Genomic DNA, 115,343 nt, shown 5'->3' on the forward strand with positions numbered 1-115,343 from the left:
CATCCGAATAAACCGTTTTACAGATAAAGGATTCTCTACTGAAACCTTAACACCTTGCTCTTGTAAATAATAGCTAATTGGTAGTGATAATAGCCCGTAGCTTCCATCACACAATGACTATTAATATCTAACAGTTTTACAAACTTTTTAAAGCCCGAAATGCTATTTTTAAATTGGTAATAATTACCTAAAGAATCGGTAACATCAAAAACTAAATGACTGATGTCAAGTCCAAAATATTTTATATCTTTATTCATAAGAAAATGTTTTTTGAAAGGACATACTACGCGAGTTTCAACGACTTAAAATCGAGGTCTAAAAGCCTCATAGAACTGTACGAAATCTGTGTAGAAAAGAGAGGGGATTTTCAATGTTGACGAGATCTAAAGCCTCTCCGTATATAATAACCTTACTCCTCTCTTTTGTGCTTTCTGATTTATATGCTTAAATTTAGTCTTTTATTATAAAATGCTAACTTAAGCCGTATATAATTTATTGCTGGCTTCTTGCCTACTTGCGAAAGTCCTCGCGGACTTTCTTGGTCGGTAATTATTTACTAAATTAGGTGCTTGAAACACGCAACAAACCATATACAAACATTTTGTGTGCAATTACCGAAAACCTAAAAACTCAATGCTTGTATATAAATATCGAAGTGGAACAGAGAATGATATAAAAGCTCTTGAGAACAATCAATATTGGTCGTCTTCTATTGAACAATTAAACGACCCTTGTGAAGCAATTACTGACACAAAAAAGGTTAAAAAATTTCTGAACTATATTGGACAGAAAGTTGGAGCTAAAACTAAAGAGGACTACGATTTAATTAATGATAATACCGATGAAGTTTTATCGATGGATAATAAAATGGGGATTTATTCACTCTCTAAAACGCCATTAGATGAATTACTTTGGGCTCATTACGCAAATTCTCATAAAGGATACTGTATAGAATATGATTTAGACATTTTGCTAAAAACCGACGGAGGTAAACACGTTCATTCTTTTCCTGTTTTGTATTCAAATAAACCACCAAAAATTGGTTTTTGGGATATTATAAAAAACGAAAAAAATAGTATGATAAAAAAGTTCGCTTTTCATAAATCGAAAAGATGGGAATACGAACAAGAACATAGAATAGTAACAAGTAAAATAGGATTAAATTCCTATAATCCAAAAGCACTAAAATCAATTTATTTCGGTCTAAAGATTAGCCAATCTGATAAAAATCAAATCATAAATTTATTACAATCAAGAGGAATTAGTTTTTATCAAATTGAATTAGAAAAAAACAGTTATTCATTTAAAACTGTAGAACTTGAGACAGATAAAGAACTAAAATCTAATTATTTAAAACAATTACCAACGTCAATTACAAATGGGAAAATTATAGAGTTTGAAATCTTAAAAGAGAAAATTTTCAACTTTTCAGGAATTGGAGAATTTAAAGTAATGTTGAAACAAGAGTTAAATAATTCAGAAATAGAAATTTTAATCAACTATCTGAAAAAGAACTTATTTTGTGACGGAAAAACATTATTTTTTGAGTTCTTTACTGACCTTAAACAAATTGAGAATTTACCTTGGGTTTCAGCAACATTGAAAGAAGAAAAAATAGAAATACAGTTTAACTATTAAAAATAACTGCACACAACAATGGCTATAAGTAATTGCTTGTTCTCGCCTACTTTGGAAATTCCTGCGGAATTTCCAACTTGGTGTGTACTTGTAAAGTTAAGTGTTAAACCACGCAACTACTCATAGCCGAGACCGTTGTAAGCTATTTGAAAATGTACTTTCCTGAAATAGGTTGACTAAAAATTAAGCAATTAATTACAGTCACTTATGAAAACTCAAAACAACCCTGGCGAAAAAAAACGTACGAAAAAGCAACTTTAGAGCTCAAATTATTCGTCGTTGACTAAATTCAGAATGGACACAACTACTTAGCAATCGTTACTGATGCATATTCTAAGCAAATTATGAGATATAAACTCGACAATCAAATGAGGAACGGTATAAATTAACCCAAAAAAAGGTCAACCTATATCAGTATAATACAAAAGGATTGCAAATGTAATACAAAAGAATTGCTACTACCCTACACTGCAATGTTTATAATAAAGTAAAAACAATTGCTACAAATTCACAAAGACGATACAAATTCTCATCAAAATAAATAATTGCATTACAAAAACAAAAAGGATTGCAAATGTAATACAAAAGGATTGCCATTACTTTACACTGCAATTTTATCACAAAGTAAAAACAATTGCTACAAATTCACTAAGACGACACAAATTCTCATCAAAATAAATAATTGCATTACAAAAACGAAAAGGATTGCCATTACTTTACACTGCAATTTTATCACAAAGTAAAAACAATTGCTATAAATTCACAAAAACAACACATAGCCATATCAAAATAAATAATTGTATTACAAAAACAAAAAAGATTGCAACCGTAATACAAAAGAATTGCTATTACCTTACACTGCGATTTTTATCATAAAGTAAAAACAATTGGTATAATTTTACAAAAACAACACATAGCCAATCAAAATAAATAATTGCACCACAAAAACAAAATCATTACATAATAACACTTTAACATTTGTACATAACAACATTACAAGACAAAAAATATTGCAATCTTAAATTTTAAAAAGAACAATTAAGAGAAAGTTTATTATTTAAATTTCAATACTAAAAAGACGATAATGTTCTATTAAAATTATATTTTTAATGTTCTAAAAAATTACGAGCTATCAATGCCACTATTCCAAACATCTGTCCTAGAGGGTTACCTAAACTTACAAGACAAAGAACAAATAAATAAAGCCATAAAAGCAAATAACAAACTACTTGTAAAAGATGGTTTAACAGAAACACCAACCTTACCCCAAAAAAATGAGTTTGAATAACTAGACCTCTCTGAAGAAAACAAACAAAAAGTACAAGCCCTACAAACCCAAATTAACCAAACTGATAAACAAATTGATGTTATAGTTTAACGTAGGATGAAATTGCAATAGTAGAAAATAGTTAGAGATATGAGTGAAAAAGTATACATATATGGTGATGAATTTGGTACTTCTACTTTAAAAAGCAATGATGTTAAAAATATTACACATTTTGTTTATGCAGCTATAGTTGTAAAGGAATCTCAACTTCCAAACGCTAAAAAAGTTAGAGATGAAATCAGTAAAAAATTTTTTAAAGGAAACGTATTAAAATCTAATTCTAAAATATTAAGGAATGAACAAACTAGGTTAGATGTATTAGATTATTTAATTAAAAATTTAAATTTTATAGTCTACTTATTAATCATTGATAAGGAAAAGTTGGATAAAGAAAAAGGTGGACTTAGATTTAAAGAAGTGTTTTATAAATACTTTCAAAAAATATTTGTTTCTCAAATAAATAATAATTTCTCTGATTTTGAAATTCATATGGATAACTTAATTAATGAGAAGTATGAAATAGAATTAAAAAATTATTTAACTCAAAATTATCAAGAAAGTTTTTTTGAAAAATACAATATTTCAGATGATAAGGAAGAACCACTAATTCAAATTGCAGACATATTAGCAGGTTCATATGGTAGGGTTTTTAACGCAGCTTTTATTACTGATAAAAGTGAAGAAATACATAATAAATTAAAGTCTTTACCAAGCAATGTTTCATTTTTCCCTAATAGGGATGGTGGTAAATTGTTTGTTACAAGTGAAGAGAAGAAAATTGATGAAGAGTTATTTAGTATTGTAAGAAAAGATGCAATTGAAATATTAGAGAAAGAAAGTGATATTATAATAAAAGGAGTTATTGAGCATTTACTTTGGTATCAAAAGATAATGCCGTTTAGATATACTCAAACTTATGAAATTACTAATGCTATAAAACATAATACAGGTAAAGACTTGTCGGTTGATAATTTAAGAATAATTATTAAAGAGTTAAGATTTAAAGGTGTTATCGTTGTTTCTTCTTCAGCTAAAAGTGGCTATAAGTTAGCTGTAAATAAACCAGATGTTCATATTTATTTTAGTCATTATTTAAACTACATTTTACCGATGTTAAAAAAAATAGAAATAGCTAATAGTATTTTTCTTAATAAAACAGTTGGTGATTTTGTGCCTTTAGAAGAAATGAATGAGTTAAAAAAATTAGTAGAAACTTTAAGTAAATAAACTAAAACTTAAAAGTAGACTTCTAACTACTTAACACAAAGTACATATTTTTGTTGTCTTGTTGACAAAGATACCTAACACCCACCTAAACAGATAAATATAAAATAACAATTAATCAACAAAGCATCAACAGAACTAATTTTAGTTGCACTGTTGACACTTTGTTGAAGCATTGTTAATGTAAGAATCTATTACTGTTACTGCTTTTATCGTAAAGACATCAACAATCAACAGTATCTGTAATAAAATCTTCCTTCTTAAACTCAAAATACCTTCCTTTTTTAGTTTCATAACTAACAATTGATTTTCCCTCCAAACTTTGAGATAAAAAATATTTTTTATAACCGCCATTCTTAGGCTCAATACCATAATCTAATTTAAGAGTACTTGAAACTTTATTACGAATAGTTCTTATATTACTTTCTATTAATTTACGTAATAAATCTGAGGCAGTATATCTTAAAATATCTACTTCAAAAGCCACAAAATCATCAATTAATATTTCTTTTATCTCTTGGCTTAAATACGTCTTATTGCCTTTTACAACTTTATCTAATGCAGGTGTATAAATCTGTTCTTTTGTAAACCACATTCTTGTTAGCCTCTCTGTTTTAATTTTTCTCGTATTAAGAAAATGCAAAAACTGCGGTATTTCATTATGTAACTTTTTAAGCATATCAACATCTTCTTTCCCAAACGAATTCACCTTAATTACCCAGTACCTTATTTCTTTTTCATCAATCTGAATAAAGTTTTCTTCATTATTAGAACATAAAATAAATTTCCCAAAGAAGTTAGTTTCAACCTTATCCTTACCTTTAGACTCTACCTTATAGGTACTGGCAGTAGATAGGTTTTTAATACGTTCACTATCCTCTCTCCTATCTAACAATACTTCATCTACAGAAATAATAAGCTTAGATGCCCAGTCACTATTAAACCTACTCCTAAAATCTTCATTTTTATTAATAGTCATATTAGATTGAAAAATTAATTTTAACCAATTTAAAAAAGAAGTTTTACCCGTATTTCGCTTATCACTTACTAAACATAAAATAGGTAAAATCTGAATTGGTTTTTGCCATAAAATCGTTAAATAATCAATACCTAACTCATACTGTTCTCCAAAAATATGTTCTAAAAACTCTACTGTTTTAGGAAACTCTCCCTTTATAAGTTTATGCTCTATCTTCTCATATTCGTTGTAAAAAGAATTAATTTCTTGTTTATAATTTCTATGATCTGGTATTGTAATAAAACCATCATATTTTTTTATTGTTTGAAGATAATCCCTACCATAATCAGTAATTATTTCTCCTTTATTCCATTTTCTCAATACCTTAATAGTATCTCCGCTCAACAATGGATAATTGCAGGTTTTATAGTACTCCGTACCTATTCTTTTAAAAGTATCCATAATTAATTTGCTTTAACAATTTTACCGTGAATACTTACTCGATTTTCCTTACCTTTTTCACAATCCTCCCAGTCTAAATTGAGTGATACGCCAGTTGCATTTTTATCTATTGAATAACATTCGTCAAATAAATTCTGAAGTACAATATGATCGTAACGCGGATTCTCATGAATAAGTAACATTACATCTTTTAATTGTGAGCCCAAATAATCTAATGTCCTGCAAAGTGTAGTATCTAAAATTCTTTCCACTTTTAATCTTTGAAATTCTGATAACATTCTTTCTAAAAGAACAATAGATTTTTTTGTAAGAGCACTATCTTTTGCTTGATAATCTTCCATTACTTTCTTGCTTTAGTTCTATTAGACAAAAAAGCATCTGTATCTGCTTCAATTTCGGTAAGTGTTTTTTGCTTTCCTTGTTTTATCCAATCTGTAATTTCAGATTTAAAGAAAAATAGCCCCTCCTTCTTTTTGTGATAAGGAATTTCGTTGTGTCTGCAATACTTATATATAGTTTGCACCTTATAACCAACCAATTTAGCGACTTCAGCAACCCTAATAGGCTTTTCTTCACCAGCTGTAGTTTCTGCTTTATTTAGCAATAAAGCTTTTAATTCTTTGAGGTCTTTTTTTACCTCTGCAACATCTTGTTGTGTTTGTTCAAATGATATCATAATCATACTTTTAAGTTATTAATAGTACAATTGTAGGGAGGTCATTTGTGGGCAATATAGAAGGCGTACGCCCTATTTTAAGGTTTGATAGTGTTTTTTTACATCTTCAATATGCTTATAGGCAGTATATCGCCTTCTATCAGTACTAAATTCATTTCTTATTCCATTAATATTCCCCCTAACAGACCTTCGAGGAATATCTGTTATTTTTTCTAAAAGCTCATGTATTTCTTTTTGAGATTTACAATATTCTTCATCAAGATTATTTACGAACCCCAAAAACCATAAATAAGCAATTTGATATGGTGCCTTTGTATTTATAAAAATATGCTCTATTAAAGGGGTGATTTCTCTATCCTTTAAAATTTCGAGCTTTGAAAAGCCATACTGATTTAGTTTTTCTAAAATAATTTGACTTTTTGTTTTTCGTGGATTATTATTAGAATCATTTTCAAAATTAGCAATATCAGACCCCAAATTATTTGTGCTTTGATTATCTTTTTTTAGTAAGTCTTTTTTAATATTTATAAACAAAGCTCTGTCAAAGTATTTTTCTTTATTTTCAATAAATTTTATTTGGGGTGCAAAAGTTTTAAATTCTTTATTTAAGATTGTACTCATTCTAATCTCCACTGTATTTAAAACATTCTTATACTCATTTAGATATTCCATATTTTGTATTATGTCATTTTTTGATAATTCCTTTTCTTCTTGAGAAATATCATAATCAGCAAAATATTTCCACATTTTTTCAAAATCAAAAAAGTAAGTTTCGTTTTCTACTGAAAAAAGAGTAAAAAAATGATTTATCAATTTTTGCATTTCAAATTGATTGTTCGAATTAAGTTTGTTTTGAATATTTATTGAAACGAAATAAGACACACAGTTAAAAAAAGGGCTAACATTTTTCGAGCAAAATGAAGTGCATTTATCGCAAGGACTATCAAGAACTTTACCTACGAATAGATTTTCGGATATTTTATGAGAATTTATAATTTCATCAAACACGGAGTCATTATCATATATTTCTTTTAATTGGCATATATGATGCTTTTGACGGTCTTTTATATAAAAATAATCATCTAGAATTTCTGGATTTAAACAGATTTTCAAGTTCAATTCATCGTCATTTTCGTTAAGGATTTTTAAAAAATCAAATATCTTTTCCATAATGTTAAAAATCCATTATAGTGTTAGCAAATTCTTTTTTGGCTTCATCCTCAAACCCTGCAAAGTAATTTTTAGTAACACTAAGGTCACTATGATTTAAAGCTTCGCTTATAAACTCCATACTTGCACCTTTTCTTAAAGAATTTGTAGCAAAAGAATGTCTGGCGTAATAAAAACTAATATCTTTAGGTAAATCGTTTGCTATTGCAATCCTTTTAATATGGTCGTTAATGTAACGGTTGAAATTTTTAATCTTCTTGTATTGTGTTTCAATATTATCAGCTGCATCTAAAATATTAAAAACAAAACTATCTTTCTTTTTATTGCAATACTTTTTTATAACACCTTTTGTAAAGTCAGTTAAGTAAATTGTTATCACACTTTTTTCAGCAGATTTGTCAAATGTTTTAGCTCTGTAATATGAAAATTTATCTCCTTTTATATCTGAATATTTTAAAAGGGCAATATCTTTTAAATTCATACCATTGCAAGCAAAACTAAAAAACCAAAAATCTTTACATTTTGCTTCATTCTCGTTTAACGTTTCAGCATTAAATAATAATTTTAATTGAGCCGAATTTAAAGCCTTTTTTACTTTTTTAGTTCTTGGTATTTTGTATTTATTTTTACCAAATGGATAAATATCATTGATAATATCATTATTCTCAATTGCAATATTAAATACCGCTCTTAATGTTCTTGTGTAAATTGCTATAGTTGTATAACTTTTACCTTTTTTAAGCATAAATTTTTCATACTCTTTTAGCCAACTAACATTAATAATACTAAAAGTAAGTTTATCTAAATTCAACTTCTTCTCAATTTCGCTAAATTCTTTTAAGGAGTTTAAAGTGTATTTATAACTTTCTGCAGTACCTATTTTATTATCATCAGTTTTATTTTTAATGATGGTATCGAAATAATACTTTAAATTATTTTTATCTGATGATTTTCTAAAGAATTTAGTTTCAAATTGTTCAAAGTCAAAAACAGTTAATTGTTTTGCCACTTCATTTGCTCTCGCTTCTATCCCTTTTAATCTTAGTTCTAGTTCTTTTTTAGCACCTCTAAACTTTAAATTATCTGGATTTTTCCAAACCTCAACAAATTCTTTTTCTTGTAAATCAACATCTAAAGGATAACGTTTATCTTTTTTAAGCTGACGATTAAATACTCTTAATTTTAATGGATAAGTACCATCACTCTTTAATCGTCTTTTATCAAGCACTATCGATATGGCATAAATCATAGATATTTATTTCTGACAAATATAACCATTTGCCCACAATTTGCCCACAAAAAACAATAATAGATACATATAAGACAATACTAAACAATACTTTAAAAAACCTAAAACACTGATAAACAAGAACCTTAATATAACAAACAGTAACAAACAAATAGTATTATTTTTGATTACGGCTCAAGAGGTTGCAGGTTTGAATCCTGCCATGGTCACCAATAAAACCAGTACTTTCCAACGATTTGGAAATTACTGGTTTTTTCATTTTCACACTATTTTCACACAAAACAAGAATTAAGGTATCCTACAAAAAGTAAAACGTACTTTTAAACCCTTTTATAAAGTAGTTTTTATTTTAAATTGCAGTTGGTGTTATAGAATTAAAAAGCAGAAATACTAAAGATTTAGAAAGCATATGAAAACAAGCCTTTGATTTTAAAGCAAATCAAAAAGGATGCGTGTATATAATTATTTCTAATTTCGAAAAGTTACGTTTTTATATAAATGATGCCACAGAATTTGAAGAATTCAACTTACTTGAATTAACAAAAGAACTTACGTCTGCAAAAAGATAGTATTATAAACAATATTCCTTTAAAACTTAAAGAAACACTTTTAGTAAAAGAATTTTACAAAGACTATTCACTTTTTTATAAAAGAAGTAAACAAAACCATAAAAGCAAATAACTTGTAAAAAATGGTTTAGAAGAAGTACTAACCTTAAGCAAAAAAAATAAGTTTGAATGGTTCGATTTATTTACAAAAAATAAGCAAAAAACACAAGCCCTACAAACCCAAATACACCAAACAGACAAAAAAATAGACACTATGATGCATGAGCTGTATGGTTTAACAGATGATGAAATTAAAATTGTAGAACATACTTAAGAGTACTATGTAAACAATAAAAATGGATAAGAATGTGATATTTATTAAGTATGTAAGTAATTTATGGTAAAAAATTTTGTTAATTTATTGAAGAATAATTAAAAATATGTATACTTTTATTGCAAATTAAAAATGTAGGATGCATAGAATTTTATTCATTATTGGTATTGTATTTACACTATTTTCTCAGCAAATTTATGCTCAAAATTTTGAAAGAATTTCTAATAAAGAGGGCTTTAATCAAAATACCGTAAATGCAATTGAACAAGATAAGTATGGTTTTTTATGGTTTGCAACCCCTAATGGATTGATACGTTATGATGGCTATGAATTTAAAACATTTACCACGCAATCTAAAACTCATGGCGCAATTTCTAGTAATAATATTACCTACTTATTTAATGATAAAAACGGAATACTTTGGATAGGCACAAATGTAGGTATTAACATTTATGTACCTTGGTTAGAAAAATTTTTTACTGTTCCGCTTAAATATAATATTAATGTAAATAAAATTGATTCTGAAAATGATGATTTTGTTTGGGTCTCATCTCCTAAAAAACTATTAAGATGCGAATTAATAAGTATGGAAGAAGGTATCTTTTCTATTTCAGGTAATATTCTTGATAAGGAAACAGAAAATATAAAAATTAACACCTTTTCTTTTGGTCTGAATTCTTCAATCATTTTAGGAACAAGTAAAGGATTAAAAAAAATTAGTTATCAATCAGAATTCACATCTGTAAATAAAGACTCTTTTAATTTAGACGAATTTAGTTTTTTTAATGATAAAGAAATTACTAAAATTATTAAAGAAGATAATATATTTTGGATTGGCACAAAAGAGGGGTTATACAGTTCTAATTTAGACTCAAATTCAAAATATCTTGTTAAAAAAATCAAAATTAAAAATCAGGATACTAATTTCTTTGTGAACAGTCTTTTTAAAGATAATGAAAATACAATATGGGTTGGTACAGTAGCAAACGGACTATTTAAATACAATCCTATTCTAAATTCTTTTAGCCATTATAATTATGATTCAACAAATAAAAATGGCATTAGTAGCAGTCAAATTAACGCTGTTTACCAAGATAACTTTAATGTTATTTGGGTTGGTACTGCTCAAGGTGGTATAAATAAATTAGACCTTTTTCAAAAGCCATTTTACTCTTACACAAATAACCCAACTACTAAACTATCTATTGGAGACAACCTAATCACCTCCATACTAGAAGATAATAAAGGTAGAGTTTGGGTCTCGGGGTATCATAAAAAGTTATTTAGGAGTCTTGAGGTAGTCAATGAAAATACAGTTAACAACATTAAATTTGAAGATTTACAAGCAAAATTACCTATAGAAAAAAATGATGTTATTAGGTCTATTTATCAAGATTCAAGAAATTACATTTGGTTTGGTACAGACAAAAAAGTGTTTGTTTACAATCCTGTAAAAAAAGAATATAAAAAAGTGCAATTTTTATCCGAAAACGATAAATCACCATTGCTTTTGGTTCGAGAAATTGCTCAAATAAATGAAACAGATTTTGTATTATCTGGTAATAAAATTATAGTAATAGAGAATCCTTGGAAAGAAATAGCCAAAAAAAAGAATCCTAAAATTCATACAAAATCTAGTTTAAGAATAGCTGCAAGTAGAGTGCAATGTTTCTTACAAGATAGTAATAATCAACTCTGGTTTGGTACAGATTATGGTTTATTACAGTGTACGTATAAAGAAGGAAAAATTAAAGTAATAAGACAATATCAAGAAAATAAAACAGGAAGTAGTAAAGTTAGTTACAATAGTATCTTTACGTTGCATGAAGATCATAAAAAGAATATTTGGATTGGTACTTTTGGTGGTGGTTTAAACAAATTAACTTTAGATAGTGATCAAAATCCAATTAAAATGGATTATTTTAGAAAAGATGATGTCTTGCTAGATGATGCTATTTATGGAATTTTAGCTCAGAAAAATAGTGATAATTTATGGATTAGTACAGACATGGGATTGATGCTATTCAATAAACAAACCAATAAAATAAATGTTTTTGATGTAAACGATGGTCTAATTCAAAATAACTTTAGACAATCTGCATATGCCCAAGGTAAATCTGGTTTTATGTATTTTGGAGGTTTAAATGGTTTAACTATTTTTAATCCGAATAAAATATTTTTAAATACACAGCCTCCTAAAGTTCTAATAACATCCTTATTAATTAATAACAAACCTATAGAAATAGGTGATAAACTGAATGACATTGTTATACTTAAAAAGTCAATTTCAGAAACAGACACTATTACAGTTTGTAAAAGTCAAAGAATAATATCTTTCAACTTAGTAGCAGAACATACGTCTGCACCTTCTAAAAATAAAATAGCCTATAAATTAGATGGATTTAATAAAGATTGGGTAGAAATAAAGAAAGGTAAATCGCCAATATCGTATACTAATCTAGATGCCGGCACCTATAAATTAAGAATAAAATCTGCTAATGGAGATGGTATTTGGAGCACATCAACAAAAACATTAACCCTAATTGTATTACCTTTCTGGTATCAAACTTGGTGGAGTTATACTTTAATGGTCATTTTGTTTTTAGCTATTGGTGTTTGGATTGTTTTTTACTTTGTAAGTAATGAAAAACTAAAACAAAAACTGATATATGAACAAATTGATAAGGATAGAATTGAAGTTATTAACCAAGGTAAATTTAAATATTTCACAAACTTATCTCACGAATTTAGAACACCCCTTACACTTATTTCTGGGCCTTTAGATAGAGTTATAGAAAATAATAACAACGCAGAAAGTGAGCGTTTTTTAGCAATTATTAAAAGAAATACCCACAGACTTTTAAGTTTAATAGACCAATTAATAACATTTAGACAGGCAGAACAAGGTTTTCTAAATTTAAACTATACAAAGTCTACTTTAGGTGAATTTTTATATCCAACAACAGAAGCTTTTGAAAACTATGCATTAGAAAAGAATATTAATTTTTATTATAAAATTAGTTCGCCAAATGAAGAAATTGTAATAGATGTAGAAAAAGTAGAAAGAATACTTTTTAACCTACTCTCAAATTCATTTAAAAACACACCGGTACAGGGAACTATAAGTATTGATGCTTCCATTATATTTAAAGAAAATATTAAAAGTATTAAAATTGATGTTATTGATACTGGTAAAGGAATTCCAAAAGAAAACTTAAAGAATATTTTTGAAAGGTTTTATCAACTAGGAAATCAGGATGGAAACGTAAGTGGAGGTGGTATTGGTTTGTCTTTTTGTAAATCTTTGGTAGATTTATTTAGTGGTAGTATTTCAGTAAAAAGTAAACCAAATAAAGAAACTCGTTTTAGGGTTGTTATTCCATCTTCAAAAATAGAAGAGGTTGAGATAGATGAGGACAGTGTAAAAAAGTCATTTATAAAAAATTGGGTGCCTGTACAAATTAAAAACTTAGAAGAGAATAATGGTAAAGTAAAAAGTAAAAAGAAACATAGTATTTTAGTTGTAGAAAATGAGATAGATATACAAAATTTCTTAAAAAGTGCACTTTCAAATTCATATAATGTAACAATAGCTAACAATGGTTTAGAAGCCTTAGAAGAAATTAAAAAAACAGAATTTAGTACTGTTATAAGTGATGTTATGATGCCAGAGATGGATGGATTTGAATTATGTAAAATAATAAAAGCCAATCCCGAAACGTGTCAATTACCTGTTTTATTATTAACTGCGTTAGGAGATAATGCCGATTTAATTAAAGGATTAGAGTTTGGAGCAGAAGAATATATTAGCAAACCATTCTCTTTAAAACACTTAGAACTTCGTTTAAAAAAATTAATTGAAAATAACCTTAAGATAAAAGATTATTTTTCAAAAAACAGTTTACCTCCTAAGAATAAAAAAGAATTAGGCTTATCAAAAAGAGATTTAGAATTTTTAGATAAAATTACAGAAGTAATAGAGAAAAATTTATCTAATTCAACTTTTGGCGTAGAAGAACTCTCTATAGAAGCAGGTTTAAGTTCTGCTCATTTCTATAGAAAACTAAAACAACTTACTGGGCAAGTACCAAATGTATATTTGCGTAACTTTAGATTGCAAAGAGCTGCAGAATTATTAGCTAGTAATAGTGGTTTTAATGTTGCAGAAGTAATGTATCAAATTGGTATAGAGTCTAATTCTTATTTTTCTACGTCTTTTAAGAAATTACATGGAGTGTCTCCCTCTGAATACTCAAAAAGAGCAAAATCATAGTCATTAAAAAAATTAATAGACCAATAAAAGATAGATTTTATTTCGTTTTTTCTAACAATCTGCGCAGCATTTCATAAAAAAACATAAAGTTTAGTGCAAGTACCAACCTAATATTTAAGTGTTTTTTAGTGCTGCATAACTACTACATAATGGTTGTTTAAAACTGTTTTTAACACTTCATAGCCTTTAGGGTAAATACCTGTTTATTAGAAATTATTATTTTCCTCACCTTACTTCAAAACCACAAAACCATTGAATTATAACTACTTAAGAGGTGAAAATGATGACTTAGAGCAAAAGAATGATGAATACTAGAAAAGCAGTTACCTAATTCTCTCCTAGCTTTGTAACTAATGAAAACAATTAATTATAACTAAAAAATTAATCATGAAAAAACAGTTACAAAAAATTTTTAACAAGAAAAAAACAACACTTGTGCTACTGGCCTTTATAGGCATATGTAGTTTTCAAGTAAATGCGCAAAAAACTACTAATTATTTAAATACAACTACAGATGGGTTATGGGTTACTCCAGGTAACTGGAGTAATGGCTTACCAACTGCTGGTGATGGTGATATAGCAAATCTTACAGAAAGTGTAGATTTAGGAGGCGTTAACCGTGAAATAGGGCAACTTCTTGGTGCAAACAATACTAATACAAAGACATATTCTAATGGTACATTAACTCTTAATGGTACTACAGTGTCAAATACTGATCAGATTATAAGAATTCGATCTAATAAAGCGATTACTGTTACTTGTGACGTAGTTGTGAATGTTGATGGCCTAGATATTAATATTAGAAATAATGCGTCTTCAGAGCTTGTTTTTAATGGTGGATTTGCAATAGGTACTAATACAGTACATGTAGATAATAATAGTACTGCTAGTCCTGCTCTTCCAGTACAGTTTAACGGAACTGTAACTGGTTCTGGAACTATTAATATAGAGGATCAAAATATATCTACAGGTGCCTCAGCTGATTTTACAGGTTTTACTGGTAGTATAACTTTTGGAGGTACTAATGGTTTGTTAACCGTAAATGGTGCAAATACTATTGAAGGTTCAATTGGAGTATTAGCTGCATCAGATGGAAATTCTAAGATAGAATTTAATACTAATCAAAGTGGTTTAGCTAACCTTACAGTAGATACCCAAAATTTAGCAATAGATTTTGCTGCTGCTGCAACAGATGTAAGGTTTACAGGATATACTACTTCTGGTACAGAAGGAATTGTTGACTTAAAAAATTATGTATCTGGTTCTTTAAAAATAGGAACTACTGCTACTAGTGTTCCAGCAGCAGTATTAAGTACATGGACTCTTGATGGTGCAGCTGCAACTTTAACTCAAGATGCAACAGGTGCTATCGTTTTTGCTGGTTGTTCAACTCCAGATGTTATTACAACTTTAGCAGCAACTGCTGGTGCAGAGTATGTAACTTTAAGTTGGGATGCCCCTACTTGTTTTGATGAAGTTTTAGTAGTAGCTAAAGAAGGTTCTGCTGTTACAGTTACACCAACAGGAGATGGTTCAGCATATACAGCAGATGCAGATTTTGGTTCTGGAACAGATTTAGGAACTAGTGAATATGCAGTTTTTAAAGGAGCATCTAATGCAGCAGATATTACTGGATTAACTAAAGGAGGTACAACTTATCATTTTGAAGTATTTACACGTAAAGGGACTACTTGGAGTGCAGGAGTAACCATAAGTGCAACTACAAATAATATGTATACTTCAACTTCTGGTGGCAATAGTACTGGTCTTAATTGGGAAGATGCCTCTTCTTGGATAGCTGGAGTTATACCTAGTTCAACTTCAGACGATGTAACTATTAATACAGGAATAATTATTAATTCAGATGTAGATATAAATAATATTATTATTAATAATAGAGTTACTATTAATGCTGGATTTTCTTTAAATGTTAATGACTTACAGCAAAACAGTCAATTTATTTTACAGTCTACATCTGAAGCTTTTGCTAGTGTAATAGCAACTACATTAAGTGGAACAGGAACCCTTATTTATAATAGATGGCTAAATGATTCACCTAATAACGATTTAATTTCTTCTCCTGTAAGTGGAGTACCATTTAGTTCTGTAGCTGCAGCTTCTGATAATGAAAATAGATTTTTTATTAATCCTTCAGTAGCTGGTAACTACTTTTTTGGACCTTTCAATAATGGTACTGGCTCGTTTGAAACTTACACTACTCCTGATGATGATGCAGTTGTAATTGGTACAGGTCAAGGGTATAGAGCAGCAACTATAGCAGGTGAAGCAAGTACTGTAAGATTTGTAGGAGATATTGAAGTTGGTTCTGTTCCTGTTAGTATTACAGATGGTGGTGACGCAACGTATGGTCAATGGAATTTAATAGGAAACCCTTATCCTTCTTATTTAGATTTTGATACTTTCTTTACCGATAACACTGGTCAATTTGAAGTTGGTTTAAATAATGCAATTTATGGTTGGAATGGTACTTCTTATACAGCATGGAACGCTTTATCTGGTGCAAAAATAGCCCCAGGTCAAGGATTCTTTGTAAAGACTAAAGACGGAATAACTGGTACCGTAACCTTTACACCAGCGATGAAAGTTACTGGTAATAGTGATGATTTTGTTGCAGGTAAATCTGCTAACAATACAAATAAAGCATTAGCAAAAATAAATTTAAGTAGTGCTACAAAAACATTTGCTACAGATATCTATTTCGTAGAAAACCAAACGAGAGGTTTAGATAATGGTTACGATGCTGGTGCTTTTGCAGGAAGTACAGATGGTATTTATACAAATTTGGTAGAAGCTAACATAGGCGAAGATCTTTTAATTCAAGCTTTACCTTATAATGATTATAATAGTGTAGTTGTTCCAGTTGCTATTAACGCTGAAGCAAACACAGAACTAACAATTAGTTTAGATGAAACATCTTTAACTTTACCTGCTAATACGTATGTATATCTTAAAGACAATGTATTAAATACTACAACATTGTTAAATGATACAGATTATGTATTTACACCAGACTCTAAATTAAGCGGATCAGGACGTTTCTTTATAGAATTCTCTGCTAAAGCAGTATTAGCTACAGATGAGTTTGCTGTAAATGAAATGTTAATCTATACAAACCAAGAATCAAAATCAATTATTATTAAAGGAATATTAAAAACAGCTGCTACTGTAAAAGTTTACGATGTACAAGGTAGAATGGTATTAGAACAAAAATTAGACAGTTCTAACATAACAAATATTGTTAATGCAAACACATTAAATACAGGAATTTACATGATACAGTTACAGGGAAGAACTCAAAAAGTTATCCTTAATTAAAAGATAACTGAACACTTTAAATTCTTTAAACCTTTAATAATAATAATATTTAAAACATATAAAATGAATAAAAATCAAGAAAATATCACAAGAAAAGAAGCTGTTAAAAAAATGGGAAAATATGCTGCACTTACAGCATTAGGTACCTTTATGATATTAAGTCCACAAAAGTCCCAAGCACAATCTGTACCACCTGATGCAGCAGGTACCGGATTTTAAATAAAATTAATTAGTATAACATATTACAAGCATTTAAAGAAAAAAATGTTTTAAATGCTTGTTTTTTAATAATAAATAGAAATTATGAAAAAAGTAATATTATTTTTAGTATTTAGTGTAGCAATGAGTAGTTCAATCTTTGCTCAAGAAAAGATGGATAAAAAAATACAGAAAAAAGTAGATTCTTACGTAGAAACTGTTGCAAGTAAAATAACATTGTCTAAAGAAGAAAAAGAAAAATTAATTGTTATTAAAACTGAACAAACAATATCTTCTTCTGAAATTACGGCTAAATATAAAGGTACGCCAGAATTAAAAGAACAAAGAAAAGCTAGCAATAAAAAGTTTTCTAAAGACCTTATAAAAGCTTTTGGAAAAGAGCGAGCTCTAGAAATTAAAAAAGCATCTAGAAAAAATAAAAAGAAGAAAAAATAAAACTAGCTTTTAGTATTTCTTATACATATAGAACATCCTTTTGTGTTTCTGATATTTTTAAAATATTCCCCCAAATATTTTTTAGAAATCAACCAAAAGGATGTTTTGTTTTAGGATATAGGTAAAGCCTATTTAATCTTGTATTAGTAGTAATATGTTCATTTAATATTCATCTCATAGTTATATTTAAGAGCTTATTAAAATAACAATTATAAGTCGGGGATTTATAAATTGGAACAATAATAACATCTTAATATGCTCCGGTCAAAATAAAAAAATAAAGTGTTATCAAAATATTGACTATCATCAAATTTTAGACAGATTTTAGTAAGAAATTGTTTAATTATAGAAAGTACAACATTCCTATTTCAGTAATATTTGCAAAAAAAAACATCAAAAAAAATGATTAAAAAGGTTTATTTAATAGTTATATTTTCTTGTATCTATACATACTCTATACAAGCTCAATTTCTCTGGTATGAAAATGAAACAGACACAGAGAATATTATATTTTCAAACACTGGAAACGGTACTTTTTCTATTAACGAAACCAATCCAGATACCAATGGTATAAACACAAACGAAGTAACTTCTAAGTTTGTTAGAGAAGCAGATGTTACCAAAGGTTTTTCTTATTTTGAATTATCAAAAAACCTTTTAGAAGATGTAACATATACAATAAGCCTTAAAGCATATGTAGATATACCAACTGAAGATTTGACAAGTATAAATCGTATACGTTTCTATATAAAAAATACAACTACAGGAGATCTTAAGGCAGTTCAATTAAAATTTTCAAAAGGCCAAGAATGGGAAGAGTTTTCGTTTGTTTTTAACGAAGGTGATTTACCTTCTGAAGGATTTTTAGAGGATGGTTACAATCAAGTATATATAGGTTATGGAAATGGGCAAGGATCAACATCAGAAGTTACTTATTATATAGATCAAATATATGGTTCAGTTTTACAGGAAATAGTTGTGCCAGATCCACTTGAAGAAGATCCACTTGTAGATGTACTAAAAGGATCATGGGGTGGACGTTTTTATGTAAGAGGAGGTGAAGACTTAGATGAATATGTTGACAACAGAGGCTATGATTATATAGCAGGTGCTCAAGAAATTGCTGATAGTTACCCTACAATGGGGCATGTAATTACCAATGGTACCAATAATGCAAATTCACATTTGTGGACTTTAAGAACAAATCCTAATGTAGATGCTGTAATGGGAGCTACAGGTTCTGTTGTAGATGAAGAATTTGTACCGAGTTTAGCTAATGAACAAATTATTATTGATGTTATTGATATCTTTAAAAAATCAGGTAAAAAAGTAATCTTATATATAAACTCTTTAAGCCCAGGAGATAGAGCATCAGATGAAGGGGCAGCATCCTGGAATAACTATGTAGATACATATTTTGATGGTAATAATCATGAAGCATGGATGAATTATTGTGAAGGTTATATTAAACGTTTTACAGAATTAGGAGTTGATGGTTACTGGTTTGATACATTTGGACAATATGCTAGAAATAATAGTCTTGGAAGTGCTGGTGTTGATACGACTGATGAAGAAAAAAATGAGTTTGTAGAAATGATTCGTAATACAGCTCCTAATGCTATTATAGCAAATAATAAAGATAAACATCAGTTTCTAGATGAAGACGGCGAGCTAATTCTTGTTGATACTGATGGGGTTAATGAAACGGTAGGTATTAATTATAATGATCTAGCTGAAGGTGAAGATGATGATGATATACCTTTTGAGGAAGATGAAAGAGATTATGCTATAATAAAAATGCAAGCAACAAACCCTTGGTCAGACTTTACAGCAGGACATATTACACCTTTAGGACAAGGAGCTCCTCCTAATTCTTGGGCGTATGAAGAATTCACAGTACCAGATATTGAAGAAAATCATATAACGATATATGAAGAAAACTCTAAACAAACATTAAAACATTTATTTTTACCGATAAGATCTACTTGGTCTAGCGAAAGGTCTGACTTAATGTTTGATAAAGAACAAGCGTATCGTTTTGCTAAAAGAATTACAGATGCAGGAGGGTCAGTTACTTTTTCTAATACAACATCTACAGATGGTACTACCTCAGATGATGAGGTAGAAATATTAACATATATGGATCAACAATTTGCCATCAATGCAGATGCAACCGTTTATCAACGTCCTGCAGGTGCCTTTCTTGTTGGAGAAGATCATACATTAAATACTTGGAGTGGGTTTTCAGATTCAACTTGGCTTACTGCTTCAAATTGGAGTAAAGCTACAGTACCAGTGCTTACAGACAATATCATAATACCAACTGGGGTAACAAATTACCCTACAATAACTACTGCTGTTTCTGTAAACAGCGTTTCTATTGAAAATAGTGCTTCTTTATTGTACAATGGTGGTTCTTTAACAGCAACAGAAGGTGTAAATTACAGTATTGCTGTAACAGATACAAACTGGCATTTAGTAACTTCACCTGTTTCAGGAGAAAATTATAATGATGATTGGGTTACTGATAATACAATTGCTTCAGGTACAACTAATACTGAAAATAGAGGAATTGCAACCTACCAAAACGGAACAGCAGATAATACAACAGGAAACTGGGTTTATATGCAAGGTGGTACTAGCGCAACTTTTGATGATGGTGTTGGTTATTCATTATTAAGTAGTACTGAAACTGGAAACTTTACTTTTACGGGTACAGCAAATTCTTCAAGTATGGCCCCAGCTATTAGTCAAAATGGTACTAATTTCTGGAACTTAATAGGAAACTCATATACTTCTTATTTAGATGTTGCTGCTTTTATTGACGAAAATGACACTAATTTTGGAGGTGCTTTTCAAGCAATTTATGTTTGGGATGATAGTTCTTATCTAGCAAAAACTACTGGTTATGTATATCCAGGTCAAGCTTTTTTTGTAAGTGCTAGTACTACAGGTACAACAGCTTCTTTTACTACAGCAATGCAAAGTCATCAAAATGATATTACTTTTCTTAAAAGTTCTAATACAGAAACTTCTATTGAGATAAATATAACTGATGGTACAAATAATAAAACTACAACAATTAATTATTTAGATGAAAAAACACTAGGGTTAGATCCAGGTTTTGATATTGGAATGTTTAACGGAGTTTCTTCAGAATTAAGTTTGTATACTCAATTAGTAGAAAACAATGAAGGAACTGCATTTGCAAAACAAGCAGTACCTAATTCAGATTTAGAAACTACTATAATTCCTTTAGGAATAAAAGCAGCAGTAAGTAAAGAAATTACGTTTACTGCAGAGGCTTTAAACTTACCTTCTGGTTTGAATGTTTATTTAGAAGACAGACAAGAAAAAACATATTCACGTTTAGATGAGGCAAATGCTAGATATAAAGTAACCTTATCTGAAAGTTTAAATGGTTCTGGTAGATTCTATATTCATACCTCTACAAATAGTGTATTAAGTATTGATAGTGCTATTTTAGAAAGTATAGGTATTTATAAAACGAATAATTCTAAGTTGAAAATAACAGGTTTATCTCAAGGAAAATCTATAGTTAAATTATTTAATATTCTTGGTAAACAAATGATGGAAACTTCATTTGCGTCAAGTGGAAGTGATGCTATTTCTTTACCAAATTTAGCTCCAGGAATCTATATTATTCAATTAAAAACGGCCTCAGGAGTACTGAACAAGAAAATAATTTTAGAATAATTTGATATAGTCCGTAAAATCTAAAAATGAGAGCTTATAAGCACTTTTCTATTATTTCCTATTTACAATCTTCAAATTTATGGATGGTTCTTATTTAGAACGATGGGATATAGCAAGTAGCGAACAAGCTAACGCAGATGCAATCTGCGTTAGCTATTCAATTAATGAAAGAAGCTTGGCCAAAAGGTAAAATGATTAATTTACAAACAAACCCAAGTTACAATACAGCTAAATAAGAGCCTACAGATGATGATGAGTTAATCGCGTATGCAAAAGAAAACATATACTTTCCTTTGGCTGTTTTTTTTTAATAATTACAGAAGAGAACGTCTATTTTAGTTATACAACAAGTGTATATGCTTTAAGCTCTAGTTCAGATGTATGGGACACTAGTTTTATAGCTGAATTTCATTATTTTTTAGGAGAACCTTTAGGTGAACCTATAAAAAATGGGTATATTTATGAGCGTTCATTTAAAAATTTAGATCTTTGGGTAAATATTGAAACCAAAGAGACTGTTTTTAATTGGAAAGATAAAACAGTTTTATCTACAGATATTCTAAGCTTTAAGGATACAATTGATTTATATCCCAACCCTGTAAATAGTACCTTTCGTTTATCAAAAAAATTACATCTGCATTTGTTTATAATATGTTAGGACAAGAAATGATGAAATTTTCTAACAACAGAAATCAATATGATATTTCCAGTCTTAAAAGCGGTTTTTTTATTATGAAAGTCATTTTAGAAAATAGTGAATCAAAGATTATTCGTTTTGTTAAAAAGTAAATAAAATTATTAACGACACCTAATCAAAAAAAAACACAAACATTTACTAATCAACAAATTATAATTACTTTAAAATATAAAGAGAGCAAGGCAATGATTGATTTAAGCAAAACTAAACACTTAATTTCAACTATTTTTACAATAAATTATTAATCGAATAAATTTAAAATTATGAAAAAACAATTACTTACTAGCCTTTTATTTTTATTAGCATCAATAACTACGGTTGCACAAACTTGGTATGACGTTGATAATGGAGTTACGGATTTAACATTTACATCTACTTGTGATGGATGTTCTGTTTCAACAGTTGCCAATCCTGATGCCACCGATACAGAAGCTACAAATGTACTATTATGGAAAATTGCAGCAGACACAACATTAGATACAGCAGGATTAACTGATGATGAAATAGCAGCATTAAAAATAGGAAACAAGGATCTTAGTTTTAGTTTTCCTAACGGTTATGTACTTACGCCAGCTGATTTCGCTAGTTTGAGTGTAAACGTACGTTTATATATGCCAGATATAACTAATTACTCTAACTTTGATTCATTAACTCGTATTAGGTTTTATTTAGGGACTCAACAAGTACAAGTAAAACTTTCAGATTTAGAAGGTACAGATGTAAATGGTTGGTACACTTTAACCTTTGATTTTAGTGGAAAAACGTATACAGAAAACGTAACTTCGGGTTATATTAGAATCCTTGGTCAATCTAACAGATTTACAAATTTAAATAACGATATTGACTTTCACTTTGATACGTTTACAAGTTCAGTAGCATTATCTTTAGACCAAGGAGCAGTTTTAGATGCAGAAGCAGTTTTAGATGCTGGAAATGCGTGGTACCATAACTATAGCCCAGATACATTTGGCGTAACTGTTAATGAAGTACAAGGTGGTGTGTTTTTAGAACAAGGAGATGCAGTAACTACACCAACGACTACTGGAAACAGCAGTCCATTAGTTGCTAAGTTTACAAAAGGAGAAGATCCACACTCACAAATAAAGTTTCAATTACCAGGTGTTATTACAACCGACTATCAATCATCTGCTATTTTTAAAATAAGAGCCTATGTACCGTCAACAAATGTAAATGGAACTTCTGGTAGAAGATTAAGATTGTATTTGCGAGATGGAATTGAAACAGCAGGGCAAAAAAACGTAACAATTGATGTTACTATTTTTGATGCATGGCAAGAATACATCTTTGATTTTACAGAAAAAAACCTTACAGAAGGAGTATCTTATAGTACTGCAAATTTATTAATTGATCAACCAGATGCTGATCTTCTTGCTACAGGAAATGTATATTATTTTGATGCTTTTCAAGGACCAGCTGCAGCTATATTATCTGTAGATAATTTTGAATTAAATAACGCTTCTATTGTTGCGTATCCTAATCCTGTAACAAACAGTTTTCAAATAGATTCTAGTTTAGATATTGAAAATGTAAAATTATATAATATTAATGGACGTTTAGTAAAAACGTTTAAAGCGAACACTAATTATGATGTTAGTAACTTAGCAAAAGGAATTTACATTGTAGATATTAAGACTCTTAAAGGTTTAAAAACTTTAAAAATTGTAAAAGAGTAAATATTTATTTTAAAATAACTCAATAGTATTAAAACCCTCTTGAGATAAGATTTATTTTTTTAATCAAAATTCTATAAAATTTATAAAAAAAAGGTAGTAATTTATATTACTGCCTTTTTCTGTTAAGACAAATAACTTTTTTACTTTATTTATAAGTATTATCATCAATAAATAAAATTATTTATATAATGAAAACACAGTACAAAAATTTCCTCCCTTTAGTTTTAACAAGTGTATTACTATATAGTTGTAATACACAAAAAGCACCCAACAACAAAACACAGAGTAATGATAGGCCAGAGCCTAATGTGGTGCTCTTACTTACTGATGATTTAGGTTGGCAAGATTTAAAAGTGTATGACATAGATAATCCATCTCCATACGAAACACCAAATATTGATGCTTTCGCAAAAGAAGGGGTTCAGTTTTGGCAAGCCTATTCTCCCGCTCCTACTTGTGCACCTAGTAGATGTGCAATAATGAGTGGAACTCATCCTGCTAGAGCACAAAAAACACATGTTGTAGGTGGTGCGCCCCCTACAGTTTACGCTAGTAAAGAAACACAACGTATTATGGATCCTTGGTATAGTGGACGTATGCCAGAAAACGAAACGACATTAGCTAGAGTCTTACAACAAAAGGGATACACAACAGGGCATGCAGGTAAATGGCACATGGCTATAAACCACTTTGCTTATCCGCAACCAGAGGACCAAGGTTTTGATGTTACTACCCATGATCGTGGAGCTACAGTTCCTCAAAAACCACATAGACTTACAGATTTTGCAACTAATAAAGCATCAGATCCTTATCGATTAGATAAAGAAGGATTCCCTTTTCATCAAAATAACGAAAATGCATTAAAGTTCTTAAAAGAGAACAAACAAGATCCATTTTTCTTGTATTACGCCACTTTTTTAGTGCATGCACCAATACATACCAGAAGTAAAGCGCTATTAGAAAAATACTGTAAAAAATTAGGTCTAGATTATCCAACTGATCCACATGGTTGGGACGTAAAAGGGCAAAACAATCCGTATTATGCTGCAATGGTTGAAATGTTAGATTATTATGTAGGCCAAGTTTTTGATTATTTACAAACTACAGATGATCCTCGTTGGCCTGGTCATAAATTAAGTGAAAATACGTATATTATTTTTACTTCTGATAATGGAGGAATGGAAGGGCATCCTGGTGAAGTTTTTACGGATAACTTTCCTTTAGATAAAGGAAAAATAAACGCTAAAGAAGGTGGTACAAGAGTTCCTTTAATTATTGCAGGACCTGGAATAAAAAAAGGAATACAATCTGATGTTGTTGTAAACGGACTTGATTTTTACCCTACAATTCTATCATTATTAAATGTTGAAAAACCAAAAAATAAACATTTAGACGGTGATGATTTATCTACTTTATTATTAAAAGATCCTACAGATTCTAAATTAGTTTTAGACAAAGAAGGAAATGAGAGAAATACGATGATGTGGCACTTTCCACATTCCTCATATCAAAGTACCTTACGTGTAGGTGATTATAAAATTATTAGGAATTATGATTACAAAAACAATCCTAAAACTCCAGAATTTGAACTTTACAGATTGTATGACACCTCTAACGGAACTGCTGAACGTGTTGATATAGAAGAAGCAAATAACTTAGCAAAAGTAGAAGTTAAAAGAACAAAAGAGATGAATGATAAGCTTACATCAATCTTAACAGAAATGAATGCGAGTTACCCATCTTACAATCCTTTTTACTTAAAAGATATGGAGCATAAAGAAACTGTTCCAACGGTGATTTTAGAGACAAAAAAGAAGAATGAGGTTACTTTTAAGTACAAAAAAAATGGAGCAAAAGTTGTAAAAGCCAATCTTATTTATACTACAAATGGTGGACATGAATATGAAGAGTGGTTTAAAGCAGAAGCAAATATAGAAGAAGATTCTACTATAACAGCCGTTTTACCAAAAGGAACAACGCATTATTTAATTAATTTAATTGATGAGTACAATTTTTTAGTAAGCTACCCAGAAATGCCTACTATAAAATCTCTTAAGACAGAGAAAAAACAATATTCTAACTATGCTTTATCTAGTAAATAAGTAGTACTTAATTTAATTTGGGTTTAAAATAAAAAGACGGGTAATCCTGTCTTTTTATTTTAAAGATGAATTGTACTCATTTGAAGGTCTTTACCATTCGTTTAATTTTCCCTCCTACTTATTCTGGAATTGGTTAACTGCTAATTTTTTAAAAGTAAATTGTATTTACTATAGTTTTCATAAGGTTTGAGGAGGGGTTTGATAGATAGGAGTATGATTTAGATTGGACAACGTAAATAAGCCCAAGCCTCTTAGTCTAAACATGAATAAATTATTAAGTAAAAATATATTCATATCATAAAAACAATTACTTACAATTGTTTTAGCTTTAACAGCATCCGTAACCGTTGTTGCACAAACTTGGTATCACATTTACAATTCAGTAATAGATTTAACATTTACAGCTACGTGTGATGGACGTTCTGTTTCAATATACCATTAGATCATAAAAAGGTTTCTTAGTATATATTTCTAAGGTACTTAGAGATAAATTCTACTTAGACAACTTACCTTTCGTCTAAATATCATTGGGTTATAGTAGTTATTATTTTCCAATATAAAAAGAACCCCCACTAATTTATAGAGGGGGTTCTTTAATTGGGTTATAATAAACTTATTCTTTTAATAATTTTATATGTTTTCTGTTACCATCTTTACATATAACTTTTAGCAGATATACACCTGATTTTAAATTAGATATATCAATACCTTTATTTGCATTTTCGAATTTGTACGCTATTGCCCCATACACATTGTACAAAATACCTGATGCTACTTCCTTTGTAAGGCTAAAAGTATTCTTTACTGGATTAGGATATAGATTTAATACGTTATTAGTTTCCTTACCAATATCATCAACCCCTAAAACAAAATCTGAGACATGAAATATAATATCTTGAAGTCTTAATCGCCCAACAACTTCCGCTCCTGAATTAGAAAGACCTGTTGTTACAAATTTTATTTCTGTAGTCTCATCGTCAGCTAACGTAAGTGGAGTATTAAATACAAACTCGAAATTATTACCTTCATTATTCCCACCACTAGTATAAGTAGCTTGCTGTTGCGTCTCGCCATTAATGGTAATTGCAACGTCTACAATATCATTTTTTTGTGATTTCGCGGCAAACGTTACTTTATTTAATATACTTTGATAACCTTCTGTAGATTTCACAAGAAATTTAGCTCCATCTCCTTCAAGATTATCTGCTGGGTCAATTTCTGTTCTCATTTGTAAATAAATTCCACTTCCAGCAGCTGTACCACCAATCAATTCTGAATAATTATCTACAGCCGTAAACGTTTGTTCCAAATCTGAACTATTCAGAGTTATTTCATGAAGTGGTTCTGTAGCTCCTAAAACATTAAAGAAGAGATCTACAAATCTCACTCTTGGTGCTAATCCTTCTGAATTAGAAAGTGAGGTTGTTATCACCTGAATTTCTTTAGCTGACTGTGTAAAAGTAACAGGAGTATCAAATTCGAATAATTCTGGAGTATTATTGTTTGTACTTGTATAGGTAAAACTTTGTGTTTCTCCATCAATAATGAGATCAACATTTACAGTATCTCCTGCTTGAGATATGATTCCTAATGTAATTTTATCACAAGTTATAGATGCAACATCAGCAGGAGCTTTTACATAAAATTTAGCTCCATCTCCTCCTTCTACAGTCCTTGCTTGTAAATAAGCTGTACCGCCTATAGTTGTATTCCCAATTAACTCTGCATATTCATCTACTACTTTAAAAGGTTGTTCTCCAATAGAATTAGCAAGTGTTATCTTATGAGGATTAAATATTGATAGTTCTTCCGACAAAACCATAAAATTATTTTCATCAGTTAGGGTAAATATAACTCCTGTAGCTACTTCTGGTACTTCAGCAGTAATCACATTGCCATTTATAGTTGCTGAAATTTCAAACCACTCTATTTCTTTTGAATCTGCTTCTTCTATTCTATAAAGTAAATAAGCGGTTTCAATAATAGCATCTCCTGCATTAGCAGTTAGTGTTGCTGTGGCTACACCTGTATCCTGATCAAAAACTGTTGAAACAACAGATGGAACAATATCTTGATTATCTAATGGATCTCCATTATAGTCTGGATTAAACTGAGGAATTCTTACGTCATTTTCAGATAAAAGAGTCTCTAGCTTTAAAATAATTTCATTTTTAAGAGATGCATCCATCGTATCTATCACATCATATATCTCCTCTATATCATTATCAGACCCATCGTCATTATATAATTTGAAGGCTTTATAATAACCTCCTTTATCATAGATTTTATACAATTTATAATTTCCACTTCTAATAGCTGAAGATGCTCTTTCATCTTGTCCATGTGGGTAATGCCAAAAAAGATCTGTTCTTTCAGTATCGTCGCTATTTTTTATTTCTGTTTCAGTTCCACTTAAAAAAGGAAATAAACTTACACCATCTAAATTGTTCAGAACATTTGCATCAAGAACGGCATCTGCTCCAGTAACCTCCATAATTGTAGGATAAAAATCTAAATGAGAAACTATGTTATCATATACTTTATTTTCTACAATACCAGGTCCTGTTATAACAAATGGAGTACGCAAACCGCCTTCTTTGGTGTGTGTTTTCCCTAAATCTAAAGGAAAGTTATCTGTAATAATTTCTGACCCATGATTTTCTGCCCCTCCATTATCTGACGCAAATATAATATAGGTAGTTTCAAATAATTTTTTCCCAGGATTTCTTGGATCATCTGTTTCTTTTAAATAATCTACTACTCTCCCTAAACTCCAATCTAAACTAGCAATCATCGCTCCATAATATGGATTTGTTTGGCCTGGAGTCGTAATATTTGCATCTGTTGTTGGAACAGGAATTCCTAATTTATCACAATAATATTCTAGTAATGCTAAATCTCTTGTTTGTATAGGAGAATGAACCAACCAGTGCGCCATGTATAGAAAAAAGGGTTCTTCTTTGTTATCATCCATAAAACCCAATGCTAATTCTGTTACCGCATCATAAGGTCTGCCATCTTCATCTAATCGATAAGGATCATCTTCTGCATCAGTAGCAAAGTCTACAGATCTGTCTCCCATACTTCTAGTAATTCCTCTATCAGTATCTTGATAATTAAACCCTTGATCTACAGCTTCCGGATAAATATTATGGTTAGCTGCCATATGCCATTTGCCAATATGACCAGATACATACCCTAAAGGACTTAATGCTTCAGCCATGGTAACTTCATCTAGCTGTAATCTACCAGGATAATACGATTCTATCGTTTTATTTGAAGATTTAACATTAGGTATTTGCCCTCCAGCTACATGGGTCATTTTAGTTTTAAGAGGCATTCTACCACTCATTGTACCCCCTCTTGATGGTGCACAAGTTGGTGCTGAAGCATAAGCTTGTGAAAAATTAGCACCACTTTCTGCCAATGACAACATATTAGGGGTTTCCCAAGGTACAACAGCACCAACATCATTTAACTGAGTATCTTGCCAACCAAGGTCATCTGCGTAAATAAAAACAATATTAGGCTTCACTAATTCTTGCCCTTTAAGAGAAAAAAATGAGATCAACAAAAAGAAATATAAAATTGAGTTTTTCATTATTTAGTTTTTTTATAGTTGATACAAAAATAAAGGGCTCTACGATATTCAATTTGCTCTAAACAATCAATTATTTACGCTATGATTACCTTTTAATGTGTAAAATAATTATTCGATACTGTTTGAGCAGCTTATTTTGTTATTATTATTTTTCGTGTTAAACTTTGATTATTACTGTTAGTAAGTTTAACAAAATACATTCCTGATTTTAATGTAGACAAATCTAATTGTGTTGATAAAGCTCCATCATCCCATAACTTTTCTAATACTTTTGTTCCTGTAACAGACACAACAATTATGCTTGAGATACCAGTTGCAGTCTTTGTAATGGTTAACGCATCAACCACAGGATTGGGATACAAGTTAATTTGAAATGGATTGGATGTTGGATTTATAAAATCATCAGTTGATGAAAGAGTATTGTCGATTTCTCCAACAAGATAAGCCCCTTCAGGTCTTACATAAGGTTCATAATCCGGCACAGGATTAGATAAAAGTCTGTCATTAATTGTTTTCATAATTACCATTTCGTCGTCCTTAATATGTCCAGCATCAACACCATTATTATTAGATATCGTATTAGCAAAAGTAACACCAGCTTTAGCATCGATAAGAATTTTAGAAAACCTGTACGCATCTTCTGTCCCGAATATTAAATTTGCACTAGAAACATGCCATTTGTCTCTAATAGGAAACCATACATGTTTTAGTGCTTGTTTTTTTTCATAGACTGACCAAGGATTACCAACCATAGCGGGTAAAGTATACTCTTCATATCCCCATGAATTTGGAGGAGCACCACCACCTAGTGCAGATACATGTCCTCTTGTAAAATCTGAATAAGAGTTATTTCCTCTAAAGTTTGATACATTATAGTCTCTATCGTCTTCATCATCAATTCCATCAGAATCAACCATAACTGGTTCTCCTTCTATATAATGTAAATGCCCAAACTCAGAAACAGACATAGCCGCTCCAGGATCAGCATCTTTAAACATTTGAACAAAATCTTCTAAATGTCCATCGTCTCGAAGCGAAGTTGTAGTATCGAACCAATATCCATCGGCATATTCTGCTACTGCTGGAATAAACCCTTGGACTAAATTTTTGTAAGCTAAATATTCATTCCCATCAAACTTTGTTGTGTAATAATTTACCCAAGCAGCTTGTGTTTCATCACTTGCTCTGTCTAAATAATTTGTAGAAATGTACAAAATAATCTTCTTCCCAGAATTTTTTAGTGTTTGTAAAACTTCAAGCATTATTTCTTGATTCTCAGCACTAGGAACTAAACTTTCGTGTATTTCAGAAGCAACATCTACATTGGTATTATCTCTTACGTTAAAATAATGTGAATGTGCAAAATAAGAAAGATTTGTAATCACATGTCCTAGAGCAGGAAGTTCTGTTACTAGCTCATTTACACCTCCTATTGGGTCATGTCCTGTTGCTATTTCTGTATCTAATCTTTCTCCACCAAAAACAGGAAATGTACCTCCCCATGAACCTGCTAACCACGCCGCTGGATGATCTACTGTTGTTGCAGTTTGATCTGTTGAGCCATATATTTCATCAAAATAATAACTCATAGCGGGTTCTTCTATACTACCATTGGCTAAACCAATTATCATAAGGTCATACCCTCCAACATCTAGTACATTCTGTGGAATAGCAACATCCTGAAAATGAAAGGTAAAAGTTTCCCATTCTTGCCCAACTGTGAATTTCAATTGCTCATAAACACGTCCTCCTGCATCAGAACTTTGAAAAAACACTCTAAGTTTTGAGTTGTTTGTAGTTAGCTCATCAGTAGGTATATCAATATATGCTTTTAGTGTAACTGTATAATCGGTTAAATCTGTTACATAATTGAACAAGTTAAAAGATAAAAAATCATTGGTCCCTTCCGGTCTATTGTACTTAGAGACAATAGTATGTGTGTTAATACCTAAAGTATGAGGGTTTGGAAAGTTTCCTGTTAAATTTGTGGGTACATCTTCTTCGGCTGTAAACTCAATTTTACGGGTATTTGTTTCATCTTCCAACCACAAAAATTGTGCGTTAGAAACTTGTACAGTGAAAAGAAATACTATTAAAAACGTAATTTTTTTGATCATAAGGTTAGTGATAAGGTTGGTTAATTAAATTAAAAACATCGTTTTCAATGTTTAGTACACTGTAAAAATATCTATTATTACTCAAATACATTTTCTCTAACTCACCAAATTATTGTTGTAAACGATCATAAATTTTACTTAATAAAGGATACAAAAGACTTAGGTTGTATCATTTTATTTTTGTGAGGTTGGTAATGTCATCAAAACAGTTTATCAAAGCTATTTTATTACTGAAGTGGAACATCGTTGAACATTTTTAATTTAAAAGTTCCATTATCTTGTTGTTCTACCATCCAAACACCTGTATTTGTAATTGGAGGAAAACCATTTAAAGGATCATTGGTAAGCATTCTTAAAATCGCTTTTCCACTGCTTCCATGTCCTGATAAAAGTATTGTTTTAAAAGATTCACTACGATTATCAATTAATTTTAAAACCCTATCAAAAATCACCTTAGACGCTGCGTTTTCTTTTGCGCTCTCTGAATGATCTCTAGGAAAACGAGCTTTTTTAAATTCATTCAAACCATCTTTACGTAAGGTAAAATAAGGTTCTTCTTCTGCTAATAAAGTTATAGCATCTCCAGCACCAAGAATTTTCTCTTTTGATACATATTTTGGTAAATCCGGAGAAATAATAAGTTTTGTAGCATAAATTTCTGCAAGTTCAGGCCAAATCTCTCCTTTCACTTTAGACTCTTCTAGATACGGTAACAACGTATTTTTACATCGCCATGCAGGACTTACGGCAACAAAATCAAAATGAAATCGGTTTAATTTATTAGGTACTCTTGATTGTTGCATAATTCCTTTTGGGGTAAAGGCTAAGTGATTTCCTACATAAGAAGGCCATTCGCTTTCAGGATATATGCTCCATTCCTTTTTAACATTGTGTCCACCTTCTGCATGTCTTATGTAATAAATTCTAAACTTTGAATCCGTAGTTTTATTATTTTTAACTATTTCTTTATTGATAGAATTGTCAGTTGTGTGATTTTTAGAAATCATACTTACCAAAAGGAGCGTTCCAATTCCGACTAATAATATAAATAACAGTTTTTTCATGAGGTATATAATTGTAGGTGAAAATTTAATTCTGATACTAATGTTTTACACTTTTGTCTGTATTCGTTTAAAACTTTGATATAGTTTTTATCTCCTGCTAAATTATTTTGTCCTTTTAGGTCTTTATTAATATTGAATAATTCCTCTTAAATAGGTTGTTCATTATTGTTTGAAGATTGATTAGGAACATATTTATTTCTGTCGTTTTCTTTACTAAATGAACAAATATATTTAACAAGACTATCCAACACAGAGTCCTTTCAGGTAATATAATGATGAGTTAAATATATTATTTAACTTGTATTGCTTTCGTTGCAAATATTTTTGTGGTTTTTTGGTAACCGGCATCTGGATAACTAATTAAAAAATTGTTTTCGTCAACCAAATTAAAGACATAGTGTGTGGTACCTTTAGGTAATTTTACGCAAACTTTATTATCAGTAAGCTTCATGGTAATAGGAAACCAGATTTCACCTTTTACACCTCCATTTTTAGTATATATTAACTCTGCTTTTACAACTTTAGCACCATTGTTTTTGTATTCTAACCAAACTTCTTTTCCATCCACACCATTTTTAACAACAGTAGGTATTTTAGCTTTATTAGGTAATGATTTCTTACTAGTAGGATTTAAAAATGGGTATCTAGCATTTAATTTCTCCAATCTTTTATCTAAAAGGCGATCCATTTCTTTTGCTTTTTCTGGCATTTGAGTTGCTAGATTTTTAGATTCCTCAATATCGACACGTTTTAAACCGTTTTCATAAAGCTGATACAATTCTAAAGTAGCTTTTTTTTCGGTATCGGTATATTGACGGACTAATTTATAGTCATCAATACGCAAAGTAGATTGCATAGAACTGTTTGGAAAGTGCCACATCATCGTATTTCTAGGTGCTCCAGTCTCAGTATCTATTACTAATTTTGAATCTGTAGGGTCTTTGTCTAGTAAAATAGACAAATCAGCACCATCTAAGATTTGATTGTCTTCTTTTGGGGTTCCTGTCCAACTAAGTATTGTAGGATAAAGGTCAAGACCATTTACCATTACGTTAGATTGGATGTTTGAAGAAATTGTTGGGCCTTTTACAATAAAAGGAACTCTGGTACCTCCTTCTTTAGCATTGATTTTACCTTTATCTAATGGATAGTTGTCTGTAATAATTTCACCAGTATGTTGCTCCATACCTCCATTATCAGAAGTAAAAACCACATACGTATTTTCAATTAACATATGTCCAGGCCATCTTGGGTCTTCAGTTTGTTCAAGGTACTTAATCAATAAACCTGTATAATGGTCAATCGTTTCTACCATGGCAGCATAATAGGCATTTCTTTGTCCTTTTTCTTCCCAAAGATCCTTTTCTTTAGGATAATCTATTCCTAATTTCTGGTAGTATTTTTTTAATAAAGCTTCACTTCTTGTATGAATTGGTGTATGCACTAAACGAGAAGCATAAAAAAGAAAAAATGGATCTTTTTTGTTTCCATCCATAAAATCAATTCCATCTTGAGTGATATCATCAAACGGAAAACCTGCTTCATCTAAATAAAATGGGTCAGATTTGTCGGCAGTTGAGAACCCTTTGGTACGATCCTCCATTCTTTTATGAGATCCAAAACCATGCTTTGAGAAATCAAAACCTTGATCTTTCGGTTCTGGATAGTCTGTTACTGCAATACCTACATGCCATTTACCAGAATGTCCAGTTTTGTAACCATTGGTTTTAAGAGATTCGGCAATTGTAACTTCTGATGTGTCTAAAGCACCTCTCATCCAAGGACTTATTAATGAAGATCCATAATTAAAAGGCAATGGTGGATGACCTCCTCTAACGCTAGTTCTTTCTAGACGAACAGGATGTTTTCCTGATAAAATAGCTCCTCTAGAAGGAGAACAAACAGTTGCAGCAGAATAACCTTGCCAAAAAAGAACGCCCTCTGTAGCTAATTTATCAATATTTGGTGTTTCGAATGGCGAAGGCTCGTCAATATCGTAACACTTTACATCTTGCCAACCTAAATCATCGGTTAAAATTAATACTACATTTGGCTTTTTTGGTCTTTCTTGTGCAAAACTGCTTGATGTAACTAAACAAGCCATTACTAATAGAAATACTTTTTTCATGATGATAATTACTTAATTATAAAACTAATTTAGTTCAGACACCAAAGTTTTACACCGTTCTCTGTATTCATTTAAAACTTTGATGTAGTCTTTATTACCTACTAAATTATTTTCTTCTTTTGGGTCTTTTATAATATCGAATAATTCCTCGTAAATAGGTTGTTCATTTGAGTTTGAAGATTGGTTTGGAACATATTTATTTCGGTCATTTAATTTACTAAAAGAACGAATGTATTTATATTGTTTACTTCGTACGCCTTCTTGTCTTGGATATCCTTGATCTGTAAATAAGTTTTCTAAAAAGATGTCATCTCTCCATTTTACATTCTTCTTTTCTATCAAAGGAAGCACACTTGCTCCTTGATAAGATGCAGGGATATTTACACCACACATTTCTAAAAGTGTAGCAGGAATATCTTGACCAACCACCAAATCATCTATTACTTTTCCTTGTGTCTTATCAGTAAAAAAAGGAGAATACACAATCATAGGAACGTGTACAGATTCATCGTACAAAATAGTTTTACCACCTAATCCGTGTTCACCTAAAAACAAACCATTGTCTGAACAAAATACAATAACGGTATTATCCGCTTCGCCAATTTCCTTTAAAAATGAACGTAAATTTCCTATCATGATATCTATAGCATGAATTGCTCTGGTCATTTTTAGTTTCTCATTTAGTAATTTACCCTTTTTAGATGTAATGTAGTATTTCATTAAATCTTTGGTGGCATAAACATCTTCAGGCAAACTAATGTTTTGAGGATATCCTTCTGGTAATTCAATTTTATCTTTTACATCATCATATCCTGTTTTGTAATATTCTGGGTCTGTTTCATGTGAACCCATTCCGCCAATACTAGAAGCATGAGGTAGATTTAAATTAATCCAAGCAGAAAAAGGTTTGTTAGGGTCTCTTTTCTTAATTTGATTTTTAATAGAGGCATCAGCATTTTTATAAAAGTAATCATAAGCATCTCCTTGTGTTAAAAAAGCCTTAGTTGCCTCTAACATTCCTTCAACTTGTGTTTCGTTTTTAAGGTTTGCAAACTGTTTGTGTTTTTTTGCTGGATAAAACCCTAAATGACCATTTCCATAGTAACAAAAATCTACATCTTTTCTTAAAGGCGTATCATTTCTATCTCCTATTTTTGTGTGATGTTTTCCTATAAAAGCGGTTGAGTATCCTGCTTTTTTTAATTGTGCTTGCCAGCTATTTTTATAGGTAGTTTCAGAAATAAGATTTTTAGAAACATTAGTAAAGCCAATTTTATTTCTTCGTTCCCATTGTCCTGTAAATATATTTGCTCTACTTGGGCCACAAATAGGGCTAGTAATATAAGCATTGTTAAAAAAGACTCCTTCTTTAGCTAATTCATCAATATTTGGAGTTTGAATAATAGGATCTCCAGTCATACTCAAAGAATTGAATCTTTGATCATCAGAAAAGATAAAAATAACATTCGGTTTCTTCTCTTGCGCTTGTAAAGTTTGAGTAACTGCAGTGCATGATAAAAAAGAAGAAATAATAAATAGATGATATAAAATTGTTTTCATAATTAATTTTAATAAGAACTGTAATATGTATGACCAGGTAATCTTTTTGTTTTGTTACCATACCCAAAAAGATTCTGCTCTTCTTTAGATTTTGGTAACTCTTTAATACTTAAATCGGTTTTATTTAAAGTTTTGGCAGTAATTATTACCGATTCATTTTTCTTTAAATTTATAGGATACGAACCATTTGCATTTTGTTTTATGGAAACACATTTGCCATTGATATAAAAATTCGGGTTTTTAAAATCAACCTGAACGTTGCATTCGTTTCCTTTTAAACTTTTTATAGATACAAATTCGGTAGTTCCTTCTATTTTTTTAGCACTCACCAAAAATGCGCCTTGTGTTCTTAAGTTGTGAAAAGCAACATCTTTCCATTTTTTAGGACTTGCAGGAAATACATTTATTTTTCCACCCCAACTTTGAAGCATCATATCATGTAAACTTGTTGCAAAAGATAGCGGACTTTCAATAACAGGGTTAATTTTTCCTTCGGAATACATGGTTGTAGATGAAATGTTTTTATGTTTGATTAAAAAATCAAGATAATAATAAGCTTTTTCTGCGTCTCCTAAATTAGCATACATAGATGAAGCTCCAGTAGCTGTATAACCAGTTACAGGCATGGCTTTAATTTTTTTACCACTATTAAAAGTAACATCTAACCAATGGTCTAATGAAGTGCGTAATAGTTTTTTATCGGCTTCTTTTTCTGGTGTAATTACCATTAAAGGATAAAAGGCTAATAAATGTGAATAATGCCTGTGCGGATTTGCAAAAGGTCTGTCTTTTCCTACCATCAATCCATTTTCATCAATTTGAAAATCAACCAAATTAGTTAGTAAATACTCCCATTCTTTTTTAAGAGGATCATTTATTTGATGCTTTTCATCAATATCGATTAATGTTTGACAACTCCAACGAATTAAAGCTAAAGTGAAATTAATATCTTGACCACGACCTGGTTTGTACTCTGGAGACCAACTATATTTAATATGAATTTTGCCATCTTTGGCATCAACAGGATTGTCTTTTATATAATTTAAATAACTATTCACCGTCTTTTTTAAAATAGGAAACAATTTATCTCGCATTCGAATATCATCACCAGCAAATTGGCAATGCAACCAATAATCGTTTAAGATCCATGCTAACATATCTGGTACTTTTGCTCCGTTAAAAGCAATAAGATCTTGCGGCATTAAAGCAGCAACGGCAGCACTGTTTTTCCAACTTGCAGGTACATTATTTTCTAGGTTTTTTGCATATTTATCTATATTATTTGGTAAAGATTCTCCAATAGACATTCTATTGGCTGTTAAATGCGTCCAATAGATGAGTTGTACATTTAAATCTCCCCAAACCATTGGCCAAAAAGTTCTATTATACCAAGGTCCCATCAGATCTAAAATGGGTCCATTTCCTCTAGAAGCAGAACCTAACTTATACATTTGTATCCAATAGAAAGATTCTTTTTCTGCATCATTAATGGTTAAAAAACTCAACGGATAATAGTTATGCCACCATTTTTTATGTGATGAAATAAAGCTATTTTTTTTAATAAGCTCCTCTCCTACTTCTAAATTTTCAGTAACAATCTCTAGCGAATTTCGTTCTGGATAACTATGATGAACGCTCGTTATTAATTGTTGTTTTCCAGAAGGATTTCCTGTAATTTTATAACCTGTAGTGGTTTCTCCTCTATGATCAAATAAAGGTTGATAACAAAAAGAGTAGCCGTTTTTCTCGCTAAATGTTGGTTTTGGAGCCATTTCTAAAGTTACCGCTCTCATTTTATCCCAAGTGCCACCTTTTGGACCTCCGCCACTTTTTAAGACTTCATAAACAGGAGGAATAGGTTCTTCTGCGTGCCAAGTAATTTCTACATTTTCATCAGTTGTATCTGTTTCAAAAAAGATAACATCTTTTGTGCTGTGTGTAAAACCTTTAATTGTATAAGTTCCTTTAGAAGTTTTAATAGTACCTGTTAATTCTGCATTCCACAAATCTAAACGCATGTCAACACCTGTTATTTTTCCTTTAGATGTTAATTTAAAATGACCAAGAGGTAATCTGCTTCTTTTTATCCAAAGCATTTCATCTGCTTTAGTTTTAGCTTCTCTATGGTCGTAATAATCATGTCTTCCTATGTGAAGAGAGATTACATTTTTTTCTGATTCTTTAGCTTGATAAAATAAAAAACCAATATTTCCATTACCTGAATAAGGAGCGGTTTGCCATTTATCTGGAACAATATCCCAAAGCATATCGTGCTTAGATAAAAATGATTCGAAATCAACTTTAAAATCAACTTGTTTTTCTTGAGAAGAAAACGGAATTGAAAATAAAATAAAAATACAAAGAAATAAAACTTTTAACTTCATAGGAAACATTGTAAATTAAGGTTTTTAATCAGTCTTAAATTTATTAGCTTGATTAAATGTAATACAAATATATCCTATACATTAAAGAAACCTTTACTCTAATCATTCAAATACTTTTCTCTAATGCAACATTTCGCTAACATTTAGTTGATAAACCTAAAAGTTAAACAACTTACTATAAAGCAATAAGCATATATAATAAGAATTCTTATCATCAAGTATGGATATTTCTCTCTATTCAATAAGAGCAACAAAAAGAAGGATTAGAGTAAGCCTATATTAATGATAAATAATAATTTTACCTTAACATTATAATCTTATTAAAAATGTACAAATCTATAATTGCAGTTGTTTTTTTAATTTTGAGTCAAAATTTACTGGCACAAAAAAAGGCTGACACAAGTCGTCCTAATATCATTTTTATTTATGCCGATGATATGGGAATAGGTGATGTTTCTCATACTACAGGGAAAGCTGCAACACCAAACATAGATCGTATGGCTGCAGAAGGCATTCGATTTACGGATGCGCATACGTCATCTTCTGTTTGTACACCATCTCGTTATTCACTTTTAACAGGACGTTACAATTGGCGTACAACTTTATCTAAAGGAGTTATCCATAAACCTACTACCAAACCACTAATCAAAAAAGGGGAAACAACGGTTGCAAATTTGTTAAAACAAGCAGATTATCATACAGCTATGGTTGGTAAATGGCACTTAGGTATTGGTTGGGAATTATTACCTAATTACAAAAAAGAAAAATGGCAAATTGGTAGCGGATGGAATATCGATTATACAAAACCAGCAATAACGCCAACAAGTAATGGTTTTGATTACTTTTATGGCATAGCAGCTTCTTTAGATATGCCTCCGTATGTTTATATTGAAAATGAAAAGGTGACAGAACTTCCTTCGGTTATGAATGATCCAAAGATACGTTCTAGAAAAGGGCCTTCTGCTCCAAGTTTTAAATCAGGTGAATGTTTACAAGTTTTTGCAGAAAAATCAGTGGATTATATAAATGAGAGAGCTGGAGAAAAAGAACCTTTCTTTTTATACTTGCCATTAACCTCACCACATACGCCTATTGTTCCTAGTGAAAAATGGAGAGGAAAATCTGAATTAGGTCCTTATGGAGATTTTTTAATGGAAACAGATTGGGTTGTAGGAGAAGTGTTAAAGGCTCTTGATAAACATAATTTAACCGAAAACACCATTGTTTTATTTTCTACAGATAATGGATGTTCTCCTGCTGCAAAAATTCCTGCTTTAAAAAGCAAAGGACACTCACCTAGTGGAAATCTAAGAGGAAATAAAGCAGATATTTATGAAGGAGGCCATCGCGTTCCTTTTATCATTCGTTGGCCAGAAGTTATAGAAGCAGGAACGCAAACAGATAGATTAACATGTATGACTGACTTTATTGCTACTTGTTCTGATATTACAGGTATAGAATTAGATGAAACATCAGGTGTAGATGCTATTTCTTTTTTATCAACATTAAAAAAGCCAACTATAACAAATAGAGAAGACATCATTAGTCATAGTATTAATGGTTCTTTTTCTATCAGAAAAGGAAATTGGAAATTAGCGCTTTGTCCTGGATCTGGTGGTTGGAGTACGCCAAGAGCTGGTAAAACCCCAGCAGGATCTCCTAGTTTACAATTATTTGATTTGTCTAATGATATTGCAGAAACTACCAATCTATATGATAAATACCCTGAAAAAGTAGAAGAATTAACAAAATTACTTCAATCTTATGTAGATAAAGGAAGAAGTACTCCTGGAAAACTTCAACAAAATGATAGAGAAGTAAATATATATGCAGAATATGTCGCAAAATAAATTACTGCTTAAAATAAGAATGAAAAATTAATATATAAACTAATGAAAAAAATAATTACCTTATTATTAGTACTGTGCATTGTACCATTATATGCACTAGATATTCATGTAGCAACCAATGGATCGGATGCCAATGATGGAACAGAGTCTAAACCTTTGTTAACTATAAAAGCAGCACAAGCTAAATTAAGAGCTAGTGGACTTTTAGGAAAAGAAGCATGTAACATTGTTATACATGAGGGAGTTTATAGATTAATAACGCCTTTACAAATTACCACTGCAGATAGTGGTAGTGAACAATTTCCTGTTGTTTATTCGGCAGCTAAAAATGAAAACGTAGTTATTACAGGAGCACAATTAATTACTTCTAAATGGGAAGAATTTAAAGATGGTATTTATCGTACCAATGTGGGAGATTTAAATGCAATTGATCAACTTTTTGTAGATCAGAAAAGACAACACATGGCACGATATCCTAATTTTAATGCTGGTTTTATACCTACAGATGGAGATCCTTCTGTACGTGGAAAAAAAGCAGGAACAGTTCCTTTTTCAGGAGCAGCTCCAGATGCTTGGGATGCTAAAAAAGCAGCTGAATGGAAAGATCCTACCGGAGCAATTTTAAATGGTATGCACAGAGGTTTATGGGGAAGTCAACATTATTTTGTGACTGGTAAAAACAATAAAGGCGAATTGGTGTACGAAGGTGGTTGGCAAAACAACCGTTCTGCTCCACCTCACAAAGGCTATCGAATGATTGAAAACGTTTTTGAAGAATTAGATGTTACAGGAGAATGGTATCATAATACTAAGGATGGTTGGTTGTATTATATGCCAGAAGCCCATGTAAATCTAAACGACACAAAGATTGAAGCTGTCCTTCAAATTAAGCACCTTATCAATATTTATGGAGACTATAAGCAACCTGTTTCAGAAATGGTCATTCTTAAGAGTGGTAATGCACAAAAAGAGACCGTTGTTAAAAATTATGAAACAACCAAAGCTGTTAAAAATGTTCATATTACAGGGATTCATTTTACAGGTACTAAAAGAACTTTAAGAGAAACCATTGAGCCTTTACTAAGAAGTGATTGGTGTGTATACCGTGGTGGAGCCATTCATATGAGAGGAACGGAAAATATTGTCATCGATCATTGTTCTTTTAAAGAATTGGGAGGAAATGCAGTATTTGTTGATAGCTATAGCCGTAACATTCAGATAAAAGAAAATATTTTTCAAAATAATGGTTCTACGGATGTAAACTTTGTTGGTTCCTTTGCTGCTGTTCGTGATCCTTCATTTAGTTTTCAACATCTTCCTCCAGCATTAGATGTAATAGATACTACTATTGGACCAAAATCTGAGGAATATCCAGCAGATTGTATCGTTGAAAATAATTTAATGATGCTTTGTGGTCGTTTTGAAAAACAAGCCTCAGGAATTAATATTTCTATGTCATCAAGAATTACACTTCGTCATAACACTATTAGTCACACACCAAGAGCTGCAATTAATATTTGTGATGGAACTTGGGGAGGTCATATCATAGAATGGAACGATTGTTTTGAAACGGTTTTAGAGACTCACGATCATGGCGCTTTTAATTCTTGGGGAAGAGATCGTTATTGGTTTAGAGCTGGACCTTCTGGACCTGACTTTAGAGATGAGAACGGAAAAGCAATGATTAGTTATTATATAGAAAAGTATCCAAATGCTCCTTTGTGGGATGCTTATCAGACCACTATTATTCGTAACAATAGAATGCAATGTGATCATGGTTGGGATATTGATTTGGATGATGGATCTACCAATTATGAGATCTACAATAATATAAGTCTATCTGGAGGTATTAAAACACGTGAAGGATATCACCGTACGGTTACAAATAATGTAATTTTAGGCAGAGGATACACCTGTAATGTACCCTACCCAAAACCAACAAATGATATTTTTGAAAGAAATATTCTATGGGGCGGAACAGTGTACAAATCTAGTAACCCAACGCTTTGGGGAGGAACTAGAAATTTTAATTTCGTTCACAATCCTGATTCTAAAAAAGTGGTACCTGCTTATGGTGCACAAGAACAAACACAGGACGATGCTGAAAGTTTGTATGGTAATGTTCTTTTTGCAGGAAAACCTCAACATGGCGACTTTACAGTCTCAAATAAATCAGCAGCGTTAAGTCTTGGATTTAAAAACTTTCCGATGACTGGTTTTGGTGTTACTTCTGATAAATTGAAAAATTTGGCAAGGAAACCTAAAATTCTTGCACCTAAAGAAATAGCCTCTAATGTATTTGTGAAGTCAAAGTTGAAAGGGTTCATGGGAGCTAAATTTAAAACACTAGAAACGGAAGCAGAACTTTCTGCAACAGGAATGTTTGACACTTATGGAGTGTTACTGGTTTCTGTTCCTAAGAATAGTAAATTGGCTAAAATGGGATTTAAAGTGGATGATGTTGTGATAGAATTAAATTCAGAAAAAATAGCAGATGAGAAATCTTTTGTAAGAACGATGAGCCGTCTAAATGCTAAAGAACATAATGTTAAAGTATGGAGACATCAAAAACCAGTTGCTTTTTCTTTTACAAAATAAATAATACCGTAAAATTCTTTTAATCTAAAAAAAAATATAATAAAAATGAAAAACAGAACACAAATAAACAAAGCTTTTTTACTGCTTACATTTGCTTTATTTACTGCAAGTGGAGCGCTACAAGCACAAAATACTTGGACCCTTGAGTCTCAAGAAGACTGGCAAGCGAATATTGCGACAAAATCAAATTTGGAAATCAGCAAAGGAAAAGTAATTCCTACTGAAAAGGAAGCCGTTTTCAAAAGCTCTATGAAAAAGTTTACAAAAAAAAGAGCTGCTAAATCCATTACCTTTTCTCAATCACCAGAATGGTTAAATTGGGAACAAATCCCTACTGCAGCACCAGCAAATTTAGGTGATGCCCCTGTAGCATTACAGTTAGGAGATGGAAATTACTGGATGTTTGGTAAATATGATACTAGAAAGAATAATAAACGACCGAATGATTTTAAAAGTAAGGATACCATCTTAAAAGGGTATGATGTTGTGTTAAAAACAACACATCTTAAAAATCAATTTGATGCTCCATCAGGATTAAAAAAACCGCTAAAGGGATATCATGCTTGGCATAGTATCGATATGAAAAACTGGGTGCATTATGGACCTATATCAGACATGTCTTCTCGTTGGGTGACTTCTGCAGAATATATTGATGGAAAATTTTATTTTTATTATGATTTTCCAAACGATCAAGATCCGCATTTACTTATTGATGAAAACTTAACTGATGGTATTGTTGGTAAAAAAATGGGCATGGCTTTTAAGGATCCTTCAGATGGTTCTGATTGTGCAGTTATTAGAGATTTAGAAGGTAATTTTCATATTATAGCTGAAGATTGGTCGCCTATTGATGCTTCTACGCATGCTTGGGATTCGCCCTTAGCAACGCATGCTGTTAGTAAAGATGGTTTTAATGATTTTAAAATTTTAAACCCACCTGTAGATGAACGTACCAAACCAACTGGTAAATTTGCTGAATATGCACATCCACATTGGTTTAAGGAAGATCCAGATAACTATCCTGGAAAAGCGTCACCAGTTGATATTCCGAGACAAAGAATCAAAAAAGGAGACGTCGTTTCTTTTGGTAAATACGAAATCCATGAGCCAGAACAAAATTCTTTTGGAGATTGGGCTTCTATTTCTATCGGTGGTCAATATTACTTATTTGCAGATTATGATCCAGCAGGTAAGACAGGTGGTAAACATATGAGTGTTGCTTGGTTTACTTCTGATAACATCAATAAAAAATTTGAGTTTTGTGGAAACATTGGTCAAGGACATCCAGATCCAGATATTATGTTTGCAGAAGGTAAATATTACTTGCTTACCCAAACAAGAAATGATTATGTAAGTACTGGTCCTTGGGTGGAAACTGTAGAAGTAAGAATGGGTGTAGATACCACTAATGATGGACTCGTTAATGAGTGGAGTGATTGGCAAGTTGTGAAAGAACAATATGATTATATCAAAGGTTTCTCTAAGCAAATTGAAAAAACTCCTGCGCAAATGAATTTTTCAGACTTACCTAAAGGATATGGTTTTCAATTTGAGGTTAAAATGACAGATACTACAGAAAATGAATCAAAACCAATTTTAGATAAGGTAGTTGTTTCATTTGAGGAATAAGATTTAAAAATCACCACTCGTATTTAAAACGAAAATTAAATTTTATAAGATGATAATAAACAGAAATTTATTAACAATCCTTCTAGTTCTGTTAATGCTTAGCAATTCTTTTGCGAAAGATATTTATGTATCTCCCAAAGGAAATGATGCGAATTCAGGCACAAAAAACAGTCCTTATTTAAGTTTTGAAAAAGCCTTACTAGAAGTAAAAAAATATGCGAGTAAAGAAACTGTAACCGTATGGTTTTCTGCTGGAGAATATTATATTGATGAAACGCTAACCTTGGGTAGCGAATATTCAGGAACAACAAAAAAACCAGTTGTATTTTCTGCAATTCCAGGAGAAAAGGTTGTTATAAAAGGCTCTCGTCAATTAGCATCTTTAAAATGGAAAAAACACAAAGGAGGTATTTATAAAACTCAAGTTCCAAGTGGATTGTCTATGGATCAATTATTTGTTGATGATGTTCGCCAGGTAAGAGCACGTTTTCCTAATTATGATTACGAAAACCCACTTCGTGACGGAAAAGGATACCTTCAGGTAACAGGTGGTACAGACAAACGATACGACAAATGGTTTTCCTATGATCCTGAAACTTTTTCAGATAAAACATGGGAGCATCCAGAAACAGGAATTGTGCATGGTTTCCAAAGTCATAACTGGGGAAATATGCAGTACAGACTTAAATCAATTAATAGAGAACAAAATAAGATTTTTCTAAACGAAGGTGGTTGGCAACTACAGAGAACACATGGTATTGGAGGAAAAAAAAGTCATGCATCTTACTATTTTGTTGAAAATATTTTTGAGGAATTGGATGTTCCTGGGGAATGGTTCTTAAATACAGAAACCCATACGCTTTATTATTATCCGATGCAAGGCGTAAAGTTAAGTGAGGTTAAAATTGAAGTACCCGTTATAGCAGATATTATTCAATTAAAAGGAACTAAAGAAGCACCTGTAAAAAACATTCAATTTAAAGGCTTTCATTTTACACAAACCAACTACACGTTTATGGAACCTTATGAGCCCCTTGCGCGCGGAGATTGGGCTATTCACAGAGGCGGCACAATTTTTATGGAAGGTACAGAAAACCTATTGATTGCTGATTGTAATTTTGAATATGTAGGTGGAAATGGTGTATTTATGAGTGCCTACAATCGTAATAATAAAGTAAGCGGTTGCCGGTTTGTACACACCGGAGAAAGTGCGGTTTGTTTTGTCGGTTCGCCGGAAGCTGTTCGGTTTTATCAAACTTGGGACGATAGATTAATGGACGGAAAAAACTGGAATCACATGCGCGAGAATATGGACTTAGAAGCTGGTCCTAAAACTCCAGATTACCCGAAGAATTGCGTTGTAGAAAATAGCATTATGCACGATTTTGGTGACGTTGGTAAACAAGTGGCAGGCGTTTACATTTCTATGAGTCATAAAATTACAGCGTCACATAATACCATTTACAATTGTCCACGTGCAGGCATATGTATTAACGATGGTACTTGGGGTGGACACCTTATCGAATTTAATGATATTTGGGAAACGGTTAGAGAAACAGGAGAACATGGACCTTTTAATTCTTGGGGACGAGAAAGACAATGGAAAGGTGGTAGAGGAACGGATGAGCATTTTATAAAGGAATTGACAAGATTAGATGCTATTGACAACACTATTTTACGAAATAACAAAATAGCCAATTACAGAAAATCAATTAGTGCAGGTAATTGGACGATTGATTTAGATGATGGTTCTAGTTATTACGAAATCTACAACAACTTAAACTTAGGTTCTACTATCAAACTTAGAGATGGTATGGGACGTAAGGTGTACAATAATATTACAGTAAGTGCAGTACCTTCAGGATGGCATGTATGGCCAGAGAATTCGGAAGACGAGATTTATAAAAACATTTTTGTGATCGCTGGTACATTGCCTGGTAAAAATGTACCTACTCAAAACTTTATTCGAGGTGTAGGATTGTCTAAAGAAGTTAAATGGAGTGAAAACTATGATAATAATACCTATTGGAACGTTAACTATCCTGATAATTTTCACATGTCACCTAATCAGAAAATGGAAGCTTGGAATAAGGAAGGCTATGATTTAAACTCTGTTTCAGCAAATCCAAATTTTGTAGACCCTATTAATGGAAATTATCAAGTTAAAGAGAATTCTCCAGCATTAAAGACAGGGTTTAAAAACTTTCCTATGGATCAATTCGGTCATACAATGACTCGTATATTACCTTTTGGAGGTGATTTTGAAAACGAAACTATTGTACGTTTAAAGGCTGATATTAGAGCAGGAAAAAAATCTAATGTTTATTATACTACAGATGGTTCAGAACCAACCGTGAATTCGTTAAAATATTCAGAGCCATTTAAAATTAACCAATCAACATTGTTGAGAGCTAGAACCTTTGATTCTAATGGAATTCCTGTTGGTTTTACAAACGAAGTTGAATTTACAAAAGTTAAAAAAGTTACCTACCCTAGTTGGTTAGCTACTTTACTTACGGGTAAGTATGCAGAAGAAACTGTTGCTGAAGGAAAGACTACAAAAATTAAAAAAGCACTTCAAAAAGAAGTGAATGGCGCTTTGTTAATTAACATTGCAGATGATCCTGATTTAATAGATGCTACTGGTGGATATAATTTTGGTTGTTATATTGAGTCTTTGAATCCTAAAAAAGGACAAATGTGGTTAGATGCCGGATTGAACAAAGATTGGGTGATTCAAAAATTAAACAAACATAAAATTTCAAATATTGCACATTTACAAAAGTTCCTAAAAGAGTATTCTGGACAAACCGTAAAGATTACAGCAGTAAGAGATTATGGTTCTAAAGTTTTTGAGGTAACCATTCCTTAAGTTTATTTGGAATAAATTCTATTTCATGAATAAAAATTAAACCTCAATTAGATAATTCTAATTGAGGTTTAATTTTTTCTAATAAACTTATTTATGTCAGAAGAAAGAAAACTCTTCCTGAAACGATTATCTTTTAAAGAATCTAATTACTTCTAAATTATTATTTACATATGCCTTGATTATGTAGAATCCAGAATTTAAGTTTGAAACGTCAAAACTTTCTTTATTTCCTGAAAATTGTAATATTTTTTCACCTGTAATTGCATAGATAGTAAGAGAATTGAATTCTTTAGATAATTTAAAAACATCTTTTACTGGATTCGGAAATACTTTAAGAGAGACATCATCACTCAAATTAGACGCTATAGAAAGGCTTTGATCTTCTCCAACAAGAAACGCCCCTACCGGACGTTCATAAACAGTTGCATCTGCATTAATGGCAAATTGTTGATCCATAAATGTTAATATTTCTACCTCATCATCAGATGTGGTACCATCTGTAGATGTTGTATTTGAAAAGGTAACTGATCCTCCTGCATCTGTAATTCTTTTCGCAAAACGATACGCTTGTTCATCATCAAACATTAAATCTGATCTTTCGCTAGACCAAGTTGCTCTTAGCGGTAAAAACAAATGTTTTAATGTTTGTTTTGTTCCTTCATATATAGATATTTGAGATGATTCAATATCTGTTACTGTAAACTCTTCATAAGCCCAAGAATTAGGAGGAGCTCCTTGCCCTAACGGCGTAATATGCCCTGCTGTAAAATCTGACCAAGAGTTCGTTGCTGTCATCTTTATAATAGTATAATCTCTATTAGGATCATCACCAGTACCATCAACACCTACCGTTTCATCAATTCCATCAGTATCTACCAATATTAAATCTCCGTTTTCATCAACAAAAGAATCTTTATCAATGTTCGTTGTGATAATAGCATTAGGAGCTGCATTACGAATCATTGCTACAAATTCAGCTTTTTGTTCAGTAGTACTAGCAATATCAGCACCTCCAAGACTATTATTAATATTATAACTTCCAAATGAATCAAACCAATATCCATCAACTCCTATTTCTGTAAAACGTTTTATATAACCTTCACAATAGTTCATCCATGCTGCATGACCATCACCAGCAAAATATGTATCTACATAATTATTCCAAGCTACTGCTCCTGCTGCTGTCGCTCTATTTGCTGGACTTTGCGTATTTACATATAAAATTACTTTTTTACCTGAATCTTTAAAGATATCAATAACATCAATAATAATTTGCTCTTTGGCTAGGCTAGGCACAAATTCTTCATCTACAATAGAATTTTCGGCTCCCATAACCTCATCTACATTAGGATTTGTTCTTAAAGTCCATAATTGTGCATTTGCATTATTGGTAGCATTGGTTAGTACATGCCCCATTGTAGGATAACTGTCTGCAATTTCTTGCGCTCCTGCAATATAATCATAACCTCTATTATCAACATAGTCATCTAAATCTTCACCTGCTCTTACGTAAAAACGACCTCCCCAAGAACCTTTAAGAACTTCTTCAAGGGGTACTTGTGGTATGGATCCGTGAATTTGATCTATATAATAATTTATTGTAGATGTTGATTCTTGTCCGTTTCCAAAACCAATATCTAATTGATTATACCCTCCACTTCCTAAACCTTCTGTTGTGAAATCAGCTTTATCAAAAACAAAAGAAAACTTTTCCCATGCTTTACCTACTGTAAATGTTTTTGTTATCTGTTTAAAATCTCCAGTAGTGGTATTTCGTAAATAGATACGTAAACGATTGGGTTCAGACGATAAATCTGAAGTGGCAACATCTATGTAAGCTTTCAAAGTTACTGTATATTTTGAAGCAGTTGTTAGCGGGGTAAACAACTCAAAATAGGTAAATCCTCTAGTAACATTTGCATCTCTAACAAACTTAGAACTTTTTGTATTTGTATTTACTCCACTAACATCTGGATTTGTTTCAGCTGTAGTAAAAGTACCATCTACTGTTCTAGAAAATGTTATATTTTCCGTTTCTGTTTCATTTTCAAACCAAAGATGTTGCGCATGAGTTTTGTTTCCTAACAAAAGGAAAAATGGTGACAGTAATAAAATCTTTAGTTTTGACATTTAATTTTTTTAGATAAAATTATTTTTTAGCCTTCTTCTTTTTATTTTTTGCTTTCTTACTCCTACTAACAGTTCTTTTTTTCCATAAAATTATATTATCAATATCATTTTGAGAAAACTCCCCCGTTGTACTTCTTCCATTTTTAATATCATTTTCTAAAAGCTGTAATAGCTTTTCAGCAATTTCTGGACGCTCTAAATATAAGTTAGTTGTTTCGGCTGCATCGTTTTCCATATCATATAACTGAGCAATAGGCATATTATCTAATGTAGTTTCATCTTCTTGTGGTGAACTCCAACCCCCTGACCCTCTAGATAATAACAATTTCCATTTTCCTTGTCTATACCCAAAATGTCCAGAAATTGAATGATGGATTACACCATCTCTCGTGCTATTGATAGCTTCTCCATTTAGTGCTGGTAAAAAACTTACACTATCTTCTCCACTTTTGCTCGGCATAGCAACATCTGTTATCTCCGAAAAAGTAGCAAACATATCTGTTAAACAGATTAAATCATTATTTACAGAACCGGCTTCTACTTGTCCAGGCCATCTTACAATAAAAGGCACACGATGTCCACCATCCCATAAATCAGATTTTGAACCACGATATCCCGCACTTACTATATGTCCTTTTTTAGCAAGTCCTTTTATATTTGCTGCTTTAGAAGTACCATTATCACTACTAAAAATTACCAATGTATTTTCAGACAATCCATTATCTTTTAGTGCTTTTGTAATAGCGCCTACTGTTGCATCTGTTTGCATTACAAAATCTGCATAATTCCCAAGTCCACTTTTACCTTGCCATTCTATTGAAGGTACAATTGGCGTGTGTGGCGAACCTAAAGGCACATATAGAAAAAATGGTTTTCCATCTTTATTTTTTGCTTGATTATTAATGTATTCTACAGATTTTGCTGTTAAACGAGGCAGCATATTAATTTCATCTTCATGAAGAATTACTTTGTTGTTTTCTAGAACTGCTTTCATACTACCTGCATGATGAAAACCATGGTAATAATCAAATCCTCTATTAATAGGTCCATCTGGTATTGTAGCACCCACAGGTGGTAAGTTTCTTCCTTTTTTTCTTATTGTTTCTTTCGAAATAGAATCTACATATTGAAAGTTTAAATGCCATTTACCTATGATTGCAGTGTTATAACCTTGATTAGCAAGAAAATTTGCAACCGTTGGGCGATCTTCTTTAATTAAATCTGGAGCAAAACCAGATACCACTCCACTCTGCAATTTTGTACGCCAGCTATAACGCCCTGTCATAATTCCATAACGTGTAGGTGTACAAACAGAAGACCCTGAGTGAGCATCCGTAAAAACCATCCCTTCTTGGGTTAGTTTATCAACATGAGGTGTTTTAATTTTACTTGTTTCTGGAGCTAAACTTTGTATTTCTCCATAACCTAAATCATCACATAATATAAATACGATGTTTGGTTTATTTGATTTGTTTTGTGCAATTGCTGATTTATTTTGTGCACATGAGGACAAAACAGATACCAACGTTACTAAAAAAACTAATTTTACATTAAAAAAACTAAATTTATTCATGATTATTTTACTTTATGTTATACTTTTTAAATAGTTATACTTATGAACAGACTAAACTACTAACGTTAATAGTATTTTAAGAATGCATACACAATCGTGTCATTTATCATAATGTTTACAAGTCTATAAACAAATTTAAAGCTAAACTAAAAACAATAGTTTCTCTAATCAATCGTTTATTTGCTTTAATTAATTATAAATGAGAAACAAAATAATCAATAGTACTTTGTTCAATATTTCCTCTATTAGGATTAATATCCGCACCAACTTTTCGCCAATTATGTCCTGCATTTTTTACAATTAATGTGGTTACAGGTGCTCCAAACTCATTCGCTTTTTCTGCCATATAATAAGCGTGTTTTACTGGAATGGTAGTGTCTTTGTCTCCTTGAATCATTAATAACGGAGCACTGTTTTTATGTAAATAATTAATCGGACTCATTTCCTTATAGAGCAATAATTTGTCTTTCGGTTTGGTATCTGGTTTTGTTATTCTTGCACCAAATCTATCTTTAAAATTTGGGCTATCATCATGATTATACAAACTAATATCTTCAAAATCGCAAGGCCCATACCAAGAAACGCCTGCAATCATTTTATAGGTGTATTTTTCTAATGATTTTTCTCCTTTTAAACTTTTAGGAGGACTTAGTAATAACATTTGTGCTATTTGACCACCTGCAGAATCTCCAAATGAGAAAAAACGATTGGCATCAATTCCTAGTTCTTTGTTATGTTTAGACAAATAACGCATAGCATCTTTACTGTCTATCACACAATCTCTCATGGTAGTGTTTCCACCATTTTTCCAAAGTCTATAACTTACAGAAACCACACAAAATCCTTTTTCTAAAAGTGCTGTATGTACGGTTTTAAAAGAAGCATTCGCTGCTCCGTGTCTGCTGCCTGCTGCCCATCCACCTCCATGTGTGTATATCACTACGGGTAATTTCTCTCCTTCTTTTAACGTTTTAGGATAATAAATATCTAAATATAAATCCTCTTCTTTGGTAACTTTGTACAGAACATTTAACTTTCTTTTTCCCTCTGTCTTCAAATACGGAACTTGCTTTTTAGTCGAAAATTCTTCAAAGCTAATTAGGGCATCTCCGTTACTGTCTAATAATTTATTTAAATGTTTCCAGATGCGTTTGTTATCCTCCTCCGTAAATTCACCGTCTTTGTTTTCATCTAACCTTTCCCAAGTTTTCTTAATATAAACTTCACGATACGCTCCGTTAGATTGATCTTCTGTTTGAGCAATTCCTTTTAAAAAAGGAAATGTGATACATATAATTACTAATGAAACATTAAAATTAAATTTTCTAGATTGTGTCATAACTCTGCTGTCTTCCTATTTATTACTATACCCTTGTTTTTGATACTTTTCTAAAAGACTACTTAATTCTGCAACTACTTTTGGATTTTCTTTATACAAATTGTTTTTTTCTTCTGGATCATTAATTATATCATATAAAGTTCCTTCAGCTTTATTGGGTTTTGCTTCTACATTTTTTGGTTTTGTAAAACCACCTGAACCTAATTCTGGAGTATATTTCCATTTTCCTTTTCTGATAGAAAACATACCGTACATAGAATGATGTACTACAGCTTCTCTAATGGGTGATTTTACATTAGAAGTATAAGCAGGCCACATGTTATAACTATCATCAGCGCCTTTTTCTACTTTTGGTTGATTTAAAATACCTGATAAAGTTGCAAATAAATCGGTTGTACACATCAATTGATTCGATTCCAATCCTGCAGGAATTACACCTGGCCATTTTGCAATATAAGGCACTCTATGACCGCCTTCATAAATATCTGCTTTTTGACCTTTGTAAATATAATTTGCACGATGAGTAAATTTTTCTTTATCTCTTTCTGTCCAATTAGATCCGTTATCAGAAGTAACAATAATTAATGTGTTTTCTAATTGACCAGATTTTTCTAACGCAGTAACAACTGCACCTACAGCATCATCTACCATAGTAACATAATCACCATAATCTCCTGCTTTAGATTTACCAACAGCATCACCTACCGGCAACCAAGGAGTATGAGGTGCTGTTAACGCAAAATAAAGAAAGAAAGGTGAATCTGTTTTTTTTTGATCATCAATAAAAGAAACCGATTTTTTTGTAAAATTATCTAATACTTGATCAAAAACAAAACTAGGTGCTTTTTCTCCTGGTCTCCAACTAAGACCTCTACCTTTTCTTTTCTCTGTTGTATATTCTGTAGGTAATTCTACAGCTTTTCCATTTTCGATATAAAGATAAGGAGGGATGTCTAAAGAAGCAGGAATAATGTATGAATAATCAAACCCTAAATAACTTGGATCTTTTATTCTTTTCGAAAAATCTACATTACTCAATCCATCTTTAGCTTTTATAGATTTGTCTCCTTCTTTCGGTTGCATATCTAAACCGATATGCCATTTTCCAATACAAGCGGTTGTATAACCATTGCTTTTAAGATAAGAGGCAACTGTTGGTCTGCTTTCTTCAATTAAAGCTGGTTTATAACCATTTAACACCCCTTTTTTTAAGGAGCTTCTCCAAGCATAACGCCCTGTAATGATACCATATCTAGTTGGTGTACAGACAGAAGAGTTTGTATGCGCATCTGTAAAATGAACGCCCTCTTTTAATATTTTATCCATATGAGGTGTTTGAATTCCTGACTCTGAATTTAAAGAGGAAAGGTCTCCATACCCCATATCATCTGCTAAAATATAAACAATATTAGGAGCGGTGTTTTTAACAATAGTATCTTGTTTTTTGTTTGTAGCATGAGACTTACAAGAGATTGCTAAAACTAATATGAAAAGAAATTTTAATGTTTTCATTTGTGTTTTTGTTTTAGTATTTAGAAGTGGATTTATTTTTTAAGTGCAAAATTTGCTTGAGGCCACTCCCCTGTAATAGCATCGTTATCTTGTTTTTTTCCGGGAGTACTTCTTCCGTTTCTAATTTGTTGGCTTAATAGCTCTTTTAATTCTTTTACCTTTTCAGGGAATTGACCTGCAACGTTATTTCTTTCTTTGATATCTGTTTTTAAATTATACAGAATCTCATCTGCTAAAATATCTTTATGTTTTTTAGTTTCACCTGAAGCCGAAATTCCAGAATTTGGCGATACAATTAATTTCCAATCCCCTTTTCTGATGGCAAAAACGCCATATTTATCATGATGTATGGTTGCATCTCTTAGGTAATCTCCTTCATTGGTTAATAAAGGCAACATACTGTAGCTATCTTCTGCTTCATTATCTTTAAAATCATAGTTAATAATATCTGCACAAGTTGCCATAAAATCTGTAGTACAAATGGTTGCATCAGAAACCGAGTTGGGTTTAATTTTTCCTGGCCATTTCACTAAAAACGGCACTCTATGTCCACCTTCTAAAAAGCTTCCTTTGTAACCGCTATAAATATAACTAGGACTGTGTTTTTGCTGTTTTAAAGTTTTTAAATCATTGGTGGTAGCATAACCATTATCACTTGTAAAAATGACTATTGTATTTTCGTCTATTCCTTGTTCTTTTAATGTTTTAAAGATAGTACCCATTAAATCATCAATCATAATTACAAAATCTGCATAAGGACTGCCAATTTCACTTTGTCCTTTCCAAGGAGCAATTGGTAACACAGGATTATGTGGAGAAGGCAATGGAATGTACATAAAAAAAGGTTTTTCTTTATTGGCATTCTCTTTAATAAATGAAATTGATTTATTTACAACGTTGGGAAGTACTTCTTCATGTTTAAAATCATCAGCAACATCTCCTTTTATCCAACTGCTAAAAGGATATTTTTTTCTGCTTCTCTCTGTTATTTTTGTAGGAATCATGGTTGCCTTATTGTTTTCTATATACACAAAAGGAGGCATATTTAAAGAGGCTGAAATCATATAAGAATAATCAAATCCCATATCATTAGGTCCAAATTTTAAGGGTTTACTATAATCTATATTTTTGAAATTTAAACGCTCAGATTTGTCTGAAAAATGATCAAACTCTGGACTGTCATTTTTCATAGTCCAGTTTAAACCTAAATGCCATTTTCCTATACTTGCTGTTTTATAGCCATTATCTTTTAGTAATTGTGCAACGGTTAATCTGTTTTTCTGAATTAAACTCGGTGAATTCCCCCAAGTAACAAATTCTTTTAAAGGTGTTCGCCAATTGTATCGTCCTGTTAAAATACCATATCTGGTTGGTGTACACACAGCAGAAGAGGTATGTGCATCTGTAAATTGCATACCTTCTTTACCCATTTTATCTAAATTGGGCGTTTGTATTTTACTTTTTTCATTATAAAGGCTAACATCACCAATACCTAAATCATCAGCTAAAATGTAGATAATGTTTGGTTTTTTTTGATCTTCCTTTTTTGATGTCTGGCTACTAGCACAATTTGTAGTAATTAGTAATACTGTTAAAAGTAGAAATCGTATTTGAAAAATTTGAGTCAATATACTTTTCATGATGTAATTTAGTTTAATTATTTTTTAAAGTAACTTCTATAACATAACCAAGCGCATTTTTTGGTAATCCGATTACAGTAGTTTTTAATCCGTTTTTATTTTGATTCCATTTAAGGGTTTTGCCGCTTCCTAATAACTTTACTTGTTCAATATCTCCCTCACCTTTTCTCAGCGATTTTATAAGAATATCTCCTTCTGTATTGGTTAATGAAATAGCATATACTTTATTTTCTTTTGTTGTAAACCAAAAATCTTTGGAAGTAAATTTTCTTTCAAAACCTTTAGCAGCTCTATGACCTGTACCGTCTAAAAGGGTTTCTTCTTGACCTTCATTTGGTGTTTTCCAACGAGATGTTCCATAAACAGCATCAGCATTTAGATGAATCCATTTACCCATTTCACGTAAGTTTTTTGCGCTTGTTTCTGGTACATTTCCTTTTCCATCAGGACCAATATTTAATAAATAATTTCCGCCTTTAGATAAAATATCAACAAAGTAGTATAACAATTCTTTTGGGTTTTTCCAGTCTTTATCATAAGATTTGTAACCCCAAGAATTGTTTGTTGTCCCACAAGTTTCCCAATATTTTTCTAACTTTTCTGATGCAGATGGAATCTTATTATCTCCAGCATCTAAATAATCTCCAAACGCATAACCAACTCTTCTGTTTACTACTACATTTGGATTGATATCATAAACCAATTTATAAAACTGAAATGCTTGTTCTTCGGTGATAAAACCAGTTCCATCAAACCAAATTAAATGCAATTCGGGCAATACATTTAAAAGTTCTTTTACTTGAGGATATGCTTTCTTTTGTAGGTATTCTTTATGTGTATTTTTACTTGGATCCCATAAGTTTTTACCTGTTGGATGTGTATATATTCCTAAAGTATCATTTACCTTTTTAACGTTGGCATAATTACCATCAGCACCATCCATCCAATCATTTCCATGAGAATAATATACTCCAAAATCGATACCTTCTTTTAAACAGGCGTCATACAATTCTTTAACAATATCTGCTTTATATGGAGTTGCATCAACTATGTCAAATTCCGAACTTTTAGAGTCGAACAAAGCAAATCCATCGTGGTGTTTAGAGGTGATGACGATGTATTTCATGCCAACATCTTTGGCTAGTTTCGCTACATTTTGTGCAAATGATTTATCAGGATTAAACGTTTTTGCGAGCTCCTTATATTCTCCTCTTGGAATTTGAAACGCATACATTAACCATTCTGCAACTTTTGGACCTGGATAAGGAGAGTTATTAATTTTAGTTCCTTTCCAGATTCCACCAATTTCAGAATATAAACCCCAATGAATAAACATTCCTAACTTTGCTTCTTTAAAACGTTTTAGTGCTTTTTGTTTTTCATCAGAATTATGCATTGTTAACCATTCTTGATGATAGTTACCAGAACCAATTGGTTTTTTATAATGAGGAATAATTCTTAACGTTTTAAAATTTGTATCAGTTGTTATTGAAATCTTCTGTTTTCCTGTATTTTTAAATTGAATTTTGCTTTTGAATTCTGAAACGATCTCATTCGAGTTAATTACGTAGTTTTCTGAGAGTGATTCTTCAAACTCTTGTTTGTCAATCTTTACTTTTACAGATTTTTTATCTTCGGATATTGCTCCACTTGAAACCATTTGAAGCACATATTCAGAAGGATGTTTTACATTAAAGTTCCAAGAATATGTAGTCTCTTTTTTTTCCGCATTTGTTTTTTCTAATACAATCCAATTATTGGTTTGGTCGAATGGTTTTTCAATCGACACAGTAATATCTTCCTTTTTTTTACAAGATATAGTAACTAAAAACATAGAAAGTACAATACTATAGATTCTTAGTTTGGTTTTGGACGGACGCATTATAACATTCATTTTCGTAATTTTTTAATCAACTGTAGGTTTCCATTCTAAAATCCCTTTTTCCTTTAATTGCTTATAATACTTTGCATGAAGCGGCTGCTCCTTTATTCTTTTTCTATTTTCGTTAACCATTAGAGGAATAGAATTACTCCACCATTCATCATAAGGTTGTTTAAAATTCTCTATCACTTCAGGGTTTTCTAATGCAATATTTTTTGTTTCTCCAGGGTCATTGATAACATCATACAATTCTTTATTGTTTACAAAACGCCATTGCTGACTTCTTATAGCCATTTTAGTGTATTTAGCTTCTTCTACTTTTCCTGTTTTCCATCTTCCACAATGCGTAAACATCAAACGATCTTCCCAGTTTGTTGCTATGTTTTCTAATAATGGAATTAACGATAATCCTTTTAAAGATTGCATTGTTTCTGGCAATTTAGCGCCAGCCAATTCTGTAAAGGTTTTGTATAAATCTATATGAGCTGTAAGTTGGTTGATATCTTTTCCTTCGGATAAAACGCCTTTCCAATAAAAGAAAAGAGGTACGTGATTTCCACCTTCATTAGGCGAGTTTTTTCCACCTTTAAGATTGGCATTAAAATGTTTTACTTTTTTTCCATTTAAAGTTCCTCCTAAATGTGTTGCACCGTTATCTGTAGTAAAAATTACTAAAGTGTTGTCTAAGACATCCCATTCTTTAAGTTTACGCATCAACCTTCCAAAATTATCATCAATATTTTCAATCATTCCATATCTTCCAGCAGTACCTTCATCATAACCCAGTTCTAAGAAACGTTTTTTATAAGATTCTGGAGCAATTAATGGAGCATGAGGTGCATTTAATGATAAATACGTAAAATATGGTTTTTTAGCATCGATTTGTTTTTTTGTCCAAGCCAATCCTGCATCAAAAAAAACATCTGTACAAAAACCTTTCGTTTTTACAATCGTTTTATTGTGAAGTAAGACATTGTCAAAATATAAGTTTTCTTTATTCGCAGGGAAATCCCCTAAACTTACTTGACCAATACCTCCAGCACCATGCATCAATACTTCATCAAAACCTCTATTTTGAGGGAGATATTCATCTCCATTTCCTAAATGCCATTTGCCAAAAAGACCTGTTTTATAACCTGCAGATTGCAACGCTTGTGGAAGTGTGTAAACGTCCAAAGCCATTCTTTCACGTTCTAATATTGTGTGTGTTACACCTGCTCTAAACTCATGGTTACCACTCATTAATGCTGCTCTTGTTGGCGCGCAAGTAGGGCTTACATGGTATTCTGTAAAACGTGTTGATTTTTGATAAAAAGCATCAATATTTGGCGTTTTTACAACTTGATTCCCCATACAAGAAAAATCTCCCATACCTTGATCATCTGTCATAACAAAGATGATGTTTGGTCTACTATCTTTCAGTTTTTCAATGTTTTCTTGTGAATACGCTATTTTTGATAAAAATAGGAAACACAAAAAACAAGTAGTAACGATATTTTTCATATTTCCTGTTTTTAGTATTTGGCTTTATGGAATTCTTTTTTCCATAAAAAGAATATTACTCTATGAAAGACCTATTCTATATTTTCACTTCTTTTAGGGGCTTAATTCTTTTTCTTCTTTTTATTTTTCTTCTTCCCTTTTTTCTTCTTTCCTTTTTTAGGAGCTTTTATTAACTCATGAAATTTACTTTTCACCATAAATCTATTTTCATCAATAAAAAAAACGCCACATTCATGTGCCTCTTTTGGTACATTAACAGTGTATTCTAATTTATCTTTACTAGACTCTAAAGGTACTTTTATGTATGTTGTGTGTAATTTTTTCTTTCCTGTAGCACTTGGTTTATCAGAAATTTTAATAAGCGCATAGCTTTCAATCACATTTGATTTTCCTTTTTCTAATTGAATAGTCACTGTACGAGAATTCGCATCAAAAAAATCATTCACAATAACCGGAATAGCGGCTGCATCTTCTTCATTTTTAAATTTAGAAGGGTCTTTATATGGCAGCTTAGCATCGTAATCTTTTAGATACTTTTCTAGTTTAGCAGCTAACTTCTTAACAATTTCAGGAGATTCTGCTGCAATATCATGTTGTTCTTCTAAATCATATCGCTTTCCATCTTTATACAAACGATGCAATACATATTTACCAGAATTAAAGTTTTTATACAATTTATAGTCTCCAGATCTAATAGCCGATTGGTTTTTAACATCGTCTCCATAAGGATAGTGCCACCATAAATCTTCTCTAGGGTTTCCTTTGCTATCTTTTACATCCTTTTCGTTATTTAACAAGACGTTAGAAATATCTAATCCGTCTAAATCATCACTATATTTAGAAGGTATTTCACTATTGGTCAGGTTTAAAATAGTTGGATAAAAGTCTAATTGATTGATTAAAACATCTTTTGTTTTTTCCTTTGGAATACTCGGTCCCGAAATAAGCATTGGAACTCTAATACCACCTTCTTCGCTATATTTTTTTCCTTTATCTAAAGGAGCATTATCTGACATTATCTCTGCCTTACGAGTTTCCGCTCCACCATTATCAGATGAAAAGAAGATGTACGTAGTTTCGTATAATTTTTTACCAGGATTTCTAGGGTCATCTGTTTTCTTTAACAAATCTACCACACGCCCTAAACTCCAGTCTAAAGTGGTAACCATAGCTCCAAAATAAGGATTGTTCTGACCTTCTTTAGTCCATTCAGCATCTACTTCTGGAAGCTCTACGCCTAATTTATCACAATAATAGTCTAATAATGCACGGTTTTTTGAGTGAATAGGATAGTGTACCATCCAATGTGCTAAATATAAAAAGAAAGGTTCCTCTTTACTTTCGGTAATAAATTTAAGTGCATTTTCTGTAACGGCATCCGTTGGATAAGAAATTCCTTCAGGATTTTCCTTTGTAAAAGGAAAATATTTTTCTTTACTTAAACGGTATGGATCATTAGCATCATTTGTTGCAAAATTAGTCAAACGAGTATTTGGTTTTTTAGGACCTGTGTGTGCCCCTCTAGATTCATGTACAAAATCAAAACCTTGATTGGTTGATTTTTGAATTTTAAGTTCTCCTGCGTGCCATTTCCCTACATGAGCTGTTTTATAACCATTCATTTTTAACGCTTCTGCGATGGTAAAGTTTTCTGGCATTAAGCCTGATGGAAAATAAGGACTAATATATTTTTCAGCTCTCTGAGCCTTAGGAACTCCTCCTCCACTTACATTGGTGATGCCTGTTTTAGCAGGATGTAATCCGCTTAAAAGTGCAGAACGAGAAGGCGCACAAGTTGGTGCCGGAGAGTATGCGTTGGTAAAATTGATAGCATCTTCCGCTAATTTGGCAATGTTTGGCGTATCCCAAGCACAAGGCGCATCTAAATCATTTAATTGTACGTCTTGCCAACCTAAATCATCCGCATAAAAAATGATGATATTTGGTTTTATTAATTTAGAATTCTTTTGACTATACATTGCATTAGATACAAATAGTGATAAGAACAATAAACCTAAAAGATTTGTTTTGTTTTTCATCGTAAGTATTTTAAATTTTATTTGTTTTAATTATTTCTGTTTTTCTTATTTTTTTTAGATTTTTTTGGTGATTTTAAAGCATGAAATTTACTTTTAACCATAAATCTGTTTTTATCTATAAAAATGATACCCGCTTCTGTTACTCCAACTGGAAGCGTTAAGGTATATTCTGATGTCTTTTTATTAAATTCTCCTTCTAATTTTGTAAAAGGTTCGTGCACTTTTCTTTGTTTTCCATTTTTTGAAACGGCATGTAAATCTTTGTAAGATATCAATCCATAAAACTCAATAACTTTAGAGTTCCCATTTTCTAATGTAACCGTAATTTTACGTGATACAGGATCAAAAGAATCTGATTTAATTTTTGGAATAGCAGCTACATTTTCTGGTTCTCCTTTTATTTTTGAAGGATTTTTATAAGGGAATTTAGCATCGTACTCTTTTAAATACTTTTCTAATCTTGTAGATAAATCTTTAACTATCTCTGGAGACTGTTCTGCAATATCAAATTTCTCTTCTAAATCTGCTCTTTCACCATTTTTGTACAAACGGTATAATTCATAATTACCTTTTACATGGTTTTTATACAATTTATAATCTCCCGCTCTTATTGCAGATTGCATTTGAAATTCACGATTGTGAGGAAAATGCCACCATAAATCTTTTCTTGGTTCTCCATTATTATTCTTGATAACAGTTTCATTATTTAACAAAACTCCAGAAATATCTAATCCATCTAAATCGGAACTGTACTTAGTAGGTATTTTACTATTTGTAAGGTCTAAAATTGTTGGGTAAAAATCTAATTGATTTACCAACCCATCATATACTTTTCCTTTTGGTATACTTGGTCCAGAAATTAGCATTGGTACTCTAATACCTCCTTCTTGAGCATATTTTTTTCCTTCATCTAATGGAAAATTATCTGTAACTATTTCTTTACCTACGTGTTCAACAGCCCCATTATCCGAAGAGAAAAAGATGTATGTAGTTTCGTATAATTTTTTACCAGGATTTCTAGGGTCGTCTGTTTTCTTTAGTAAGTCTACCACACGTCCTAAACTCCAGTCTAAAGTTGTTACCATAGATCCAAAATAAGGATTTGTTTGACCTTCTGTTGTTACAGGGACATCTTTTGTTGGAAAATCAATTCCTAACTTATCACAGTAATATTGTAATAACTCACGGTTTTTAGTGTGAATTGGAGAATGAACCATCCAATGTGCTAAATATAAAAAGAAAGGTTCGTCTTTACTTTCACCAATAAATTTAAGAGCATTTTCAGTAATTTCATCATATGGGTATGAAATTCCTTCCGGAGAATCTTTGGTAAAAGGAGGATATTTTTCATCACTTAAACGGTAAGGATCATTCTTTGCTTTTGTTGCAAATGTATTCAAACGATTGTCTGGTTTTTTAGGTCCTTGATGTGCTCCTCTAGATTCATGAACAAAATCAAAACCTTGGTTTTTTGATTTTTGAGAATCATCATGTCCTGCATGCCATTTTCCAATATGTCCTGTTGTATATCCATTCATTTTTAAAGCTTCCGCAATTGTAAAATGTTTTGGAAACAATCCTCCTTCAAAAAAAGGTGATATATAGTTTGGACTTTGCTCTGCGTTAGGCATTTGCCCCCCAGCAACGTGTGTTACTCCTGTTTTGGTAGGATGTAACCCACTTAAAACAGCACATCTAGATGGCGCACAAGTAGGTGCAGGAGAATATCCGTTTGTAAAATTTACAGCATCTTCAGCTAATTTTGAAATATTAGGCGTTTCCCATGGGCTTGGTTCGTCTAAATTATTTATTTCTGTATCCTGCCAACCTAAATCATCAGCATAAAAAATAATAACATTGGGTTTTATTAAATCCTTTTTTTCTTGACTAATAACATGATTAGAAAAGAACAATAAAATTGCTAGTGATGTTAAAATTGATTTCATTTTTTTTTAATTTGTTATATTAATTCTAGGACGTAAAGTTTTATTTATAGTTTAATTTTGATGTTTTATTTTTGATATCTAACCAGACATCTACATGTTCAAATTTTCTGGTATAGATGTAGCCTTCGCGTTTTGCAAAACCCAAAGGTTTTCCTAAAGGCTTTTCATATTGTGGAAATGTTTTTAACCAAACAGCAGATTTTTCAGTTCCATAGCCATCATGCGGATAAACATAACTGTATTTTTCTGCACAAACTAAAAAAATAGCTAATAGATACTCTAAGCGCTTTGAAAAATCTTCATGTTTACTTACTTTTTTTCTAACATCATCAATACCTGCTTCGGCATTTTTTAATCCTTTGCCAATACCAAGAGACATGGCTATTACTTTTCCTTCTCTTGCAGATTTTTGTACAGCTTCTATTCCCTGTGCTAGATAATCTTCATAAGCCATGCCAAAACTTTCATGCTCAAAACCTTCTATATAAGAGCCGTCAAAGAATTTTAAGTATGCTCTACCCGAATCTTCAAATTCTGGTCGAACACGAAGAATATTTGCTATGAGTAAATTATCATCTCCTAATTGTGATTCTAAATCTGCCATCATTGATAAGTAACCAGATTTAATAGCTTCTTGCTTTTCTTCTCCAACACGACTATTAAAAAAACCAGGAACTAATACTTTTATATTAGCATCTAAAAAAACACCATCAATAAATGGATTTTCAGTAACCTTTTTTACATGATGTAACCAATACTTACGCACATAGTCTTCTGATATGTCAAAGAATCCTGTTTTGCCATTTGGCATTACCGATTTTTGTCCTTTAGCATTGATTAATAAAGCTTCTGGATGTTCGTATAAAAAATTTTCATCTTCAGAATAACCACCCCAATTGATAACTACATTTTTATAATATAATATTTTAGCATTCGGATTGATTTTTTTTACAGCTTTTGCCGCTTTAATAGTTCCTTTTTCTGTAGACCCAAAAGTTTTGCTTCCTGTTGTTTTTTCAAAAGTGATTAATGGAAATTTTGATAAATATTGAACCTCTTTATTAGAAAAAGAAGTAGATTTGCGTAAATGCATATACAATGGCATTTTATCCCAAGAAAATTCTGGTAACTTATTTTTTACCAAATTTATAGTAGAAGTATCTACATTTTGTGTTTTACACGAACCTAAAGTAAGTGTTAAAACAATTAATAAAAATGAAAATTTAGAATCCATTTTTGATATAAATTAGTTTAAAAATATTTTAAAACAAATAGCTGGCTGATTCGGTAATTTCTTAAAGTTATTTTTAATAATTAACCCCTCTTTTTCTTGCTGCCAAGTAACTTTTTCATCACTTCCTAATAATTTAATTTCTTTTATTTTCTTTTGTAAAACACCTCCTTTATGTAGTGTTTTAATTAAAACATCTTCTGTTGGTGCTGCTAAAACAAAAGCAAAAAGATTTCCATCTTTTGTCGTAATACGAATGTCTTTTTCAGAGAATTTTTTTAGATTCTCACCGGCTCTTTTAGTAACTATTTTTAAAGGACCTTCACCATAAATTTTCCAAGGTCTGGTGTTGTAAATTCCATCTTGATTAATTTTTACAAATGCACCAAAATCAGACAACATTTTTATTTGATTATCAGGAATCGTTCCATCGCCTTTTAAAGCAATGTTAATCATAACCACACCATTTTTACTTATGGCATCAATAGCATTACCTATTAATACATCTAAAGACATTTTGGTAAAAGAATTCTTTCTATAAAACCAACTTCCAGATAAATCGGTTGCCCAAATCCATGGATATTTTTGTTGTTCACCAAACATACCTCTTTCTAAGTTGTAAGTAAATGCCGCTTTATTCTTTTTTATATCTTTAAAAGATAAAACGGTTGTTTGTTTTCCGTTATTCTCTTTTAAATCTCTATTTAAGTAATCAGAAAATAATTTAACACCCAATCCTTTTCCGGTTTTTATTGTTGGATAAGGAGAATCGTTATTAAACATATCTGGATCATATTTCTCTATCAAATCCCAAGAACGTTTGTACCAATGTTGGTTCCAACTATCTTGGCTAGCAAATTCGAAAGAATCATAATCCATGTTAAAGAATTCCCATTCAGGAGTACCTTCTTTCTGAAATTTTCTTGCAGTTCTAAAAAAACGAGGAGACCAATATAAATGAGTTGAAACTCCGAATTTTAAATCATATTTTGTTGCAGCATTTTTCCATTCTCTAAGAATGTCCTTTTTGGGGCCCATTTTAACAGAGTTCCAAGGAAAAAAAGAATCATACATATCAAAATTATCATGATGCGTTGCCACTGGCATAATAAAACGAGCGCCACATTCTTTCACAAACTTTACAATTTCATTGGCATTAAAGTTTTCTGCTTTAAAGTCTTTTATAAATTTTTCATAACCAAATTCAGATGGTTTCCCATATCTTTCTGTATGCCATTTGGTTAATTTTACAGTTCTCATTCTGTCTGGTTCGTTTCTGGCATCGTAATCTGTATCACCATACATTCTTCTTCCATAATGCGATCCATCTTCTATTCTATTTTCATCAATAGAAGAAGGAATTCCCCAATGCATCCAAACGCCAATTTTACCATCTTGAAACCATTCTGGTACCTGATAGTTTTTTGCCATGGATTCCCAATTAGGAGCAATTGTTTTTTGAAACTGATTATTCTGACAGAAAACAAAAGTTGCACTTAATGTTAAAAAAAAGATTGTTGTAAATTTCTTCATTACTTAATTCATTTATCAGGTAAACAAAGTAACTATTTACCTATTAACAAACGATTCTCTATTCCATCATTTTTTTGCTGTAAAAAATAAAGATCAATAACAATAAAGAGAAAAAGGTTTTATAGAAAACAAAAAAAAGAGGCACTATTAAAAGCTATATTTTCTTTAAACACCTTATATATAGCACGAAAACCAAGGTATATTTCTAGTTGTTTTTTAAAATGAGCAAAGAAATGATTGAAATAAGAAGACCCTTTGTTTAAATAAGTTAGAAATTAGCATCAATAAACTAAACCAAATACACATGAAAAATATATTAACTATTATTATTGTTGTTTTGATGTCTTCTTTTACTTTTTCACAAGAAAATGTAATTAAAGGTAAAGTTACAGACGAGAGTAATACACCCTTACCTGGGGTAAGTATTATTGTTAACGGAACTACTAATGGTACAGTCTCTGATATGGAAGGGGAGTATATAATAGAGGTAAAGAAAGTTAATGCAGTAATGACATTCTCTTATTTAGGCTATAAGACTAAAGAAATTGCAATAGCAGATAAAAAACAAATTAATGTTCAAATGGAAGTTGATGCGCAATCTTTAACAGAGATTGTGATTACAGGAATTCGTGCTTCTAATATATCTGAAGTGAGAGCTAAAAGAGAAGCAGCTATAGTTATAGAAGCAATTACTCCAGAAGATATTGGAAATTTTTCTGACACCAACGCAGCAGATGCTTTGCAAAGAGTTGCAGGTGTACAAATAGAAAGAGATGTTGATGGAGTTTCTGGAGATAGAGTTTCTATTAGAGGTATAGGGCCGCAATTTGTTGGTGTAACAATGAATGGACGTACACCAATCTCTGCAGGTAATGAAGGGAAATCAGATTTTAGAAAGTTTAACTTGAATGTGATTCCTACCGAAATTATTTCGGGAGCAAGAATTCATAAGACAACGCAGGCTAAAGAAGTTTCAACAAACCTTGGTGGTACTGTAGATTTTCAAACGATAAGACCGCTAGAAGCAAAATATAGAAAGAAGAATTATTTTGCCAGTGTAAATGTAAGAGGTGCGTCTAATTCAACAATTGAAGATCTTGATTTTGGTCAGAGATTTTCAGGAGTTTATGGAACGAAAATAAATGAGAAACTAGGTGTTGCACTTTCAATTATTTATGCTGATGAAGACAATATAAAAGATGAAGCTTCTTTAAGAGGAATTACACAGGGTATAAATCTTACGGATGAAAATGGGACAGAGTATTCTGATGTAATTGTTGGTAGAACCATTAATAATTCATTGTTAAGAAAAAATGAAGTGCGTTTTGCAACATCTGCAGCTATACAATGGAGACCAATAAAAGAAATAGATATGGTATTAGACTATACTCGAACAACTGTAGAAGCTAATTCGGATAGACAGCAATTTCAGATAGGTTTGGGAAGTACAGGAGGTACTCAATTATTAGGGGGAAGCCATATTTTTAATGAAGGAGATCTTGATTTTAATGGAAATATATTAACTTATATTAGTCCTTCTTCAGAAGACAATGTTAGGACTACCATTACAAATGCAAATCAATTTTATGACAATCACTCAACCAATAATATAGTTGGTTTAAATACAACATATAAACCAATAAATAAATTAAAAATCATTTCAGATGTATCGTATTCAGATTTAAATTATTTTCAAAATTTAACGCAAATAACTCACAGAGTTCAAGGACGTAACGGAGGATATGATCAAACAAGTTTGGATGTTGATTTGAGAGGGGATACTCCTGATTATGGATTACCCGTAGAGGCTTTTGATCCAGCTTCTTTCGACCTTAATAGAGTTTCACGTAGACTTATTAGAACTAAAGGGTATAATTATGCAGCAAAAGTTGATTTTGAATATGAGTTAAAGAAAAAATCAAAAATATCTTTTGGATCTAGATATTCGGTAACTGATTTTGAAGCTAGACAAACAACTTCTTCGCATACTGATAGTGATCAATTAAGTGGTTTATATGGAGGTATTGTGGCTGACCTAAATTCTAGTGGTGCTTATACTGATCTTTTAGGGGAGATTACGGGCGTAGGTTTTAATGAAGGTAATGTTGCTGGTTTAGAAAACGGATGGGTTAAAGTTCCAGGGCAAGCTGTACTAGATTTAATGCCAGGTTATTCTGATGTAGATGGAGGAAGTATTTTTGATTTTGATGTAGATTTAAAAGACGTAAAGGCAGAAGAAAATAATCTAGGTTTTGATGCTAGAAGATCCTACGGTGCAAATGAAGCGAGTACCGATTTTTATACACAAATGGATATAAAAACAGCGCTTCTTAAGCTTCCTGTAAGTTTAAATTTTGGAGTTAGAGCTGTAAGAACACAAAATAAATCAAGAGGATTTAGTGGGGTAGCATTTGAAGATGCAGATACTGGCGATGATTTGGATGAGTTTTCAATAGAGAATTTTTATTATGAAGTAGAAACTTCAAGATGGGATGTATTACCTAGCTTTAATGCCAATTTTACGTTACAAAAAAGAACAAAATTAAGATTTAGTGCTTATAGAGGAGTTTCAAGACCAAAGTTTGTAGATCTAATTCCAAACAATGAGATTACTTTTCTATCCAATATTGCCCCTGAAGATGCAGCAGACTTAGCTAATTCGGGACTAAGAGGAACCATTGTATCTGGGAACCCTGATTTAAAACCTTATACAGCATGGATGTATGATACTACTTTAGAATTTTATACTAACAACGGAGGTGCTTTTATTTTTAGTGCTTTTTATAAAGATCTCAAAAATTACATCGTAAAAGCAGTAACACCAGATCAAACATATCCTGGAGAAGAATTATTAGGGATAGCATTACCTGATGGAACAGGTGGTACTGATGATTTAACTGGTTTGCTATTTGATATAACCAAGCCAGTAAACATTACAGATGGACAAATTTATGGTTTTGAAGTAGGATTGAATCAACACCTTTCTTTTTTACCTGGTTTTGCAAAAGATTTTGGTGTAAAAGCTAATTATTCTTACGTTGAAAGTGAATTTGATGGAGATTTAGGGGAGCAAGCTGATGGTTTTCCTGGTACAGCTAAGCATAATGCTAATGGAACTTTGTATTATGAGCGATCTGGTTTTTCTGTAAGGTTTACAGCAGCTTATAGAGGTGATTACCTGAGTAATTTAGGAGCTATCGGAGGAAATACACGTGCAGATGAACCACACTACACTGAAGGAAATACTACTCTTGGAATTACCGTTAGAAAGAATTTATTAAATAAAAAATTACAACTTAGTGCAGGAGTATCTAATCTTACAGGTGAGGATATTCGTAGGTTTCAAGGAGGTGATACTCGAAATTTTTCAGCTTACTATGCTAGAAACCCTATTTGGAAATTAACGATGAGATATAAATTTTAATAGAAAAAATAGTTGATTCAAAATAAATTTAATTAGAATATACACATATGTTTAAAAAAGGATATTTAATTTTTTCCGTTTTAGTACTCTTTATCGGTGTCTTAGATATAAATTCTCAAGAACCTAAAGAAAAAGGAATGGAAGAAATGTGGGGAGAAACGAAAGTTTCTGGAGATGCTTTAAAAAGTGGAAAAGCAAAATTGTTTGATGAAGGTAATTACGGAATGTTTATTCATTGGGGATTGTTTTCAAACCTAGCAGGTGTTTGGGAAGATAAGACCTATTATGGTATTGGAGAATGGATTATGAATCCTAGAATGGCAGGTATTCCTGTGGAGGATTATAAGAAAGTTGCTAATAATTTTAATCCAACAGGATTTGATGCTAAAGCAATTGCTCAACTAGCAAAAGATGCTGGTATGAAATACATTATTATTACAAGTAAACATCACGAAGGATTCGCAATGTTTGATAGTAAAGTAAGTGATTTTAATATTGTAGATGCTACTCCATTTGGCAGAGATCCTATGCATGAATTATCAGATGCTTGCCATGAATTAGGGTTAGGTTTTGGTTTCTATTATTCACATAATCAAGATTGGACTGCGCCAGGTGGAACAAGAGGCCCTAAAGTTGATGAAAATGGAAAAGAAGCTACATTTGAAGATTATTTCTACAATAAATGTAAGCCACAAGTAAAAGAAATATGCTCTAACTACGGACAAATTGATTTTGTTTGGTTTGATACTCCTGGAGATATGGAGGAAAAATATGTGGTAGAATTAGCAGATATGGTAAGAGAATTACAACCAAATGCAATGATGTGTAGTAGAGTTGGTTATGGCTTGGGAGACTACGCTAGTGTTGGAGACATGGAGGTGCCTACAAAAAAAATTAAAGGATTATGGGAAACTGCAGATACAAACAACGATTCATGGTCATATGCTTGGTATGATAACAACTTTAAGAGTCCTAAAGTAATTTTAGGAAGAGTTATAGAAACTGTTGCAAGAGGTGGTACTTATTTATTTAATGTAGGTCCAAATCAAATGGGGGTTATTCCAGAAATTGGCGCAAAATTCTTAAGAGAATCTGGAGATTGGTTAAAGAAATATTCTCAAGTTGTTTATAACGCTAATCCATCACCTTGGAGTTACAAATTACCTTGGGGAGATGTTACAACTAAAGACAACTCTATGTTTTTAGCGGTTTCGGAATGGCCTACAGATGGTAAATTATACTTACCAGGATTAAAAACCAAAATTAAATCAGCATATATTGTTAATCCTAAAGGGAAAAACAAAAAAGTGAAGTTTAATCAAAGTGATGATACTGATTGGGTTTCTTTTGATGTGCCTTATAAAGCACCAGATGATTTAATTTCTGTTATTGAAGTAAAGTTTAATGAAGATGATACAATTTTAGTAGAAGATAATTCTTTAGGTGTGTATCCAAATACCGATACTGTTTTAATTACAGAATTTGGAGAAGCTAAAAATGCAACTCAATCTAACAAACGTTGGATGGAAAAGTTTGGTGAATGGAAACATGCTGATCAAGTTAGTGATTGGAAAGAAAACGGAACAATAACATGGAATATTGATGTTAAAGAAGCAGGTTACTATTACTTAGATTTATCGTATGCAGGTAAGGAAAGGTTGGTATGGAAAACTGTTACAGATGAAGGTGTAACAGTACAAAACCAACAAGCAGCTACAGAAAAATATGTTTTTTATAGCATGGGTATCTTAGAATTTAAAACTCCAGGGTTACATACAATTACAACATCTTTAGTTGAAGGAGATAAAAAAACATCAAGTTTAAAATCTCTAAAATTAAGACCAATCAAATAAATATAAGAATAATGAAAACCCCTTTTTCACATACATCTTTGTTCCTAATTTGTTTATTTTTAGTGCAAACAGCATTTTCTCAAAACGACTCATATTATCCAGATTTTAGTTGGGATAAAGTTCCTGTAGCTTTTCACTTTGGAAAAAAAGGAGATCTTTTAACAAAAAAAGAGGCAAAATTTATTGCTAGCCATTCCAATTTTGTGGTATTAGAAAAAGCACATGGTTTTCCAAAATATAAATATTCTGAAGAATCAATTGCTGCAGATGCTAAAGTTTTAAAAAAGCTGAATAAAGATGTAAAAGTGGTTTTTTATTGGAATGCTTTTTTAGATTATTCTATGTATAAAGCACATGATGAATATCAAACAAAAAAAGATTTGTGGCTAAAAACAGCAACAGGCGAGTTCGATTTAAAAGACAATAAAATGAAACGCTATGATTTGTCTAATCCTGATTTTAGAAATTGGTGGTCTGATGTTGCTAAAGAAAATTTAGAGAATAAAAACATAGACGGAGTTTTCTTTGATGCACTAAATCAAGTAACCAGTCCAGGAAATAAAAGACTATGGGGCGTAGAAAAATACAATGCAATTCAGCAAGGTTTAAAAGATTTAATTAAAGAAACTAGATCTAAAATTGGTGATGATAAAATTATTGTTTACAACGGAATTCGTTCTACTCCACTAAGAAATGCAGGAAATGATTTTCCTGAAAACACAGATGCCATTATGATTGAGCATTTTGGATATTTTAATAGCAAAACAAAAGAAAGTATGCTAAAAGATATTCAAGAAATGGAAAAAGCGGGAAAAAGTGGGAAAATTGTAGTTTTTAAATCTTGGCCAGAAAATGCTTGGTTAAACAAGAGTTTTATGGCAAAATCAGAAAAAGAAAAAGAGAAAATTTCTAAAGAACACTTAAATTTTGCTTTAGCTTCTTTTTTGGCTGGCGCTCAAAAACATTCTTATATTATTTACAATTGGGGCTATCGATTAAGTATGGGATCGCTTTTATGGTATCCAGAATTTGATAAACCTTTAGGAAAACCTTTAGATGACATGCAAACAAACGGTTGGGTTTTAACCAGAAATTACGAACATGCAAGCGTTTGGGTAGATTTAGAAAAGAAAAAATCAAGAATCGACTGGAAAAAATAGAGTTATGAAATTAAGTAGCTATTTTTATTTATTCATATTGATAGTTTTATCATCTTGTCAAAAGAAAACAAAATTACCAAACGAAATAAGTAAACCTAATATTATCATTTTTTATGCTGATGATATGGGATATGGAGATTTAGCAATTCAAAACCCAGAATCTAAAATACCTACGCCAAATTTAGATCAATTGGCAAAAGAAGGCATGCTAATGTCAGATGCACATAGTTCTTCTGGTATTTGTACACCTAGTAGATATGCACTTTTAACGGGTAGATATCATTGGCGAGATTTTAATGACATTGTACATTCCATGGGCCCCACTGTTTTTAAAGAAAATCAGGTTACTTTGCCTAAAATTCTTAAAGAAAATGGTTATCATACAGCAGCTATTGGCAAGTGGCATTTAGGTTGGGATTGGGAAGCAATCAGAAAAAAAGACTTCATTCAAAAAGAAAAAACACAATTAAGAAATAAGCAAGTAGAAATTTGGCCAGCACAAGCCTATGATTGGAGCAAGAAAATTCCTGGTGGACCTTTATCTATAGGGTTTGATTCTTATTTTGGTGATGGAACTATTAACTTTCCTCCTTATACTTGGATACAAAATGACAAGGTTACAGAAGTACCAACATTAACACTACAACATCCAAAAGAAGAATTTGCTTTAGAAGGTAATTGGGAATTAAGACCAGGACCAGCAGTTAAAGATTGGGATTTTTACAAAGTTTTACCTACTGTTACAAGTTCTGCAGTATCGTTTATAAAAAATCAAGAAAAAGCACAAAAACCGTTCTTTTTGTACATGGCATTTCCTTCTCCACATGCACCAATAATTCCTAATGAAGAATTTAGAGGAAAAAGTAAAGCAGGACCTTATGGTGATTGGGTGTATCAAACAGATAATGCAGTTGGACAAATTTTAGAGGCTTTAAAATTGATAAAAGCAGATGAAAATACCATTGTTATTTTCACTTCAGATAATGGCTCAGAAATATATGCTTATAATCGTATTAAAAACTACAATCACGATAGTTCACATCCCTTTAGAGGTGTAAAAAGAGATGTTTACGAAGGAGGACATCATGTACCTTTTATCGTAAAATGGCCAAAAAAAATAAAACCAGGTACTACAAGTAAGCAGTTATTTAGTCAAGTAGATATTTTAAATACATTAGCAACTATTACAAATAGTAAAGTACCAAAAGGGTTTGCACATGATAGTTATAATTTTTCGGATGTTTGGTTAACAGAAAATAATAAGGTTGTCAGAGAAAATATTATTCATAATACATTTACATCCAAATATGCCGTTAGAAAAGGAGATTGGCTGTATATCAATAATAAAGATGGTTATCATGCTAGAATACCTAAATGGTTTAAAGAAGGACAACGTTTTAAGGCAGATAAAGATACCGTGCAACTTTTCAATCTTAAAGACGATATCGGACAATCTACTAATTTAGCAAGTCAATTTCCAGAAAAAGTAAAGGAATTAGCAGCAGATTTAATCAATCAACAGAAAACAGAAACATTTCAAAATTAAAACTATTATGAAAATTTCTTCATTAAGATATATCACATTATTACTAGTTATATTTTCAAGTGTTTCTTGTAATAACAGTAAAAAAGAAGTTGAAAAAGCAAGTGAAATTACAAGGCCTAATATCATTTTTATTTTTGCAGATGATTGGGGTTATGGAGATTTAGGCGTATATGGCAATAAAGAAGTGGTTACGCCAAATTTAGATAAAATGGCTGCAGAAGGAACAAGGTATACGCAGTTTCATGTTACTAGTGGTGTTTGTTCTCCGAGTAGATCATCCGTTTTAACAGGACATTTTCCTGCAAGACATGGTATTCATGGTCACTTAGCAGCACATGATTTTAATGTAAAAAGAAATATGCCAGATTATTTAGACGATTCTTTACCAGTTTATTTACCAAAAACAATGCAAGAAGCAGGGTATAAAACAGCTCATTTTGGTAAATGGCACTTAGGTGGTGGTGGTTTGCCTAACGGCGATCCTAATGCACCTGAACCAAAAGTGTATGGTTATGATGAAACCAGAGTTTGGAACGGAAATGGACCAACTTGGAAAGGTGATAAAAAATGGCCAACAACTAGATATATGGATAATGATACACTTTGGGTACAAAGTTCTAGTAGAATTGTTGTTGATGAAACCATTGATTTTATCAAAAGAAATAAAGGAAAACAACCAATGTTTATAAATCTTTGGTTGAAAGATCCACACACACCTCTTTGGCCATCAGAAGAACAACGTAAACCTTTCAAAGATTTATCTCCAAGCAAAGAAACGTATTATGCTGTTTTAAAAGATGCCGATTTTCATGTTGGAAGATTATTGAATTCTTTATCAGAAATGGGATTGGATGAAAATACATTAGTAATTTTTTCTAGTGATAATGGTCCAGCAGGATGGGGGCCTTCTAAAGAAGCAGGTTCTACCGCAGGTTTAAAAGGTAGAAAAGTAGACATTTATGATGGCGGAGTTAAAGTGCCTTTTATTGTAAAATGGAAAAATCATGTTCAGGCAAATAAAGTAGATTCTACAAGTGTACTTTCTACAGTAGATTTATTGCCAACATTTGCCAGTTTAGCACAAATAGAATTGCCAAAAGACTATGCTATTGATGGAGAGAATATAACATCTATTCTAGAAAATGAAAATTTTGAAAGAACAAAACCATTGTTTTGGGAATGGCGTTTTACAAATTTGAATACAGATCATTGGGCTGAAGGAGCCGTAAGAAAAGACGAATGGAAAATGTTATTTAATGATAAAATCAATAAAACGGAATTATATAATATCACAAAAGATCCGTTTGAAAAAAATGATTTAGCAGAAAATAATGAAGAAATTGTAAACGAGCTTAAAAGCTTGTGGCAAGATTGGAAAGAAGGTTTGCCTAATTAGGTTTAAAACTGTTAAATAAAACAAAAGCTTATTATCTACTTTTTAAAATAAATTAAAATGAATAAAAAATTAGTATTGCTAATTACTCTTGTAGGAATTGCATTTTCGTGTACATCTCAGTCTAAAAAAATTACAGATTCTAAAGTAACCAAAAAACCGAATGTAATTATTGTTATTACAGATGATCAAGGTTATGGAGATATTGGGGCTCATGGTAATACATTGGTAAAAACGCCTGCTTTAAATAAATTTCATGATGAATCTGTTAGATTAACAGATTTTCATGTTGGGCCAACTTGTGCACCTTCTAGATCTGGTTTAATGACCGGTAGATATGCTGATAGAGTTGGTGTTTGGCATACAATAGGTGGCGTTTCTATTTTAAGAAAAGACGAAGTAACTATGGCGGATGTTTTTAATGAAAATGGTTACGAAACTGCCATGTTTGGTAAATGGCATTTGGGTGACACCTACCCTTCTAGACCACAAGATAAAGGTTTTAAATACACTATTTCTCATGGAGGTGGAGGTGTTGGCCAGACTCCTGATTATTGGGATAATGATTATTTTGATGATACGTATTTTAAAAATGGAGTACCAACCAAATATGAAGGGTATTGTACAGATGTTTGGTTTGATGAAGCTATAAAATATATTGAAGAAAAGAAAGACCAACCGTTTTTCGCTTATATTTCTACAAACGCACCTCACCTACCCTATAATGTTCCAGAAGAATATTATAACAAATACAAAGATTTAGACATTCCGGAGTTTCAAAAAGTATTTTACGGAATGATTACCAATGTAGATGACAATTTTGCGAAACTTCAAAAGAAACTTGAAGATTTAAATATTGCAGATAATACAATTGTTATTTTTATGACTGATAACGGAACTGCTTCTGGTTATAAAACTGTAGGAGGTAAATTATACGGTTTCAACGGTGGAATGAAAGGAACTAAAAATAGCGAATATGAAGGTGGACATAGAGTACCGTTTTTTATATCATATCCAGGTAAAAATATTAACGGAGGAAAAGATGTTACCGATTTAACCGCTCATTTAGATATTTTACCAACATTGGCAACTTTGTGTGATTTGGATTTTCCAGAAAGACAAAAGAAAATTGATGGTTCAGATATTTCTTCTTTGCTTTTAGGAACTGAAAAAACCATTGGAAGAGAATACTTAATTACAGATTCTCAACGTGTACAAAGTCCTATAAAATGGAGAAAAAGTGCTGTAATGTCTAACAAAATGAGATTGGTGAATGGTACAGAATTGTATGATATTGCTAAAGATCCAGGTCAAGAAAATGATATTGCAAAGCAATTTCCAGAAAAGGTAGAGAAAATGCGAGGTTTTTATAATGAATGGTGGAGTTCAGTTTCTACAGAATTTAATCAATTTCCTGAAATTATTCTAGGTTCTGATAATCAAAATCCAATAGAGTTAACATGCCATGATACACATATTCATGAATCTCATCTTCCTTGGAATCAAAATTATATAAGAGATGGAAAAAAGAATCCGAAAGGCGGCTTTTTTACTGTAAATTTTGAACACTCGGGTTCTTATAAAATAGAAATTAGTAGATGGCCATTTGAAGCTGGTTTAGCTATTAATGATGCTGTTGCTGGTAGAGAAGGAACATTATCTACAGAAGCCATTAATGAAGGAAATGCGATGACTTTTAAATCAGGAGTAGTTAAAATTGGAGCTTGGGAACAAAAATCACCAATAGCAAAAGGAGCAAAATCTTTAGCTTTTACTGGTAATTTTACAAAAGGAAAAACAGATATGAGTGCTTGGTTTGTAACTGATAAAAATGTAGACTGGGGAGCATACTATATTAAAGTAACAAGAATCTCTAAAAAGTTTACTTTGTTAGAATAATTATGTAAAGAGATACTGCCGAGTGTTAAAAAATTAGGCAAGCTGTGTTTTTTAACCTTGTATACAGCTCAAGAGGTTGCAGGTTTGAATCCTGCCATGGTCACCAATAAAACCAGTACTTTCCAACGACTTGGAAATTACTGGTTTTTTCATTTGTAGAAAATTTGACTACTTTTCTATAATTAAGATTCTTTAAATAATTTTTATATCTACAGAAGTTCTACTTTGCCAACCAGTTACATCTGTTACAGAATACGCACAGTGATAATCTCCGGGGTCTATATCATTGGGGATTGTAATTGAAATATTAATTTCATAACTAGTTACTCCATCTACTATCGAATAGTTTTCCATAAATATTAATGGATTTACAGCTGTTTTTATAGCTTCTAAATCACATTGCACCCCTTGATCGTCATGTGTATGGTGATCAAAATTATGATGAATATCAATACTGTAAGAAGCTAATTCTTTATTATCTGTAACCTGAGCTCTAAAATTATAAGTTTCTCCTCTTGAAAGTTGAGTACAACCTTGAGGAAATCCTTCATTATAATTAATAGTAATTGTTGGTTTATCTAAATCTTTATCAATGCTGTTATCATCTGAACAAGCAGCAATGCATATTATAAATGATAAAAAACAAATATATTTTAGTGTAAATTTCATTTTTATAGAATTAAAACCGCATAACAACATTTAATGCTATGCGGTAATTTTATTTTTAATTAAGCCGTAACATCAATATGTGCTTCATATTCTTTGGTATTACCATCTTCATCTTCTACTGTAAAAATGATATGATACTCACCAACTGGAGCAGTTGCAGGAACATCTATATGCTCGTGAAACTCAATAGAAGTTTGCTCATGATACTTTTCTAAAAACTCTTGTTCAAAATCCCACTCTACCTCTCCATCAGCAACAGTAATTCCATGTGCATGTGCATCAACAGAAACACTGTGAATACCATTTATAGCATCAATCATAAATTCTGCATGAAAATCACTTCCTCTAGCTACTGTGCTGTCAATAGAAATATCGCTTAAAGTAATAGGGTCTAAAATTTGTATATGCCCGTCTACTTCTGTACTATTACCTAACTCATCTGTAACCGTTAACTCAACATGATATTCTCCTGCAGGAATATTTGAAGGAACATCTATATGTTCATGAAAAGTAGGATTAATTACCAAGTACTCTGTATCTGTAAATACTTGTTCAAAATCCCATTGAACCTCATCTTCTCCTAAAGCCAAATCATGACCATGTATAGAAAGTGTAATACTACTTACAATAGCCTCTGCATTAATTTCTGCTTCTAAATGAATATCCGATCCTTTATAAGCTACTTGATCGGTAGTGTGTTCACTCCCTTTTCCGTACTCAAAACCTGAGATTATTGGAGCATTTAAGTCCAAGGTTTCATCACTACTACATGATTGTAAAGTAATTCCGACAAAAGCGATTACTGCTAAAAATTTAAAATTTGTTTTCATAATTTTGGTTTTCATTTGTTTTAATTTAATTACTGTTTATTGATTAATTTTAAAAAGGAACTGTTACAGATAAGGATAGATTTCTACCTGCTTCTGGCACATCTATCAATCTGTAAAAACTAGTGTGATTGTAATATTTTGTATCGAATACGTTATTCAACTTTACACGTAAATGCACAGGATCATCATTTTTAAATACATTTACCTCAGCTAAAAAAGACATATTTAACACCTGATAACCTGCCGTTTTTTCTTCCGGAGGTACAATTTCATATTGAGCAGCAGTAATTCTATAATCTGCCACTAATTGTGGTTTCTTAAAAAAGAGCATTTTTTTAAATTGATAATTGGCAGACAGCAAACCTGATAATGGTGGAGAAAAAGGTAGTGTAAACCCTTCTTTTGGTCCGCTAGTTTGTCTAGAATACACATACTCTACAGAAGCATCTAATTGCAAGTTTTTAGATATTGTGGTATTAGCTCTAAACTCTCCTCCTACTCTAAAAACCTTGGCTTGTGTGTATTCATAAATTTGCAAAGTTTCGTAATAATTAGAAGTCGGATTTAAATAAATATAGTTTTGAAATATATTTACAAACGGACTCACACCAACACTAAACGATTTTCTAGTATGATCGACATCAATATCTAATTGATATGATATTTCTGGATCTAAATCTAAATTTCCTCTTTCATAACGATACATGTGATAGTTCACTCCGTCTGATGCCAATTCATTAGCCAAAGGCATTCTAAAACTTCTACCCACATTTACTTTATACGTGGTATTGTTATTAATGTAACTTAAACCAAGAGAAGCACTTAAACTACCAAAATTCAACACTTTATCTTGTGCTCTCTGTAAATACTTATAAGAAATAGAACCGTCTTCATTATTAATTGTTGACGGAAACCAATCATTATACGATTTGGTATCTATCAACCCTAAATCATAACGAACTCCTGCTAAAATGTGTAAGTTAGGTTTGATTTGAAAATGATCATAACCAAAAACACCTGCTGTAAAACGGTTATACTCCGGAATTAAAAATCCCCAACCACCAATATTATTATCTTGATATTCCGCATTTACACCTAAAACCATATCGTGTTGCTCATTTGGCTTAAATGCATCTTTTATATTTAAAGAATAGGTGCTTTTATTAAATACCCGTTCTTTTGTGTCTGAAGGTTTTGGCATATAACCATGCGGAACCGGCTCTGAATGTTCTTCTCTTTGATTGTTTTGATAACCAAGATCAAAATGTATTTTATGGTTACTCGTATTTAAAGATGTATTATTAGTGATTTTAAAGTGATTTACTTTATGAAAAGGTAAATCGATATCTCTATTAGAACGATCATAATCGATACTAGAAGTTCTTACCTCTAAACCATGTGCATTTGCAAAAAATCCGTTTTTAGCATTTACATTACTAAATGTAGTTTCTGATGTAATTTTATCAGAAACATAACCAATACTTATACTTGCATCTGCCTCATTACCCGCAGTATTTCTTAAATTATTATCATGTAAATCAAAAATGTAATTTTCATAATTAATTTTATCCGTGGGCACCTTATAATCTCCGTAATCTCTATACGTTAACCTACTTCTGTAAAACCAATTCTCTTTTCTAGATTCAATCCCTGCAGAAATTCCTAATAAATCATTATTACTTTCTCCCAAAATATTTACTTCTCCACTAAAAAAGTTTGGTAACGGAATTTTATTAGGCTGAATATCTATAACACCAGCAATAGCATCTGATCCATACAACAAAGAAGCTGGTCCTTTTATAATTTGAATATTATCTATTCCCTGTTGGTCTATTTCTAAACCATGATCATTTCCCCATTGTTGCGCTTCATGCTTTATTCCGTTTTGTACTACTACAACTCTATTAAAACCTAAACCTCTAATAACGGGTTTAGACTGTCCGGAACCAATATTAACTGTACTAACTCCTGGTATTTTACTTAAAGTTTGCATCAAACTATTTTCTCTATTATTGTCTAAAAATTCTTTAGAAACAACATGAGAAACAATCGGATTCTCTTTTAGCACTCTTTTTTTTGATTTTCCAAAAATCTTAATTTCATCTAAAGCTGTAGATGATTCTTTTAAGAAAACCGGCATGGTAACTATTTTAGATTTTACAGTGACTGTAACGGTTTTAGCTTCGTAACCAACATGAGAAATTTTGAAAGTATAAATACCTTCTTTCTTAATATCTATTGTAAATTCCCCTGATTTAGATGAAATTGAAAATGAATGTTCTCCTACAACATTAACACCTTCTAAAGGCTGCAAGTTATTATCATTTAACACAGACCCTTTTATTTGATAAGAATCTTGCGCAAACGCACTAGAGCACAAGCTAAAATATAGCCATATACTCAACATATTTTTAAACATAATTGTATACTATAAGATTTGAACATTTGTTCTTAAAAAAGAACCACGACAAAATCTATACACACATAAAGACTAACCAATAGCTTGCTTTATTAAACTGACACAGAGTAACAACTAAGCTGTTTAAAACATCCATAAAAAAATGAATTAAATAAACCACTTAAAAGAAATCAATTGAATAAACACAGAACTAATTACTTATAGAAATTATAAATAATATGCATAGAAAAACTTACACTAAAAAAGGTGGAGGTCGAGAAAAGAGCTCTCTAGGAAAAGTATTCTTAGAAATAATACTTTTGTAGTTTGTTATTATTTCTTTCTGAATAAAAAATTCAATGTTTTTAAATTCGAGATCAGGTGCATCTGAAGTAATTATGGGAGTTAAATTGTTTACAATCGCATTATCACATACTGCACAATATAATGCATGCTCTTTATCATCTGTATGAGACAAAGCATGTAAGCCTGCCATTTTCATTGATAGAAAAAGAACAAGAAACAAATAAGTGATACTATTTTTTAAGCGACTGAACTTCATTAAGACATTAAATAATAATTTAATTATTTTATCAACAAATACTTTTTACTTTTAAATATAAATAATACTCTACTGCCATTAAAGCAATCAAGTTGCATTAACGCAATTGCAAACATATTCTATTTTTTATATTATTGCAACTAAATTGCATTAAAATAATAAAAAGAAAACTTCGGTACATAAACTACCTAAAATAGCGTGTTAAAACAATAATTAAAAAGCAAATTATATTTAACAATCCTTTAACTAGAACCTTTTATTTCATCCTCTAATTTCGCAAACCTAAACCAACAAAACATGAAATACTTAATACTTACAACTCTCTTATTTATATCTTTAATAAGCACTACCAAGGCACAAGATAAACCTGCTTATCAATTATTTAAAAATAATGGAAAGACTGCCAATTATAATAAAATGATTAAAGATCTTGCTGATAGTGATATGGTATTTTTTGGAGAGTATCATTACAACCCAATTTCACATTGGATGCAATTAGAAGTTAGTAAAAGCCTGTTTGAAATAAAAGGAGACTCATTATTCTTTGGAGCAGAAATGTTAGAAAGCGGAAATCAATTGGTTTTAAATGAATATTTATCTGGATTATATCCAGAAAGTAAAATGATTCCTGAAATGACACAAATGTGGAACAATTATGACACAGATTACAGACCTTTAGTTGAATTTGCAAAAGAAAATAAACTTCGTTTTATTGCAACAAACATCCCTAGAAGATATGCTTCTTTAATCAGTAAAAAAGGAATAAGCGCTTTAAAAGAATTAAGCCCTGAAGCACTTGCTTTAATTGGTCCGGATTTAGAAAAATATTTTGACCCAACTTTAAAAGCGTATGCAGAAATGGCAGATAACATGGGCGGACATGTTCCTCCAAATATGTTAAACATACAAACTGCTCAAGCAGCAAAAGATGCAACAATGGCGCATTTTTCTCTTAAAAACTTTAAAAAAGGAGATTTATTACTTCATATAGAAGGTTCTTACCACTCTAACTATGGACAAGGAATTATATGGTGGATTCATCAAATTAACCCAGGTTTAAACATTAAATCAATTACAACGGTAACAGCAACTGAATGGAGTAAATTAACATCAGAGGAAAAAGAAAGCATTGCTAATTATATAATTGTAGTTGCTGATAATATGACACAAACAGAAAACTAATTTTATTTTCTACATCAACCTAAAAAGATAATAAGAATTAATATTAAAGTTACCAAATTGAGTAAATAGAAAAGACCTTGAACAAATGTCCAAGGCCTTTTCGTCTAACCAAACTTAGTATAAAAACTAACTACTACTATCTTTAAGGATCTTTCTAGACCCGTATATTATTCCTAAACTTATTAAAAACAAAATACCTATTAAATTATCTATAGGCAATCCCGGAGGTGGTGGTGGACCTGCAGGCATAGGAACAGCTTGACTATATCCTAACGCAGGAAGCATAAAAATTATCACTAGTAAAAAAGTAATTTTTTTAACCATATATATTGTTTCTTATCTATAAGACTCATATTGTTTATAAAAGTCACTACAAATAAAAAATAAAATAGGTATTTCTAAAAAAATATTCGGTGAAAGGTACTTTAGTGAAGGTATTGCTTAATCATTATTCGGTGAGCAGGAATGCTCTTATCGTAGTTTTCTACTAATAATTCTAATATTTCTGGGGCATTTACTCCAATATCATTTTTTTGAAGATATCTAGATACATATAAATTATATGCATCTTTATTCTTTTCAAAAATTAAAAAATGAGTTTCATTTAATTCTGTGAAACTAATTTCATTACCAGAAAAACTATCTGATGTATCTAAAAAAAAGGGTGAAAACTCGTAATATTTAAAAACATTTTCCATAAACTACTTATTTTCAATTATACTAATTCTGCGGATAAACCTAATTGTAATAATTTAGAACATCTTGGCTCTAAATCTTTAAGTTCACCAGACTTAACTGTACATTTTCCCTTGTAATGAACTAAAGTTGCACATTGCTCTGCTTGCTCAAAAGAATGTTCACAAACAGTAACTAGAGATTCTATTACATGATCAAAAGTATTTACATCATCATTATGCAATACTATTTCATGCTGAAAAACCTCTTGTTCTAAGACATCTACCTCTTCTTGTATTTTTTCTTTTGTACTCATTTTACAAAATTACAATTTATTGTATTTTAATGCAACCCAATTATTTCTTTCTATAACAGTTTCTAATTTTAAATTATATTTAGAAACTTCTGCATCTATCACAGGAATATCATCTTGATAAAAACCACTTAATAAAAGCACACCGTTATCATTTAAACAATTCGTGTATGCTTGCATGTCCATCAATAAAATATTTCTGTTGATGTTCGCAATAATAACATCATATTTTTTATCTACTAAAAGAGCTGCTTCTCCTTCAAAAACCGAAATATTTTTACAATTATTTCTCTCAACGTTCTCTACAGAATTTTCATAACACCAATTATCAATATCGATAGCATCAATAGGATTTGCGCCTTTCATTTCAGCAAAAATTGCCAAAATTCCGGTTCCACACCCCATATCTAATGTTTTTTTCCCTTCTAAATCTAATTGTAATAAATGTTGTACCATCATGTGTGTAGTTTCATGATGACCTGTACCAAAACTCATTTTTGGCTCAATTACAATATCATATTTTAAATGAGGGTTTTCATGAAATGGCGCACGAATACTAACCACGTCTTCCACCTGAATAGGTGAAAAATTCTTTTCCCACTCTGCATTCCAGTTTGTTTGCTCAATCTCTTTTTGATCGTATTCTATAGAAAACTCTTCAGAGTTTAAAACAAAAATATCCTCTAAAACGCTAGCGTTCCAATCATCTTTTTGAATGTAAGCGGTTACTCCGTTTTCATTTTCAACAAAACTTTCAAAACCAACCTCTCCTAATTCTGCAATTAAAATTTCTGTCGCTGGTTCTTTTGGTGTTACTGTAAAATTGTATTCTATATAAATATTATCCATAAATGTCTTGTAAAAAAAATGCATCGAGATTTTAAAATCTCGATGCAAATTTATTGTAAATATTTTTAAGTACGATGCTTAAATAGCTTTAATAATTCCTGTAAAATCATCTACATTTAAAGCTGCTCCACCAATTAACCCACCATCCACGTCTGGTTTAGAGAAAATTTCTTCTGCATTTGCAGGTTTTACACTTCCTCCGTATAAGATAGAAACAGCATCTGCAACTTCTTGATTGTATTTTTTAGCTACAATACTTCTAATAAAAGCATGCATTTCTTGCGCTTGTTCTGCACTTGCTGTTTCTCCTGTACCAATTGCCCAAACTGGTTCATAGGCTAAAATAATGCTTTTCCAAGCATCTGCTCCTAAATGAAATAATGCATTAGAAATTTGGCTTTCTACTACTGCAAAATGGTTTTCAGATTTTCTGTCTTCTAATAATTCTCCAAAACAAAAAATTGTTTCTAAATCATTTTCTAAAATAGCATCTACTTTTGCTGCTAAAGATTCATCTGTTTCATTAAAATAAGTTCTTCTTTCAGAGTGTCCTAAAATAACCGTTTTAATTCCGATTGCTTTTAACATATCTGCAGAAATCTCTCCTGTATAAGCTCCATTTTTAGCTTGGTGCATATTCTGAGCAACTACTTCAATAGCAGAACCGTCTGCTACTTTTAAAGAAGCCGATAAGTTTACAAAAGTAGGAGCAACAATAACACGAGTATTTTTTAATTTCTCTTTTTTAATTGCTTTTTTTAAATCTTTGATAAGTTTTTTACTTTCTTTCTTATCATTGTTCATTTTCCAGTTACCTGCTACTATTTTTGTTCTCATAATTATTATTTTATCACCTAAAAGGCCCTTGTTAATGTTTTTATTAATTTGGATGTAAATTTAAGAAATGGAAAGACAAAAAACACCCAGAAAAGCAAATAGTTACTATAACGTTTTATATAGTTTTTTTTTTAATGTATTAAAAAGATCTTAAACCGTTATCGCTGATAGAAAAAGGACTTAATAAATGACTATTTGCAACGAAAAAACAAGAGTAAAAGGCTATCAAAATATTTATTATTTTAATGCTTTAATTATATTTTCATCAGAAGCATCTGTAGCATTAAATAATGTTATTTTTCCATTTTCATCAACCACAACATATCTAGGAATCCAACTAAGATTTAAAAAACCAACCAAATCTCCTTTCTTCATTCCTTGTGGTAAATTGTAATGCTCTCCAATAACATCATAACGTTTTACACCTCTTTTCCACGAAGACTTTTTTTCATCAACAGATAAAAATAAATACACTACTTCCGGAAACGCTGTTTGCAATTCTTTTACTTTAGGCATTCCTACTAAACAATCTCTACACCAAGATGCCCAAACATCAATTAAAACCTTTTTACCCTTATGCTGATTGATTACTTCTTTTAAAGTAAATTCTTCGTCGTTTAAATCGTACACTTTTTCTTGAAGCGCTTTTTCTGAAAATTCGGTTGGAGTTTCTAAATTACAACTCGCTAAAAACGACACGAAAACTAAGACTATTATTTTTTTGAACATTACTTATTTTTTAATTTTTGTCACCTAAAGATCTCAATACTTACAATTAGACGCTTTGTTTAAAAACAAAAATACCTATTTTTGCAAAACTTATAGAAAACAAATGACAACACAAGAACTTATTGCCCAAATTAAAAAGAAAAAATCATTTTTATGCATTGGATTGGATGTGGATTTGACCAAAATTCCGCAACATCTTTTAAAAGAAGAAGATCCTATTTTTGCATTTAACAAAGCAATTATCGATGCTACGCATCATTTGTGTGTTGCCTATAAACCTAATACTGCTTTTTATGAAGCTTACGGTATAAAAGGTTGGCAATCTTTAGAAAAAACAATTCAGTATTTAAATAAAAACTACCCAGAAATCTACACAATTGCAGATGCAAAACGTGGCGATATCGGCAACACCTCTACCATGTACGCAAAAGCTTTTTTTGAAGACTTAGCGTTCGATTCTGTTACTGTTGCACCTTATATGGGTAAAGATTCTGTAGAGCCATTTTTAGCTTTTAAAAACAAGCATACTATTATGTTGGCCCTAACTTCTAATGAGGGTGCTTTCGATTTTCAGACTAAAGAAGTGAATGGAAGAGAACTATACAAAGAGGTTTTAGAAACTTCTAAAGGATGGAAAAATTCTGAAAACTTAATGTATGTTGTTGGCGCAACTAAAGCAGAATATTTTACAGAAATCAGAAAAATTGTACCTAACTCTTTTCTTTTAGTTCCTGGTGTTGGTGCACAAGGAGGAAATTTACAAGATGTTTGTAAATATGGTTTATCAGAAAATATTGGTTTATTAATAAATTCTTCTAGAGGAATTATTTACGCTTCTAAAGATGAAAATTTTGCACAAAATGCTGCTTTAAAAGCTGAAGAATTACAACAAGAAATGGCGACTATTTTAGCGCAATAATTACATGGAATTCCAGGATCAAATAGGACGGATTTTAAAGTTTGATAAAACGCCGAAACGTATTGTTTGTCTTGTCCCCAGTTTAACAGAGTTATTGGTAGATTTAGGTTTAGAAAATGCCATTGTAGGTATTACAAAATTCTGTATTAGTCCAACACATTTAAAACAAACCAAAACAGTTGTTGGAGGTACAAAAAATATTAATGTCGAAAAAATTAAGGCTTTACAGCCTGATATAATTCTTTGCAATAAGGAAGAGAACTCTAAAGAAATTGTACAAATTTGCGAAGAAATTACTGCTACGCATGTATCAGACATTTTTACTATTGATGATAATTTAGAACTTATTAAACAATACGGAAACCTCTTTTCTGTAGAAAATAAAGCGTTAGAAATTATTGATAAAATTAATATCGAGTTAACTAGTTTTAAAGAATTTATTAAGCAGAAAGAGTCTAAAAAAGTTGTTTATTTTATTTGGAAAAAACCATGGATGGCAGTTGGTAAGAATACTTTTATCAATCATTTATTGCAGCTAAACAAGTTTGATAATATTTATCAGCATAAAGAAAGATATCCTGAAGTAGATTTGGATGAAATGAAATTAGATACACAATTAGATTTTATTTTGTTATCATCAGAACCTTTTCCTTTTAAGCAAGAGCACATCTTAGAAATAGAAAATTTCACACCTAAAGCCAAAGCGATACTTGTAGATGGAGAAATGTTTTCTTGGACAGGAAGTAGACTTATAAAGGCTTTTGATTACTTTAAAAGTCTTCATTAAAGTAAAAAGTTATATCTAAAAAAGAATGACTCAATTATAGATAAAAAAGAAAGGCTATTTAATTAAAAATAGCCTTTCTTTTTTGTTTTAAAATGTACTCTAATTAACGTATCCTGAGTTCTGAACCATTAAAGTATTTGTATCCATTTCCGCTTGCGGAATAGGTAATACTAATTCATCTGCATCATAAGATAATGCACCAACATTTGTTTGAGTTCTCTTAATATCATGAATTAATTGACCTTCAAAAGACAACTCTAATTGTCTTTCATTAAACAATACATCTAAAGTTAATGTACTTAAAGCAGCTGCGTTAGATCTTGCTCTTACAGCATTAACTTCATCTAAAGGAGATAAACCAACACTTGTACCTTCTCTAAAGTTAGATTCTGCTCTTACCAAATGCATATCTGCTATTCTTAAAACAGTAATGTTAGCAAACTGATTTGTATATTTTGAGGTTAAAGTTCCACCAGTGTCTGAACTGATGTATGTAAAACTATATCTTTCATCATTTGCAGCGTCATCAAACAATTCGAAAAAACCTGCTTGTAAATCAATATCACCTTGTCTACCTCCAAAATCTTGAGAAGCATAAAATGTGATAAAATCATTATCTCCACCTTGAGACGTTACTTGAAAAGCAAAAAGATCTTCTACACTATCTACATCATTATTAAAAGCACCACTATAAGTTGGCGCTAAAGTATGACCACTGTTTGTTATTACATCATTTGCTGCATCTCTTGCTGCTGCATAATTACCTTGTTGAAAATATACTTTAGCTAGCAAAGCTTCTGCCGCATATTTATCTGCAAAAATATCATTAGATTCTGGTAATTTAGAAAAAGCATCATTTAAGTCTGCTATAATCTGACTATAAACCTCTTCAACAGTATTTCTAGCAATATTTAAATCTATACCATAATCAATAATACCATTTAAATGCAAAGGTACACCTAACTGAGTATTACTTACTCCTGCTTCATAAGGTTTACCAAAATGACGAACTAAATCAAAATACATTAAGGCTCTTAAAAACTTAGCTTCTCCTTCTGCATTATCTGCTGCACCACTTGTAATTATAGATAAATTATCGATAACCAAATTTGCTTGGTTAATTACTTCATAAGAATTTCCCCAAACAGCTTCTACAAAACCATTGTTTACTAAAACACCTTTAGAATTAAATTGCCTTGGATCTACAAAAGTACCTCCCCAACTCATTTGAGTTGTGTTCCCTAACAAATCTGCAATAATCTGTGTATCTCCACCAAATGATGAACTTTCTCCTGCCTCTGTATATGTACCTACTAAAATATTTAAAACATTATCTTCTGTAGATAATGCCTTTTCTGTAGATATACTTTGTGCTGGCTCAATATCTAGCTCTTTTTCACAACTAATAATTGTAAAAAATAAAACTAAAATTAATGTATATTTTATTATTTTCATTTTTATAAAGTTTTTAAATTAAAAAGTTACGTTAAGACCTATTGAAAGTGTTTTTGCTGCAGGAGCAGAATAGAACGTTTGACCTACACCACCTGCATCACTTCTAGATTCTGGGTCATAACCTGTGTAATCTGTTATTGTTAACAAATTAAGACCACTTAAATATAGTCTTAACTTAGATAATCCCATTTTATCAATTAATGCCTTTGGAATTGAATACCCTAATGTTATGTTTCTAAGTCTAATAAAATCTCCTTTTTCTAAAAATCTTGTAGAATGACTTGTACCATTACCAGCACCTAATCTTGCTTGTGGTACATTTGTTATATCTCCTGGGTTTTGCCATCTATCTAATTGATCTAGCGTTTGATTATCAAACCAGTCTCCATTTACAGACTGAAAACGTCCACCTCCATTATATATACTTGCTCCCCATTCTCCTTGAAAAGTCATTGTAAAATCAAAATCTTTATAAAGAACAGTATTTGTAAGACCTGCTATAACTTCTGGAAAAGGGTTTCCTGCTACAACTCTACTTGCAGCATTTGGGTCGTTTGTAGTACCTCTATCTAAGTTTCCATTTCCATCATCTGTATTTAAATAATACAATGCATCTCCATTATCAATATCTACACCAGCATACTCTATTAAGTATAAGGAATTTACAGCTTCTCCTTCTCTTAAAATATTCTGACCATTAACAACATCTTGTCCCTCTGGTAATTCAATTATTTCATTATTGTTTGTTCCAATATTAAAACTTGTAGTCCATTTTAAATCGTTTGTTTGAATGTTTTTAGAAGTAATAGAGAATTCAACACCATCACTTTTCATTCTACCAATATTATTATTAATACCCCCTTGCTCTGGCGCTCCAGAAGATAAAGGCAAAGGTTGTTCAAATAATAATTCTTTTGTATCTTTTACATAATAAGCTACTTCCCCAGAAAGTACTCCGTTAAAAAGACCATATTCTATTGCTACATCACTTTGGTCTGATGTTTCCCAACTTAACTCATTATTACCTGCTTGAATTGGTGCAATACCTGGTTTTTGATTATATGAAACTCCACCAAATAAACCTCTAGAAGCAAAATTCCCTATTTCTGCATTTCCTACTTGACCGTAACTAGCTCTTAATTTTAAGAAAGAGATTGCTGAACTTTCTGATAAAAAGTTTTCTTCAGAAAGAATCCAACCCGCAGAAAAAGCAGGAAAAACACCAAATCTAGAATCGCTACCAAATCTTGAAGAACCATCTCTTCTAAAACTTGCTTTAAATAAGTATCTATCTTTATAAGCATAAGTTGCTCTTGTAAAATAAGAAACAAAAGCATATTCTGTAAAACTACCAGAACCTGCAGTAATTTCTGCTGCTGAACTTATTGTTTGAAAATCGTCTGTTGGAAATTGCTGTCCAGTAACACTATTAAATCTTCTTTTACTCTTATTTAATTCTGTACCAAGAATAACATCTAAATCATGATTTTCGCCAAAAGTTTTATTATAACTTAAATAGTTACTAAAAATATAGTTTTCTGTATTTACATTAGAAGCAAAAGCCTCTCCGTTTGTAGATTGAAAAGGAGCTAAACTTCCTGTAAAACTATCTTCTGTCTGAGAATACAAATCGTATGCAAAATCTGAATTAAATTTTAAATTATCTGTAAATTGATATGCTGCAAAAACTTTACCTGTTACTCTTCTAATAATTGTATTGTAATATGCATGTTTATCTTGTAATAGAAAATTTGCATACGGCGTACCTTCAAAAGGTTCTCCATCTACAAAATCTGGAGAAATTGGTGGTTGTGCAATTGCTTGTAATGGTGATACAAATGCATTATCATCTGCAATCCTATCAATGTTTGTTCTAGAGAAACTTAAATTCATTCCTGCAGAAAATTTATCTGTTAATTTATGAGTAACATTTAAACGAGAACTTATTCTATTTAATTCATTTCCTCTTACAATACCTTTAGTATCATTATAAGCACCAGAAAAGAAGTAAGTTGTTTTTGCATCTCCTCCAGAAATAGAAAAATCTGCATCTCTAGTATATCCTTTAACCAAAGCAAGGTCTTCCCAATCTGTATCATACGTTCCTTCTCTCCATGTATTATCAGAATACCTATCTAACCTTTCTTCTACATACCCTTCTGCTGGCCAACCCTCAACAGCTAAACCATTTTTACCAGATTCTAAAAGCAACTCAACATATTGTTCTGCATTTAACCAATCTCTAGAGTTTGCTTTTTCACTTATTCCACTAGAAATATTTACAGAAAACTTTGATTTGCCTTCTTTACCAGACTTTGTTGTAATAAGCACAACTCCGTTTGCACCTCTTGCTCCATAAATTGCTGCCGATGAAGCATCTTTTAAAATATCTATAGATTCAATTTCATTTGGACTTAAAGTTAATAATGGATTTGTAGGAGCTCCATTACTAGACTCATTGTTGTTTATTAATGGAATTCCGTCTAATACATATAAAGGATCTGAACCAGCACTAATACTAGACTGTCCTCTAATTCTAAAATTTAAGCCACCTTCTACCTTACCGTTTGTTTGACTAATTTGAACCCCAGCAGCCTTACCTGCTAATGAATTCATAACACTAGGTGTAGGTACATCTGCTATATCATCTGAACTTAATTTTACAATATTGTCTGTTAATTTTCTCTTACTTTGAGTACCGTAACCAACAATAACTACTTCATCTAACTCACTACTATCTTCTTCTAGTAATACATTAATTGTATTAAGCTTCCCTATTTTTTTTTGATTTGATTTATATCCTAAATAACTAAAAACCAAAATATCTCCTTCAGTTACAGAAATAGTATAATTACCTTCAAAATCAGTTTCTGTTCCTACACCAGTACCTTTTAGAGCTACACTAACTCCTGGTAATTTCCCTGATGTATCTGAAACAGTACCAGTAACAGTTTTCTTTTGCGCAAAAGTAATTTGCACAATAAGCCCTAAAAATAGTGTTAGGGTTGCTTTTAAAATTCTTCTATCCATTATATTTTATTTGAATTAATTATATCAAAAATCTTAAATTTTTCTTAAAATAAAAAATATAACAGCACTTTTATTTAATGATTATTCAATAAAAAAGAAATAATAATAAATAAAATTCAACAAAAAATAAAATATGATAACAATAATGTAATTCAAACCTTTTTAAAGAATAATTAATTTGATAATTTTAATACCAACAATTTACTATATAAAAATATATTTAACCTTAATTTATCAATTACACACTTTAGACTTATAAAACAAAAAAAGACGAATTGATAAAATTAAAATATTCTACTAAAATTTAATTTAAAAAAAAGTATCATTTACTTAAAAACACTTTTATTTTTTTATTATTAAATAAAACACGTAAAAAAGCCACCTCTTTCGAGATGGCTTTTATATTTATAAAAAAACTAAGTTTTCTTAATTTTGATCCGCTTCAGTTAAGTTTGGATTTGCATCAATTTCTGCTTGTGGAATTTTCCAAATCCAACCGTCATTTAAAGAAGGCTTTTCTTGAATAAAACCATCTCTATATAAATTATCATCAGCTCCAGAATTAGTTAAATCAATTCCTTCATCCCAACGGATGTGATCATGAAAACTAAATCCTTCTCCATAAAGTTCTACTCTTCTTTGCCATTTAATGTGATCCATTAAAGCATCTACAGAAGTAAATACAGAAGAATCATAATCAGTATCTCTTGCTGATCCAAAAGCCTGAAGAGCTGTTTGAGCACCTGAAACATCTGATAACATTGCTTTAGCTTCTGCTTCTATTAAATACATTTCTGATGAACGCATATAAAGAACATCATCTGGATCAATAGATCCTGGATTTTTCTGTAAAAACTTAACCGCCATATATGGGTGTGTGTTGTGCGCAGAAGTCATACCGTATTTATCTATAACTGAATCTTTAGCTGCAAAAAATTCTTCTTCAGTATCATAATTAGGATCAGTCTCAAAACTACCACCTTCGCCATTAGATGCAGAAGAATTTGTATTTGGAGCCCATGGTAATGCCATGTTAATTCTAAAGTCTGTAGATGGAATTGCATCATAAACTTCTTTATTCATTAACTTAGGGTTTGATCTATTTTGACTTCCATTAAAAGTTGGACTAATAAAGTAGAAGAAAGATTGGAAAAAGTTTGTTTCTGACTCAATAACAGTTCCTCCCCAAATTACTTCAGAAAGATCTACTGTATTAAAACCAGATAACCAAGTAGCTTCATCTAACAAAGGAAAACCTTCACGTGCAGCTACTGCCGCATCTGCTGCATCTTGCCATTTACCTTGTGTTAAATCTATTCTTGCTTTTAAACCTTGAGCTGCATTTATAGATAAATGAGATTTATTTTCTGGACTAGAAGCACCATCAAAGAAACTAATAGAATTTGCGATATCTGAATTTATTTGATCGTAAACAACTTGAACTGTAGATCTAGGAGCACTTGTATAAGGAGTACCTGTAATTAACAATAAAGGAACACCAGCATCTGTAGCAGGATCACCAATTAAGTACCCTTTTGCAAATGTTGAAATTAACTGATGATACGCCCAAGCTCTATACGCATAAGCTTGACCAAGAATATTTCTTACATCTTCATCTGCTTTTGGAAAACCATTTGATTCAATTAAATTAATTAAATTGTTAGATGATGCTATAATATGGTAACGCATGTACCAAAAATTACTTACTGTTGTAAAATTTGCATTGGTATGTGTTAACCATCTTAATTCATTTGTCATCCAACCATTTCCTGGTGATGAATGAATCATTTGAGCGCCCATGGCATCTAAAGCTGGCATATAAAAACTCTGTCCACTTCTACTTGAAGTTCCTCCTGATATAGGATTTTGAGCATACATTACTCTATGCAGTCCATTTAATACCAAAAACATATTGTCTACACTTGCAAAAGCATCTGCCTCTGCAATAGAATCTGTTGGTGTTGTTTCTAGAAATTCTTCTTCACAACTAGTAACAAATACTACTAATAATCCTAAAATTAATAGATTAATTTTTCGTAACATAATATAATATTTTATTTATAATTTATAATTTAATAATTTCTAGAAAGTTAAATTTAACCCTAAAGTTACTGTTCTAGAAGGACTATAATCATATCCGCCTGATGTACCAGATAAACTATATTGAGGATTTAAACCTGTTCTTTCTGTACTAATAAAAATATTTTCACCAGAAAGAGAAATACGTAAATTACTTAAACCTAATTTTTCTGCAACATCCTTATCAAAACTATATCCTAAGTTTACGTTTTTTAAAGAAAGGTAAGATGCGTCTGTTAAGAAACGAGTAGAACCACCAATTGTTTGGTTAGGGTTTCCGTTTTCTAAACGAGGTACGTCTGTAATATCTCCTGGAGCTCTCCAAGCATTTTCTGCATCTACATGTAAAGCTCTACCAAAAGTACCTGGGTGCATTAATGAAGAATATCCACTATCTAAAACATCTCCTCCAATACCAAAAGTAAATAAGAAATCTAAAGAAAATTGTTTATATCTAAACGAGTTAGAAATAGATCCTAATAAATCTGGAATACTACTACTATCTGTAAATGCTTCTCCAGCTTCTTGATAATCGTTAGTAGTTGCCTGTGTTCCATCTGCATTTAAAACAGCTGTTCTTCCACCTGTATCTGTATCTTCAAACATATAGTATAAAGCATCTCCATTATCTACATCTACTCCTGCATAATGGTAAATATAGTAATCATATATAGATCTTCCTTCTTCCCAACGTTTAGATCCGTTATCTGCAGGACTATCAATTTTTGTAATTTCATTTTTAAAAGTACTCGCTTGCACACTTAAATCCCAATTAAAATCTTTTGTTCTTAATAAGTGACCTGTTAAACTTACTTCTATACCTTGGTTGTAAAGATCTCCTAAGTTTGTAGGGAATACATCTAATCCTTCTGAAAGAGGAATACCTAATTCATATAATAAATCTTGAGAAGATTTTTTGTAAAATTCTACAGAACCATCTAATACATTATTAAACATACTAAATTCTAAAGCAACATCCCAACTAACTTGGTTTTCCCACTCTAATTCTACATTTCCTGTATTACTCCAAATAATACCAGGTGCACCTGCGTTAGGAATAATTTCATATAATGCTTGAGAAGCGTAATAAGAACCAACTCTTTCATTACCAATTTCACCGTAAGATGCTCTTAATTTTAATTGATCTATAAATGAAACATTATCCATAAATTTTTCTTGATCAATTCTCCAAGAACCACCTAATGAATAAAAAGTTCCCCAACGTGCATCTTTAGAAAATCTAGAAGTACCATCTCTTCTTACAGAAGCACTTAAGTAATATTTGCTATCAAAATCATAGTTTAATCTAGCAAAATAACCTTCTATTCTATGATCTGTACTATTTCCATTTACATTATCTCCCGCAGCAAAATTATCAAATTCATAAATACCTGTAGCAGTTTGAGTATTAGCAATACCACCTAATGTAGAAAAGTTTCTATCAAAACTTTCATGCCCCAAAGTAACATCTATATTATGAACATCTTTTAAAGAAGTATTATAAGTTAAAATTTGATTAAAATTCTCTATAACTCTTCTGTATCTATCTTCACTATATCTACCTGTTGGTGCTCCATCACCTACTGTTTCGTTCTCATAACCTTTAGTAATATTATCTTGAATATCTCTACCATAAGTTACTTTAGCTTTTAATCCTTCTGCAAGCTTAACTTCAAGATAATTTCTAAATCCATATAAGTTTAACTTATCTTGATCTTCATTTAAAATTAACTCAGCAATACCATGTCTTCCAGGATTGTAAGGTCTTGTTTGAATATTACTATCTGGATATCCTTCTCCTAAATCGTATAAAGGGTTACCTGAAGCATCATTTACAATTTTACCATTACTATCTACCTGATAAACAGGGTAAATAGGACCTAAACTATTAGCCCAACTAAAAGGATTTGCTGTAGAAGACCCTCCTCCACTAGTTGGTCCATGAGAATCTGTAGCTGTAATATACACACTACCACCAGCAGAAATATTATCGGTTAATTTAAAATCTGCATTTAATCTATTAGTTACTCTTTCATAATCACTTTCAATAACATATCCTTCTTCTTTTAAATAAGATGCAGAATAAAATATAGAATGATTTTCGCCACCAGAAGCAACATTTACAGAGTGATTTTTTCTACTACCAGTTCTTTCTAAAAAATCGAACCAATCTAAAGACTCATATGTAAGTTCTGCATTAGGATTTAATTTACCGTCAGTACCAACAATTTGATCATTTGCTACATTAAATGGGTTATAACCTAATTGATTAAATATTTTTGCAGAAGCTTCAATTTCTGGATTTGCACCACCTATTGTGTTCTTGTAACCTTCCCACATTAACTCATAATAAGAACCTGCTCCCACCATATCATAATTAGGTACAGATCTTGTAATAACACTGTATTGTGTAGATGCACTAACAGTTGTTTTATTATTTCTTCCTTTTTTAGTTGTAATAATAACTACACCATTTGCTGCTCTAGAACCATATAATGACGTTGAAGCCGCATCTTTTAAAACTGTCATAGAAGCAATATCATCTTGATTGATCGAACTTAAAGAACCATCAAACTGAATTCCGTCTATAATGTATAAAGGAGTTGAACTACCGTTAAGAGTACCAACACCACGAATTACAATTGACGGAGAAGAACCTGGTTGACCTGATGCTGCAACAAACTGCACACCAGTTGCCTTACCTTCAATAGCTCCAATTGGAGACGTTACAGATCTAAGTGCTAAATCTTTTGCTCCAACAACATTTGCAGAACCCGTAAAAGCTTCTTTAGTTGTTGTACCATAAGCAACAACAATAACCTCTTCTAAAACACTACTATCTTCTTGTAAAACTACATTAATAACAGAAGAAGCACCTACTTTCTTTTGTGTAGATTTGTACCCCAAGTAACTAAAAACTAATACGTCGCCACTTTTACTAGCAATTTTGTAGTTTCCATCAAAATCTGTTTCTACTCCTATACTAGTACCTTTTACTAAAACACTTACACCAGGTAAACTCCCTGACTCATCTGAGACAGTCCCAGAAATAGTTTTCTTTTGAGCAAAAGTAACTTGCACAATCAACCCCAAAAAAAGTATTAGGGATACCTTAAAAAATTTTTTCATTGTAATATCTATTTGAATTAATTATGTTCCAAAAATCATAAAATTTTCTTAATATAAAAAATAAAGATTAACATTTATTTATTTTTTAAATAACAAACATTAATTTTATTGAATAATATTCACCCTTATCAATAAAACACTGAACATTCCTCAATAAAAAACAGTATTTTTTATTTAACAATAAGTTAATAGATATGATAATATTTACACATTAAAAGCACATAAATAATAATTTTAAAGTTAATTATTTAATGAATTAACGAATTAGGTATTACTTAAACTAAAACCTCTAACTTCATTTTCCTCAATTAAAGTAACAATCAAATTAACATGTTTTTTTTTCGTTTTGTTAATATGTTCTTAAATATTAAAAAAAAGACTAATAACGCCACCCCTACACTTATAACTTTAATTATAAGCACTTTACACACTCACCACCCTTCTAAAGTTAAAATTTATAAAAAAGACACAAACAAATTCTTTTCATTTTATTCCGCAAAAAAACAAAAGAAATCACCTAAAAAAACCATTTTAACACTTTGAAAATTAATGAGATTCAAAAAAGTATAGTTACAAAACAGATTCACTCTTTACAGAAAAAAAGATAATCTTACACAATAAATAACAAACAAAAAAAGACTCACTATTTATAAATAGTGAGTCTTAAATACCTTTAAAATGTAAAGGGATATTATTATTATTATTATTATTTGCTAGTCTTGCAAAGCAAACACTTGCTTTAATAAAGCAGAAGTACGTAAACTTGCTTTTTCTCTAATTCCTACTTCTTCAACTTCAATCATTGTAAACACTCCTTTTAAGGCTTGGTTTGTTACATATTTAGTTAAATCTGGATCTACCTTATTCACAAAAGGAATAGAATTATATTTACCAATTAAATTACTCCAAATTTTATCTGCTCCTACTTTAGAAAAAGAATTTTCAATTACTGGACTAAAACTAGCCGTTAAATTATCAGTAGTTTTTACTTGTAAGTAAGAAGTTGCAGCATTTTGGTCACCTAAAAGAATATTCTTTGCATCTGCAAACGTCATATCCTTTACAGCATCTACAAAAATTGGAGTTGCAGTTTTTACAGCATCTTCAGCTGCTCTGTTTAAGGCTTTAATACCTTCATCTGCCAAGTTACCTAAACCAATTTTACGCAAACCATTATCTACAGCTTGTAATTCTGCAGGCAACATAATTTTTACCAAATCATTTTTATAAAACCCGTCTGTTGCAGTTAATTTAGAAACTTGATTTTTTATTCCGTTGTCTAAAGCTGCACGCAGTCCGTTACCTATTTGCTCTTCACTTAAACCTGTATTTTGACTTACTTGATTCACTACATTTTGTAACTCTGCACATCCTACAAACTGAAGGGCAACGACTAAAATTAAAATTCTTTTTATCATTTTTATTGTATTTTATCTACACTTTAGAAACTCTTTCGATTTAAAAGTCACTTTTTTATTTAAAACTATCTGTTTTCTTATCGTATCCATAAGGACAATGTTTACAACCGCTTTTACAGCAATGACCTCTTTTAAGATGAAATTTTTCTGTAAACACTTTATAACCTTGTTCGTTTACATAAAAATCACCTTCCTCTAATGCTACTCTTTTATTATACACTTTGCAAAAATAGTTTATAATCCATAAAAAAAGCGTTCCTAAGAACGCTTTTTAATTTTTATTTATCTTTTTCTGGAGGAAATCTAGAGATAATCTCTTTTACAAACTCTTTAATTCTAGCTTCTTTTTTCTCTCTATTTTGAAGTTTTAAAGCTCCAGTTCCAATTCCTTGCCAAATCAATTCTTTTTTCTGTCTATCAATAAAATCTACAAACAATGTACCTTCTGTATATTGAGAAACACTAATATTATTTCTACCTCCCATCATCCAAGGGCTCCATCCCCAACCGTAACCATAGCCAAAATTGTTATTTTGGTTTACATCTACTTTTTCTCTAGATTTTGTAAAAATACTCACCAACATATCTGGATTTTCAGATTTTGTAAATCCTTGTGCTGATAATTCTGACTCAATAGCACGTAAAATTCTTTTTTTATCTAAATCAGAAATTTCTGCTTTATCGATACCTGGTTTGTAAAAAGCAAACGTTTTATATTGAGTAAAATCTACTTTATTATCATAATCGGTTGTAACTTTTATAGCACTACAAGATGCTAAAAGCATAGTACTAAACAGAAGTAAAAATGTTTTTTTCATGAGATTTGTTTTATATTATTAAATCGATTAAAGCACTATATGCAAAATTAAAAGCATGACAAATAAGTATTTTCACAACCTAGTTCAACTTTCAAATAGTTTACAAGACTACCTTATTATTTACAAAAAAGGTACTTAAAACAACATTGCTTCCTATTAAAAAATGTTGTTTATAAATGCTTCTAGACTTCTTACAATCAGCAATAAACATGCCAAAATAATCGTAAAATTCTTATTAACAAGCAAAATGAATCGTATAACAAATAGAAATACATTCATTGTAAAAAAAAATCTATTTCTACATTTGATTGATAATTGTAAAATCAGGTTAAAAAACTACTTACCTCATCATCTTTTGTGAAGAAGTTTACCCAAATATATTTATATTGTAATGAATATTGATTAATTTTAAGAAATGATTTTAATTACTAAACACCTAATACCAAAAGGTTTTGTTGGCATAACTTTATTTCCTTTTATTCTTCTAAAAAAGAAGGATTTAAAAGATGATAAAGTTTTAGTAAACCATGAAAAAATACATTTAAAACAGCAAGCTGAATTACTACTGATATTCTTCTACATTTTTTATAGTTTAGAGTGGATTTTAAAATTTTTAAGCCATAAAAATGCATATCTAGCTTATAAAAATTTAAGTTTCGAACGTGAAGCATATCAAAATGAAAATAATTTTAACTATATAAAAAATCGAAAATTTTGGGCATTTATAAAATACTTTTAAAACTAATTGTAATTCTTTTTTTCTTCGGATGTTTTAAAGTTTGCAAGCCAGCACCAAAGAAAATTGCAAGACAAACTACTGAAGTTTCTAATGAAAAAGATTCCACTTTGTTATTTCCAAAATATCTAAACATAAATTATGTTTTAGGAAAATTTAATTATACAGAAAACTCAGATTTTACAGTTGTTCCTAAAGAGAACTCATCAAAAAAAATATATTTAAGAAAAGAAGTTTTAGAAGCTTTTTTACAAATGAATGCTGCTGCTTTAAAAGAGGGCATTTCATTTACAATATTATCTGGAACTAGAAATTTTGATCACCAAAAACGTATTTGGGATTACAAATGGAATGATAAATATAAAAACTTACCTCCTCTAGAAAGAGCAAAAAAGATTTTAGAATTTAGCTCTATGCCTTCCACTTCACGCCATCATTGGGGAACAGATATGGATATTAACAGTCTTACGAATTCTTATTTTACACAAGGAAAAGGGTTAAAAGAATATAATTGGTTGTTAAAAAATGCGCATACATTTGGTTTTTATCAACCCTATACTTCTAAAGAAAATGGAAGAACAGGTTATAGTGAAGAAAAATGGCATTGGACTTATTTACCACTATCCTCTCTCTATTTAAAATATTATAACGCAACAGTTGGTTTAGAAAAAATAAACGGATTTGATGGTTTTTCTTATGCAAAAGAACTCAATGTTATTGAAGAATATGTAAATGGAATTAACCCTAAAGCCCTACAAAACAAATAATTCATTAAAAAAAATATGTGTTCTACAATAATTCACTAAATTATAACACTAATTTTATGTAAATTTTACGAATGAAACAAATTACTCCTTATAAACCCAAACACAAAGTACGTATTGTTACAGCTGCAGCTCTTTTTGATGGGCATGATGCATCTATAAATATAATGCGAAGAATTATTCAAGCCACAGGCGTTGAAGTTATTCACTTAGGTCACGATAGATCTGTGGAAGAAGTAGTTAATTGTGCCATTCAAGAAGATGTAAATGCCATTGCAATTACCTCTTACCAAGGAGGTCATACTGAGTATTTTAAATACATGTTTGATTTATTAAAAGAAAAAGGAGCTCAACATATCAAAATTTTTGGTGGTGGTGGTGGCGTAATCCTTCCTAAAGAAATAAAGGAATTGATGGATTATGGAATTACAAAAATTTATTCTCCAGATGATGGTAGAGAATTTGGTTTGCAAGGAATGATTAATGACTTAGTACAAACTTCTGATTTTGCAATTGGAGACAAATTAAATGTAGCTGTAAAAGAATTAGCAAATAAAGAAATTGGTAAAATTGCAAGAGTAATTTCTTCTGCAGAAAATTTTCCTGAAATTGCAAAAGAAACTTTAGAGAAGATTCATACTAAAAATAAAACTTCTAAAACTCCGGTTTTAGGAATTACAGGAACTGGTGGTGCAGGAAAATCTTCTTTGGTTGATGAATTGGTACGTCGATTTTTAATTAATTTTCCAGAAAAAACAATCGGAATTATTTCTGTTGATCCATCAAAAAGAAAAACAGGTGGCGCACTTTTAGGAGACAGAATTAGAATGAACTCCATAAATAATTCTCGCATTTATATGCGCTCTTTAGCAACGCGCCAATCTAATCTAGCCTTATCTAAAAATGTAAATGAAGCCATTGCTGTTTTAAAAGCGGCAGAGTTCGATTTAATTATTTTAGAAACTTCAGGAATCGGACAATCAGATACAGAAATCACAGAACATTCAGACACTTCTTTGTATGTAATGACACCAGAATTTGGTGCTGCAACGCAACTAGAAAAGATTGACATGCTAGATTATGCGGATTTAGTTGCCATTAATAAGTTTGACAAGCGTGGTGCATTAGACGCTGTTAGAGATGTAAAGAAACAATACATGCGTAACAACAATCTTTGGCATATAGACCAAGATGATTTACCTGTTTATGGTACGATAGCATCCCAATTTAACGATCCAGGAATGAATACTTTATACAAAAGTATTATGGATAAGCTAGTTGAAAAAACAGGATCAGATTTAAAATCAAACATGGAAATTACCACTGAAATGTCTGAGAAGATATTTGTAATTCCACCTGCAAGAGTTCGGTATTTATCTGAAATTGCAGAAAGTAATAGAACGTATGATCAAAATGTTGATGATCAGGTAGTAGTTGCTCAGAAATTGTACGGAATTTACCAAACAATACTTTCTATTACAGAAAATAATAAGTCATTGCAAGGAACGAAGCAATCTGTTCTTACTAAAACAGGGCTTGATGAAAATGAGATTCTGAAACAAGTTCAGAATGACAAGTCGAATGTCATTCCGACAGAAAGAGGGACGAGTGACGAGGAATCTGAAACCTACTTCTTAAAATTATTACTTGCTCAATTCGACAAAACAAAACTAAACCTCCATCCTTTGAACTGGGAAATTATTTTAAACTGGAATGAGAAAGTTCAGAAATATAAAAACCCAATTTATACGTTTAAAGTCCGTGATAAAGAAATCAATATAGAAACACATTCAGAGTCTTTATCACACACACAAATTCCTAAAATAGCTTTACCAAAGTACCAAGCTTGGGGAGATTTATTACGTTGGAATTTACAAGAAAATGTTCCAGGTGAGTTCCCTTACACTGCTGGATTATATCCGTTTAAAAGAACCGGCGAAGACCCTACAAGAATGTTTGCGGGTGAAGGTGGTCCCGAAAGAACAAACAGAAGGTTTCATTATGTAAGTCTTGGAATGGATGCAAAACGTCTTTCTACCGCTTTCGATTCTGTTACATTATATGGAAACGATCCTGGTAAAAGACCTGATATTTATGGAAAAATCGGAAACGCAGGAGTTTCAATTTGTTGCTTAGACGATGCTAAAAAATTATATTCTGGATTTGATTTAAGCCACCCAATGACTTCCGTTTCAATGACCATCAATGGACCAGCACCTATGTTGTTAGGTTTTTTTATGAATGCAGCTATTGATCAGAATTGTGAGAAATATATTATAGAAAACAAATTAGAAGCACAAGTTGAAGCTACTTTTATAGAGTTTTATGATTTAAAAGGTTTAGAGAGACCAAAATATCAAGGTGAATTACCTGAAGGAAACAATGGTTTAGGTTTAATGCTTCTAGGTTTAACTGGTGATTTGGTTTTACCTTCTGACGTGTATCAGCAAATAAAAAAAGACACACTAGCTCAAGTTAGAGGAACTGTGCAAGCAGATATTTTAAAAGAAGATCAGGCTCAAAATACCTGTATTTTTTCTACCGAATTTGCGTTGCGTTTAATGGGTGATGTGCAAGAGTATTTCATCGAAAAACAAGTTAGAAACTTTTATTCGGTTTCTATTTCTGGATATCATATTGCAGAAGCTGGTGCAAACCCAATTACGCAATTGGCTTTAACATTGTCTAACGGATTTACCTATGTAGAATATTATTTAAGTCGTGGAATGGACATCAATAAATTCGGACCAAACTTATCTTTCTTTTTCTCTAACGGAATAGATCCTGAATATTCTGTAATAGGAAGAGTTGCGCGTAAAATTTGGGCAAAAGCCATGAAAAATAAATACGGTGCCAACCCAAGAGCACAAATGTTAAAATATCATATTCAGACTTCTGGACGCTCTTTACACGCGCAAGAAATCGATTTTAATGATATAAGAACTACACTACAAGCTTTGTACGCAATTAACGATAATTGTAATTCTTTACATACCAATGCGTATGATGAAGCCATTACAACGCCAACAGAAGAATCTGTAAGAAGAGCTATGGCTATTCAGTTAATCATCAACAAAGAATTAGGATTGACGAAGAATGAAAACCCAATTCAAGGTGCATTTATTATTGAAGAATTAACCGATTTGGTAGAAGCTGCCGTTTTAGAAGAATTTGATAGAATTACAGAGCGTGGAGGCGTTTTAGGAGCCATGGAAACCATGTATCAACGTTCTAAAATACAAGAAGAAAGTTTGTATTATGAAACTTTGAAACACAATGGAGAATTCCCAATTATTGGAGTAAATACTTTTTTAAGTTCTAAAGGATCTCCAACCGTTCAACCTGCAGAAATTATTAGAGCAACGGAAACAGAAAAGCAACATCAAATTAAAACGAAAGAAAACCTCAACAAAGCAAATCCGAAGAAAGTTGCAAAACAAATTGCAATTTTACAAGAAGCAGCCATACAAAATGAAAACTTATTTGATATATTAATGGAAGCAACCAAAGTGTGCTCTTTAGGACAAATTACAGAGGCTTTATTTAAAGTTGGAGGACAATATAGAAGGAATATGTAATAAAAAGCTATATTTAGCATTAAATATAAAAAATTATGGTAACAAAAAGACATTTTATTATTCTATTAACGTCCTTATTCTTTAGCCTTGGGATGAATTCTCAGAACAAAAACATTACAATTAGGGTTAAAGATGTTAATAACAAACCTGTTTCTGGGGCTATTATCCTTTTAGACGATGTAAAACAAAATGTATGGACAAACTCTAGCGGGGTTTTTAAGACAAAACTAAAATCGACACCAAAAGAGATTAGTGCTTTTCATCCAAAAATTGGGATTAAAAAAATAGCATACAACGGAAAAGAAAACATCATTATAAAAATTGAAAAGGGAAATGACCTACCCGTTTCTAAAAATACTAAAACACAAAAAAGTTCAGACTCAAGTCAATTTAATTCTATTTATGATTATTTAAGAGGACAAATAGCCGGAGTTAATGTATCATCTGACGAGGAAATAACAATTAGAGGATACAATTCTATAAATGGAGATATGACTCCCTTATTTATATTAAATGAAACAACTGTATCAAAAGAAATTTTTGGTAACATTAGACCTTTAGATATTAAATCTGTAACGGTTTTAAAAGGACCAGAAACTACTAGATATGGTGTAAGAGGTGCTAACGGTGTTATAATTGTTACAACTAAATAAAAGGTTTATTAAAAACAATTTTATACTTAAACTATTTACAAAATCCGTTCTTAATGAGCGGATTTTAGCTTTTACAAACTTCTTAGACTACCTTATTTCCCATTTATCTCTTTCCTTTTTCTACATAAAAACAGCATAAATTAAATTTCAAAAAAGGAATATTTTATTGTGCAATAAAATTAGAATAAACAACCCAAAAAGCAAATACACCAAAACTTGGCATCCTAGTTTATGAAAAAAAACAACTATCGGGGTATGGAATTCAATATCAATTAAAAAATAACAGTTACATTTTTATCAACTAGAAAAACACAAGACCTAATGGAATGACATTGTCTCAAAAGCCTTGGTTTTAGTTTTATAAAAACCTGTGATGATGAAGTTAAAAATAGAATTTGGAGTAGATTTGACATCATCTACTTTAGATATTGCACCTATAATTCTGTTTTTTTTATCGATAGTATGTTCAATAGAAAATTACTAGAACAAGAAGTTTCAGTAGCTTTAGGGTTTAAAAAAAGGCAGTAATATAAAATTACCACCTTTCTAACTAACTGTAATAAGAATCCCCCAATCCTTAAACAGTGTTTATTAATTATGTATTAATCTCATTATGGTTCAACAATAATATGATCTACAAAAACCAAAATTAAATATATTAAAAGCATAAAAGTTTAAAAAAAAGGCAGTAATATAAAATCACTACCTTTCTAATTAACTGTAATAAAAGTCCCCCAACTCTTAAACAGTATTTATTTAAACACCTTGTGCATCCCCAATAACACGATCTATAAAATCTGTATTGATATATAAAAGCCTTGCTAAATTGTACAAAACATTTACTTCGCTATCATCTATTTCTCCATCAGCATAAGAAATAATAGATAAATCTCTTAAAATGTTAAGCTTCTGCATCACAGACAACACAACATCTAAATCTTTGGTAAGTTGTTGTACTTCACTAATCATTTCATCTTCTGTAAGTCCTTTTATGGTCATCATACAATTGGCAAAAACCTTCGGAGCTACAATACTGCTTAATGCTTGTATTTCCGAATCGTCTACAACACCATCTGCATTAGAAATTAAATAGCCTCCTAAAAACATTAAACGTTGTATTTTCTCAGAATGCTCACCTTCATCCTCTAAATTCTCAGGCTCCATTAAAGACATAATTCGCTTAATTTCAACCTCCATAGCTTCCTCAGTAATTTCACCAGAAATAGACTCATTAAAAGCTGCATAGGTTTCACTTTTATTAAAAAGTTCTAAAGCTTTAATTCTTAACGGGCTAAACGGATGAGTACTATACCAATCTGAAGGATCTAAATTAGAATCGTTTAAAACCTCTTCTAAATCTACAAATTGTTCTATGTACGCATTTAATTGAAAATCTAAAGAATCTGTTGTTACTCCTGATGATAATTTAAAGAAAGTACGCCCAACAGCTTCAAAATTTTGACAACACAATAAACCTGCTCTATCTGCACTAATTTCTGCATTTCTGTTCCAAGCATACAATTTCATTGCATGAATTGGCGCTAAATCATTTTCTCCTGTATCTAATATTTGTCTTACAGGATAATCGAAATGCTCAAAAAGCACATGTCCTATTTCATGACCAACAACAAAAGTTAATTCCTCTTTAGAGAAACGCTCCAGAATTCCGGATGATAAAATAATGTATAATTTATTATCGTCTGGCGGATAACAAGAAGCATTAAAAGTATCCCCTTGATATACAAAAAACTCTATATCAGCCTTAAGCTTTAGCGTTTTTTTACAATGCTCTCCTATTTCATGAAGCATTGGTGCTAAAGTCTTTGTTAACCTTAAACTAGATTTTAATAAATGCTTTCTAGACTTAAATTTACCACTATTCTTATTTACTTTTTCTAACGTTTTTTGTATTAAATCGTCTTGTTGAAAAGCAATAACATAATCTCTATCACCATCATAAACTAATAAGTTTAAATCAATATCAGCCCTATTATTTGTATAGATACCTTCTACGGTTTCTACTTCTGCCTTATGATTTAAAGCATTTATATCTTCAATACGTTTGGTATACTCTGCCGCTAATTCTGTTGTTAAATTTTGAAAAACAATACTAGCTTCTTGTATTTTATCGAAATTTCCTGATGCTTGTGCATCATTTAAATCGGTTAACATTTTTTCCTGCGCCGTATTTAAAGCTGCTTGATGTTCTTTTTCTAAATCTGAAAGTGTTTCCGCTATATATGACATACTTTTTAAGCTTGAACTGTTATTTTTGAATTAGAAATTTTCATTATTTTTCCTTTTAAATCGAAAATTCCTAAAATCTGATCATCTCCTTTTTTAGCAACGATGTTGTTTCCTGGCAACTCTACGTCATATCCTTTTCCTTTTAGATAAAAGTATAAACTGTATTTATGTGGAAATCTATAATTGGCAGCAGATTCTGTAAAATGAGAACACATCAATGCAGGCTCAGTAATAGCCTTATTATCTAATTCTTCAGATTTAATAGTAACATAAACAGTTAATCCTTTAAAAACTAAAGGAACAAAACAGCTTTCCTGTCCCATAGAAGAAGCAATCGTAGAAAAATAAGCTCCTGGATCTGAACTAAATTCTTTCTTAGGAGTTATCATATCTTCAATTTTATAAGCTTCACCTATTGCTTTTACTACTAATGATGTTTGTAAAAACTTTTCAGGAATACCACCTTGTGTATTTCCCCAAGCCCATAACCAACTTTTTTCATTTTCGGAATACGTACCAATAACCTGAATATCAAAAACTTTATCGGTACCATACGTTAATTTACCTTCTAACATATCGCAATTCCAATCTAATCCTTTTACTGTTTCGGCAAAAATTACTTGTCTTTCATTAGAAATTACAAAAGATTGATTGTACAATTCTTGAATACTTACTTTATTTTCTTGCTCCTCTGTGGCTGCTTGTTTGTTTTCTGTTTCAGATGTTGCCGTTTCAGCTGCTGCTGCTGGAGTTCCTTCTGCAAATTCTTCTAGTTTATCTTCTAATAAAGAAATAATACGAGCAGTTCTACGATCTACATTATCTGCGTTAACAATAGGACTGTGATCAATTTTTAAAACAGCGTCTTCAAAAGTAATCGCACGGTCTAAATTATGTTCGTCATTTTCATTAACGATAACAACTTCTTTTAATCCGGCTTTTAAAAGCTCCACACCCATATCATCAACACAAATAGCTTTAAAGGCTTCTATTAATGGCAGAAAATAGATTTTAGGAAACGTATCATTATATAAATGAGAAAATCGATCTTCCATTAAAGTGTTCCAAGAAATATTTAAAGGAACAGTAAAACCTGCTGCCGTATTAATTTCTGTTTCTAATGCTGGAAATAATTCTTTTTGAAATGCTTGGATAATTCTTTTTTCTTTAAGTCCCATAATTCTATTATTTTAATTTTATTAATTTTGTTTTTATTTTATTTTATAATATTTGAAGTAGTTTTTCTTCAAAAATAGTAGCTAATTTTTCTGGTAATGCTTTATCAATAGGTATTGATATGGTTATTGTTTCTCCCTGATATTTAAGATCTAATTTATCTGCTTGTTGTAGAATAATAGTATCTACTCCTTGCCAAGCTTCTTTACCTAATTCGTCTGTTACAATTTGATGTATCGCACTTTTTAATGCTGTAAAAACATCCTGAATATTAAGCCTGGTATTTATTTCACTTAGAGAAATATCATTGATATCAAATTCTTTTATCTGACTTCCAAGTAAACTTTTTTCACTTTGCAACCAACGTTTTAGTTGCAAAACAGTTAAATTTTCGTTTTCTGATGATAAAGGCCTACTTATAACTCCTTTAGATAATTCTACAACCATTTTTTTAGGTTGTTTTATGGTAATCATTGCAATACTATGTAGGTTTAAAAAAGCTACTTCTTCTTGCGGAGAAAGGAGACAAACCGATTTATTATGGTTATTGTCCTCTTTTAAATCTAAAATTATGCCTTCTACATAACCTCCATTGTTTAATGAAATAGCAATTAAAATGTCTTCTTTTTTCTTAAAAACAGATCGTAAGATTTCCTCTGGCGTTTGGGCTACAAACGCTTTATAATAATGTGTGTTTTTCATGATAAAAAATAGTGTTATAAATCTGCTATGAGATATTGGTAATCTTGTGGCAACTGTGAAGATAAATAAAGAAAAATGTCGTCTTTATCTGTAGTTTTGTAATCGTAGTAGGTTAAATTTTTCTTTTTTAAATTCGGATAATTCATTTCAACTAAATACATCCCTACTACTTCGGTTAAAGGCTGATTTTTCTCTAGTCTTTTTCTTGGTTCATGTTTTTCAAAAGCGATATAAAATGAATTTAAATCTTTTTGATTGACCCAAATATTGCTTAAAAAAACAGGAGAATTTGGCTTAGAAAATTCTTTTCTTATTATGTAATCTATATTTTCTGCCTTTACAGATCCATAATTATTTGCAACAATAGCATTTTGCTTATATCTATATAATTCTGTGCTATCATTATACGCAGTGGGCTTTACTATCAATTCATAAAAACCCTTTTCTTCTCTTTCTATTTTAAAATCTATATGAGCTTCTCTTGTCCAGATATTTGGATATTTATCTAAAACGTTACCAATTTTATTTGAAAAACAATGAAACTTATTAAATGTAGGTTCAGATTTTAAACTAATACTAATGGAATGATTAAAGACATTTATATCAACACTTAAAACATCTTCATCTAACACTTCGTACAGTTCTTCTCTCAATACAATTTCTTGTTTCTGATAATCTGTTAACGCCTTAATACTCCTATCTTCAGTATCATGAGACGAAACACAAAGTGCTTTATCTTTTGCATCCCATTCAAAATTGATAACAACTTTAAGGTTTTCTTTAAGTGCTAATTCTACCCAGTATAAATTAGGATCCATATTGGCAGCATTAAAATTTCTTTCAAAAGTTATAATTTCATACTTGTTATTATGGTGCTCTTTTAAATACGCTACAAACCCTTTTTTTGCGTTCGTATTAGAAACTCCACAACCTACAAACAAGAATAAAATTCCAATTAAAAAACTATATAAAATCATTTTATGCATACCAATATCTTTTACCAATTACACTAAATATAAAATGCTTCTTATAAATTATTTTCCAATAAGTTAACAAGCACTTTAATTCTACTATTAACGTCTGGTGCATTTGAAATAGGACTATGATCTATCGTTAAAACTCCATTTGAAAATGTGAATCCATTAGCAGGATTGTGATGATCTTTGGTATTTAATATGTGTATTTCTTTTAAGCTTTCTGCTAATGCTTCTTTTCCCATATCGTCACTAGCAATAGATTTAAAAGCTTCTATAATTGGTAAGAAATATATTTTTGGGTATGAATCTGAATAAAGATGTAAAAAACGATCTTCAAATAAAGTGCTCCATTCAATGTTTAAAGTAACATCAAAACCAGCAGCTTCATTTATTTGTGCTTTTAATTCTGGAAATTGTTCTTCTTGAAATGTTTTTGTAAATCTGTTTTCTTTTAATCCCATGATATTTTAATTTAAAGGTTATTTGTTTATTTACCTCAAAACTAATATTTGATTAGGATGTTTTTAAAACCGTTTTACATTTGTCGTTCTTCGTTTTATAATTGCTTTTATAATGTATCTAAAATCTGTTTTAAGTACGATTTTTTACGAGTAGCAACAGGTATTTTCTCGCCATTTGTTAAGTAAACAGTGTTATTAGCGTTAATGGTTTTTATGTATTTTATATTCACTAAATGTGATTGATGTATGCGCACAAAAGTGTGTTCACTTAGAATATTCTCATAATATTTTAGATTACGAGCACTCATTATTTTTTTATCTACAGTATGAAAAATGGTATACGCACCATCAGACTGACAACGAACAATGTCTTTTGTTTGAAGAAAATATTGTGCATCTGCTGTTTTAATTAATAAGGTTTTGTCAATTTCTTTTTTATTAATTTCAGAAACTTGGTTTAATGCATTTTTATAAACTTGTTCTTTTTTAAAACCAACTCTAAACCTATCTATACACTCTGATAGTTCTTCTGAATCTATCGGTTTCAACAAATAATCTATCGTATCAAACTTTATTGCTTTTATAGCAAATTCATCATAAGCAGTCGTAAAAATTATTTTGAAATCAATACTATCTAAAGCTTCTAATATCTGGAATGCATTACCACCAATCAACTCTATATCTAAGAAAACTAAATCTGGAGTTTCTTCTTTTAAAAATGAAATAGCATCTGTAACATTATCAATTTTAGCTACAACCTCAATGTCTTTTTGAGTATAGGTAATCAATTTATCTAATGTATTTAATGCATTAAATTCGTCTTCTATTATAACTGCTTTTATCATTAAAGTTTTAATTTAAAAAATACTTTTGTTCCTGAAGGATTATTGTTTTTATCAAATAAATCTTGAAGAACAAATGATTTCTCTTCTCCTTTTTTCCTCATTTTTAAACGCTCCTTAAAAATAGTTGTTGCATGTAGGTCCTCCGTTACTTCTTCTTCTTTTGCTTTTGCAGATCTACCTACTCCATTATCTAAAATAACAAATAACAACTCATCTCCTTTCTTTTCTATTTGAAGCAATAATTTACCATCCTCTTTTTTCTCTTTTAAACCATACTCTATGGCATTTTCTAAAAAAGGTTGTAGCAACATTGGCGGCACTTGTATTTTAGAAACATCCATCAATTGATCGATTTCTATAGTATACGAAAAAACATTATTAAAGCGTAATTGTTGCGTTTCTATATAATTAGAAATCATGGCAATTTCTTTATCTAAAGAGATTGATTCTTTTCTAACATAATCGAAGTTTTGCCGAATCAACTTAGAAAACTTAGCGATATAATTAGATGATTTTATAGCATTTCCTTCTAAAGTTATATTCTGGATAGCAGCTAATGTATTGAATATAAAATGTGGATTCATTTGTACACGTAGCAAACTTTGCTCTAACTTTGATGCTTTATTTGTTGCTCTTAACTTGGTATTATACACATAAAAAGCAGTTGCAATGGCTAGAAACATAAATAACAAAATAGTACTTATTAAAAGCCATTGATTTCTTGTATTTATTTCTTTTTGATGATTTATTTCTGTTTCTTTTTTCTTTACTTCATAATTAACATTTGCAAAATTTAAGAGCCTATCTTTTTCTAAAGCACTCACATTCAATTGCAAGCTATCTCTAATTATTTGGTTATCTAAAGCTTTAACAAAATCTTCTTTCAAAATAGAAATAGCAATAAGCTTACCTCTAACCTCTATTTCCTCTTTTACATTTTTATTAGCAACATAAATATCTAGGGCCTTTTTATAATTAACTGCTGCAGAGTCGTATTCAGATTTTAACAAAAACAAATTACCCAAACCTTTATAAGGCGCAGCATTTATTGCTTTTATATTGTTATTTAAAGTAGCAGCACCTCTTAAAAATTTTTCTGCATTTTCATATTTCACTGCATCAATGTAAGTGTAACCTATATTATTTAAAACACTTGCTAATAAGACAGGATTCCGTATAGACTGACTTAAAGCCATCGCTTCAGAATAACTATTTAAAGCTTTATTATACTCCCTTAATTGCAAATAAACACTAGCTATATTATTTTTTATTGAAACAATAGAAGTAGTATCCATTTCTTTAGAAAACAAACTATCCGTTATTTTTATATAGGACAAAGCTTTGTCATAATCTTTTAATTTAAAATGAAGATTAAATAGTTGATTATAAGCTTTACCTTCTATTCTTTTATCTTCTGTTAACTGTGCCAAATGCAATGCTTTAAGCGCGTATATTTGCGATGTTTCTACATCTCCCATATGTAGTGCTGCTCCACTTAATGTTATCAAACTACGCCCTTGGTTATAAATATCATTTAATTCAACAAATAATTTATAACACTTTAAATGCGTATTAAATGCTTCTTGATATTTAAAATTTATATATAAAAATTCTCCTTTTTTAAACAGCAACATTGCACGTTCTAAGGATGTTAAATCTTTCCTATTTTGTAATAAACTATCTAATTCTAAAAAAAAATCTTCTGTTTGCGTTTGCGTAATACTATCTAAGCTAGTTAGTTTATTTTTTATGTCCGGGCGAATAACATCTTGTTTGGAACAAGCTAAAAACAATAGTATTAAAGACATCGCAAAACTTAATTGCCATAATCTTTTCTTTTTTAAAATCATAAAAACTAAAATAGAAAATGTTTGAACAAGCTAAAATAAGCAATCATCAATACTCTAATAAAAAAAATACTTTTATTTTTGCTAAACCAAACATTTTATTAGAACAAAATGGAAATTGATAACAGTATTTTTTTTAGATTTTCTGCATCTTTATAGATCTAGCTTTGTCTATTAGGAAAAATATGAGCAATCAAAAATTGAAATCAGAATTCAAGAATCAATTAAATATAGCAAAAGTAGCAATATGCAAAAAGCAGTATAAAACAGCTTTTTATCATTTAGAAAACGCACATGTCTTAGGACAAAATAACTTGTACAGACATACTTTAAGTCATTATTACATGCTGATATTTGGCTTAAAAACAAAAAATAATAAAGAAATTATTGGGCAAGTCTTAAGAATTTTTGCATCTATTTTGTTTACATTAATTTGGGTTCCTATAGGTAATACAGGCGGTACCAACATTTCTCCTGTAAAAATAATTCCTATTAGAAAAGAATTAAAAAAATATTTCTTAAATTAATGCATCTTTTTAAATGATACCCCGTCTATTAGATGAACATTAAATATAGAATATCATGAAAAATACAAATTGTAACTGTAATTGTGAAGGTTGTAAAACCGGAGATTGTAAAAATTGTACATGTACAAACTGTACGTGTAATAATTGTAATTGTTAAATAAATATCATTTCGAACTGAGGAATAAAGAGAACACTCAATCGTTACTCATTTCGGAATGATATCTTATACTTAAAAATACCGTATGACTACAAAACAAGTTTGGACTTTATATTCTAAAGATTTAAAACGATTTATTATCAGCAAGGTAAAAGATACAACTATTGCAGATGATATTTTGCAGGATACCTTTATTAAAATTCACACAAAACTACACACCTTAAAAGATATTAAAAAGCTAAAATCTTGGTGTTTTACGGTTGCTAGAAATTCTATTTTAGACTATTGGAGAACCAATAATAAAACTTTTGAAATTGCCAATTTTGAAGCAGAAACAAGTATTTTAAAAGAAGAACATACAGAAAAAGACTGTTTAATAGGTATTTTAAATCATTTACCAAAAAAATATAGAGACCCGTTATTTCTTTCGGACATAAAAGGGATGAAACAGCAAGAGGTTGCAGATCAATTAAAACAGTCTTTACCAACTACAAAATCTCAAATACAACGTGCTCGAAAACTAATTGCA

General features: G+C 30.9%; 75 protein-coding genes and 1 pseudogene (2 of these 76 running past the window's edge). 30 read left to right on the forward strand and 46 right to left on the reverse strand.

All coding sequences use genetic code 11. The annotated features are described in order from the left end of the window. A pseudogene (locus H0I29_RS02810) lies at positions 1–257 on the reverse strand (IS110 family transposase); it reaches 714 nt to the left of the window's first position. 376 nt (positions 258–633) lie between these two features. Between H0I29_RS02810 and H0I29_RS02815 the strand changes: the two are divergent. From H0I29_RS02815 to H0I29_RS02825, 3 genes are all read left to right on the forward strand, one after another. After that, positions 634–1,638, forward strand: a complete 1,005-nt coding sequence (locus H0I29_RS02815; protein WP_218754347.1) for a DUF2971 domain-containing protein — start codon at positions 634–636, stop codon at positions 1,636–1,638. A gap of 1,135 nt (positions 1,639–2,773) precedes the next feature. Beyond that, positions 2,774–2,926 carry a hypothetical protein gene (locus H0I29_RS02820; protein ID WP_218754348.1) on the forward strand — a complete coding sequence of 51 codons (153 nt, stop codon included), beginning with the start codon at positions 2,774–2,776 and terminating at the stop codon, positions 2,924–2,926. Positions 2,927–3,055: 129 nt separating this feature from the next. Beyond that, on the forward strand, positions 3,056–4,192 hold the full coding sequence (locus H0I29_RS02825; protein WP_218754349.1) for a DUF3800 domain-containing protein: 1,137 nt from the start codon (positions 3,056–3,058) through the stop codon (positions 4,190–4,192). A 220-nt stretch (positions 4,193–4,412) separates the two neighbouring features. Here the strand turns inward: H0I29_RS02825 and H0I29_RS02830 are convergent, their stop codons facing one another. From H0I29_RS02830 to H0I29_RS02850, 5 genes are all read right to left on the reverse strand, one after another. Then, positions 4,413–5,609 carry a primase-helicase family protein gene (locus tag H0I29_RS02830; RefSeq protein ID WP_254712686.1) on the reverse strand — a complete coding sequence of 399 codons (1,197 nt, stop codon included), beginning with the start codon at positions 5,607–5,609 and terminating at the stop codon, positions 4,413–4,415. Between the two features lie 2 nt (positions 5,610–5,611). Continuing rightward, a complete protein-coding gene (locus H0I29_RS02835) occupies positions 5,612–5,950 on the reverse strand; it encodes a hypothetical protein (RefSeq protein ID WP_218754350.1) in 339 nt (112 codons plus the stop codon). Continuing rightward, positions 5,950–6,285 (reverse strand): helix-turn-helix domain-containing protein, encoded by a 336-nt coding sequence (locus H0I29_RS02840; RefSeq protein ID WP_218754351.1) that lies wholly within the window; start codon positions 6,283–6,285, stop codon positions 5,950–5,952. Before H0I29_RS02840 ends, H0I29_RS02835 begins: the two co-directional genes overlap by 1 nt. 72 nt (positions 6,286–6,357) lie before the next feature. Then, the gene (locus H0I29_RS02845) at positions 6,358–7,455 is read right to left on the reverse strand and encodes a hypothetical protein (RefSeq protein WP_218754352.1); all 1,098 of its coding nucleotides are present in this window, start codon (positions 7,453–7,455) and stop codon (positions 6,358–6,360) included. Between the two features lie 4 nt (positions 7,456–7,459). Then, entirely contained in the window at positions 7,460–8,704 is a 1,245-nt protein-coding gene (locus H0I29_RS02850; protein WP_218754353.1) for a site-specific integrase, read from the reverse strand. Positions 8,705–9,725: 1,021 nt separating this feature from the next. On the opposite strand from H0I29_RS02850, the gene H0I29_RS02855 reads away from it, so the two are divergent. The 8 genes from H0I29_RS02855 (at position 9,726) to H0I29_RS02890 (ending at position 26,059) form a co-directional block, all read left to right on the forward strand. Then, a complete protein-coding gene (locus tag H0I29_RS02855) occupies positions 9,726–13,859 on the forward strand; it encodes a two-component regulator propeller domain-containing protein (RefSeq protein ID WP_218754354.1) in 4,134 nt (1,377 codons plus the stop codon). A 387-nt stretch (positions 13,860–14,246) separates the two neighbouring features. Further along, positions 14,247–17,195, forward strand: a complete 2,949-nt coding sequence (locus H0I29_RS02860) for a T9SS type A sorting domain-containing protein (RefSeq protein ID WP_218754355.1) — start codon at positions 14,247–14,249, stop codon at positions 17,193–17,195. 63 nt (positions 17,196–17,258) lie between these two features. Then, on the forward strand, positions 17,259–17,414 hold the full coding sequence (locus tag H0I29_RS02865; RefSeq protein ID WP_218731301.1) for a hypothetical protein: 156 nt from the start codon (positions 17,259–17,261) through the stop codon (positions 17,412–17,414). 84 nt (positions 17,415–17,498) lie between these two features. Continuing rightward, positions 17,499–17,849, forward strand: coding sequence for a hypothetical protein (locus tag H0I29_RS02870; protein ID WP_218754356.1), 351 nt, complete (start codon positions 17,499–17,501; stop codon positions 17,847–17,849). 402 nt (positions 17,850–18,251) lie between these two features. Continuing rightward, positions 18,252–21,566, forward strand: a complete 3,315-nt coding sequence (locus tag H0I29_RS02875; RefSeq protein ID WP_218754357.1) for a T9SS type A sorting domain-containing protein — start codon at positions 18,252–18,254, stop codon at positions 21,564–21,566. 669 nt (positions 21,567–22,235) lie between these two features. After that, the gene (locus H0I29_RS18475) at positions 22,236–22,355 is read left to right on the forward strand and encodes a hypothetical protein (protein WP_368384630.1); all 120 of its coding nucleotides are present in this window, start codon (positions 22,236–22,238) and stop codon (positions 22,353–22,355) included. A gap of 171 nt (positions 22,356–22,526) precedes the next feature. Further along, complete coding sequence (locus H0I29_RS02885) at positions 22,527–23,957, forward strand: T9SS type A sorting domain-containing protein (protein WP_218754359.1); 1,431 nt, start codon at positions 22,527–22,529, stop codon at positions 23,955–23,957. Between the two features lie 188 nt (positions 23,958–24,145). After that, entirely contained in the window at positions 24,146–26,059 is a 1,914-nt protein-coding gene (locus H0I29_RS02890; RefSeq protein WP_218754360.1) for a sulfatase, read from the forward strand. Positions 26,060–26,672: 613 nt separating this feature from the next. Here H0I29_RS02890 and H0I29_RS02895 read toward each other — a convergent pair. From H0I29_RS02895 to H0I29_RS02920, 6 genes are all read right to left on the reverse strand, one after another. Continuing rightward, a complete protein-coding gene (locus tag H0I29_RS02895; protein ID WP_218754361.1) occupies positions 26,673–29,660 on the reverse strand; it encodes a sulfatase-like hydrolase/transferase in 2,988 nt (995 codons plus the stop codon). Positions 29,661–29,791: 131 nt separating this feature from the next. Further along, positions 29,792–31,777, reverse strand: coding sequence for a T9SS type A sorting domain-containing protein (locus tag H0I29_RS02900; RefSeq protein ID WP_218754362.1), 1,986 nt, complete (start codon positions 31,775–31,777; stop codon positions 29,792–29,794). Positions 31,778–32,004: 227 nt separating this feature from the next. Next, positions 32,005–32,841: a histidine phosphatase family protein gene (locus tag H0I29_RS02905; RefSeq protein WP_218754363.1), complete on the reverse strand. Its 837-nt coding sequence runs from the start codon at positions 32,839–32,841 to the stop codon at positions 32,005–32,007. 289 nt (positions 32,842–33,130) lie between these two features. Further along, positions 33,131–34,969 carry a sulfatase gene (locus H0I29_RS02910; RefSeq protein WP_218754364.1) on the reverse strand — a complete coding sequence of 613 codons (1,839 nt, stop codon included), beginning with the start codon at positions 34,967–34,969 and terminating at the stop codon, positions 33,131–33,133. 24 nt (positions 34,970–34,993) lie between these two features. Beyond that, positions 34,994–36,529, reverse strand: a complete 1,536-nt coding sequence (locus H0I29_RS02915) for a sulfatase-like hydrolase/transferase (protein ID WP_218731312.1) — start codon at positions 36,527–36,529, stop codon at positions 34,994–34,996. A gap of 8 nt (positions 36,530–36,537) precedes the next feature. Further along, positions 36,538–38,913, reverse strand: coding sequence for a glycoside hydrolase family 95-like protein (locus tag H0I29_RS02920; RefSeq protein ID WP_218754365.1), 2,376 nt, complete (start codon positions 38,911–38,913; stop codon positions 36,538–36,540). 326 nt (positions 38,914–39,239) lie between these two features. Here H0I29_RS02920 and H0I29_RS02925 point away from each other — a divergent pair, with 326 nt between their 5' ends. Genes H0I29_RS02925 through H0I29_RS02940 form a run of 4 tightly spaced genes read left to right on the forward strand, consistent with a single transcriptional unit; the run spans position 39,240 to position 47,862 of the window. Next, positions 39,240–40,763, forward strand: a complete 1,524-nt coding sequence (locus H0I29_RS02925) for an arylsulfatase (RefSeq protein ID WP_218754366.1) — start codon at positions 39,240–39,242, stop codon at positions 40,761–40,763. 42 nt (positions 40,764–40,805) lie between these two features. Then, positions 40,806–43,361, forward strand: a complete 2,556-nt coding sequence (locus H0I29_RS02930; RefSeq protein WP_218754367.1) for a PDZ domain-containing protein — start codon at positions 40,806–40,808, stop codon at positions 43,359–43,361. Positions 43,362–43,406: 45 nt separating this feature from the next. Further along, on the forward strand, positions 43,407–44,990 hold the full coding sequence (locus tag H0I29_RS02935; RefSeq protein ID WP_218754368.1) for a hypothetical protein: 1,584 nt from the start codon (positions 43,407–43,409) through the stop codon (positions 44,988–44,990). Positions 44,991–45,039: 49 nt separating this feature from the next. Further along, positions 45,040–47,862 carry a chitobiase/beta-hexosaminidase C-terminal domain-containing protein gene (locus H0I29_RS02940; RefSeq protein ID WP_254712687.1) on the forward strand — a complete coding sequence of 941 codons (2,823 nt, stop codon included), beginning with the start codon at positions 45,040–45,042 and terminating at the stop codon, positions 47,860–47,862. Positions 47,863–47,988: 126 nt separating this feature from the next. Here H0I29_RS02940 and H0I29_RS02945 read toward each other — a convergent pair whose 3' ends face one another. The 11 genes from H0I29_RS02945 to H0I29_RS02995 form a co-directional block, all read right to left on the reverse strand. After that, positions 47,989–49,992 (reverse strand): T9SS type A sorting domain-containing protein, encoded by a 2,004-nt coding sequence (locus H0I29_RS02945; protein WP_218754369.1) that lies wholly within the window; start codon positions 49,990–49,992, stop codon positions 47,989–47,991. Between the two features lie 19 nt (positions 49,993–50,011). Continuing rightward, positions 50,012–51,565 carry an arylsulfatase gene (locus tag H0I29_RS02950; RefSeq protein WP_218754370.1) on the reverse strand — a complete coding sequence of 518 codons (1,554 nt, stop codon included), beginning with the start codon at positions 51,563–51,565 and terminating at the stop codon, positions 50,012–50,014. A gap of 193 nt (positions 51,566–51,758) precedes the next feature. After that, the gene (locus tag H0I29_RS02955) at positions 51,759–52,904 is read right to left on the reverse strand and encodes an alpha/beta hydrolase fold domain-containing protein (RefSeq protein WP_218754371.1); all 1,146 of its coding nucleotides are present in this window, start codon (positions 52,902–52,904) and stop codon (positions 51,759–51,761) included. Positions 52,905–52,919: 15 nt separating this feature from the next. After that, entirely contained in the window at positions 52,920–54,416 is a 1,497-nt protein-coding gene (locus H0I29_RS02960; protein WP_218754372.1) for a sulfatase-like hydrolase/transferase, read from the reverse strand. Positions 54,417–54,448: 32 nt separating this feature from the next. Then, the gene (locus H0I29_RS02965; RefSeq protein ID WP_218754373.1) at positions 54,449–56,056 is read right to left on the reverse strand and encodes an arylsulfatase; all 1,608 of its coding nucleotides are present in this window, start codon (positions 56,054–56,056) and stop codon (positions 54,449–54,451) included. A 13-nt stretch (positions 56,057–56,069) separates the two neighbouring features. Beyond that, positions 56,070–57,950 carry an alpha-L-fucosidase gene (locus H0I29_RS02970; RefSeq protein ID WP_218754374.1) on the reverse strand — a complete coding sequence of 627 codons (1,881 nt, stop codon included), beginning with the start codon at positions 57,948–57,950 and terminating at the stop codon, positions 56,070–56,072. A gap of 12 nt (positions 57,951–57,962) precedes the next feature. Further along, positions 57,963–59,441, reverse strand: coding sequence for an arylsulfatase (locus H0I29_RS02975; protein WP_218754375.1), 1,479 nt, complete (start codon positions 59,439–59,441; stop codon positions 57,963–57,965). A 101-nt stretch (positions 59,442–59,542) separates the two neighbouring features. Further along, positions 59,543–61,480 carry a sulfatase gene (locus H0I29_RS02980; protein ID WP_218754376.1) on the reverse strand — a complete coding sequence of 646 codons (1,938 nt, stop codon included), beginning with the start codon at positions 61,478–61,480 and terminating at the stop codon, positions 59,543–59,545. 26 nt (positions 61,481–61,506) lie between these two features. Next, positions 61,507–63,426 (reverse strand): sulfatase, encoded by a 1,920-nt coding sequence (locus H0I29_RS02985; RefSeq protein ID WP_218754377.1) that lies wholly within the window; start codon positions 63,424–63,426, stop codon positions 61,507–61,509. A 40-nt stretch (positions 63,427–63,466) separates the two neighbouring features. Next, on the reverse strand, positions 63,467–64,660 hold the full coding sequence (locus H0I29_RS02990) for a putative glycoside hydrolase (protein ID WP_218754378.1): 1,194 nt from the start codon (positions 64,658–64,660) through the stop codon (positions 63,467–63,469). A gap of 12 nt (positions 64,661–64,672) precedes the next feature. Next, complete coding sequence (locus H0I29_RS02995) at positions 64,673–66,190, reverse strand: alpha-L-fucosidase (protein ID WP_218731328.1); 1,518 nt, start codon at positions 66,188–66,190, stop codon at positions 64,673–64,675. Between the two features lie 304 nt (positions 66,191–66,494). Between H0I29_RS02995 and H0I29_RS03000 the strand changes: the two genes are divergently transcribed. Genes H0I29_RS03000 through H0I29_RS03025 form a run of 6 tightly spaced genes read left to right on the forward strand, consistent with a single transcriptional unit; the run spans position 66,495 to position 77,465 of the window. Continuing rightward, entirely contained in the window at positions 66,495–69,614 is a 3,120-nt protein-coding gene (locus H0I29_RS03000; RefSeq protein ID WP_218731329.1) for a TonB-dependent receptor, read from the forward strand. Between the two features lie 47 nt (positions 69,615–69,661). Continuing rightward, positions 69,662–71,467, forward strand: coding sequence for an alpha-L-fucosidase (locus H0I29_RS03005; protein ID WP_218754379.1), 1,806 nt, complete (start codon positions 69,662–69,664; stop codon positions 71,465–71,467). A gap of 11 nt (positions 71,468–71,478) precedes the next feature. Continuing rightward, a complete protein-coding gene (locus tag H0I29_RS03010; protein WP_218754380.1) occupies positions 71,479–72,627 on the forward strand; it encodes a putative glycoside hydrolase in 1,149 nt (382 codons plus the stop codon). Between the two features lie 4 nt (positions 72,628–72,631). Then, entirely contained in the window at positions 72,632–74,173 is a 1,542-nt protein-coding gene (locus H0I29_RS03015; protein WP_218754381.1) for an arylsulfatase, read from the forward strand. Between the two features lie 7 nt (positions 74,174–74,180). Further along, entirely contained in the window at positions 74,181–75,569 is a 1,389-nt protein-coding gene (locus tag H0I29_RS03020; RefSeq protein WP_218754382.1) for a sulfatase, read from the forward strand. Positions 75,570–75,626: 57 nt separating this feature from the next. Further along, positions 75,627–77,465 (forward strand): arylsulfatase, encoded by a 1,839-nt coding sequence (locus tag H0I29_RS03025; RefSeq protein WP_218754383.1) that lies wholly within the window; start codon positions 75,627–75,629, stop codon positions 77,463–77,465. 192 nt (positions 77,466–77,657) lie between these two features. Here the strand turns inward: H0I29_RS03025 and H0I29_RS03030 are convergent, their stop codons facing one another. The 4 genes from H0I29_RS03030 to H0I29_RS03045 form a co-directional block, all read right to left on the reverse strand. Then, entirely contained in the window at positions 77,658–78,134 is a 477-nt protein-coding gene (locus H0I29_RS03030; RefSeq protein ID WP_218731335.1) for a DUF4625 domain-containing protein, read from the reverse strand. 59 nt (positions 78,135–78,193) lie between these two features. After that, on the reverse strand, positions 78,194–78,964 hold the full coding sequence (locus tag H0I29_RS03035) for a DUF4625 domain-containing protein (RefSeq protein ID WP_218754384.1): 771 nt from the start codon (positions 78,962–78,964) through the stop codon (positions 78,194–78,196). A gap of 49 nt (positions 78,965–79,013) precedes the next feature. Next, positions 79,014–81,371: a TonB-dependent receptor gene (locus tag H0I29_RS03040; protein WP_218754385.1), complete on the reverse strand. Its 2,358-nt coding sequence runs from the start codon at positions 81,369–81,371 to the stop codon at positions 79,014–79,016. Positions 81,372–81,615: 244 nt separating this feature from the next. Then, the gene (locus H0I29_RS03045; protein ID WP_218754386.1) at positions 81,616–81,858 is read right to left on the reverse strand and encodes a hypothetical protein; all 243 of its coding nucleotides are present in this window, start codon (positions 81,856–81,858) and stop codon (positions 81,616–81,618) included. A gap of 363 nt (positions 81,859–82,221) precedes the next feature. Here H0I29_RS03045 and H0I29_RS03050 point away from each other — a divergent pair, with 363 nt between their 5' ends. Continuing rightward, positions 82,222–83,106 carry a ChaN family lipoprotein gene (locus H0I29_RS03050; protein ID WP_218754387.1) on the forward strand — a complete coding sequence of 295 codons (885 nt, stop codon included), beginning with the start codon at positions 82,222–82,224 and terminating at the stop codon, positions 83,104–83,106. 425 nt (positions 83,107–83,531) lie between these two features. Here the strand turns inward: H0I29_RS03050 and H0I29_RS03055 are convergent, their stop codons facing one another. The 5 genes from H0I29_RS03055 to H0I29_RS03075 all read right to left on the reverse strand — a co-directional run bounded on the left by H0I29_RS03055 (position 83,532) and on the right by H0I29_RS03075 (position 86,509). Further along, positions 83,532–83,804 carry a hypothetical protein gene (locus H0I29_RS03055; protein WP_218731341.1) on the reverse strand — a complete coding sequence of 91 codons (273 nt, stop codon included), beginning with the start codon at positions 83,802–83,804 and terminating at the stop codon, positions 83,532–83,534. A gap of 17 nt (positions 83,805–83,821) precedes the next feature. Next, positions 83,822–84,097, reverse strand: coding sequence for an ATP-dependent Clp protease adaptor ClpS (locus H0I29_RS03060; RefSeq protein ID WP_165732346.1), 276 nt, complete (start codon positions 84,095–84,097; stop codon positions 83,822–83,824). Between the two features lie 9 nt (positions 84,098–84,106). Continuing rightward, entirely contained in the window at positions 84,107–84,943 is an 837-nt protein-coding gene (prmA, locus tag H0I29_RS03065; protein ID WP_218731342.1) for a 50S ribosomal protein L11 methyltransferase, read from the reverse strand. A 78-nt stretch (positions 84,944–85,021) separates the two neighbouring features. After that, positions 85,022–85,780 (reverse strand): triose-phosphate isomerase, encoded by a 759-nt coding sequence (tpiA, locus tag H0I29_RS03070; protein ID WP_218731343.1) that lies wholly within the window; start codon positions 85,778–85,780, stop codon positions 85,022–85,024. A gap of 237 nt (positions 85,781–86,017) precedes the next feature. Beyond that, positions 86,018–86,509 (reverse strand): TlpA disulfide reductase family protein, encoded by a 492-nt coding sequence (locus H0I29_RS03075; RefSeq protein WP_218754388.1) that lies wholly within the window; start codon positions 86,507–86,509, stop codon positions 86,018–86,020. Positions 86,510–86,612: 103 nt separating this feature from the next. Between H0I29_RS03075 and pyrF the strand changes: the two genes are divergently transcribed. Continuing rightward, positions 86,613–87,428, forward strand: coding sequence for an orotidine-5'-phosphate decarboxylase (pyrF, locus tag H0I29_RS03080; protein ID WP_218754389.1), 816 nt, complete (start codon positions 86,613–86,615; stop codon positions 87,426–87,428). A 4-nt stretch (positions 87,429–87,432) separates the two neighbouring features. Beyond that, positions 87,433–88,215 carry an ABC transporter substrate-binding protein gene (locus H0I29_RS03085; protein WP_218754390.1) on the forward strand — a complete coding sequence of 261 codons (783 nt, stop codon included), beginning with the start codon at positions 87,433–87,435 and terminating at the stop codon, positions 88,213–88,215. A gap of 99 nt (positions 88,216–88,314) precedes the next feature. On the opposite strand, the gene H0I29_RS03090 is transcribed toward H0I29_RS03085, so the two are convergent. The 7 genes from H0I29_RS03090 to H0I29_RS03120 form a co-directional block, all read right to left on the reverse strand. After that, positions 88,315–89,670, reverse strand: a complete 1,356-nt coding sequence (locus H0I29_RS03090) for a RagB/SusD family nutrient uptake outer membrane protein (protein ID WP_218754391.1) — start codon at positions 89,668–89,670, stop codon at positions 88,315–88,317. Positions 89,671–89,688: 18 nt separating this feature from the next. After that, positions 89,689–92,700 carry a TonB-dependent receptor gene (locus H0I29_RS03095; protein WP_218754392.1) on the reverse strand — a complete coding sequence of 1,004 codons (3,012 nt, stop codon included), beginning with the start codon at positions 92,698–92,700 and terminating at the stop codon, positions 89,689–89,691. Between the two features lie 426 nt (positions 92,701–93,126). After that, positions 93,127–94,743 carry a RagB/SusD family nutrient uptake outer membrane protein gene (locus H0I29_RS03100; RefSeq protein ID WP_218731349.1) on the reverse strand — a complete coding sequence of 539 codons (1,617 nt, stop codon included), beginning with the start codon at positions 94,741–94,743 and terminating at the stop codon, positions 93,127–93,129. 39 nt (positions 94,744–94,782) lie between these two features. After that, positions 94,783–97,908, reverse strand: a complete 3,126-nt coding sequence (locus H0I29_RS03105) for a TonB-dependent receptor (protein WP_218754393.1) — start codon at positions 97,906–97,908, stop codon at positions 94,783–94,785. Between the two features lie 713 nt (positions 97,909–98,621). Continuing rightward, positions 98,622–99,326, reverse strand: coding sequence for a DUF4197 domain-containing protein (locus H0I29_RS03110; RefSeq protein WP_218731351.1), 705 nt, complete (start codon positions 99,324–99,326; stop codon positions 98,622–98,624). Between the two features lie 55 nt (positions 99,327–99,381). Then, positions 99,382–99,546 carry a DUF5522 domain-containing protein gene (locus H0I29_RS03115; RefSeq protein ID WP_165732325.1) on the reverse strand — a complete coding sequence of 55 codons (165 nt, stop codon included), beginning with the start codon at positions 99,544–99,546 and terminating at the stop codon, positions 99,382–99,384. 58 nt (positions 99,547–99,604) lie between these two features. Beyond that, positions 99,605–100,144, reverse strand: a complete 540-nt coding sequence (locus H0I29_RS03120) for a DUF4136 domain-containing protein (RefSeq protein ID WP_218754394.1) — start codon at positions 100,142–100,144, stop codon at positions 99,605–99,607. 415 nt (positions 100,145–100,559) lie between these two features. Here H0I29_RS03120 and H0I29_RS03125 point away from each other — a divergent pair, with 415 nt between their 5' ends. From H0I29_RS03125 to H0I29_RS03140, 4 genes are all read left to right on the forward strand, one after another. After that, positions 100,560–100,883 carry a hypothetical protein gene (locus H0I29_RS03125; RefSeq protein ID WP_218754395.1) on the forward strand — a complete coding sequence of 108 codons (324 nt, stop codon included), beginning with the start codon at positions 100,560–100,562 and terminating at the stop codon, positions 100,881–100,883. Next, a complete protein-coding gene (locus tag H0I29_RS03130) occupies positions 100,859–101,647 on the forward strand; it encodes a M15 family metallopeptidase (RefSeq protein ID WP_218754396.1) in 789 nt (262 codons plus the stop codon). The genes H0I29_RS03125 and H0I29_RS03130 overlap by 25 nt, the downstream gene beginning before the upstream one ends. Before the next feature lie 71 nt (positions 101,648–101,718). After that, a complete protein-coding gene (locus H0I29_RS03135; RefSeq protein WP_218754397.1) occupies positions 101,719–105,222 on the forward strand; it encodes a methylmalonyl-CoA mutase family protein in 3,504 nt (1,167 codons plus the stop codon). Positions 105,223–105,257: 35 nt separating this feature from the next. Further along, on the forward strand, positions 105,258–105,875 hold the full coding sequence (locus H0I29_RS03140) for a TonB-dependent receptor plug domain-containing protein (protein WP_218731356.1): 618 nt from the start codon (positions 105,258–105,260) through the stop codon (positions 105,873–105,875). Positions 105,876–106,631: 756 nt separating this feature from the next. Here H0I29_RS03140 and H0I29_RS03145 read toward each other — a convergent pair. The 7 genes from H0I29_RS03145 to H0I29_RS03175 all read right to left on the reverse strand — a co-directional run bounded on the left by H0I29_RS03145 (position 106,632) and on the right by H0I29_RS03175 (position 114,091). Beyond that, positions 106,632–108,122, reverse strand: coding sequence for a M48 family metallopeptidase (locus H0I29_RS03145; RefSeq protein WP_218754398.1), 1,491 nt, complete (start codon positions 108,120–108,122; stop codon positions 106,632–106,634). Positions 108,123–108,127: 5 nt separating this feature from the next. Then, positions 108,128–109,300 carry a DUF6882 domain-containing protein gene (locus tag H0I29_RS03150; RefSeq protein ID WP_218754399.1) on the reverse strand — a complete coding sequence of 391 codons (1,173 nt, stop codon included), beginning with the start codon at positions 109,298–109,300 and terminating at the stop codon, positions 108,128–108,130. Positions 109,301–109,343: 43 nt separating this feature from the next. Next, positions 109,344–110,000: a hypothetical protein gene (locus tag H0I29_RS03155; RefSeq protein WP_218754400.1), complete on the reverse strand. Its 657-nt coding sequence runs from the start codon at positions 109,998–110,000 to the stop codon at positions 109,344–109,346. A 14-nt stretch (positions 110,001–110,014) separates the two neighbouring features. Then, entirely contained in the window at positions 110,015–110,977 is a 963-nt protein-coding gene (locus H0I29_RS03160; protein WP_218754401.1) for a hypothetical protein, read from the reverse strand. Between the two features lie 50 nt (positions 110,978–111,027). Beyond that, positions 111,028–111,438, reverse strand: coding sequence for a hypothetical protein (locus H0I29_RS03165; RefSeq protein ID WP_218754402.1), 411 nt, complete (start codon positions 111,436–111,438; stop codon positions 111,028–111,030). A gap of 107 nt (positions 111,439–111,545) precedes the next feature. Further along, positions 111,546–112,283, reverse strand: coding sequence for a LytTR family DNA-binding domain-containing protein (locus H0I29_RS03170; protein ID WP_218754403.1), 738 nt, complete (start codon positions 112,281–112,283; stop codon positions 111,546–111,548). Further along, entirely contained in the window at positions 112,283–114,091 is a 1,809-nt protein-coding gene (locus H0I29_RS03175) for a histidine kinase (protein WP_254712688.1), read from the reverse strand. Before H0I29_RS03175 ends, H0I29_RS03170 begins: the two co-directional genes overlap by 1 nt. Before the next feature lie 239 nt (positions 114,092–114,330). On the opposite strand from H0I29_RS03175, the gene H0I29_RS03180 reads away from it, so the two are divergent. Together H0I29_RS03180 and H0I29_RS03185 are read left to right on the forward strand one after the other, a co-directional pair. Next, positions 114,331–114,657, forward strand: coding sequence for a DUF3703 domain-containing protein (locus H0I29_RS03180; RefSeq protein WP_254712689.1), 327 nt, complete (start codon positions 114,331–114,333; stop codon positions 114,655–114,657). A 242-nt stretch (positions 114,658–114,899) separates the two neighbouring features. Beyond that, positions 114,900–115,343, forward strand: the 5' portion of a protein-coding gene (locus H0I29_RS03185) for a sigma-70 family RNA polymerase sigma factor (protein WP_218754406.1). 96 nt of this gene lie beyond the right edge of the window; the window shows 444 of its 540 coding nt (coding positions 1–444); its start codon is at positions 114,900–114,902; the stop codon falls past the right edge of the window.

Origin of the sequence: Polaribacter sp. R2A056_3_33 (genome assembly GCF_019278485.1) — a bacterium.
Classification (GTDB): domain Bacteria; phylum Bacteroidota; class Bacteroidia; order Flavobacteriales; family Flavobacteriaceae; genus Polaribacter.

Coding starts and splice junctions, on each gene's coding strand:
- H0I29_RS02935 (WP_218754368.1), top strand. CDS start 43,407: ATGAAAAACAGAACACAAATAAACAAAGCTTTTTTACTGCTTACATTT.
- H0I29_RS02920 (WP_218754365.1), bottom strand. CDS start 38,913: ATGAAGTTAAAAGTTTTATTTCTTTGTATTTTTATTTTATTTTCAATT.
- H0I29_RS02970 (WP_218754374.1), bottom strand. CDS start 57,950: ATGAATGTTATAATGCGTCCGTCCAAAACCAAACTAAGAATCTATAGT.
- H0I29_RS03005 (WP_218754379.1), top strand. CDS start 69,662: ATGTTTAAAAAAGGATATTTAATTTTTTCCGTTTTAGTACTCTTTATC.
- H0I29_RS03100 (WP_218731349.1), bottom strand. CDS start 94,743: ATGTTACGAAAAATTAATCTATTAATTTTAGGATTATTAGTAGTATTT.
- H0I29_RS03050 (WP_218754387.1), top strand. CDS start 82,222: ATGAAATACTTAATACTTACAACTCTCTTATTTATATCTTTAATAAGC.
- H0I29_RS02990 (WP_218754378.1), bottom strand. CDS start 64,660: ATGGATTCTAAATTTTCATTTTTATTAATTGTTTTAACACTTACTTTA.
- H0I29_RS03055 (WP_218731341.1), bottom strand. CDS start 83,804: ATGGAAAATGTTTTTAAATATTACGAGTTTTCACCCTTTTTTTTAGAT.
- H0I29_RS03140 (WP_218731356.1), top strand. CDS start 105,258: ATGGTAACAAAAAGACATTTTATTATTCTATTAACGTCCTTATTCTTT.
- H0I29_RS03150 (WP_218754399.1), bottom strand. CDS start 109,300: ATGGGACTTAAAGAAAAAAGAATTATCCAAGCATTTCAAAAAGAATTA.
- H0I29_RS02885 (WP_218754359.1), top strand. CDS start 22,527: ATGAAAAAACAATTACTTACTAGCCTTTTATTTTTATTAGCATCAATA.
- H0I29_RS03170 (WP_218754403.1), bottom strand. CDS start 112,283: ATGATAAAAGCAGTTATAATAGAAGACGAATTTAATGCATTAAATACA.
- H0I29_RS03000 (WP_218731329.1), top strand. CDS start 66,495: ATGAAAAATATATTAACTATTATTATTGTTGTTTTGATGTCTTCTTTT.
- H0I29_RS02875 (WP_218754357.1), top strand. CDS start 18,252: ATGATTAAAAAGGTTTATTTAATAGTTATATTTTCTTGTATCTATACA.
- H0I29_RS03010 (WP_218754380.1), top strand. CDS start 71,479: ATGAAAACCCCTTTTTCACATACATCTTTGTTCCTAATTTGTTTATTT.
- H0I29_RS03160 (WP_218754401.1), bottom strand. CDS start 110,977: ATGATTTTATATAGTTTTTTAATTGGAATTTTATTCTTGTTTGTAGGT.
- H0I29_RS02950 (WP_218754370.1), bottom strand. CDS start 51,565: ATGAATAAATTTAGTTTTTTTAATGTAAAATTAGTTTTTTTAGTAACG.
- H0I29_RS02850 (WP_218754353.1), bottom strand. CDS start 8,704: ATGATTTATGCCATATCGATAGTGCTTGATAAAAGACGATTAAAGAGT.
- H0I29_RS02960 (WP_218754372.1), bottom strand. CDS start 54,416: ATGAAAACATTAAAATTTCTTTTCATATTAGTTTTAGCAATCTCTTGT.
- H0I29_RS02840 (WP_218754351.1), bottom strand. CDS start 6,285: ATGATATCATTTGAACAAACACAACAAGATGTTGCAGAGGTAAAAAAA.
- H0I29_RS03105 (WP_218754393.1), bottom strand. CDS start 97,908: ATGAAAAAATTTTTTAAGGTATCCCTAATACTTTTTTTGGGGTTGATT.
- H0I29_RS03020 (WP_218754382.1), top strand. CDS start 74,181: ATGAAAATTTCTTCATTAAGATATATCACATTATTACTAGTTATATTT.
- H0I29_RS03040 (WP_218754385.1), bottom strand. CDS start 81,371: ATGTTGAGTATATGGCTATATTTTAGCTTGTGCTCTAGTGCGTTTGCG.
- H0I29_RS03060 (WP_165732346.1), bottom strand. CDS start 84,097: ATGAGTACAAAAGAAAAAATACAAGAAGAGGTAGATGTCTTAGAACAA.
- H0I29_RS02865 (WP_218731301.1), top strand. CDS start 17,259: ATGAATAAAAATCAAGAAAATATCACAAGAAAAGAAGCTGTTAAAAAA.
- H0I29_RS03090 (WP_218754391.1), bottom strand. CDS start 89,670: ATGAAAATAATAAAATATACATTAATTTTAGTTTTATTTTTTACAATT.
- H0I29_RS02890 (WP_218754360.1), top strand. CDS start 24,146: ATGAAAACACAGTACAAAAATTTCCTCCCTTTAGTTTTAACAAGTGTA.
- prmA (WP_218731342.1), bottom strand. CDS start 84,943: ATGGATAATATTTATATAGAATACAATTTTACAGTAACACCAAAAGAA.
- H0I29_RS03135 (WP_218754397.1), top strand. CDS start 101,719: ATGAAACAAATTACTCCTTATAAACCCAAACACAAAGTACGTATTGTT.
- H0I29_RS02835 (WP_218754350.1), bottom strand. CDS start 5,950: ATGGAAGATTATCAAGCAAAAGATAGTGCTCTTACAAAAAAATCTATT.
- H0I29_RS03165 (WP_218754402.1), bottom strand. CDS start 111,438: ATGGGATTAAAAGAAAACAGATTTACAAAAACATTTCAAGAAGAACAA.
- H0I29_RS02820 (WP_218754348.1), top strand. CDS start 2,774: ATGCCACTATTCCAAACATCTGTCCTAGAGGGTTACCTAAACTTACAA.
- H0I29_RS03035 (WP_218754384.1), bottom strand. CDS start 78,964: ATGAAAACAAATTTTAAATTTTTAGCAGTAATCGCTTTTGTCGGAATT.
- H0I29_RS02995 (WP_218731328.1), bottom strand. CDS start 66,190: ATGAAGAAATTTACAACAATCTTTTTTTTAACATTAAGTGCAACTTTT.
- H0I29_RS02870 (WP_218754356.1), top strand. CDS start 17,499: ATGAAAAAAGTAATATTATTTTTAGTATTTAGTGTAGCAATGAGTAGT.
- H0I29_RS03085 (WP_218754390.1), top strand. CDS start 87,433: ATGGAATTCCAGGATCAAATAGGACGGATTTTAAAGTTTGATAAAACG.
- H0I29_RS03125 (WP_218754395.1), top strand. CDS start 100,560: ATGATTTTAATTACTAAACACCTAATACCAAAAGGTTTTGTTGGCATA.
- pyrF (WP_218754389.1), top strand. CDS start 86,613: ATGACAACACAAGAACTTATTGCCCAAATTAAAAAGAAAAAATCATTT.
- H0I29_RS03075 (WP_218754388.1), bottom strand. CDS start 86,509: ATGTTCAAAAAAATAATAGTCTTAGTTTTCGTGTCGTTTTTAGCGAGT.
- H0I29_RS03155 (WP_218754400.1), bottom strand. CDS start 110,000: ATGAAAAACACACATTATTATAAAGCGTTTGTAGCCCAAACGCCAGAG.
- H0I29_RS03025 (WP_218754383.1), top strand. CDS start 75,627: ATGAATAAAAAATTAGTATTGCTAATTACTCTTGTAGGAATTGCATTT.
- tpiA (WP_218731343.1), bottom strand. CDS start 85,780: ATGAGAACAAAAATAGTAGCAGGTAACTGGAAAATGAACAATGATAAG.
- H0I29_RS02815 (WP_218754347.1), top strand. CDS start 634: ATGCTTGTATATAAATATCGAAGTGGAACAGAGAATGATATAAAAGCT.
- H0I29_RS18475 (WP_368384630.1), top strand. CDS start 22,236: ATGAAATTTTCTAACAACAGAAATCAATATGATATTTCCAGTCTTAAA.
- H0I29_RS02940 (WP_254712687.1), top strand. CDS start 45,040: ATGATAATAAACAGAAATTTATTAACAATCCTTCTAGTTCTGTTAATG.
- H0I29_RS03045 (WP_218754386.1), bottom strand. CDS start 81,858: ATGGCAGGCTTACATGCTTTGTCTCATACAGATGATAAAGAGCATGCA.
- H0I29_RS03120 (WP_218754394.1), bottom strand. CDS start 100,144: ATGAAAAAAACATTTTTACTTCTGTTTAGTACTATGCTTTTAGCATCT.
- H0I29_RS02985 (WP_218754377.1), bottom strand. CDS start 63,426: ATGAAATCAATTTTAACATCACTAGCAATTTTATTGTTCTTTTCTAAT.
- H0I29_RS02955 (WP_218754371.1), bottom strand. CDS start 52,904: ATGACACAATCTAGAAAATTTAATTTTAATGTTTCATTAGTAATTATA.
- H0I29_RS03110 (WP_218731351.1), bottom strand. CDS start 99,326: ATGATAAAAAGAATTTTAATTTTAGTCGTTGCCCTTCAGTTTGTAGGA.
- H0I29_RS02855 (WP_218754354.1), top strand. CDS start 9,726: ATGCATAGAATTTTATTCATTATTGGTATTGTATTTACACTATTTTCT.
- H0I29_RS02830 (WP_254712686.1), bottom strand. CDS start 5,609: ATGGATACTTTTAAAAGAATAGGTACGGAGTACTATAAAACCTGCAAT.
- H0I29_RS02980 (WP_218754376.1), bottom strand. CDS start 61,480: ATGAAAAACAAAACAAATCTTTTAGGTTTATTGTTCTTATCACTATTT.
- H0I29_RS02965 (WP_218754373.1), bottom strand. CDS start 56,056: ATGAAAAGTATATTGACTCAAATTTTTCAAATACGATTTCTACTTTTA.
- H0I29_RS02915 (WP_218731312.1), bottom strand. CDS start 36,529: ATGAAAACAATTTTATATCATCTATTTATTATTTCTTCTTTTTTATCA.
- H0I29_RS02825 (WP_218754349.1), top strand. CDS start 3,056: ATGAGTGAAAAAGTATACATATATGGTGATGAATTTGGTACTTCTACT.
- H0I29_RS03175 (WP_254712688.1), bottom strand. CDS start 114,091: ATGTCTTTAATACTATTGTTTTTAGCTTGTTCCAAACAAGATGTTATT.
- H0I29_RS03145 (WP_218754398.1), bottom strand. CDS start 108,122: ATGTCATATATAGCGGAAACACTTTCAGATTTAGAAAAAGAACATCAA.
- H0I29_RS02945 (WP_218754369.1), bottom strand. CDS start 49,992: ATGTCAAAACTAAAGATTTTATTACTGTCACCATTTTTCCTTTTGTTA.
- H0I29_RS02930 (WP_218754367.1), top strand. CDS start 40,806: ATGAAAAAAATAATTACCTTATTATTAGTACTGTGCATTGTACCATTA.
- H0I29_RS02900 (WP_218754362.1), bottom strand. CDS start 31,777: ATGATCAAAAAAATTACGTTTTTAATAGTATTTCTTTTCACTGTACAA.
- H0I29_RS02905 (WP_218754363.1), bottom strand. CDS start 32,841: ATGAAAAAACTGTTATTTATATTATTAGTCGGAATTGGAACGCTCCTT.
- H0I29_RS03030 (WP_218731335.1), bottom strand. CDS start 78,134: ATGAAATTTACACTAAAATATATTTGTTTTTTATCATTTATAATATGC.
- H0I29_RS02895 (WP_218754361.1), bottom strand. CDS start 29,660: ATGAAAAACTCAATTTTATATTTCTTTTTGTTGATCTCATTTTTTTCT.
- H0I29_RS02910 (WP_218754364.1), bottom strand. CDS start 34,969: ATGAAAAAAGTATTTCTATTAGTAATGGCTTGTTTAGTTACATCAAGC.
- H0I29_RS03095 (WP_218754392.1), bottom strand. CDS start 92,700: ATGGATAGAAGAATTTTAAAAGCAACCCTAACACTATTTTTAGGGCTT.
- H0I29_RS02925 (WP_218754366.1), top strand. CDS start 39,240: ATGTACAAATCTATAATTGCAGTTGTTTTTTTAATTTTGAGTCAAAAT.
- H0I29_RS02975 (WP_218754375.1), bottom strand. CDS start 59,441: ATGAAAAATATCGTTACTACTTGTTTTTTGTGTTTCCTATTTTTATCA.
- H0I29_RS03015 (WP_218754381.1), top strand. CDS start 72,632: ATGAAATTAAGTAGCTATTTTTATTTATTCATATTGATAGTTTTATCA.
- H0I29_RS02845 (WP_218754352.1), bottom strand. CDS start 7,455: ATGGAAAAGATATTTGATTTTTTAAAAATCCTTAACGAAAATGACGAT.
- H0I29_RS02860 (WP_218754355.1), top strand. CDS start 14,247: ATGAAAAAACAGTTACAAAAAATTTTTAACAAGAAAAAAACAACACTT.